The sequence below is a fragment of the Limnohabitans sp. Jir72 genome (assembly GCF_003063575.1).
In the GTDB taxonomy this organism is placed as follows: Bacteria; Pseudomonadota; Gammaproteobacteria; order Burkholderiales; family Burkholderiaceae_C; genus Limnohabitans_A.
In genome coordinates this window covers 114,931-227,963 of sequence record NZ_NESC01000006.1, presented here as the reverse complement: position 1 = coordinate 227,963, position 113,033 = coordinate 114,931, and the positions used below count along the sequence as shown (strand labels likewise).

General features: G+C 60.0%; 110 protein-coding genes and 1 pseudogene (2 of these 111 only partly in view). 46 read left to right on the top strand and 65 right to left on the bottom strand.

What is annotated here, in order from left to right; translation table 11 throughout:
- The 11 genes from ilvD to hpaR form a co-directional block, all read right to left on the bottom strand.
- Positions 1-799 carry the 5' end (the start) of a dihydroxy-acid dehydratase gene (gene ilvD, locus B9Z52_RS10500; protein WP_108413786.1) on the bottom strand. It extends 932 nt beyond the left edge of the window, so the window shows 799 of its 1,731 coding nt (coding positions 1-799); the start codon lies at positions 797-799; the stop codon falls past the left edge of the window.
- A gap of 11 nt (positions 800-810) precedes the next feature.
- Entirely contained in the window at positions 811-1,623 is an 813-nt protein-coding gene (locus tag B9Z52_RS10495; protein ID WP_108413785.1) for an aldolase/citrate lyase family protein, read from the bottom strand.
- 144 nt (positions 1,624-1,767) lie between these two features.
- Positions 1,768-2,583 (bottom strand): 2-oxo-hept-4-ene-1,7-dioate hydratase, encoded by an 816-nt coding sequence (gene hpaH / locus B9Z52_RS10490; protein WP_108413784.1) that lies wholly within the window; start codon positions 2,581-2,583, stop codon positions 1,768-1,770.
- A gap of 99 nt (positions 2,584-2,682) precedes the next feature.
- Positions 2,683-3,114, bottom strand: a complete 432-nt coding sequence (locus B9Z52_RS10485; RefSeq protein WP_108413863.1) for a 5-carboxymethyl-2-hydroxymuconate Delta-isomerase — start codon at positions 3,112-3,114, stop codon at positions 2,683-2,685.
- 100 nt (positions 3,115-3,214) lie between these two features.
- The gene (gene hpaD, locus B9Z52_RS10480; RefSeq protein ID WP_108413783.1) at positions 3,215-4,141 is read right to left on the bottom strand and encodes a 3,4-dihydroxyphenylacetate 2,3-dioxygenase; all 927 of its coding nucleotides are present in this window, start codon (positions 4,139-4,141) and stop codon (positions 3,215-3,217) included.
- A 49-nt stretch (positions 4,142-4,190) separates the two neighbouring features.
- Positions 4,191-5,156 carry a tripartite tricarboxylate transporter substrate binding protein gene (locus B9Z52_RS10475; RefSeq protein ID WP_108413782.1) on the bottom strand — a complete coding sequence of 322 codons (966 nt, stop codon included), beginning with the start codon at positions 5,154-5,156 and terminating at the stop codon, positions 4,191-4,193.
- A 51-nt stretch (positions 5,157-5,207) separates the two neighbouring features.
- Complete coding sequence (locus tag B9Z52_RS10470) at positions 5,208-5,639, bottom strand: MAPEG family protein (protein ID WP_158270538.1); 432 nt, start codon at positions 5,637-5,639, stop codon at positions 5,208-5,210.
- Between the two features lie 29 nt (positions 5,640-5,668).
- On the bottom strand, positions 5,669-7,150 hold the full coding sequence (hpaE, locus tag B9Z52_RS10465; protein ID WP_108413862.1) for a 5-carboxymethyl-2-hydroxymuconate semialdehyde dehydrogenase: 1,482 nt from the start codon (positions 7,148-7,150) through the stop codon (positions 5,669-5,671).
- Positions 7,151-7,260: 110 nt separating this feature from the next.
- Positions 7,261-8,025, bottom strand: a complete 765-nt coding sequence (locus B9Z52_RS10460; RefSeq protein WP_108413780.1) for a fumarylacetoacetate hydrolase family protein — start codon at positions 8,023-8,025, stop codon at positions 7,261-7,263.
- Entirely contained in the window at positions 8,022-8,657 is a 636-nt protein-coding gene (locus B9Z52_RS10455; RefSeq protein ID WP_108413779.1) for a fumarylacetoacetate hydrolase family protein, read from the bottom strand. Before B9Z52_RS10455 ends, B9Z52_RS10460 begins: the two co-directional genes overlap by 4 nt.
- Positions 8,658-8,661: 4 nt before the next feature.
- Complete coding sequence (gene hpaR / locus B9Z52_RS10450) at positions 8,662-9,147, bottom strand: homoprotocatechuate degradation operon regulator HpaR (protein WP_108413778.1); 486 nt, start codon at positions 9,145-9,147, stop codon at positions 8,662-8,664.
- Between the two features lie 251 nt (positions 9,148-9,398).
- Between hpaR and B9Z52_RS10445 the strand changes: the two genes are divergently transcribed.
- The 9 genes from B9Z52_RS10445 (at position 9,399) to B9Z52_RS10405 (ending at position 18,874) form a co-directional block, all read left to right on the top strand.
- Positions 9,399-12,071 carry a hybrid sensor histidine kinase/response regulator gene (locus B9Z52_RS10445; RefSeq protein WP_158270537.1) on the top strand — a complete coding sequence of 891 codons (2,673 nt, stop codon included), beginning with the start codon at positions 9,399-9,401 and terminating at the stop codon, positions 12,069-12,071.
- Between the two features lie 53 nt (positions 12,072-12,124).
- The gene (locus B9Z52_RS10440) at positions 12,125-13,171 is read left to right on the top strand and encodes a nitronate monooxygenase family protein (RefSeq protein ID WP_108413776.1); all 1,047 of its coding nucleotides are present in this window, start codon (positions 12,125-12,127) and stop codon (positions 13,169-13,171) included.
- 44 nt (positions 13,172-13,215) lie between these two features.
- Complete coding sequence (gene radA / locus B9Z52_RS10435) at positions 13,216-14,601, top strand: DNA repair protein RadA (protein ID WP_108413861.1); 1,386 nt, start codon at positions 13,216-13,218, stop codon at positions 14,599-14,601.
- A gap of 31 nt (positions 14,602-14,632) precedes the next feature.
- A complete protein-coding gene (locus B9Z52_RS10430; protein WP_199222078.1) occupies positions 14,633-15,022 on the top strand; it encodes a glycerate kinase in 390 nt (129 codons plus the stop codon).
- 72 nt (positions 15,023-15,094) lie between these two features.
- Positions 15,095-16,033, top strand: coding sequence for a branched-chain amino acid transaminase (locus B9Z52_RS10425; RefSeq protein ID WP_108413774.1), 939 nt, complete (start codon positions 15,095-15,097; stop codon positions 16,031-16,033).
- A gap of 11 nt (positions 16,034-16,044) precedes the next feature.
- Positions 16,045-16,248, top strand: coding sequence for a zinc-finger domain-containing protein (locus B9Z52_RS10420; RefSeq protein WP_108413773.1), 204 nt, complete (start codon positions 16,045-16,047; stop codon positions 16,246-16,248).
- Positions 16,235-17,098: a glycosyltransferase family 2 protein gene (locus B9Z52_RS10415; RefSeq protein WP_233251920.1), complete on the top strand. Its 864-nt coding sequence runs from the start codon at positions 16,235-16,237 to the stop codon at positions 17,096-17,098. The genes B9Z52_RS10420 and B9Z52_RS10415 overlap by 14 nt, the downstream gene beginning before the upstream one ends.
- Positions 17,095-17,880, top strand: coding sequence for a glycosyltransferase family 2 protein (locus B9Z52_RS10410; protein WP_108413771.1), 786 nt, complete (start codon positions 17,095-17,097; stop codon positions 17,878-17,880). The genes B9Z52_RS10415 and B9Z52_RS10410 overlap by 4 nt, the downstream gene beginning before the upstream one ends.
- Positions 17,881-18,151: 271 nt before the next feature.
- Positions 18,152-18,874: a glycosyltransferase gene (locus B9Z52_RS10405; protein WP_369907889.1), complete on the top strand. Its 723-nt coding sequence runs from the start codon at positions 18,152-18,154 to the stop codon at positions 18,872-18,874.
- A 24-nt stretch (positions 18,875-18,898) separates the two neighbouring features.
- Here the strand turns inward: B9Z52_RS10405 and B9Z52_RS10400 are convergent, their stop codons facing one another.
- The 3 genes from B9Z52_RS10400 to B9Z52_RS10390 form a co-directional block, all read right to left on the bottom strand.
- The gene (locus B9Z52_RS10400) at positions 18,899-20,110 is read right to left on the bottom strand and encodes a HAMP domain-containing sensor histidine kinase (protein ID WP_108413769.1); all 1,212 of its coding nucleotides are present in this window, start codon (positions 20,108-20,110) and stop codon (positions 18,899-18,901) included.
- Positions 20,111-20,113: 3 nt separating this feature from the next.
- Positions 20,114-20,815 carry a response regulator gene (locus B9Z52_RS10395; RefSeq protein ID WP_108413768.1) on the bottom strand — a complete coding sequence of 234 codons (702 nt, stop codon included), beginning with the start codon at positions 20,813-20,815 and terminating at the stop codon, positions 20,114-20,116.
- 69 nt (positions 20,816-20,884) lie between these two features.
- Positions 20,885-22,213, bottom strand: coding sequence for an MFS transporter (locus B9Z52_RS10390; protein WP_108413767.1), 1,329 nt, complete (start codon positions 22,211-22,213; stop codon positions 20,885-20,887).
- A gap of 54 nt (positions 22,214-22,267) precedes the next feature.
- Between B9Z52_RS10390 and B9Z52_RS10385 the strand changes: the two genes are divergently transcribed.
- A complete protein-coding gene (locus B9Z52_RS10385; RefSeq protein ID WP_108413766.1) occupies positions 22,268-23,131 on the top strand; it encodes a M48 family metallopeptidase in 864 nt (287 codons plus the stop codon).
- A 42-nt stretch (positions 23,132-23,173) separates the two neighbouring features.
- On the opposite strand, the gene B9Z52_RS18000 is transcribed toward B9Z52_RS10385, so the two are convergent.
- Positions 23,174-23,344: a hypothetical protein gene (locus B9Z52_RS18000; protein ID WP_199222077.1), complete on the bottom strand. Its 171-nt coding sequence runs from the start codon at positions 23,342-23,344 to the stop codon at positions 23,174-23,176.
- A gap of 167 nt (positions 23,345-23,511) precedes the next feature.
- Here B9Z52_RS18000 and B9Z52_RS10380 point away from each other — a divergent pair, with 167 nt between their 5' ends.
- From B9Z52_RS10380 to B9Z52_RS10355, 6 genes are all read left to right on the top strand, one after another.
- On the top strand, positions 23,512-23,895 hold the full coding sequence (locus B9Z52_RS10380; RefSeq protein ID WP_108413765.1) for a DUF2237 family protein: 384 nt from the start codon (positions 23,512-23,514) through the stop codon (positions 23,893-23,895).
- A gap of 51 nt (positions 23,896-23,946) precedes the next feature.
- On the top strand, positions 23,947-24,891 hold the full coding sequence (locus tag B9Z52_RS10375; RefSeq protein ID WP_108413764.1) for a LysR family transcriptional regulator: 945 nt from the start codon (positions 23,947-23,949) through the stop codon (positions 24,889-24,891).
- 133 nt (positions 24,892-25,024) lie between these two features.
- Complete coding sequence (locus B9Z52_RS10370) at positions 25,025-26,053, top strand: tripartite tricarboxylate transporter substrate binding protein (RefSeq protein WP_146182825.1); 1,029 nt, start codon at positions 25,025-25,027, stop codon at positions 26,051-26,053.
- A gap of 38 nt (positions 26,054-26,091) precedes the next feature.
- A complete protein-coding gene (locus B9Z52_RS10365; RefSeq protein WP_108413762.1) occupies positions 26,092-27,705 on the top strand; it encodes an arylsulfatase in 1,614 nt (537 codons plus the stop codon).
- A gap of 25 nt (positions 27,706-27,730) precedes the next feature.
- The gene (locus B9Z52_RS10360; protein ID WP_108413761.1) at positions 27,731-28,372 is read left to right on the top strand and encodes an MBL fold metallo-hydrolase; all 642 of its coding nucleotides are present in this window, start codon (positions 27,731-27,733) and stop codon (positions 28,370-28,372) included.
- Between the two features lie 222 nt (positions 28,373-28,594).
- Complete coding sequence (locus B9Z52_RS10355) at positions 28,595-29,251, top strand: methyltransferase (protein ID WP_233251919.1); 657 nt, start codon at positions 28,595-28,597, stop codon at positions 29,249-29,251.
- A gap of 35 nt (positions 29,252-29,286) precedes the next feature.
- Here the strand turns inward: B9Z52_RS10355 and B9Z52_RS10350 are convergent, their stop codons facing one another.
- Entirely contained in the window at positions 29,287-30,078 is a 792-nt protein-coding gene (locus B9Z52_RS10350; RefSeq protein ID WP_108413860.1) for an exodeoxyribonuclease III, read from the bottom strand.
- A gap of 10 nt (positions 30,079-30,088) precedes the next feature.
- On the opposite strand from B9Z52_RS10350, the gene pyrE reads away from it, so the two are divergent.
- A complete protein-coding gene (pyrE, locus tag B9Z52_RS10345) occupies positions 30,089-30,793 on the top strand; it encodes an orotate phosphoribosyltransferase (RefSeq protein WP_108413759.1) in 705 nt (234 codons plus the stop codon).
- A gap of 19 nt (positions 30,794-30,812) precedes the next feature.
- On the opposite strand, the gene B9Z52_RS10340 is transcribed toward pyrE, so the two are convergent.
- The 11 genes from B9Z52_RS10340 to B9Z52_RS10290 all read right to left on the bottom strand — a co-directional run bounded on the left by B9Z52_RS10340 (position 30,813) and on the right by B9Z52_RS10290 (position 42,963).
- On the bottom strand, positions 30,813-31,952 hold the full coding sequence (locus tag B9Z52_RS10340; RefSeq protein ID WP_108413758.1) for a 3'-5' exonuclease: 1,140 nt from the start codon (positions 31,950-31,952) through the stop codon (positions 30,813-30,815).
- Between the two features lie 8 nt (positions 31,953-31,960).
- Complete coding sequence (locus tag B9Z52_RS10335; RefSeq protein WP_108413757.1) at positions 31,961-33,466, bottom strand: class I SAM-dependent DNA methyltransferase; 1,506 nt, start codon at positions 33,464-33,466, stop codon at positions 31,961-31,963.
- Positions 33,467-33,522: 56 nt separating this feature from the next.
- On the bottom strand, positions 33,523-33,756 hold the full coding sequence (locus tag B9Z52_RS10330) for an AbrB/MazE/SpoVT family DNA-binding domain-containing protein (RefSeq protein WP_108413859.1): 234 nt from the start codon (positions 33,754-33,756) through the stop codon (positions 33,523-33,525).
- A 196-nt stretch (positions 33,757-33,952) separates the two neighbouring features.
- The gene (locus B9Z52_RS10325; protein WP_108413858.1) at positions 33,953-34,360 is read right to left on the bottom strand and encodes a protein-export chaperone SecB; all 408 of its coding nucleotides are present in this window, start codon (positions 34,358-34,360) and stop codon (positions 33,953-33,955) included.
- Positions 34,361-34,475: 115 nt separating this feature from the next.
- Complete coding sequence (locus B9Z52_RS10320; protein WP_108413756.1) at positions 34,476-34,952, bottom strand: helix-turn-helix domain-containing protein; 477 nt, start codon at positions 34,950-34,952, stop codon at positions 34,476-34,478.
- 12 nt (positions 34,953-34,964) lie between these two features.
- Complete coding sequence (locus tag B9Z52_RS10315; RefSeq protein ID WP_108413755.1) at positions 34,965-35,462, bottom strand: type II toxin-antitoxin system RelE/ParE family toxin; 498 nt, start codon at positions 35,460-35,462, stop codon at positions 34,965-34,967.
- A 135-nt stretch (positions 35,463-35,597) separates the two neighbouring features.
- Positions 35,598-36,479: a GIY-YIG nuclease family protein gene (locus B9Z52_RS10310; protein ID WP_108413754.1), complete on the bottom strand. Its 882-nt coding sequence runs from the start codon at positions 36,477-36,479 to the stop codon at positions 35,598-35,600.
- Between the two features lie 10 nt (positions 36,480-36,489).
- A complete protein-coding gene (locus B9Z52_RS10305) occupies positions 36,490-37,824 on the bottom strand; it encodes a DUF262 domain-containing protein (RefSeq protein ID WP_158270536.1) in 1,335 nt (444 codons plus the stop codon).
- A gap of 13 nt (positions 37,825-37,837) precedes the next feature.
- Positions 37,838-39,046: a restriction endonuclease subunit S gene (locus B9Z52_RS10300; protein WP_255417815.1), complete on the bottom strand. Its 1,209-nt coding sequence runs from the start codon at positions 39,044-39,046 to the stop codon at positions 37,838-37,840.
- A gap of 23 nt (positions 39,047-39,069) precedes the next feature.
- On the bottom strand, positions 39,070-41,841 hold the full coding sequence (locus tag B9Z52_RS10295; RefSeq protein ID WP_108413751.1) for a type I restriction-modification enzyme R subunit C-terminal domain-containing protein: 2,772 nt from the start codon (positions 41,839-41,841) through the stop codon (positions 39,070-39,072).
- A 114-nt stretch (positions 41,842-41,955) separates the two neighbouring features.
- On the bottom strand, positions 41,956-42,963 hold the full coding sequence (locus B9Z52_RS10290; protein ID WP_108413750.1) for a tripartite tricarboxylate transporter substrate binding protein: 1,008 nt from the start codon (positions 42,961-42,963) through the stop codon (positions 41,956-41,958).
- Positions 42,964-43,298: 335 nt separating this feature from the next.
- Between B9Z52_RS10290 and B9Z52_RS10285 the strand changes: the two genes are divergently transcribed.
- The gene (locus B9Z52_RS10285) at positions 43,299-45,173 is read left to right on the top strand and encodes a DEAD/DEAH box helicase (protein WP_108413749.1); all 1,875 of its coding nucleotides are present in this window, start codon (positions 43,299-43,301) and stop codon (positions 45,171-45,173) included.
- A 223-nt stretch (positions 45,174-45,396) separates the two neighbouring features.
- Here B9Z52_RS10285 and B9Z52_RS10280 read toward each other — a convergent pair whose 3' ends face one another.
- Entirely contained in the window at positions 45,397-46,605 is a 1,209-nt protein-coding gene (locus B9Z52_RS10280; RefSeq protein WP_108413748.1) for an FAD-dependent monooxygenase, read from the bottom strand.
- 53 nt (positions 46,606-46,658) lie between these two features.
- Between B9Z52_RS10280 and yegQ the strand changes: the two genes are divergently transcribed.
- Positions 46,659-48,026, top strand: a complete 1,368-nt coding sequence (gene yegQ / locus B9Z52_RS10275; RefSeq protein WP_108413747.1) for a tRNA 5-hydroxyuridine modification protein YegQ — start codon at positions 46,659-46,661, stop codon at positions 48,024-48,026.
- Here yegQ and B9Z52_RS10270 read toward each other — a convergent pair.
- A complete protein-coding gene (locus B9Z52_RS10270; RefSeq protein WP_108413857.1) occupies positions 48,023-49,498 on the bottom strand; it encodes a PLP-dependent aminotransferase family protein in 1,476 nt (491 codons plus the stop codon). The genes yegQ and B9Z52_RS10270 overlap by 4 nt on opposite strands.
- Positions 49,499-49,691: 193 nt before the next feature.
- On the opposite strand from B9Z52_RS10270, the gene B9Z52_RS18285 reads away from it, so the two are divergent.
- On the top strand, positions 49,692-50,024 hold the full coding sequence (locus B9Z52_RS18285) for a DUF2917 domain-containing protein (protein WP_146182823.1): 333 nt from the start codon (positions 49,692-49,694) through the stop codon (positions 50,022-50,024).
- On the opposite strand, the gene B9Z52_RS10260 is transcribed toward B9Z52_RS18285, so the two are convergent.
- The 5 genes from B9Z52_RS10260 to B9Z52_RS10240 all read right to left on the bottom strand — a co-directional run bounded on the left by B9Z52_RS10260 (position 50,003) and on the right by B9Z52_RS10240 (position 56,462).
- On the bottom strand, positions 50,003-50,998 hold the full coding sequence (locus B9Z52_RS10260; protein WP_108413745.1) for an aldo/keto reductase: 996 nt from the start codon (positions 50,996-50,998) through the stop codon (positions 50,003-50,005). The two genes, B9Z52_RS18285 and B9Z52_RS10260, sit on opposite strands and share 22 nt — an antisense overlap.
- A gap of 132 nt (positions 50,999-51,130) precedes the next feature.
- Positions 51,131-53,734: a bifunctional aconitate hydratase 2/2-methylisocitrate dehydratase gene (acnB, locus tag B9Z52_RS10255; protein WP_108413744.1), complete on the bottom strand. Its 2,604-nt coding sequence runs from the start codon at positions 53,732-53,734 to the stop codon at positions 51,131-51,133.
- 34 nt (positions 53,735-53,768) lie between these two features.
- Positions 53,769-54,194, bottom strand: coding sequence for a hypothetical protein (locus tag B9Z52_RS10250; protein ID WP_369907887.1), 426 nt, complete (start codon positions 54,192-54,194; stop codon positions 53,769-53,771).
- Between the two features lie 248 nt (positions 54,195-54,442).
- Positions 54,443-55,369 (bottom strand): CoA ester lyase, encoded by a 927-nt coding sequence (locus B9Z52_RS10245; protein WP_369907900.1) that lies wholly within the window; start codon positions 55,367-55,369, stop codon positions 54,443-54,445.
- A 109-nt stretch (positions 55,370-55,478) separates the two neighbouring features.
- Positions 55,479-56,462 carry a malate dehydrogenase gene (locus B9Z52_RS10240; protein WP_108322220.1) on the bottom strand — a complete coding sequence of 328 codons (984 nt, stop codon included), beginning with the start codon at positions 56,460-56,462 and terminating at the stop codon, positions 55,479-55,481.
- Positions 56,463-56,702: 240 nt separating this feature from the next.
- Between B9Z52_RS10240 and B9Z52_RS10235 the strand changes: the two genes are divergently transcribed.
- The 17 genes from B9Z52_RS10235 (at position 56,703) to accD (ending at position 73,701) form a co-directional block, all read left to right on the top strand.
- On the top strand, positions 56,703-57,482 hold the full coding sequence (locus B9Z52_RS10235) for a GntR family transcriptional regulator (RefSeq protein WP_108413742.1): 780 nt from the start codon (positions 56,703-56,705) through the stop codon (positions 57,480-57,482).
- A gap of 129 nt (positions 57,483-57,611) precedes the next feature.
- Entirely contained in the window at positions 57,612-58,043 is a 432-nt protein-coding gene (gene sdhC / locus B9Z52_RS10230; RefSeq protein WP_108413741.1) for a succinate dehydrogenase, cytochrome b556 subunit, read from the top strand.
- A 33-nt stretch (positions 58,044-58,076) separates the two neighbouring features.
- Positions 58,077-58,442, top strand: coding sequence for a succinate dehydrogenase, hydrophobic membrane anchor protein (sdhD, locus tag B9Z52_RS10225; protein WP_108413740.1), 366 nt, complete (start codon positions 58,077-58,079; stop codon positions 58,440-58,442).
- A gap of 32 nt (positions 58,443-58,474) precedes the next feature.
- Entirely contained in the window at positions 58,475-60,280 is a 1,806-nt protein-coding gene (gene sdhA, locus B9Z52_RS10220) for a succinate dehydrogenase flavoprotein subunit (protein WP_108413739.1), read from the top strand.
- A 65-nt stretch (positions 60,281-60,345) separates the two neighbouring features.
- Entirely contained in the window at positions 60,346-61,050 is a 705-nt protein-coding gene (locus tag B9Z52_RS10215) for a succinate dehydrogenase iron-sulfur subunit (RefSeq protein ID WP_108413738.1), read from the top strand.
- A complete protein-coding gene (locus B9Z52_RS10210) occupies positions 61,050-61,358 on the top strand; it encodes a succinate dehydrogenase assembly factor 2 (protein WP_108413737.1) in 309 nt (102 codons plus the stop codon). The genes B9Z52_RS10215 and B9Z52_RS10210 overlap by 1 nt, the downstream gene beginning before the upstream one ends.
- 40 nt (positions 61,359-61,398) lie before the next feature.
- Positions 61,399-62,697, top strand: coding sequence for a citrate synthase (locus B9Z52_RS10205; protein ID WP_108413736.1), 1,299 nt, complete (start codon positions 61,399-61,401; stop codon positions 62,695-62,697).
- Positions 62,698-62,940: 243 nt separating this feature from the next.
- The gene (gene leuC / locus B9Z52_RS10200; RefSeq protein ID WP_108413735.1) at positions 62,941-64,362 is read left to right on the top strand and encodes a 3-isopropylmalate dehydratase large subunit; all 1,422 of its coding nucleotides are present in this window, start codon (positions 62,941-62,943) and stop codon (positions 64,360-64,362) included.
- Positions 64,363-64,382: 20 nt separating this feature from the next.
- Positions 64,383-65,036: a 3-isopropylmalate dehydratase small subunit gene (gene leuD, locus B9Z52_RS10195; RefSeq protein ID WP_108413734.1), complete on the top strand. Its 654-nt coding sequence runs from the start codon at positions 64,383-64,385 to the stop codon at positions 65,034-65,036.
- A gap of 17 nt (positions 65,037-65,053) precedes the next feature.
- Positions 65,054-66,139 carry a 3-isopropylmalate dehydrogenase gene (gene leuB / locus B9Z52_RS10190; protein ID WP_108413733.1) on the top strand — a complete coding sequence of 362 codons (1,086 nt, stop codon included), beginning with the start codon at positions 65,054-65,056 and terminating at the stop codon, positions 66,137-66,139.
- A 249-nt stretch (positions 66,140-66,388) separates the two neighbouring features.
- Positions 66,389-67,519 (top strand): aspartate-semialdehyde dehydrogenase, encoded by a 1,131-nt coding sequence (gene asd, locus B9Z52_RS10185; RefSeq protein ID WP_108413732.1) that lies wholly within the window; start codon positions 66,389-66,391, stop codon positions 67,517-67,519.
- A gap of 41 nt (positions 67,520-67,560) precedes the next feature.
- Positions 67,561-69,180: a FimV family protein gene (locus tag B9Z52_RS10180; protein WP_108413731.1), complete on the top strand. Its 1,620-nt coding sequence runs from the start codon at positions 67,561-67,563 to the stop codon at positions 69,178-69,180.
- Positions 69,177-69,962 (top strand): tRNA pseudouridine(38-40) synthase TruA, encoded by a 786-nt coding sequence (gene truA, locus B9Z52_RS10175; RefSeq protein ID WP_108413730.1) that lies wholly within the window; start codon positions 69,177-69,179, stop codon positions 69,960-69,962. Before B9Z52_RS10180 ends, truA begins: the two co-directional genes overlap by 4 nt.
- A gap of 2 nt (positions 69,963-69,964) precedes the next feature.
- Complete coding sequence (locus B9Z52_RS10170) at positions 69,965-70,633, top strand: phosphoribosylanthranilate isomerase (protein ID WP_108413855.1); 669 nt, start codon at positions 69,965-69,967, stop codon at positions 70,631-70,633.
- Positions 70,634-70,667: 34 nt separating this feature from the next.
- Positions 70,668-71,951, top strand: coding sequence for a tryptophan synthase subunit beta (gene trpB, locus B9Z52_RS10165; protein WP_108413729.1), 1,284 nt, complete (start codon positions 70,668-70,670; stop codon positions 71,949-71,951).
- 8 nt (positions 71,952-71,959) lie between these two features.
- Positions 71,960-72,769: a tryptophan synthase subunit alpha gene (gene trpA, locus B9Z52_RS10160; protein ID WP_108413728.1), complete on the top strand. Its 810-nt coding sequence runs from the start codon at positions 71,960-71,962 to the stop codon at positions 72,767-72,769.
- A 59-nt stretch (positions 72,770-72,828) separates the two neighbouring features.
- Positions 72,829-73,701 (top strand): acetyl-CoA carboxylase, carboxyltransferase subunit beta, encoded by an 873-nt coding sequence (accD, locus tag B9Z52_RS10155; RefSeq protein ID WP_108413727.1) that lies wholly within the window; start codon positions 72,829-72,831, stop codon positions 73,699-73,701.
- 69 nt (positions 73,702-73,770) lie between these two features.
- Here accD and B9Z52_RS10150 read toward each other — a convergent pair whose 3' ends face one another.
- Positions 73,771-74,370, bottom strand: coding sequence for a YggT family protein (locus B9Z52_RS10150; RefSeq protein ID WP_108413726.1), 600 nt, complete (start codon positions 74,368-74,370; stop codon positions 73,771-73,773).
- A 31-nt stretch (positions 74,371-74,401) separates the two neighbouring features.
- Between B9Z52_RS10150 and B9Z52_RS10145 the strand changes: the two genes are divergently transcribed.
- On the top strand, positions 74,402-75,088 hold the full coding sequence (locus tag B9Z52_RS10145) for an LON peptidase substrate-binding domain-containing protein (RefSeq protein WP_108413725.1): 687 nt from the start codon (positions 74,402-74,404) through the stop codon (positions 75,086-75,088).
- An 88-nt stretch (positions 75,089-75,176) separates the two neighbouring features.
- On the top strand, positions 75,177-76,742 hold the full coding sequence (gene lysS, locus B9Z52_RS10140; RefSeq protein ID WP_108413724.1) for a lysine--tRNA ligase: 1,566 nt from the start codon (positions 75,177-75,179) through the stop codon (positions 76,740-76,742).
- 61 nt (positions 76,743-76,803) lie between these two features.
- Here lysS and B9Z52_RS10135 read toward each other — a convergent pair whose 3' ends face one another.
- The 19 genes from B9Z52_RS10135 to B9Z52_RS10045 form a co-directional block, all read right to left on the bottom strand.
- On the bottom strand, positions 76,804-77,142 hold the full coding sequence (locus tag B9Z52_RS10135) for a hypothetical protein (RefSeq protein WP_233251918.1): 339 nt from the start codon (positions 77,140-77,142) through the stop codon (positions 76,804-76,806).
- Between the two features lie 24 nt (positions 77,143-77,166).
- Positions 77,167-78,252, bottom strand: coding sequence for a beta-N-acetylhexosaminidase (nagZ, locus tag B9Z52_RS10130; protein WP_108413723.1), 1,086 nt, complete (start codon positions 78,250-78,252; stop codon positions 77,167-77,169).
- A gap of 35 nt (positions 78,253-78,287) precedes the next feature.
- On the bottom strand, positions 78,288-78,719 hold the full coding sequence (gene acpS, locus B9Z52_RS10125) for a holo-ACP synthase (RefSeq protein WP_108413722.1): 432 nt from the start codon (positions 78,717-78,719) through the stop codon (positions 78,288-78,290).
- Positions 78,716-79,465 (bottom strand): pyridoxine 5'-phosphate synthase, encoded by a 750-nt coding sequence (locus B9Z52_RS10120; protein ID WP_108413721.1) that lies wholly within the window; start codon positions 79,463-79,465, stop codon positions 78,716-78,718. The genes acpS and B9Z52_RS10120 overlap by 4 nt, the downstream gene beginning before the upstream one ends.
- Positions 79,462-80,211 carry a DNA repair protein RecO gene (recO, locus tag B9Z52_RS10115; RefSeq protein WP_108413720.1) on the bottom strand — a complete coding sequence of 250 codons (750 nt, stop codon included), beginning with the start codon at positions 80,209-80,211 and terminating at the stop codon, positions 79,462-79,464. Before recO ends, B9Z52_RS10120 begins: the two co-directional genes overlap by 4 nt.
- A gap of 9 nt (positions 80,212-80,220) precedes the next feature.
- Positions 80,221-81,276 (bottom strand): GTPase Era, encoded by a 1,056-nt coding sequence (gene era, locus B9Z52_RS10110; protein ID WP_108413719.1) that lies wholly within the window; start codon positions 81,274-81,276, stop codon positions 80,221-80,223.
- Positions 81,273-81,959 (bottom strand): ribonuclease III, encoded by a 687-nt coding sequence (gene rnc / locus B9Z52_RS10105; protein ID WP_108413718.1) that lies wholly within the window; start codon positions 81,957-81,959, stop codon positions 81,273-81,275. The genes era and rnc overlap by 4 nt, the downstream gene beginning before the upstream one ends.
- A gap of 25 nt (positions 81,960-81,984) precedes the next feature.
- The gene (lepB, locus tag B9Z52_RS10100; protein WP_108413717.1) at positions 81,985-82,950 is read right to left on the bottom strand and encodes a signal peptidase I; all 966 of its coding nucleotides are present in this window, start codon (positions 82,948-82,950) and stop codon (positions 81,985-81,987) included.
- Complete coding sequence (gene lepA / locus B9Z52_RS10095) at positions 82,950-84,758, bottom strand: translation elongation factor 4 (RefSeq protein ID WP_108413716.1); 1,809 nt, start codon at positions 84,756-84,758, stop codon at positions 82,950-82,952. Before lepA ends, lepB begins: the two co-directional genes overlap by 1 nt.
- Positions 84,759-85,250: 492 nt before the next feature.
- Entirely contained in the window at positions 85,251-86,720 is a 1,470-nt protein-coding gene (locus tag B9Z52_RS10090; RefSeq protein WP_108413715.1) for a DegQ family serine endoprotease, read from the bottom strand.
- A gap of 54 nt (positions 86,721-86,774) precedes the next feature.
- Positions 86,775-87,266, bottom strand: a complete 492-nt coding sequence (locus tag B9Z52_RS10085) for a hypothetical protein (RefSeq protein WP_108413714.1) — start codon at positions 87,264-87,266, stop codon at positions 86,775-86,777.
- A gap of 25 nt (positions 87,267-87,291) precedes the next feature.
- On the bottom strand, positions 87,292-88,536 hold the full coding sequence (gene fabF, locus B9Z52_RS10080; protein WP_108413713.1) for a beta-ketoacyl-ACP synthase II: 1,245 nt from the start codon (positions 88,534-88,536) through the stop codon (positions 87,292-87,294).
- A gap of 6 nt (positions 88,537-88,542) precedes the next feature.
- A complete protein-coding gene (gene acpP, locus B9Z52_RS10075) occupies positions 88,543-88,779 on the bottom strand; it encodes an acyl carrier protein (protein ID WP_019427049.1) in 237 nt (78 codons plus the stop codon).
- Between the two features lie 74 nt (positions 88,780-88,853).
- Positions 88,854-89,597 carry a 3-oxoacyl-ACP reductase FabG gene (gene fabG / locus B9Z52_RS10070; RefSeq protein ID WP_108413712.1) on the bottom strand — a complete coding sequence of 248 codons (744 nt, stop codon included), beginning with the start codon at positions 89,595-89,597 and terminating at the stop codon, positions 88,854-88,856.
- Positions 89,594-90,544: an ACP S-malonyltransferase gene (gene fabD / locus B9Z52_RS10065; protein ID WP_108413711.1), complete on the bottom strand. Its 951-nt coding sequence runs from the start codon at positions 90,542-90,544 to the stop codon at positions 89,594-89,596. Before fabD ends, fabG begins: the two co-directional genes overlap by 4 nt.
- 79 nt (positions 90,545-90,623) lie before the next feature.
- Complete coding sequence (locus B9Z52_RS10060; RefSeq protein WP_108413710.1) at positions 90,624-91,601, bottom strand: beta-ketoacyl-ACP synthase III; 978 nt, start codon at positions 91,599-91,601, stop codon at positions 90,624-90,626.
- A complete protein-coding gene (gene plsX, locus B9Z52_RS10055; RefSeq protein WP_108413709.1) occupies positions 91,598-92,662 on the bottom strand; it encodes a phosphate acyltransferase PlsX in 1,065 nt (354 codons plus the stop codon). Before plsX ends, B9Z52_RS10060 begins: the two co-directional genes overlap by 4 nt.
- A 111-nt stretch (positions 92,663-92,773) precedes the next feature.
- The gene (gene rpmF, locus B9Z52_RS10050; RefSeq protein WP_005794249.1) at positions 92,774-92,956 is read right to left on the bottom strand and encodes a 50S ribosomal protein L32; all 183 of its coding nucleotides are present in this window, start codon (positions 92,954-92,956) and stop codon (positions 92,774-92,776) included.
- 141 nt (positions 92,957-93,097) lie between these two features.
- Positions 93,098-93,643 (bottom strand): DUF177 domain-containing protein, encoded by a 546-nt coding sequence (locus B9Z52_RS10045; protein ID WP_108413708.1) that lies wholly within the window; start codon positions 93,641-93,643, stop codon positions 93,098-93,100.
- Between the two features lie 25 nt (positions 93,644-93,668).
- Here B9Z52_RS10045 and B9Z52_RS10040 point away from each other — a divergent pair, with 25 nt between their 5' ends.
- Both B9Z52_RS10040 and B9Z52_RS10035 read left to right on the top strand, forming a co-directional pair.
- Positions 93,669-94,283 carry a Maf family nucleotide pyrophosphatase gene (locus B9Z52_RS10040; RefSeq protein WP_199222076.1) on the top strand — a complete coding sequence of 205 codons (615 nt, stop codon included), beginning with the start codon at positions 93,669-93,671 and terminating at the stop codon, positions 94,281-94,283.
- The gene (locus tag B9Z52_RS10035) at positions 94,280-95,050 is read left to right on the top strand and encodes an SAM-dependent methyltransferase (protein ID WP_108413707.1); all 771 of its coding nucleotides are present in this window, start codon (positions 94,280-94,282) and stop codon (positions 95,048-95,050) included. Before B9Z52_RS10040 ends, B9Z52_RS10035 begins: the two co-directional genes overlap by 4 nt.
- A 6-nt stretch (positions 95,051-95,056) precedes the next feature.
- On the opposite strand, the gene B9Z52_RS10030 is transcribed toward B9Z52_RS10035, so the two are convergent.
- From B9Z52_RS10030 to B9Z52_RS10015, 4 genes are read right to left on the bottom strand one after another with little or no spacing between them, the layout of a single operon-like run.
- The gene (locus B9Z52_RS10030) at positions 95,057-96,043 is read right to left on the bottom strand and encodes a S49 family peptidase (RefSeq protein ID WP_108413706.1); all 987 of its coding nucleotides are present in this window, start codon (positions 96,041-96,043) and stop codon (positions 95,057-95,059) included.
- Positions 96,044-96,045: 2 nt separating this feature from the next.
- Positions 96,046-96,411: a Rieske 2Fe-2S domain-containing protein gene (locus B9Z52_RS10025; RefSeq protein WP_108413705.1), complete on the bottom strand. Its 366-nt coding sequence runs from the start codon at positions 96,409-96,411 to the stop codon at positions 96,046-96,048.
- Between the two features lie 13 nt (positions 96,412-96,424).
- Positions 96,425-97,093 carry an HAD family hydrolase gene (locus tag B9Z52_RS10020; RefSeq protein WP_108413704.1) on the bottom strand — a complete coding sequence of 223 codons (669 nt, stop codon included), beginning with the start codon at positions 97,091-97,093 and terminating at the stop codon, positions 96,425-96,427.
- Entirely contained in the window at positions 97,065-98,054 is a 990-nt protein-coding gene (locus B9Z52_RS10015) for an RluA family pseudouridine synthase (protein ID WP_233251917.1), read from the bottom strand. The genes B9Z52_RS10020 and B9Z52_RS10015 overlap by 29 nt, the downstream gene beginning before the upstream one ends.
- Positions 98,055-98,631: 577 nt before the next feature.
- On the opposite strand from B9Z52_RS10015, the gene B9Z52_RS10010 reads away from it, so the two are divergent.
- Entirely contained in the window at positions 98,632-101,616 is a 2,985-nt protein-coding gene (locus B9Z52_RS10010; protein WP_108413851.1) for an Rne/Rng family ribonuclease, read from the top strand.
- A gap of 115 nt (positions 101,617-101,731) precedes the next feature.
- On the opposite strand, the gene B9Z52_RS10005 is transcribed toward B9Z52_RS10010, so the two are convergent.
- From B9Z52_RS10005 to hemC, 5 genes are read right to left on the bottom strand one after another with little or no spacing between them, the layout of a single operon-like run.
- Positions 101,732-103,261, bottom strand: coding sequence for an FAD/NAD(P)-binding protein (locus B9Z52_RS10005; protein ID WP_108413703.1), 1,530 nt, complete (start codon positions 103,259-103,261; stop codon positions 101,732-101,734).
- 17 nt (positions 103,262-103,278) lie between these two features.
- Complete coding sequence (locus tag B9Z52_RS10000) at positions 103,279-104,574, bottom strand: heme biosynthesis protein HemY (protein ID WP_108413702.1); 1,296 nt, start codon at positions 104,572-104,574, stop codon at positions 103,279-103,281.
- A gap of 6 nt (positions 104,575-104,580) precedes the next feature.
- Positions 104,581-105,621: a uroporphyrinogen-III C-methyltransferase gene (locus tag B9Z52_RS09995; RefSeq protein WP_108413701.1), complete on the bottom strand. Its 1,041-nt coding sequence runs from the start codon at positions 105,619-105,621 to the stop codon at positions 104,581-104,583.
- Positions 105,618-106,409 (bottom strand): uroporphyrinogen-III synthase, encoded by a 792-nt coding sequence (locus B9Z52_RS09990; RefSeq protein ID WP_369907885.1) that lies wholly within the window; start codon positions 106,407-106,409, stop codon positions 105,618-105,620. The genes B9Z52_RS09995 and B9Z52_RS09990 overlap by 4 nt, the downstream gene beginning before the upstream one ends.
- Before the next feature lie 19 nt (positions 106,410-106,428).
- Positions 106,429-107,346 carry a hydroxymethylbilane synthase gene (hemC, locus tag B9Z52_RS09985; RefSeq protein ID WP_108413700.1) on the bottom strand — a complete coding sequence of 306 codons (918 nt, stop codon included), beginning with the start codon at positions 107,344-107,346 and terminating at the stop codon, positions 106,429-106,431.
- Positions 107,347-107,487: 141 nt separating this feature from the next.
- On the opposite strand from hemC, the gene ppc reads away from it, so the two are divergent.
- The gene (gene ppc, locus B9Z52_RS09980) at positions 107,488-110,343 is read left to right on the top strand and encodes a phosphoenolpyruvate carboxylase (RefSeq protein WP_233251916.1); all 2,856 of its coding nucleotides are present in this window, start codon (positions 107,488-107,490) and stop codon (positions 110,341-110,343) included.
- Positions 110,344-110,352: 9 nt separating this feature from the next.
- Here the strand turns inward: ppc and B9Z52_RS09975 are convergent, their stop codons facing one another.
- Both B9Z52_RS09975 and B9Z52_RS09970 read right to left on the bottom strand, forming a co-directional pair.
- The gene (locus tag B9Z52_RS09975; RefSeq protein ID WP_108413699.1) at positions 110,353-110,709 is read right to left on the bottom strand and encodes a nuclear transport factor 2 family protein; all 357 of its coding nucleotides are present in this window, start codon (positions 110,707-110,709) and stop codon (positions 110,353-110,355) included.
- Positions 110,710-110,793: 84 nt separating this feature from the next.
- Positions 110,794-111,123 (bottom strand): DHCW motif cupin fold protein, encoded by a 330-nt coding sequence (locus B9Z52_RS09970; RefSeq protein WP_108413848.1) that lies wholly within the window; start codon positions 111,121-111,123, stop codon positions 110,794-110,796.
- A 120-nt stretch (positions 111,124-111,243) separates the two neighbouring features.
- Between B9Z52_RS09970 and B9Z52_RS17875 the strand changes: the two are divergent.
- The 3 genes and pseudogenes from B9Z52_RS17875 to argH all read left to right on the top strand — a co-directional run.
- Positions 111,244-111,381: pseudogene (locus B9Z52_RS17875) on the top strand (phosphoenolpyruvate carboxylase); the annotation flags it as partial.
- Positions 111,382-111,422: 41 nt separating this feature from the next.
- A complete protein-coding gene (locus tag B9Z52_RS09960; RefSeq protein ID WP_108413697.1) occupies positions 111,423-112,094 on the top strand; it encodes a DUF1345 domain-containing protein in 672 nt (223 codons plus the stop codon).
- A 43-nt stretch (positions 112,095-112,137) separates the two neighbouring features.
- A protein-coding gene (gene argH, locus B9Z52_RS09955) for an argininosuccinate lyase (RefSeq protein WP_108413696.1) crosses the window boundary here: on the top strand, positions 112,138-113,033 show its 5' portion. It continues 553 nt past the right edge of the window; only the first 896 of its 1,449 coding nucleotides appear in the window; the start codon lies at positions 112,138-112,140; the stop codon falls past the right edge of the window.

The following is a 113,033-nucleotide window of genomic DNA, read 5'->3' as shown; positions in this document are numbered from 1 at the left end:
GTGCCTGGCGCGTGACGATGTCGCGCGGCAAGGGCGCGTCGCCCATCACTGCCGCCATCAGGGTTTTGGCGGCGCGGCGCAGCATCGGTGCGCGCTCGCTGAAGACGGCAGGCACCATGCTCGACCCGATGGGGGCCAGGCCCAGCGCCTCGGACACCATGCCCATGGTGTTGGCGGTGAATTGGCCAGCGCAAGCGCCTGCGGTGGGCAGGCAGGCGCGGCTCATGGCGTCCAGCTCGTCCTGGGTCGCGTCACCGGCCAGCACCTTGCCTATGGTTTCGTAGGTGTCGACCACGTTCAGGTCACGGCCATGCACCCCGGGCATCTGGCCGGGCAAGGCCGAGCCGCCATGCACGAACACGCTGGGCACATTGCAGCGCACCATGCCCATCATCAAGCCCGGCAAGTTCTTGTCGCAGGCCCCGATGCCAAAGATGCCGTCCCACTGGTGGCCGCGCACCGAGGCCTCCACGCTGTCGGCGATCAACTCGCGCGAGATCAGCGAAAAACGCATGCCCGAATGCGCCATGGTCAGACCATCGGACACCGAGATCACCGGGCACTCGTGGGGCGTGCCGCCAGCGGCATAAATGCCGGTTTTGGCGTGCTGAGCCTGATCACGCAGGTTGAGGTTGCAGGGGCTCATCTCGCCGCCCGTGTGGAACACGCCCACATGCGGGCGAGCGATGTCTTCCTCATCCTGCCCCAGCGCATGCAAAAAGCTGCGCGTGGTGGCGCGGATCGTGCCTTCGTAGATCGTGGCCGATCGGAATTTGCGGGGCGCTTTGTCAGTGCTCATGCCGGCCCGCTTCAGTAGGTTTGACCGGGGGTGACCGCAGGCGACACCACCTGTTTGAAGCGCGCAGCCAAGTCACTGGTCTGGCGCATCAGGATTTGCGTGTCCAAACCCACAGCGACAAAGATGGCGCCCAGCGACAGGTAGTGTTGCGCCAGTTTTTCATCGGGCGTGAGGATACCGGGGGCCTTGCCCGCCTTCAGGATACGGGCGATGGCATCGGCAATGGTGGCTTGCACATCGGGGTGTGCGGCATTGCCCACATGGCCCATGCTGGCCGAGAGGTCGGCCGGGCCGATGAACACACCGTCCACACCGGGGGTGTTGGCAATCGCGTCCAGGTTCTTCAGCGCTTCGAGCGACTCGACCTGCACGATGAGGCAAACCTCTTCGTTGGCGCGCTGGAAGTAGTCGGTGTAATGGCCCCAGCGCGACGCACGGGCGCCCGCCATGCCGCGCACACCGCCCTGACCATCGTTCTGCGGGTAGCGCATGGCTTGCACCAGTTGCGCGGCTTGTTCGGGCGTGTCGACCATGGGCACCAGGATGTTTTGCGCGCCCAGGTCCAGGTACTGTTTGATGAGCGCCGTGTCACCCACGGGCACGCGGCACACCGCATGGCTGCCCGGGTAGGCGGCAAGCGTCTTGAGCTGGGCGATGATGCTGCTCAGGTTGTTGGGTGAGTGTTCGCCGTCGATGACCAGCCAGTCGAAGCCGGCCAGCGCACAAATTTCGGCGCTGTAGTCACTGGCCAGGCCCATCCACAGGCCGATCTGGGGGCTTTTGTTTTTGAGGGCTTGTTTGAAGGTGTTCACGGGTGTCAGCATGGTGTGTTTTCCTGTTTGAATGCGCCAAGGCCTGTCGTGGCCGGGCTGGCGGTTTGGGCGATGTGGCAAAGCGAAGCGCCTCTGAGCCCGGGCCGCCAGCCCGGTTGCGACAGGCACCCGTTAGAGCGTGCAGAAGGCAAAACCTCAAACAAAACGGAACTCCAACTTGCCCAGCGGCCCGTAGTCGGCGTCAAACACATCGCCCACTTTGGCAAGCGCTGGTTTGGTGAATGAACCGGCGAGAACAATTTCCCCTGCTTGCAAGTGCTCGCCCCAAGGCGCGAGCTTGTTGGCCAGCCAGGCGATGCCCACGGCCGGGTGCCCTTGCACGCCTGCTGCCAGGCCGGTTTCTTCGACCACGCCGTTTTGGCGCAAGACCGCACCGCACCAGGGCAAGTCGGTGGTCAGCGGGTCGACCCGATTGGCTCCGAGCACGATGCCCGCATTGGCGGCGTTGTCGCTGATGGTGTCGTACACCTTGCGCATGACCTTGGTGTGGCGGTCGAACTGTTCGATGCGCGAATCGATGATCTCAATCGCCGGTGTCACGTAGTCGGTGGCATCCAGCACCTGCTGCACGGTCACGTTCGGGCCGCGCAGTTCCTTCTTGAGGATGAAGGCCAGTTCCACCTCGACACGCGGGGCAATGAAATCGGTGAAGGGAATGTCCAGCACCTGACCGGGCGTGCAGGTGTAGCGCATGTCATCCAGCAGCGTGCCGTAGTCCGGCTCGTCGATCTGGCTCGAGACCTGCATGGCTCGGCTCGTCAGCCCGATCTTGTGGCCGATCATGGTGCGCCCCTCGGCGAACTTGATCCGCATCCAGGCGCGGTTGATGCGGTAGCCGTCTTCGATCGTCATGCCCGGGAAGCGCTTGGAAAAGTGCTCGATCTGCACGCGGGATTTTTCGGACTGGTTGAGCTCGTGTGCGAGCTGCTGGATCAATGCGTCGTCAAACATGGTGTTCCTGTAGAAGCGGCGCCCTCGCCGCGATGGTTTCAGGGGTGTTGAGGGGTCATCGCCGCGAGGGCGCGGCGCCCGCATCTCGTCAGGGGCCCATCAGGTTTTGTTGAACAGCGGATGCAGGTTGCTGTGCTTGGCGTCAAACACCTCAGGCCCAACATCGATCTGCAACGTGATGCCGATGTGGCGCTGCGCCATCACGGGGGCAAAAAAGGCTTTGGCCACCTCGACCAATGTCTGCCCAGCGCTTTGCTGGGTGGCCTCGCTGCGGCCTCGGCCCATGCGCACGTTCAGGTACACAAAGGCGTAGTCGCCCGTGCCACCTGCTGCCTGGCCCGCCGCGCCGCCATCGGCCACGGCGTAGTGCGGCGCCGGGTAAGCCAGCACACGCGTGCCACCCGTGGGGAAAACCTGTTTGCCTGCTTCGTCTTGCACGGTGAGCATGGCGTCGGCCATCTGGCGGCACAGCGTGGTCATGTGGACTTCGGCATCGAGCTGGCCGGTGTAGAGGATCACAAGATGGGGCATGGCGAGGTCTTTGTAGGTCGGACCTTCAGGTCCGACGTTCGTGGTTTGGCAAAGGTCCATGTCGGGGCTGAAGCCGCCGACCTACGGGTAGAACTCATCTTCATAACCGGGTGCTCACAGCGGTATAGCCTTGCACGCTACTGGCCTGCGCCACCGGGATGTGCTCGCCTTTTTGCGGCGTCACTTCAAAAATCGCATTCAGCTGACCCGTGCCGCTGGCCCCAAAGTAAGGGGTCACGATCTCGGCCGCGCCGTCGTAGCCGGTCCAGCCCAAAGCGCCCATCAGCATGGCGGTGTCGTGCATGAAGCCTTCGCCGTGGCCTTTGCTGGCGTACTCGGGCAGCATCTCGCAAAACGCTTTCCACTCGCGGTTGCCCCACATCTGCAGCACCTGCTTGTCGAGCTGCTCTAAAAAAGGGCTCCAGATCTTGTGGGCGAATTCAGGTGCCAAGCCGTTTTGGGCAAAGCGGTGACTGAGCGAGCCACTGGCCAGAAAGGCCACCTTGCCGTCGTAATGCTTTTCCACCGCCTCGCGCATGGCCCAACCTAAACGTGCGCTGTCGTTCAGGTAATGCACCATGCACAGGGCCGACACCGAGATCACCTTGAAGTGCTGGTCTTCGTTCATGTAGCGCAGCGGCACCAGCGTGCCGTACTCGGGGTCGAGCGTGGTGTTGTCGTGCGCCAGCGTTTCCACGCCGTGCGCGTTGGCCACTTTGGCCAGCAGGTGCCCCAGCTCGGGGTTGCCCGGTGACTCAAAAGCCATGTGGTTGATGAAGTGCGGCAACTCATTGCTGGTGTAGCTGCCCTTGAAGTGCGGCGCGCAGTTGATGTGGTAATTCGCGTTGACCAACCAGTGCGTGTCGAACACCACCAGCGTGTCCACCCCCAGGGCGCGGCAGCGGCGGCTGATTTCTTTGTGGCCATCGATGGCGCTTTGGCGCGTGCCAAAACGCGGGCCAGGGATCTCACTCAGGTACATGCTGGGCACGTGGGTGATTTTGGCGGCGAGTGCGAGCTTACCCATGGCGAGCACTCCTTGCGTTGTCGAGTTGTCCCATTTGTGTTTTCCTTGTTCAGCTCTCGGCGGTGATGCCCGCTTTGCGGATCACCTGCGCGTATTTATCGGTCTCGCTGCGGATGAAGGCCGCAAAGCGCTCGGGGCTGGCAGCCAACGAGACGATGCCGCCTTCCTGAAAGGCTTGCACCACAGTGGGCGTTTGCAGGGCTTTGTTGATCTCGGCGTTCAGCCTCTGCACCACCGCATCGGGCGTGCCGCTGCGCGTGAGGATGCCGTTCCAAGAGTTGGATTCAATCGGCAAGCCTTGTTCGGTGAGTGTGGCGATTTGCGGTGCCAGTGGCGAGCGCTTGGCCGTGGCCATGCCCAGGGCGACGAGCTTGCCGCTTTGCACATGCTGACGGAACTCGGGCCAGTTACCGAACATCACCGTGACCTGACCACCGATCAAATCGTTGAGTGCCGGGGCCTGGCCTTTGTAGGGCGCATGGATCATCTCAATGCCGGCTTGCGCTTCGAGCATGGCCCCCGCGATGTGGGCTGAAGTGCCCGCGCCAAACGAGGCATAGCTGAGCTTGCCGGGTTGCTTTTTGGCCGCCGCGATCAGGTCGGCCACGGTCTTGAGGCCGCTGCCAGGGTGCGTGGCCAACACATGCTCGGACATGCCCATGAGACCGACCGGGCGCAGGTCGCGCAGGCCGTCGTAAGGCAGGTTTTTCACCAGCGTTTGATTCACACAAAAGCTGTTGGCCACGGTCACCAAGGTATGGCCATCGGGCGGCGACTTGGCGGCCAGGTCCACGCCCAGCACGGTGCCCGCGCCGGGTTTGTTGTCCACCACCACGCTCTGGCCCAAGGCCTTGGTCAACTCGGCAGCGACCAGGCGTGTGACCACATCGGTGGTGCCACCCGGTGGGAAAGGCACGATCAGGCGGATCGGTTTGGTGGGCCAAGACTGAGTCTGGGCCTGCGCAGCCCAAGGCAAGGCGGCCACAGCGGCCAAAATTAATTCACGGCGCTGCATGGCAAGTCCTCAGTTGTGGCCTCAGTTGTGGCATGTGGGGCGTGCTGAGCGTCAAATCAATTGCAGCAAGGTCAAGCCCCACACCGCCCAAAGCCCCAGCAGCACCAACATGCTGGCCGCAAAGAGTTTGAAGCGCGTGAACACCACATTGCTGCCACAGTGCACCACACTGTGACCCACCCTCAGCAGCACATAGAGGCAGGCCAAAACCAAAGCGCTCATGCTGACCGTTTGCGTGGCGTACAAGCCGATGCAGGCCACGTAAAACATGACAGGTGTTTCGAACAAGTTGGAGAAATTGTCCGCACATCGGGTGTCTTTGAGGGCTGCCGAAAACTCACTGCGGGTGGACACTTTTTGTGGGTGCACGCGCAGCGCCTTGAATTGACGAACTCGCTCGCGAAACGTCAAGTAAGCCACCACCAGCACCAAGGCCATCATGGCAAAGACAGGGCCCCAAATGGCCAATGGGTTCACGGTCATGGTCATCTCCAATTTGAAAGTCGTTGTACTCAAACACCCCAATGCGGGATGTGGTGACCGCCCAGGCTCACCGCCACGTTCTTGGGTTCGCAGAACACTTCGTAGCTCCAGGTGCCGCCTTCGCGGCCTGTGCCGCTGGCCTTGGTGCCGCCAAAGGGTTGGCGCAGATCGCGCACGTTTTGGCTGTTGACAAAGCACATGCCGGCCTCGACAGCGGCCGCTACGCGGTGCGCTTTGCCCAGGTTCTCGGTCCAGACGTAGCTGGAGAGGCCATATTCAATGTCGTTGGCTTTTTCAATGGCGTCGGCCTCGTCCTTGAAAGGGATCAGGCAGGCCACAGGGCCGAAGATTTCTTCTTGCGCGATGCGCATGCGGTTGTCGACATCGGCAAACACGGTAGGCCAGACGAAGTTGCCGTTCTTCACATGCGCGGGCAGGTCGGCGGCGTAGCCGGGTTGGTCCAGGCCACCGCACAGCATGGTTGCGCCCTCTTTGGGGCCGAGTTCGATGTAACTGCGCACCTTGGCCAGGTGGGCTTTCGAGATCATCGGGCCGACGATGGTTTTCTCGTCGAGCGGATCGCCCACGGTGATGCGTTTGGCGCGTTCTGCAAACTTGGCGGCAAAGTCGGCGTAGATGCTTTGCTGCACCAGGATGCGGCTGCCTGCGGTGCAGCGCTCGCCGTTGTTGCTGAAGATCATGAAGATGGCCGCATCCAGAGCGCGGTCCCGGTCAGCGTCTTCAAAAATCACAAAGGGGCTCTTGCCGCCGAGTTCCATGCTGAACTTTTTGAGGCCACCCTTTTGTGCGGACATTTGCACAATGCGGTTGCCCGTGACGGTGGAGCCGGTGAAGCTGATGGCCCGCACATCGCGGTGCGACACCAGCGGCTCGCCCGCCTCTTTGCCGTAGCCGTGCACCAGGTTGAGCACGCCAGCGGGCACACCCGCCTCCAGCGCCAGCTCGCCCAAACGGGCAGCGCTCAGGGGCGAGAGTTCACTCATCTTGAGTACGGCGGTGTTACCAAAGGCCAGGCACGGCGCGACTTTCCAGGTGGCGGTCATGAAAGGCACGTTCCAGGGACTGATGAGCGCGCACACGCCCACTGGATGGAACAGCGTGTAGTTCAGGTGTGTGGGCGTGGGGTAGGTGTGGCCGTCCACGCGGGTGCACATCTCGGCAAAGTAGTGGAAGTTGTCGGCCGCACGCGGCACCAGCTGCTTGCCGGTTTGGCTGATGGTTTGGCCACAGTCTTTTGTCTCGGTCTCTGAGATTTCTGGCACATGTTTCGTGATCAGCTCGCCCAGCTTGCGCATGATCTTGGCGCGCTCGGTGGCAGGCGTGGCCGCCCATTTGGGGAAGGCGGCTTTGGCGGCGGCCACAGCCACATTGACTTCGGCTTCGCCGCCCGAGGCGACTTCGGCCAGTACCTCTTGCGTGGCGGGGTTGATGGTCTCGAAGTAGTCGCTGCCTGCGACGCTCTTGCCGTTGATCAGGTGGTCGATTTTCATGTCGGGTATTCCTCGGTTTTTTGTGGGAGCGACGCCCTCGTCGCGTTCGGTGAAGCACTCAGCTTGCAAAGGCCTCATCGCGACGAGGGCGTCGCTCCTACAGATTCAGGTCATGATGAAACGATGGTGTTGGTCAATGCACCGAGGCCTTCGATCTCGGTGACGATCACGTCGCCCGGCTGGCAGTCCACGATGCCGTCGGGCGTGCCGGTCAGGATCAGGTCGCCGGGGTTGAGCGTCATGAAGCTGCTGAAGTACTCGATCAGCGTGGGCACATCGAAAATCATGTCGGCGGTGCTGCCGCTTTGCGTGACTTTGCCGTTCACGGTGGTTTGCAGTTTCAGCGCCATCGGGTTGGGCACATCCGCTGCATCGACCAGCCAGGGGCCGATGGGTGTGCAGGTGTCGCGGTTTTTCACGCGCAGGTTGGGGCGGTACCAGTTCTCGAGGTAGTCGCGGATGGCGTAGTCGTTGGCCACGGTGTAGCCGGCGATGAAGTCGTAGGCATCGGCTTTCTTCACGCGGCGAGCGGTGCGGCCCACCACCACGGCCAGCTCACACTCGTAGTGCATGTACTTCACGTCGGCGGGTCGCTTCGTGAACGCCTTGTGGCCGATCAACGAGGCTTCGCCCTTCATGAAGGCGAGCGGCTCTTCGGGCGCTTTGAAGGCCAATTCCTTGGCGTGGTCGGCGTAGTTCAGGCCGAGCGCGATCACGGTGCGTGCTTGCGGCACGGGGGCCAGTGGCGGCAGCCAGACGACGTCTTCAAAGACTACACGCTGGCCTTTGTGCGGGCCTTGGGTGATGAGCAACTGGCCATCGGATTCAACGGCTTGCTGGATGGCGCCCGACCAAGCGATGCGTGCGTGTTTCATGCAGCACCTCCCACTTGTACCGTGACGGACGCAAAGCCTGGCGCAGAAATCTCCACCCGGTCTCCAGCCTTTGCACGCGGGCGTGTGCCATCGGCCAGGCAATCGGTGCCGACCATCAGCACATCACCCGGTTGCAGCGTCATGAATTCACCCACATCGTCCAACAATTGGGCGACAGGTCGCTTGAGATCGCCCAAGCGTGTGGTTTGCACCAAATCACCGTTACGGCGTGTTTCGATCGTCAGATTCGCCCAACTTGCTGCCGCAGCGCTGGGCAAGATTTGCGCAGGCAAACCCAGAAAACCATCTCGGCAACGGAACTTGACCGGCGGGCGGTAATAACTCGCATGCGGCACCGACCAATCGCACAGCAAAGCTGCGCCTGCCACCTGCGCGTCTTGGCCGATCACCAGGCCCAGCGTGGTGCCGATGTCGACCTCGGTCACGCCGTCCTGCAGCAGCAGGCCCTGACCTGCGGGGCTGAAGGTGTTGGCGGTTTTGACGTACAGCACAGGGGCTTGGGGTGGACCCTTGTGCGGGTCTTGTGTCATGCGCGGAGCCCACAGGTCCCATTCGCGTTGAAAGTTGAGCAAGGTGCCATACACCGTGCCCAGGGGTTGCCAATCGCTCATCTTTTCATTCCTCATGGCCTTGCGGCGGTTCAATCACGGGCAAACCTTCGCCTTCCAGCGCAATGACCTGGTCGAGCAAGCCATACAAGGCTTGCAGCGATGCTTTGCCCAATTGCGCCTCCATCCAGGCGTAGTGGGCCTCAATGGTTTGCGACAGGGCCTGGACTTTGGCCAAACCCTCGCTGGTCGCGCGCACCTCTGTGCGCCGGGCGTCTTGCGGACAACGACTGCGTTCAATCAGGCCATCACGCTCCATGCGGGTGAGCACCCCGGTCAAGCTGGGACCGAGCAAATAAGCCTCCCTGGCCACCCTTCCTGTTTCCACGCCGCCAGGGGCCTGAGCATGTTCGCCCAACACCCTCAACACCCGCCACTGCTGGTCCGACAAACCATGCGCGCGCAGACTCGGACGGGTGTGCGCCATCACCGCCTCCCTGGCTTGCAAGAGCAAGCCTGGCAGGTTTCGGTGGATGAAGTGGGCAGCGGTCATTTATTTAACATGTTAAATGATTGCCTGGGCACTCAAACCAGGATTTACCCTGATCTGGCATTTGAGCCGATGCTCAAACCATCCGTTTCACGCACATCATTGAGTTATTTGGTATTCAATATATTCATTGTGAGACTAAAATAAAAAGCCATCTCAGCGAGCCGTTAACCATTCGGCGGTGAATGTCCCCCCACCCTTTTGAGTCCAGGGAACTGACCCTCAGGGCTTGCCGCCAGACCGCAAAACCACCCATGAAAAATCTCAGCATCAAACTTCAACTCTCCCTGAGCGCCATCGCCATGGTGATCTTGCTGCTGTTGGCTCAACTGGGTTTGCAGTTTTATGTGCTGCGCGGTGACATTGTTCAAAGAATCGAAAAACACGAGTTCCGCCTGTTGAGCGATTTCGCCGAGTATCTGGACGAAAAGCTGGAAGACAACATCAGCATGTTGGCCAAAGTGGCGATGAGTATTCCGCCCACTGAAATGGGCCAACTGCCCATATTGGAGAAGTACCTACAAAGGGAGCAAGCGCTGCTGACTGCTTACGATGACCTGTACATCTTTGACGCCAAGGGGGTGCTGCTGGTGGACTGGCCCATCAAGTCCGGTCGAAGAACCCTTGACATGTCATCGCGCGACTACATCCAGGGGGTGATTGCAACAGGTCAGCCCGTGATCTCTAAGCCATTTTTGGGCCAAGCCACAAAACAACCCATCGTGGTCATCGCGGCGCCCATTTTTGACAAAAACAAACAACTGGTAGGCATCATGGGCGGTGTCCTCAACCTTTACAAGCCCAACATACTGGGCTCCATTGCGGCCCGCAAAAATGGCAAAACCGGTTACTACTACTTGGTCAGCAAAGATCGGGTGCGAATTGCCCATCCGGATGCCAGCCTCATCTTCAAAAAAGTACCCCAGGGCAGTAACAACATTCCTTTTGAAAACGCGATGAATGGTTTTGAAGGCACGCAAGAGGGCTACACCACGCGCGGACTCAAGGGTCTTTTCACCTTCAAGAAACTGAAAAAAACCGACTGGGTCATTGCCTCGGTCGTGCCTTCGTCAGAAGCCTTTGCACCACTCGAGGATTTGTTTCAAAAAATGATCTGGATCAGCGTGTTGCTGATGCTTTTCATGGTCCCACTGATGTGGGCTTTTGTCGCTCGTCTGGTCATGCCCTTGCGATTGCTGGCCGAGGCCATGCAGCAGACGGCGACCAAGATGCTGGACGGCAGACCCGTGGCTCCGATTGCAGCGCTGGGAGGGATCGAAATCAAAACCGTGGTGCACGCCTTCAATGAGTTCGTGCAAGCCCGCATGCGCGCCGAAAGCGACTTGTCCAAAGCGCGCGATGCTGCCCAAGCCGCCAATGCGTCGAAGAGTCACTTTCTGGCCAACATGAGCCATGAAATCCGTACGCCCATGAACGGCATCCTGGGCATGACCGAGTTGTGCCTTCAAACGCGCATGACAGCTGAACAACGCAGCTATCTGGACATGGTCGCCACATCGGCCAACTCTTTGCTGGCCGTGATCAACGACATTCTCGACTTCTCGAAAATTGAAGCCCGAAAACTCAGCCTTGATCCGCATCCGTTTTCGTTGCACAGCCTCATCCGCCAAGCCACACGCACTCTGTCTTTGCGAGCTTGCGAAAAAGAGCTGGAGTTGGTGTGTGACATCGGTTGCCAAGTGCCCAATCAGGTCATTGGTGATCCGCTACGACTGCAACAGGTGATCACCAACTTGCTGGGCAATGCCATCAAATTCACAGCCCAAGGCGAGATCGTGCTGAGCGTCAAAACCATGGTGTCGCCGCCAAGTCCACACGGAATTTGGCTGGAATTCAGCATCAAAGACACGGGCATTGGCATTTCAGAGGACAAGCAAGCCCTTATTTTTGACGTGTTCACCCAGGCCGACTCCAGCACCGTGCGTCGCTTTGGAGGATCCGGCCTAGGGTTGGCCATCAGTCGCAGCCTGGTCCAAATGATGGGTGGTGACATCCGAGTGACCAGTCAACTGGGTCAGGGCAGCACTTTCAGTTTTTGTGTGACATTGCAAAATGCTGTCAGCGTATCGCTCAATCAAAATGAAATGCCCACACAACTGGCTGGACAAACCATCTTGTTGGTGGACGACAACGCCAGCTGCCGCAAAGTGCTCAGCCAACAGCTGCAGGCTTTGGGTCTGCACGCGGTCTCGGCAGATGGTGCCGCCCAGGCACTCCACTCACCGATGTTGGGGCAAGTACGTTGCGCACTGATCGATGTGAGCATGCCCGACATCGACGGGTATGCCTTGGTCACTCAACTGCGACAAGTCCGCTCTGCGACACACATGCCCATCATCATGATGGGTGCCTTGAGCGAGCAAACCAGCCAAGAACAACTGGACCCTTTAGGCATTCAAGGATTTCTGGTCAAGCCCATTGACACCCATGAGCTGGTGTCGATGCTCAATCGCCTGGGCAACCCAATGGGCGATGGAGGCAAAGAACCCGGTGACGAACTGAGCGCACAAGTCAATCCTCAGCGGGTTTTACTGGTGGAAGACACCCCCATCAACCAAACGCTGGAAACCATTTTGCTGACCCGCATGGGTTACGAAGTCAGCATTGCCAACAACGGTATCGAAGCCATTGAAGCATTTTCGACAAGCAGCTTTGACCTGATCCTGATGGACATCCAGATGCCCGAGATGGGGGGGATTGAAGCGACAGAACTCATCCGGGCCATGGAACACAAACAGTACAAGCGACGTACCCCCATCATCGCTGTGACCGCCAACGCCCTCATCGGCGACCGCGAACGTTACTTGCAGTCAGGGATGGACGGTTATGTGTCCAAGCCCATTGCGCTGGAAGCGCTTCGCACGGAGATCAAACGCACGTTGGCACAAGTCCACGCAAGCGCCTAAGCAGCGGGCATGCCCACAAAGCATGCCTCCCGGCCACGGGTTACAGTTCGTGCATGAACCCATTTTTTGCCCACTTGGGCTTGACCGCGCCCATCATTCAAGCACCCATGGCCGGGGTACAAAACCACCGACTGGCCGCTGCCGTTTGCGCATCAGGCGCACTCGGCTCATTGCCTGCAGCCATGCTCAGTCCTGCGGCGCTGCAAGCTGAACTGCAAGCCCTTAAAGCAGCGACCACGGCAGCCTTCAACGTCAATTTTTTTTGTCACGCCACACCCGCTTCAGACCACACATGCGAAGCACGCTGGCAGCAAACTTTGGCACCTTATTACCGCGAACTGGGCCTGGCATCCGAATGCATCCCGTCCGGCTCAGGGCGCGTGCCCTTTAACCACGACAGCGCCGATGTGTTGGAACCATTTCGCCCTGCCGTGGTGAGCTTTCACTTCGGTTTGCCTGCGCCAGACTTGCTGGCTCGGGTCAAAAGCTGGGGCAGCTTGGTGCTGTCTTGCGCCACCACAGTGAACGAAGCACTTTGGTTGCAGGCACATGGCGTCGACGCCATCATTGCCCAAGGCCTGGAAGCCGGAGGCCACCGAGGCATGTTTTTGACGGAAGATCTGAGCACGCAAATGGGAATTTACGCACTGCTGCCCCGAACCGTGCAGGCCGTGACCGTGCCTGTCATCGCGGCCGGTGGCATGGCTCAGCCAGCGAACTTGCAAACAGTCAAAGCGCTGGGCGCGGCAGGCGTTCAGATCGGTACCGCCTATTTGTGCAGCGACGAAGCCACCACCAGCACCTTGCACCGCGCCGCGCTGCTGTCGCCTGCGGTGCAGCACACAGCCTTGACCAATGTGTTCACCGGCCGGCCTGCACGCGGCATCGTCAACCGCATCATGCGCGAGCTGGGTGCCATGAGTCCGCTGGCTCCAAGTTTCCCGCTGGCAACAGCCGCCATGGCCCCTTTGCGCGCAGCGGCCGAAGCCCAGGGCCGCAGCGACTTCTCACCCCTGTGGGCGGGCCAAAATGCGGCCCATGTCCAGGCACGACCTGCCAGTCAGATCACGCACGATTTCATCGCCGCTTGGCGGGAGTGATCAGGCACACTACAGCGCTCACCCGAACGCCCCAGACACTGCACATGGCCAAAGACAAATCGATATTCACCTGCACCGAATGCGGCGGCACCAGCGCCCGCTGGATGGGCAAATGCCCCAGCTGCAACGCCTGGAACACTTTGATTGAAGCCTCTGCCGAACCCGCGGCAGGCAAGAACCGCTTTGGCTCGGTGCATGCCTCCCTGGCCCCCACATCCGAAGTGTTGCCGCTGTCACAAATCGAGGCGGCAGACTTCGAGCGCCACCCCACTGGCATCGATGAGCTGGACCGCGTGCTGGGCGGCGGCATGGTCGAAGGCGGTGTGGTGCTGATCGGCGGCGATCCGGGCATTGGCAAATCCACCTTGCTGCTGCAGGCGGTGGATGCGCTGCAGCGCAGCGGCATGAACACGCTGTATGTGACGGGCGAAGAAAGCGGCGCGCAAGTGGCCATGCGATCGCGCCGCCTGGGCCTACCGGATTCATTGGTGCCGGTGTTGCCCGAGATTCAGCTTGAAAAAATCCTGCACACCTTGCAGTCGCGCAAGCCCAACATCGCCATCATCGACTCGATCCAAACGGTGTATTCGGACCAATTGACCTCGGCACCCGGCTCGGTGGCGCAGGTGCGCGAGTGCGCGGCGCACCTGACGCGCACGGCCAAATCGACCGGCACCACCATCGTGCTGGTGGGCCATGTGACCAAAGAAGGCGCCCTGGCAGGTCCGCGCGTGCTGGAGCACATGGTGGACACGGTGCTGTACTTTGAAGGCGACACACATTCGAACTTCCGCCTGATCCGCGCCATCAAAAACCGCTTTGGGGCTGTGAACGAGATTGGTGTTTTTGCCATGACCGAAAAAGGCCTCAAGGGCGTGAGCAACCCGAGCGCCATCTTTTTGAGCCAGCACACAGAGCCTGTGCCCGGCAGCTGCGTCATGGTCACGCTCGAAGGCTCACGGCCCTTGTTGGTGGAGATTCAGGCACTGGTGGACAGTGGCGGCCCCAGCCCTCGCCGCCTGTCGGTGGGTCTGGAACGCGATCGCCTGGCCATGTTGCTGGCCGTGCTGCACCGCCATGCGGGCGTGGCCTGCATGGACCAAGACGTGTTTGTCAACGCCGTGGGCGGCGTGCACATCCGCGAGCCCGCTGCCGACTTGGCCGTGATGCTGGCCATCACCAGCAGCCTGCGTGGCAAGCCGCTGCCCAAAGGCTTCATTGCTTTTGGCGAGGTGGGCTTGGCCGGTGAAGTGCGCCCGGCCCCGCGTGGCCAAGACCGCCTCAAAGAAGCCGCCAAGCTGGGCTTCAAAGTGGCCGTGGTGCCCAAAGCCAATGCCCCCAAGAAAAACGACAAGTCATTTGAGGGCCTGACAATCTACCCGGTGGACCGGATCGAAGAAGCGATGCAGGTGGTGCGAGGCTTGGACTGAGCCCCCTCTTGAGCAAGGCACAATCCCCACCATGAATTTCACCAAAGTCCTGGCTCCTGTGGCCATCATCGTTCTCACCGTGGGTGCCTGGCGCCAATTTGGCTGGGCGGGCATTGCCCTGGCGGGCGGCGGCATTGTCATGTGGATATTGCTGCACTTCACGCGCATGCTGACCATCCTCAAAAAAGCCTCCGACCGCCCGATGGGCCACGTGGCCAGCGCCGTCATGCTCCATGCCAAGTTGAAAAAGGGCGTCAGCCTGATGCATGTGATCGCCATGACACGTTCGCTGGGTAGGCTGCAAAGCCCCAAGGACCAGCAGCCCGAAGTCTTCACTTGGACCGATGCCGGTCAATCCTCGGTCACTTGCACCTTTGTCGGCGGCAAGCTGACGGAATGGGCACTGCAGCGCCCCGAGTGAACCCGGGCCATCCAGCCCGTAAAATGCTCCTTTTGCAGCCCGCAAAACCTCTCACTCTTTAAGGACACTTCGATGAGCGTTGTCATCCCTTCCATGTCTGACCGTGACGGCAAAATCTGGATGGACGGCCAGATGGTCGATTGGCGCGATGCCAAGATCCACGTGCTGAGCCACACCCTGCACTACGGCTGCGGCGCTTTTGAAGGCGTGCGCGCCTACAAAACAGAACAAGGCACCGCCATCTTCCGCCTGCAAGAGCACACCGACCGACTGTTCAACAGCGCCAAGATTTTGCGCATGAATATCCCCTTCACCAAAGAGCAAGTCAACCAAGCGCAACGCGATGTGGTCCGTGAAAACAAGTTGGAAAGCGGCTACATCCGCCCCCTGACCTGGATTGGCGATAAAAAGCTGGGCGTCAGCCCCAAAGGCAACACCATCCATTTGATGGTGGCTGCTTGGACTTGGGGCGCGTATCTGGGCGAAGAAGGCATGAAGCGCGGCATCCGCGTGAAAACTTCCAGCTACACCCGCCACCACGTCAACATCACCATGACGCAGGCCAAGGCAGTCAGCAACTACACCAACTCCATCCTGGCCAACATGGAAGTGACCGACGAAGGTTACGACGAAGCCTTGTTGCTCGACACCTCAGGCTTTGTCTCTGAAGGCGCTGGCGAAAACATTTTTGTGGTCAAAGACGGCGTGATCTACACCCCCGATTTGTCGGCCGGCGCCTTGAACGGCATCACCCGCAACACGGTGTTCCACATCGCCAAGGACCTGGGCCTGGAGATCGTGCAAAAGCGCATCACCCGTGACGAAATTTACATTGCCGACGAAGCCTTCTTCACTGGCACCGCCGCTGAAGTCACCCCCATTCGCGAACTCGACCGCATCGAACTGGGCACGGGCAGCCGCGGCCCGATCACCGAAAAGATCCAAAGCGCGTTCTTTGACATCGTCAATGGTCGCAATCCCAAGTACGCCCACTGGCTGACTTTGGTTTAAGGACAACACCCATGAGCAACCCCATTGAACTTCTGGCATCGGATCTGAACCCCCAAGGCGGCGTGTTCTGCCCCAGCCCCAAAGCCGACATGAAACTGTGGAACAGCCACCCCAAGGTCTACCTGGATGTGGCCAAAACCGGCCAAGCCAAGTGCCCTTATTGCGGGACGGAGTACAAACTCAAGGCCGGCGAGCACTTTGGTGGCGGACACTGATCACCTGAATCAGGTCACGGTCATCACCGTGACCTACAACAGCGCCCACTGCCTTGCCGCTCTGGGAGCTGCGCTGATCGACTTCCCCAACGTCGTCATCGTTGACAACGGCAGCGACGATGGTTGCGCTGCACTCACCCCCAGCCACTTGCCCCAGGCCCAAGTGCTGGCCCTGTCGAAAAACCTGGGCTTTGGTGCCGCCAACAACCGTGCCCTGGCACAAGTGCAAACCCCGTTTGCACTGCTGCTCAATCCCGACTGCGAAATCACACCCCAGGCTGTGCAGCAGATGCTGCTGACTGCCAAGCAGTGGCCGGACATTGCCATGGTCGCGCCACAACTGCTGCAGCCGAACGGGCAAGCCGAGGTGAATTACCGCTGGCCTCACTTGTTATGGCGCAGCCGTGGCCCGGCCATCACCGAAGGGCCTGCCTGTGTCGGCTTTGTGTGCGGTGCCGCCATGCTGCTGCGAATGAGCGCCTTTGAGGGCCAATTCTTTGACGAGCAGTTTTTCCTGTACTACGAAGACGACGACCTTTGTACCCGATTGTTCAATCGGCACCAGGCCATGGTCATCGACCCCAGTGCAACTGCCACGCACCGGTCACGCGGCAGCGTGCGAGGAAAGAGCCCTCTGCGCAGCGAATACCTGCGTGGCTATCACCACGCACAATCCAAACTGATTTACGCCCGCAAATACCAAAGCGCTCCGCAAGCCAACACGCAACGCCACAAGTTGCTGTGGCAAACCGCATTGGTACTGCCACTGCGTCTGCTGGCCTATAACCCTCGCCTGCTCGCCCGCATGTGGGGTCGCTTCAAAGGCGTATTGAACTGGAAAGCTTCATGACAGCCCAACAACCCACCCTGTGCATCGCCATCCTCACCATGAATGAGGCACATCGCATTGCGCAATGCATTGAAAGTGCCCAGTTTGCCGACCAGATTGTGGTGGTCGACAGTGGCAGCAAGGACGATACCGTTGCCATTGCCCAATCCTTGGGCGCACAGGTGCATAGCCATGCGGACTGGCAAGGTTTTGCCGAACAACGCAACCGCCTGATGAAGTACTGCTCATCCGACTACATCTTCTTTCTGGATGCGGACGAGGTCATCACACCTGAATTGCAAATGGAGATTCAAACGGCGGTGTCCAGCGGACGCAACGCTGTGTGGAAAATCTTGTGGAACCAGGTCGCTTACGGCAAACCCCTGACCTTGATGAAGTCCACTGGAGGCATCCAGCGGCTCTTCAAATCCAGTAACTTGTTGCGCTTTGAAGGCGTCGTCCACGAACAAGCCATCTTGGTAGAACCGGCCACACCGGTTATCACCTGCAAGGGGCAATTGCTGCATTATTCTCGCGAGACGGTGTATGCCAGTTTGCAGAAATTGGCCCAATATGCCCAACTTGGCGCGGCCAAACGCGCCAAAGCAGGCAAACGTGGCGGTGTCTTGCGTGGCTTTGCATCCGCGTTTGCAAGCTTCATGCAGCTTTACTTTTTCAGGCGCGGCTTTCTGTGCGGTGGCGAAGGATTTCTGTTTTGTTTTTTCATCGCACTGGAATGTTTTTTCCGTTATGCCATGCTGCGGTATGACAAGGCCACACTCGAAAACGTGGTGACACGTTAAAACAATGCACATCCTGTTCGTCAATCGGGCGATGATCCCCGTTTTTGCCTATGGTGGAACTGAGCGGGTGATCTGGGATCTGGGCCAAGCCCTTGTCAAAATGGGGCACCGGGTGACTTATCTGGTTCCGTCTGGGTCTCACTGTCCGTTTGGGCAAATCATAGAAATTCAGGCCCACCTGGACTGGCAAAGTCAAATTCCCGATGACGTGGATTTGGTGCATTTTCAATTCAATCCCGGCATTGATCTCACATTAGATCGCCCCTGGCTGATGACCCAACACGGCAACTCGCAAGTCGGTGAACTGCTGCCAATGAACACGGTGTTTGTCTCGCGCAACCATGCCCAAAGACACAAGGCGCAATGCCATGTCCACAACGGTTTGGACTGGTCTGCTTATGGGCCGGCAGAACTGAACAAAACCGATGACTATTTCCATTTTCTGGGCAAGGCTGCCTGGCGTGTGAAAAACGTTCAGGGCGCCATCGACACCTGTTTGCAAGCGCAAGCCAAATTGGTGGTGATGGGTGGCGATCGTCTGAACATCAAACGGGGTTTTCGATTCACCTGGTCCCGAAAAATACAGTTCATGGGCATGGTCGGTGGCGAAACCAAGTTCGCTGTCATGCGCAGATCCAGAGGTTTGGTTTTCCCCGTTCGCTGGCACGAGCCCTTTGGCTTGGCTGCCATCGAAAGCCTGTACTTCGGATGCCCGGTGTTCGCCACACCCTATGGCGCACTGCCCGAACTAATCCCCGCAGAATGCGGCGTGCTTTCAAACAAACAATCAGAACTGGCGTATGCCATCCGTCATTCATCGTTTGACCGCGAAACATGTCACCTTCATGCCGTCCAGCATTTCAATGCCGACAAAATGGCCGATGGGTATTTCAAGGTTTATGAACGGCTTGGTCGAGGTGAAGTTTTGAACACAGAGCAGCCTTGCATGTCAGAGCCCGCATCGCCATTGCCCTGGCTCAACAACGACCATTGAGCCCCCCATCCATGTGATGGGAATTCAAGTATCCAGTCGAACTTCAAAACAAGCGCCACAGCCGGCATGCCCGGTGCAGCGCACCAAACCCTGATGCCGCTCCACAATGGATTTGACCAGCGACAGCCCCAGACCCACGCCACCGACACGCTCACTGGCACCAGGCAAACGGAAAAAGGGTTCAAAGATCCGTTCGCGGTATTCGGGAGGCACACCGGGGCCGTTGTCGCACACGGTCAGCAGCACCTGGTGATGTTCTGATTGCAAAGACAAAACGATACCTTCGCCATCTGCCGCGGCTGAGCCATACCGGCGAGCATTCTCCAGCAGGTTGCGCACCATGCGTCGCAGCAGTTTGGCCACGCCCTGCACCTCTAAGGTATGCATACCCCCAGGCACATCCAGTACAGCGCCCATCCGGGCGCATTCTTCGGCGCACAGGCCCACTAACTCCACCGCTTCGATGGTGCCCATGTCGGCCTCTTTGGAGTCCAGTCGGCTGGCCAGCAAAATCTCGTCAATCAGCTGGTCCAGCTCAGCCATGTTGCGCAATATTTCTTCATGGGTGCGCTGGCGCATGTCGGCATTGGTCACATCCATCAACTCCAGCCCCATCCGGATGCGGGCTATCGGTGAGCGCAACTCGTGCGAGGCGTTGGCCAGCAAAGATTTTTGCGAAGCCATCAGCCCTTCGATGCGCTCGGCCGCCTGGTTGAAACGGGTCGACAAATCGGCCACTTCATCGGTCCCTTGAACCGGCACGCGGGCCGACAAGTCGCCCTCGCCCCAGCGCTGCACGCCGCGTTGCAAACCCTCCAGGCGCTGCGTCAGACGCCGTACCACCGGGTACAAGCCCAGTGCCACAGCCAGCCCAATCAGGCCCAGCATCCAGAAAAAACCATACGGTGGTGTGGCCCACCAAGGTGGCTCACGGTGCAGGCGCGGTGGGGGACGCCCATCCTCCCACTTGCGTTGGATTTGCAACTGCATCTCCCGGCCATCGGGCATGATGAATTCAAAGTGCAAAGGCATGCCCGTTCGATGTCGCGGTGCAGACGTGCCGAGCACCTCACCTCCAGGCGTCATGATCACCCAGTCAAGCGGCATCGGCGGCGGTGTGTTGTGCTCCATGCTGGCGCGCCAGAACCAACCCACCACCAGCATCAACAAGGCCACACCCGCCACCACGGCCAGCCAGATGCGCAGGTACAAATGCCGGGACAGCCCTTTGAACATCGCTCAGTCCTGTTGGCGCGCAAACACGTAGCCGACGCCACGCACCGTCAAAATGCGCTGCGGCGCTTTCAGATCGGCCTCGATGGCGGCACGAATGCGCCCCATGTGTACATCGATCGAGCGGTCAAACGCTTCCAGTTCGCGCCCACGCACCGCTTCCATGATCTGGTCACGTGTCAGCACGCGGCCTGCGCGTTCGGCCAGCGCCACCAGCAAATCAAATTGATACGAGGTCAAATCACACGCTTGCCCTTTGACAGACACCCGCCGGGCGTCGCGGTCGATCTCCAAAGAGCCAAACTGCATCGTCTGCGCAATGACCGCGGCATCCGTGCCTTTGCGCCGCAAGATGGCCTTGATGCGGGCCAGCAACTCGCGCGGCTCAAAGGGTTTGGGCAAGTAATCGTCAGCTCCCATCTCCAGGCCAATGATGCGGTCCATCGGGTCGCCTTTGGCCGTGAGCATGAGCACCGGTACTTGACCGAGCGCGCCAGGCAAGGCGCGAATGCGCTGGCACACCTGCAAACCGTCCATGTCTGGCAGCATCAGGTCCAGGATCACCAGGTCGACACCCGCCGTTTGCAAACGTGCCAAACCGGTTTGCGCGTCGGGTGCGTGGCTCACCACAAAACCCGAAGCACCCAGGTAGTCCGACACCATGCCCGCCAGGCGGACATCGTCTTCAATCATCAACAAATGGCTCATGTCTGGATCATCCTCTGCTGAGCAGGCGCATGGGTATCCGCGCGGTAAAGTTCGGTAAACCCAGCCAACTCAAGCCGCTGGCCGCACCCTTGAAGCCAACGCCACCAACAGCAGCACCGGCAAACCAAGCCAAGCCGTTGCCTGAAAGAAATACGCGTAGCCGTAAGCGTTCACAAACTCCCCCGAAAAACCCGCGATGAACTTGGGCAACAACAGCATCATCGAGCTGAGCAGCGCGTACTGCGTGGCCGAATAACTGATGTTGGTCAGCGACGACAAATAAGCGATGAACGCCGCAGACGCAATGCCACTGGCCAGGTTGTCGGCCGAGACCACCCAGATGAGCGCGGTCACATCGTGGCCCACACCGCTGAGCCAGGCGAACAACAAATTGCTCGCCGCGCTCAAGATGGCGCCCAGCATCAAGATGCGCATCACGCCCCAGCGGGCCGACAACACGCCGCCAATGAACGCCCCCACCAAAGTCATCACCACGCCATAGACCTTGGTCACCGCCGCCACTTCGTCTTTGGTGAAGCCCATGTCCACGTAAAACGGATTGGCCATGATGCCCATGACCACATCGCTGATGCGGTAGACCGCGATCAAGGCCAGCACCAGCACCGCCTGCCAGCGGTAGCGACGCCAAAAATCGGCAAACGGATCGACCAGCGCACCTTGCACCCACTCGGCCACATTGCGGGCGGGCTTCATCGGGGCAGGCACAGGCTCGGGCGAGCCCAAGACCATCAACATGCCTGGCAACAAGCTGACCGCCATCACCAAATAAGCGGTTTGCCAGGCGGCCTGTGCATACCCCATGGTCTCTGCGCCCTGCGCACGTGCGGCAATCCACAGCACCCCTGCACCTGCCCAGATCATGGCCAGACGGTAACCTGTTTGGTACGTGGCGGCCAGTGCCGCTTGGGCATTCACCTCGGCCGACTCGATGCGGTAAGCGTCCAACGCAATGTCTTGCGTGGCCGATGCAACGGCAACGGCCAACGCACAAGCCACCAAGGGTCCCAACAGCTGCGTAGGATCGTTCAAGGCCATGCCCACCAAGCCCGTCATGATGAAAGCCTGCGACAGCAGCAGCCAACTGCGCCGGCGCCCCAAGCGTGCCGTCAGCCACGGGATCGGCAAACGGTCCACCAAGGGGGCCCACATCCACTTGACGCCGTAAGCCAAACCCACCCAGCTCAAATAGCCAATCGTGCTGCGGTCAATGCCCGCCTCGCGCAGGCGAAAGCTCAAGGTACCCAACACCAGCAACAGCGGCAAACCCGCCGAAAACCCCAGCAACAGCATGCGCAAACTGGCCGGTTGCAGATACAAACGCAGCGACTCGCGCCACGTGCGCGCAGACGCTTCAGAAGAAAGGGTGGTTTCAGTCATCGCTCAATTATCAGGGCATGCCAATTGACAGCTTCTTGGTTATGATCCGCCTCCATGTGCTGGCTCTGTGACCTCAAAACCCCGTCCTCCCCTTCGGCAACGTCTGGCGATCACCGCTGGAACGCACGCAGGGGTTTCCTGTTGGCGGCAGGCGCTACGGCAGCAGGCTCCGCATTGGCACAAGTGGACGTCGGCTCGGCCTCCAGCGTGCGCAACCTGGTGCCCGCTGAAACACTGGAAAACTCGGCCCGCCAGCAATACAGCCAGGTTTTGGCCGATGCACGCGCCAAAGGCGCATTGGCCCCTGACGGTCACCCGCAACTGCAACGCCTGCACGCCATCGCCAAACGCCTGATTCCCCACACCGCACAGTGGAACCCCCGTGCCCGCGAATGGAAGTGGCAAGTCAACCTGATCGGCAGCAAACAGCTCAATGCCTGGTGCATGCCCGGCGGCAAGATCGCGTTTTACACCGGCATCCTGGACCAGCTGCAGCTGAACGACGACGAAGCCGCCATGATCATGGGCCACGAAATGGCCCACGCCCTGCGTGAACACGCCCGCGAACGCTTGGCCAAAAGCAAAGTCACCGGCATGGGCCTGTCGATTGCATCGCAGCTGCTGGGCTTGGGCGCGCTGGGCGATGCGGCGGCCAATATGGGCACCCAGCTGCTGACCCTCAAATACAGCCGCGACGATGAAACCGAAGCCGATCTGGTGGGCCTGGAAATCGCCGTTCGTGCTGGCTACCGCCCCGATGCCAGCGTTGCCCTGTGGAAGAAAATGCAAGCCGCGTCTGGCGGCAACAACAACGCCTCTTTCTTGTCCACCCACCCCAGCGGGGCCAACCGCATTCAAGAGCTGGAAGCCAACCTGCCCAAAGTGCAGCACCTGTACGAGCAGGCCGTTCAGCGCTGATCTTCGACTGGACGCCTGCAGCACAAGACTGCGCCGGCAAATTCAGTCCTGCACGTCGGATGATCCCGATTGGCCAGAGGGGGCGCTGTTCGGTTCAGCTCCCTCTTTGGGGAAACACATTTTCTCGCCATCCCAGCGCTGACCGCACCAGCAATAGCCGTCCTCATTGATGATGCATGTGCCCGTGCCACAGCACCGTTCGTCTTGGGTCATGTACCGCTCCTGTTGTATTCGCCGTGAGCGCGGCCAAAAGTTGGCAGCGCAAAGTCATCCAACGTCCTGTCAGGGTTTATCGACGCGCCATGCCTTGGACGCCGCCGTCAGATACCATCATTGTCTCAGCTCCATTTTGTGTTGGAGCGCCGCCCTAGAAAAGCCACATGCTCCACAACGCCTTGAACGTCCTGGGGACCGCACTGGTTCCGTGCTCTTATGACCCCTTGACCGGGTATTTCCGAGACGGTTGCTGCCATACCGACGAACACGACCAAGGCAGTCATGTTGTGTGCGCCAAAGTTACCCCAGAATTTCTGGATTTTTCGCTGAGTCGTGGCAATGACCTGATCACGCCCCGACGTGAATTCAGGTTCGCCGGTTTGAAAGCAGGCGATCGGTGGTGCCTGTGTGCATTGCGCTGGAAAGAAGCCTTCGATGCCGGCGTTGCACCGCCTGTCGTTCTGGCGTCAACCCATGCCCGCGCACTGGATTTCTTGACCTTGGCCCAATTGCAGTCGTGTGCCCACGACGCTGCCGACAGGTCATGACACCTCAGCAGCGCCCAACGTCACTTGCCGCTTCACCCAACGCTCACTGAGATGACTTCGCCGCTCTCCATCGATCAATGGCAATTGTTTCTTCAGATAGCGGAGTGTGGCAGTTTGACGGACACCGCTGCCGCACGCGATGTCGCCCAATCGGCGATCAGCCGCCAGCTTGCGGCGATTGAAAGCGTTTGTGGTGGCAAGCTCTTCGAGCGAACCGCACGCGGGGTGCGTCTGAACGAGATCGGTCAGCGTCTTTATCCGCGCGTCAAAGCATGGGTTCAGGCAGGACAACTGCTGGCCGAGGACGCGACCGGCATGCTTCGGGAACCGACGGGACTCGTTCGCATCGGGATCATCGACTCTTTGGCCGACGCTCTGTGTGGGCCGATTTATGAGGAATTGGAACGTTTGTTCCCCAAGGTCAGGCTGCACTTGGTCAGTGGCATGAGCGGGCGTGTATCCACACGCCTCGACCGTGGCGAGCTGGACATCGCTCTTTTTTCCGAGAACACACGAGGCCGCAGTGGGCGGGGTGACGGTATCGCGAAAATGCCGCATGTCCTGATCAGCGCACCCGGGGACCCATTGACCGCGTCCGAGACGATCCCTTTCGACCTTTTGCACGACATCCCCTTGGCCGTTCCAGGCCGCCCGTATGCCTTTCATGATGTCCTGGAGCATTGGGCCAGTCGCCGGGGCATTCGTCTGAACATCAAGCTGGAATGCGACAGCTTGAATCTCCAGAAAAAGCTCGTTACAGCAGGTGGTGTTTATGCCATCGTCGGCCTGAGTGCCGTGCGCACAGAAGTTGCCCGGGGCGAACTGCAGGCCGCACGCATTGTCCAGCCGAGCCTGGACCGCCACATCGTGCTGCGGCTTTCGTCGCACACGGCCCCGACGCAAGCATGCCAAGCGGTTTACGCCGTGGTGCGCCGTCATGCCAAGCAGGCCTTGCCCACGCTGGCCCATTGGATGCCCGAGGTCAACCGGCCTTAACTCAGGTATATCTTCAAAAGCATGGGTCTCCTGCTTGTCGGGGTGATACCTCAGGAAAAATCTCGACATAAGATCATTGTGTGGCTTGAAGGGCAAGCCCTGTTTCGGCACACCCATCACGGAGACACACCCCATGAAATTTTTCAATGGCCGATCGCTGCGTTTGGTTGAGGGCTTCACAGAACTTGCCTTCAAGCGCCGCACTTTGCTTGGTGCGGCATCTGCAGGCGTGGCCGCAGCGATTTTGCCCACCGCCGTACGCGCCCAGCCCAGCTATCCGAGCAAAGCCCTCACACTGATCGTGCCGAACCCACCCGGTGGCAACACGGACATTCTGGCCCGCATTTTCTCCGTGCCGCTGGCCAAGGCACTCGGCCAGCCTGTGGTCGTGGAAAACCGCGCAGGTGCCGGTGGCGTGATCGGGATGACAGCTGCTGCCCGCGCACTCGCCGATGGTCACACCCTGGGGCTGGGCAATCTCAGCGACCTGGTCGTCAGCCGATACGCCCAGCCCAATGTGCCTTACGACCCGGCCAAAGACTTTGTCGCCGTCTCAACCCTGGCCAAAGTCTCGATCGTCGTGACCGCCTTGCCTGATTTTCCGGCCAAGTCGTTCCAAGAATTTTTGGCACTGGCCAAGGCCAACCCGGGCAAATACAAATGCGGCACCGCAGGCAACGGCACCATGGGTCACCTGTGCCTCGAAGCCCTGCAGGCGGCGGCAGGTCTGGACATCGTCCACGTCCCTTACCGCGGTGGTGCGCCTGCGCTCAATGACTTGCTCGGTGGGCACATCGACTTGTTGATCGACGGCAGTGCCCTCTCGCAGGTCAAGGCAGGCAAGCTCAAAGCACTGGCTGTGACCGCCGAACGCATTGCGGTGCTGCCGAACGTGCCAAGCATCGCGGAGTCGGGCGTGCCGGCGTTCTCGTTTGGCAACTATTGGGGCCTGCTGATGCCGACCGGCTCGCCTGCAGGTGCCGTGACTCGGATCAACGCCGAAATCAAGCGGCTGCTGGAGCAAGCTGACATTCGCCAGCAACTGGAGAACGCCGGATTCACCCCGTTCGCATCAACGCCTGTGGAGTATGCCCAGGCGCTGCAAAAGTCCTATGACCAGATCGGTCAATTGGTCAAGAAAGCCAAGATCACTTTCGACTGATCCCGGACACCCAGCGGTGCCCATTGAATGCAAGACCCATGGCAAACCAACCCAACGTACTCCTGATCCTGGCCGATGACATGGGATTCTCCGACATCGGCTGTTACGGCAGCGAGATTGAAACCCCGCACATCGACCGACTGGCAGCCGGTGGTGTGCGCTTCTCCCAGTTCTACAACACGGCCCGCTGCAGCCCTTCAAGGGCTTCGGTCTTGACGGGCCTTCATCCACACCAAACGGGCATCGGCATCCTCACCAAGGACGATCGTCCGCATGGCTACCCGGGCTCCCTCCATGACGACTGCGTCACCGTGGCCGAAATCCTGTCTGCAGCGGGCTATGCGACCTCCCTCGTGGGCAAGTGGCATCTGGCCTCGAACATCCGGCAGGTCAATGGCGCATGGCCCACACGGCGCGGATTCGATCACTTTTACGGAACGCTTGCGGGTTCGTGCTCCTACTTCCAGCCCGCATCGCTGACCCGCGGTGAACGCAACGCAGAAGCCGAAGCCACGGAGCAAGCGGACTACTACTACACCGACGCGATCTCGCAAGAAGCCTGCACCTTTGTGCGTGAACAGTCACAGCTCAAGCAACCGTTCTTCATGTATGTCGCCTACACCGCGCCGCACTGGCCGCTTCAAGCGCATGAAAAGGACATCGCCAAATACCGTGGCCGTTACGACGAAGGCTGGGATGTGCTGCGTGAACGGCGGATGCAGAAACTGCGTGAATCCGGGCTGCTCGCGGATGCCGTGCAGGCCTGTGAGCGCGACACCGAGGAACCCGCTTGGGAGCAGGCGGAAAACAAAGCTTGGGAAGCCCGCCGCATGGAAGTCTATGCAGCCCAGGTGCACCGAATGGATCAGGGCATCGGCGACATCCTCGCCACCCTTGAAGAGACCGGTCAACTGGAGAACACCCTGGTGTTCTTCATGTCGGACAACGGCGCTTGTGCTGAAGTGCTTCCGCTGGACAGCAGCGCGCAAGCGTTCAAAAACCGCAGGCCGGATTTGGATCGCCTCAAGCCACGAAATGGTCGCGAGCTGCAAGTGGGCAACGAACCCGCCATCGTGCCAGGGCCGGAAGACACCTACGCCAGCTATGGTCGTGCCTGGGCCAACCTGTCCAACACGCCTTTTCGGCTGTACAAGCGCTGGACGCATGAGGGCGGCATCTCCACCCCCTTGATCGTGCATTGGCCTGCGGGGGGGCTGGACACGGGTGCCATTGTCAGGTCACCGTCACAGCTGACCGACGTGTTGCCGACGATCTTGGAGGCAACGCAAGTCCCTTACCCAGAAAGCTTCCAAGACCGACCTGTTCCGAGGTGCGAAGGCTGCAGCCTTCTGCCTGTTTTGCGCGGCGACCCCGCAACTGACCATGCCCTGCATTGGGAGCACACCGGGAACGCGGCCATCCGCCTGGGTCGCTGGAAACTCGTGCGCGAGTACCCCAAGCCCTGGGAGCTTTATGACATGGACACCGATCGGGCCGAAACAACGGATCTGGCTGCACAGCACCCCAACATCGTTCACGCATTGGTGGCCGATTGGCAAGCCTGGGCGAACCGCGTGGGGGTGGTGCCATGGGATGCCGTGCTGGCAGGGTATCGCGCCGAGGGCAAGAACGAGGCCGAGGCTGCGGGTTGATGGTCAACGCCCTGATAATTCAGGGATGCTGAAATACCAAACCATCCCCGTCACGCCCTTCCAGCAAAACTGCTCTCTGGTCTGGGACGACCAGACGCGCCAAGCGGCGGTCATTGATCCGGGGGGCGATCTGCCTGTGCTGCTGGGTGCGGTCAAGCAGCTGGGCCTCCAACTCGAACAAATCTGGATCACCCATGGTCATGTGGACCATGCCGCAGGCACAGCCGATCTGGCCGAGCAATTGCAGTTGCCCATCATCGGCCCGCATCCGGCTGACCAGTTCTGGATCGACGGCCTCACGCAGGCTGCGTCCATGTACGGCTTTCCACCCGCACGCGCTTTCAAGCCCACCCGCTGGCTTGCTGACGGGGACACGGTGACACTGGGCAGCCACACCCTGCAAGTGCGCCACTGCCCTGGCCACACGCCTGGCCATGTGGTGTTTTACTCACCCGACATCCAGCGCGCCTTTGTGGGCGATGTGCTGTTTGCTGGCAGCATCGGCCGCACGGACTTCCCGCAAGGCAACCACGAAGACCTGATCAACAGCATCAAAGAGCGCCTGTGGCCCATGGGTAACAACACGGTGTTCATTCCGGGGCACGGTCCTGAGAGCACGTTTGGCCGCGAGCGCCAGTCCAACCCTTATGTGCGCGATCGGGCTTGAGCTTCTGGCGCAGTACCGTCCGCGATTCAAGTGCTTGGGTCAGCAACCGATCGCGCAGCGGTTGCGGCTCCTGTAAAGCCAGCGCACGGGTTGTGACATCTGCAGTACAGTCAGCTGTCCAGTGCCCGCTGACCTGATGTACCCGCACTGGCCTCGATTGCCCATCTGCTCACAAGACCCACCGGCTACCTGACCAAACAGGAAAGCATTTCTGTTTTGGGCGTGAATGACCTGATCATTCGCTCCCTGCTCGACAAAAACCAATTCCATGACCCGCTCGAAGAAGCCCTCAATTTGGGCATTTCATCGGCCACTTGGCCTTTGTTTGGCTTGCTCTGGCCCTCGGGTTCGCGCATGGCGGAACGCATGGCACTGCGCCCTGTGACGGGTGAGCGCATTCTGGAAATTGGCTGCGGTCTGGGCTTGTCCAGCTTGGTGGCGCAACGGCGCGGTGCCAACGTCACGGCCAGCGATTGCCATCCGCTGACGCATGCGTTTCTGGACAACAACACCCGCCTGAACAAGCTTCGCCCGATCGAATACCGGCACGGCTTGTGGGGCACCGCAGCCGTTCGCGACGATGGCATGCCTGTACTCACACAGCCGCACGATGCGCCTCTGCTGGGCTTGTTTGATTTGATCGTGGGCAGCGACGTCTTGTACGAACGCGATGAGGCTGGCACCTTAGCGCAGTTCATTGATGCACATGCCGCAGCCAGCTCGGAAATTTGGGTGGTCGACCCCAACCGCGGCAACCGGGCGGCTTTCCACAAGCACATGGCGCGGGTGGGCTTTGCGATGCATGAGCGCGTGCTGGACCAGGCCGCCCAGGGCAAAGAGCCTGCCTATAAAGGCCGAATGCTCACCTACACACGTTGAGTCTGCCGGGTGACCTGCAGCGCACGGGCTGCGGCTCACAAGCTCAAGTCATACTCGATCGTGATCGGCGCATGGTCTGAAAACTTCTCGCCTTTGTAGATGGATTCGGCCCGGGCCGCATGGGCCACGGTCGGCGTGGCCAAGTGGTAGTCCAAACGCCAGCCCACGTTCTTGGCATACGCCTGACCCCGGTTGCTCCACCAGGTGTAGCAATCGTCGGTGGTCTCAGGCTTGAGGTGCCGGTACACGTCCACCACGCCACCTTCGGTGGTCAGCTTGGTCATCCAGTTGCGCTCTTCGGGCAAGAAACCGCTGTTCTTGAGGTTGCCCTTCCAGTTCTTCAAGTCGGCCTGCTGGTGCGCAATGTTCACATCGCTGCACACCACAAAATCGCGCTCAGCTTTGAGGGCCATCAGGTGCGGGTACATCTTGTCCAAAAAGCGGAACTTGGCTTCTTGCCGCTCGGGGCCCGACGAGCCGCTCGGGAAATACACGCTGATGATCGACAGCTTGCGGGCGGGCGTGTCAAAACGCACCTCGGCATAGCGCCCCTCGGCATCGAACTCGTCGCCGTCAAAGCCGATGACCACATCGCTGGGCTCGTGGCGGGTGTACACACCCACACCCGAGTAGCCCTTCTTCTGGGCAAAGTGAAAATGGCCCTTCAGCCCGGCCAACTCTTCGAACTTGCCCGCCACATCGGGGGCCTGGGCTTTGACCTCTTGCACGCAAATACAATCGGGGTTCTCTTGCGCCAGCCAAGCTTCGACCCCTTTGGTCGTGGCCGAACGGATGCCGTTGAGGTTGAGGCTGGTGAGTTTGAACAAGGATTTCCCCATGGTGACAGAACAGGCAAGCAGCGCCAACATGCAGGCGCTCGCTCAAGAATTTGTGCAGTTTGCAATCGAATCGGGCGTGCTGCGCTTCGGTGAATTCAAAACCAAAGCGGGCCGCATGAGCCCTTACTTTTTCAACGCCGGTCTGTTTGACGATGGCGCCAAGCTCAGCCGACTGGCGCAATTTTATGCAAAAGCCCTGCTGGCCAGCGGCATCGAGTTCGACATGATCTTTGGCCCCGCCTACAAAGGCATCCCGCTGGGTGCGGCCGTGGCCATCGAGCTGGCCCGTTTGGGCAAAAACGTGCCCTTTGCCTACAACCGCAAAGAAGCCAAAGACCACGGCGAAGGCGGCTCCTTGGTTGGCGCCCCACTCAAAGGCCGCGTGCTGATCGTGGACGACGTCATGAGCGCGGGCACCGCCGCGCGCGAATCGATTGCTTTGATCAAAGCCGCTGGCGCCACCCCGCATGCCATGGCCATTGCTTTGGACCGTCAGGAAATGGCCACCGAAAAACAAGCCGACGGCTCGGTGCAAGACGTGCCCCACAGCGCCGTGCAATACGTGCGCAACACCTTGGGCATGGGCGTGTGCTGCATCGCGCAGCTGTCGGACTTGTTGGCCTACCTCTCCGCGCAAGACGGCAACGAGATGGGCCAGCACCTGCCCAAAGTGCAGGCCTACCGCGACCGTTACGGGGTTTGATCGGAAACTCAGTCGGCAGTCAAAGGCTTCGGTCTGACACCTGGCCCGCACGGCTGGAGAACTGCACCAGGCTGTCCATGGCTTCAAGTTGTACGCGGGCGCTGCGCTGACCATAGACCTCGGAACGCAGCCAAGCGCATTCGGCGTCGAGCAAGTCGTCAGACGACAAGCTGCACCACCAGACGCGGCCTTCGCCGTCCCAGCGGTAGCCGCGCGACTTGAGCTTGTCTTTGGCTTCAAACGGGGCGCCGGTGGCCCGCAATTTGTAGCGGGTCTGCCCTGCCCCGTTCAACAGGCGCGACAAGCCGGTCTGGCCGTCCGCCAAAGGTGAAGACAAGACCTGCAAGAGCGCATGGCAGTCCACCTGGGCGCGGTGCGCATCGTAGAACCAGCCGCGCTCGGAGGCCAAAAACTCCAGCTTGGCCGAGCCGCTGCCTTCTTTTTTCCAATCGATGCCGGCAAACGAGCAATTCCAGGCCTTGCGTGCAAAGACGGGCCAGCGGCTTTCTACAAAGGGGCGGTCAAAACCGGCGTTGTGCGCGACGATCAAGTCGGCTTGCTCGACCAGCGCGGTCACAGCCGCGTCATCGATGCGCTGGCCTTGGACCATGCTGTCGTCGATGCCGGTGATCTCGGTGATCTGCGGCGGGATGGGTTTGCCGGGGTCTTCAAACGACTCGTAGAGGGTGACCGGACCCACGGGCTGGCCGGTGGCGGTGTCCACCAGCACAGACAACATGGCCAGCTCGATGACCTTTTCGTTGCGCGCATCGAGGCCCGTGGTTTCGGTGTCGAGCACGATCACGCGCCGCGTGCTTTGGCCGCTGACCGGGCCGTAGTCGGTGCGCGGCCGCAGGCGGCGCAGCACGCGAAAGTCAGGGTGCTGCGCCAGGGCCTGCGCCATGGCCTCATGCTCATCAGCGGGCGCAGCACTGGCATCCAGGGGCTCGGACAAGGTGGTCGCTGGTGCCTGCGACAAAGTCGGGGTTTGTTCTGCGGACATGGCGGGCGGTGCCGACTCCGCGAGGACCAAGTCAGGCAACTTGACCGCTGGTGCCGCAGGCTTTCCGGCTTTGGCTTTGGCAGGCTTGGCGGCTGCGGGCTTGACTGCAGGCTCAGCTTCAAAGCCGAAAAAACTCATCTGATCGGTTTTGTTCATGGCCACAATTAAACCGCCTCTTCGGGCACTTCTGCCCCCAAATCACCCGCAATCAGCTTGAATTGCTCCAACGCGGCCTGCAGGTCCTCCACAATTTCTTGGGCAATCACTGCAGGGGCAGGAAGATTGTCGCTGTCAGCCAGGCTTTCGTCTTTGAGCCAGAAGATGTCCAGGCTGGTCTTGTCGCGGGCGATCAGCTCGTCGTAGCTGTAAGCACGCCAGCGGCCATCGGGGTTCTCAGCGGTCCAGGTATCAGTACGCTCGTGGCGCTTGCCCACCTTGTACAGCTGCACAAACTCGTCCAAATCCGCCCGGCGCATCGGGTTGGTTTTGAGCGTGAAATGCTTGTTGGTGCGCAGGTCGTAAATCCACAGCTTTTGCGTCCAAGGTTTTTCAGAAGCGGGCTTCTTGTCAAAAAACAGCACGTTCGCCTTCACGCCCTGCGCATAAAACAGGCCCGTGGGCAAGCGCAGCAGCGTGTGCAAGTCGCATTCGTGCAGCAGCTTTTTGCGAATAGTCTCGCCCGCGCCGCCTTCAAACAGCACGTTGTCAGGCAACACCACCGCCGCCCGGCCATGGATGGCCAGCAGGGTTTTGATGTGCTGCACAAAGTTCAGCTGCTTGTTGCTGGTGGTGGCCCAAAAGTCGTCGCGCTCGATCGTGTCTTTTTCGGTGCTGGTGCGGCCGTCTTCGCCCACGATCACGGTACTGCTCTTCTTGCCAAACGGCGGGTTGGCCAGCACCACCTCAAAGCGCTCACCGGGGTCAGCGCCCAGCGCATCGCCCACGCGCACGGGCACCGACTTTTCAGAGCCAATGCCGTGCAGCAGCAAGTTCATGGCGCACACGCGGGCGGTGGCCTGCACCAGCTCAAAGCCCACAAAAGCGCTTTCTTTCAGGTGCTTTTTCTCATCTTTGGTCAGGTTGGGGTGGTGGTCCACCACATGCTGGTGGGCGCTGAACAAAAAGCCGCCCGTGCCGCAGGCCGGGTCGCACACGCGCTCAGCGGGCTTGGGGTCGATGCACTCGACCATGGCCGCGATCAGCGCACGCGGCGTGAAGTATTGCCCCGCCCCACTCTTGGTGTCTTGCGCGTTCTTCTCCAGCAAGCCCTCGTAGGCGTCGCCCTTCACATCCGCGCCCAGCACCGTCCAGGTCTCGGCGTCGATCAAATCCACAATCACGCGGCGCAGCTTGGCCGGGTCTTGAAACTTGTTTTGCGCCTTGGCAAAGATCAGGCCCAGCGTGCCCTTTTCTTGGCCCAGCTTTTCCAGCGCGTGGCGGTAGTGGTCAAACAGGTCATCGCCATCGCGCCCCAACAGCGTGGGCCAGGCATAGGCGGCGGGCACGATGCTGGTCTGGTTGTAAGGCGGCTGGCTGCGCTCGTCGGCCATCTTGAGGAACAGCAAATACGTCAGCTGCTCCACATAGTCGCCGTAGCTCATGCCGTCGTCGCGCAGCACGCTGCAATAGTTCCAGAGCTTTTGGACGAGGGTGTGGGTGGTGGTGTTCATTCGGGGGAAATCAAAAATTTAAAAGCTCATTCGCTGTTCACGAATAGCGTATGGACTCAAGTGGTTGGCGCTTGCGCCCTCGCCCAATCAACGGCTGCGGTCGTATCGGTCTCTGTGATGCCCAGTTCGGCCAGTTTTGCTCGCAATGCATCGGCTGCGAAGAAGCGCACAGGCGTCAAAACGATCTGTCCGCCCTTGGTTTCGACATCAAAGCAGTCGGTCGGCCCCACCGCTTGCATCAGGCTCTTGGGCAGCGTGATCTGGTTTCTGGCATTGAGTTTGATCAACATGGCTGGCTTTCCAAAGATCGTGTATTGATTCATTCGCAAATGAGGGGAGTACAGAGTTCAAATGAGGGGAGTCCCCTTCCAAATGAGGGGAGCATTGAGGGGAGTTTCATCATTCTTAGAGGGGTGTAACCCGAACGATGGGGGGAGTACCGGCCAGCAGAGCACTTTATGAAACACAAGAGGAAAGGACGCAGTCTCAAACCTTGGGTTTGGTTCGTGCAACCGCCTTTTTGCGCTTTGCGGGCGCAGCCGCTGGCAATGCAGCTGACGCCAGCGAATCAGGCTGTTGGTTGGCCAAGTCCTGAAAGCTCAATGAGGGCAGCAACAGCGGCCCATGTGCGGAGCGGCTTGTGATGGTGCTCACCATCTCCCGCACAGCACCGTACAAAAGAGATGCCCCATTCACCAATGCGCGAACACGACGCTCTTCGGATTGACCTTGGGCTTGTGTCAAATGCATGCGCACAGTGCCACGTACAGAAACCTGAATGTTGTATGGCGCTTGCGTCCCCTCTTTAGGTCCAACCCGCAAGGTCAGTTTGACGCCGAAATCTGAGTATTTCTCCTGCTCATCCAGCAACGCCAACCCCGTATCGGCAGACATTGCCAATTTTCCGGGGAAAAACACCAAGCCCGGTGCAAACGCGGGGTCTGCCTCATACCCATCCACAGGCATCACCGACACGCCGTCAAACGTGTACTCCATCAACTGCAAAGGACTAAGCTGCACAAGGTTCTCCCAGGAACATCAGGTCTTGGTTTGATGAATCAAGTTCAGTGTCAAAGTACACGAACTCCATGGCACCAGTAAACCGGCCTGCCATGGGCTTCATGGTTTTGCGGCTCATCCACTCTTGCAAGTCCGGCGCATCCACCATGTCCAGTGCCAAAGTGGCCTGCGCTTCCCAGAGCTGAATCGCTGCAGGCGCACCTGTCTTGCGAAAAACCGCATCGAAGGTGAACCCCAAGGCCTTGGTGACGGCAGCAATGGTCTGAACGGTGAGGTTTTCATGGCCAGACAGCACTTGCGTCACACGAGCACGGCTCCAACCCAGTGCACGCGCAAGATCAGCCCGCGATTTGCCAGCGTGGTGCAACAGCAGCGTTAAATCTGCCGCCACATCCACGGCTTTGAACTCTTCCGCCAACCCTTCATGGGCTGCAATCAAGTCGCCAAAAAGAGGTTTGTGTTCCATCGTTATCTCACTTCATTCAATCCACTGCAGACCCGCTGCAGATCGGGACGCTGTCAAAAAATCAACCACGGCCTGTTTGGCCACTTTGATGTCTTTTGCTGAAAGCTTGTCAGTCCGTTTAGGCAGTGTGTGCGTCAACAAGACCACCTTGTCTGCCGCGTAATAAAACAAAATCCGAATGTCGCCATGTCTGTATCGCCACACTGTTTCGTTCTTTTTGGTTACATCACAGTAAAAAGGGTCAAACGCTTCATGCACCGCCTTCGCGTCTGCAAGCTGATTGAACGGTTTGCCCAACTGGGCCAACTTCAAGAGCATTTTTAAGCCGAACAAGGCCTGTCTTTGATCATTACCATGCATACCCTGAACAGTCTCAAACACCATCGCCGACTCTCTGCGATTGGCGTCTGAGCATGCCGAAACCAACTTGAATCGTCCTTGAGCAGACACCATACCTGGCTCAAAGTCACTCAATTTGATCTCGGTTAAAACATACAGTTGTTTAGGCATAGCTTAACATTTATCGTCGACATGTCATTAGGGTTTACGCCCAAAAACCCTTTTGAACGGACAGTTTTGAACCAACACGACTCATTGCAGCAGTTGGAACCGAGCGGCAAAACGGGGCAGCAACAAGCGGGTTTGTCAGTCATATCGCCCATCCTCCTGCAACACCTTAAGCGAGTGTCCCTGCGCGTCCTTCCACTCCAGCCGCCCGTTGGCACTTCGGCCGAGCAACACACTGGCCGCTGTGCTGGGTGAACTGAAGGCATAGTCCTGTGTGAATGCGTAAGTGTTGCCCTGCTCAACCAGCACACCCAGATCCTGCAATTGCTCACGCAAAGCCAAGGTGCCGGGCGGAACCGAAGGCACCGCTTGCGCCGCCGCCTGCGAACCCGCCTTGACCACAAAACCCTGGGTGGATTCATAGCCACGGGCCAACAGGCCTTTGCCCTTGCACGTCAGCTGTGGCGCACTGGCGGCGGGGGCATGGGGTGGCTGCTCGAAAGCATGCACACCCAGCACTGGCAGCATGCCCAGCATGTGCTGCAAAAACACCTGCATGTCGGCGCGGTCGGCCTCGCTGAGGGTGGGCTCGGTCTCGTTCTTTTTATTCTCCACATCCAGCGGCACCCGCTTGGCCTGCTTGGCCAGGCGGATCAAGTTGGACTCCAGAAACTGCACATGCGCTTTGTTGAGGCCTTGGCCCATGGAGACAAAACAGATCGCCCGTGTCCAGAAGTCTTTTTGGAAAGTGCCGCTGTGGTGCGTGGTCAGGCGCGGCTTGATCGGGTCGCCCTCGCCAATGTAGAGCCGGTCACCCTCGCCGTCTTCACGCGGCCCCAGCAGCAGGTACACGCCCGTTTGCTGCAGCTCGGGCCGGGTGGACACGCTGGGTTGCGCCCAGGCCGCACGAGGAAACACCAGCGCACGGCCGACCCAGTTGGACCGCTCGACGATGCGCAGGCCATCGGGGTCGCCGTCGGCGACGAAGATGCGCAGGGAGAAAGGCTGCGAAGCGCTCACAATGCCCGCTTCAATTGGTAGTGGTACGACGTGTGGGTCGCCGATTGCCCATGGACGAATTGCAGGGCTTGCACACCAGTGCAGCATTATCCAAGGTGGATCGGCCACCCCGCGAATGTGGGTCCACATGGTCGATGCTGAAGTTCTCCCAAGACAGCTTCTCACCACAATCGCTGCACTTTTTGTCGGCAGAGGAGTTCCAAAGCAGCCGTCGTTGCTCGGGCGTGAAGCCGCGCTGGGCATCGCGAGAGGCAAACACCGGACCTATAACGGCGCGCAGGATCTTCTCGCGATGCCGGCGCTGACTGACATCGTCCGTCATTTGAGACACAGTCATCAGGTAATCCCGGTACAACTCCTGACCTTCCACGGCGCCCTGCACCTTGCGCTGCTGCTCCCGCACCCTGTCTACCTCCACCCCAAAAGCTTTCAACAAATCCCAGGCCAGTTGATTTCGTTTGCGTTCGATCAGGATGGCACCCTCGGTCTGCAGTTTGGCCACGAGCACGACTAAGGAATAGAAGTCCACCAGTTGATGGAAACGCGTGGTCTTCAGCTCGGGGAACATGCGCGCCACACGGCCCACCACGGCAAACGCGGCAGCGACGCTTTTCCTGAGCTGGGCTGGGGGGATAGACGAAGCGGCCATGACCCGGTCCACTGCAGCTTTCTTGTTGAGCACATCGCCCTGATGCAGGCTTAGGATGATCTCGGCACAAAACTCAACATGCTTCATGCGGGAACGCTGGGCTTCGTTGAACACACCCAGCGCGGTGAATTTTGGCTCCAGCTTATTCGCCAGCGATGTGGCCGCTTTCAACAGTTCGGAACCCGAATAGCGGGCGTTCCGGCGCTCCTGAGTGGTTAAGGTCTTGCCAGTCGAGTTGATACGCACGAACAGTTCGACGATATCGCTCAGATCACCATCGACCTCGATTACGGGAATTCGGTAACCATCTAGTCGAGGACGAATGAGGGACATGTGCTGGCGATTGCGCTTGAGGGAACTCGAACTTAACTGCTGCACACCATCCAATCCCGTCACCTCGGCCTTGACCGAAAAGGCACCACGCATGGCGCCCATGAAACGGAAGATGGTTTCCAGGCGCTGCTTACCGTCGATCACGTCATAGCAGGGCCTATGCCCGTCATGACGTCTATACAGAAAAATCGCAGGGATTGGAAATCCACCGAGCAGGCTCTGGATGAGCAAAGTCCGGTCCTTGTCACGCCAGACTGACTTACGCTGAAACGTGGGTGAAAGGTTCAGCGCGCCATTTTCATAGCGACTCACAAGGTCGGCGATGGTCAGCGTTTCGTGGCGGATCTGCAGGTTGCTGGTCATAAGGGTTCGGTAGTCAGGCGGTGGAACCTTCAATGGGCGAAGGTGAGAAAAAGGCATTGGTGAGGATGGATTGACGAAGTGACTTAGAGCGCTGTAGGTTGGCGTCCACCGCAGTGACCATGCCGCGCAAGACCGAAAGCTGACGGTCGACCTCTGCAACGATGCGAAATTGCTCTTCAAGCGAGGGGACGCCGATTGGCAAGCGGGAGACCTTGCCCACGCTCAAGGTGTGCAAGCCCGAGGTGGAGACAGATACCTGCTCGATCGCACGTCGACCGACTGGAGAGAGCATCCATACCAGCGCCCATTCCGACAAAACCCCGTCGCCAAAACGAATCTTAATGAGGTGGTTCTGATGAACACAGTTCGGAATCGCATCATTCCACAGCGCCACCCGGCCAATTTGGTCCGGACTCCCGTTGCCCTCGACCACCAGCAAGTCACCCTTTTGCACAAGCAGTTTTTCCAGCTCCTTCTCTGCGACGCCGATGTATTCGATGTCGTCCAGCCTCAGCTCATTGGCGTAAACGTTCGCCACTCGCAGATAAGGCAGCTTCAGCGGCAGGTCGTTGCGCTTTTGATTCTTGGTCAAACCGCCGGCGATCGATCCCTCGTCTCCGAGTGTTGACATCCGCCATTCGCCCTTGGTTTCGACGAGGCGGCCTTCGACGGCGGCTTTGAGGACGGAGGCTTTGTAGCGTTTGAGGTTGGCTTTGACGCGCTGGAGGTTGGCAACGGCTTCGTCAAGGCGGGAGAACTGTTTTTCAATCTCGGCGACGATTTCTGTTTGCTGCTCCGGCGGTGCAACAGGAATCGGAATTTTGTTCATCATGGATTGACTCAACTTGGGCTGAGCTGTACCAGTCACATATGCCGATAAGTTGATTGAGTTGATGTAATAAGCCAGATACGCATTTGAGAATCCGGGCTTGCAGCGCAAGACATGTGCATGGTTGTTGACCCAGACCTTGCCGCGAGTCAGAAACGCAAGTGGCTTTGAGCGTGTGAGCAGATTCGCGCCATCCTCGCCAATCAAAACAAATTCACCTTCATGTGTGAATCCATCAATGGTGTCAATAACACCAGATGCCCCGTAGTACGGAAAAGCTCCTTGACGCGACTCACGCTCGCTCCGTGAAATAGGTACTCTTCGCCCGTCATGGTTTTCAACGTACTGTCCCAAGGGAACCCAACTCCACCCTTTCGGCAATGGGCGGGACATCATCTCTGCAGATTGGTCCTTACTCACGCCACCAACTCCCGATTCATCGCCTCAATCACCTGCGTCAACTCCGCACCAAACAGCTGATGCACTTTGCCCAGGCCGCCCTTACCCAAGAAGGGGGCCGTTTCAAAGTCGTCGGGCTCTATGCCCAGATTCGCGGCGATGTGGTCTCTGATCATTTCCAGCCAGTGCAGTTGTTCGGCGTTAAAGGTGTGGCCTTTGGCCGCTTGTTGTTGGGCCAGCCACGCGTTGTAGTTGCCTTGCACGCGTTCGGGGTAAGGCACCAGCTCGTTGTCTTGCTGCATGGCAAAGCGCACCAGGCTGACCAAGTCGGTCAACAGGCGGCGTTGGCTGGCACCCTTCACTTTGGTTTTGTTCAGCGCGGCATAGGCTTGCCACAGCTGGCTTTCGTCGATCAGGTGTGGCGGCGCGTGCAGCGCGTCGGCCAGTGCTTTGATGTCGCGGTAGGTCAGCGGGGCGCGGCTGGGGCGGTTGTACAAAATTTGCAGCGCCGTGATTTCGTCTTTGTGCTGGGCAATGAAAGCTTCAAAGCTTTGCACCAGTCCTTTGGCGCGTTCGCTTGCGGCTTCGCTGAAGCCCGCGTGCAGCAGCGTGTCTTGCGTGACGATGTCCACCACTTGGTCGGCCTTTTGGCGCAGCTGCAAGATCAAGGTGCGCAACTCGGGGTTGGCAAAGGGTTTGGCGGCTTCCACCTTTTTGGCTTCGGCTTCAACGGGCGATGTATCGTCATCCACGTTCAGCGCTTGCACGATGCCGCTGGCCATGTCGCGCAGGCTTTTGCCGCCGCTGGCTTCCAGCACTTTGGCGTGATCGGCGGGGCTCAGGTCTTTGTCTAGCCGGGCCAGGCGGGCGGCCACGCTGCTCAGCACCTCGTCCTCCACGTTGCCCAAGCTCACGGCTTGCAGCAGTTTGTCCAATGGCACGGTTTTCTTGGTGTCCATGGGGCGGCTGTCGGTTTTGTCGCGCTCGCACACGCCCACGGCGTCCACGATCACAAAGTGGTCTTTCACCTTGGCATCGGGCGTGACGGCTTGCAGGTCGGCCGGGTTGCACACACGCACGCCACGGCCTTTCATCTGCTCAAAGAAGCTGCGGCTTTTGACGCTTCGCATGAACACCACAATTTCCACCGGCTTGATGTCGGTGCCGGTGGCGATCATGTCCACCGTCACGGCCACTCGCGGAAAGTAGCTGTTGCGAAACGCGCTGATCAAGTCTTCGGGCTTGGTGCCTGTGGTGCGGTAGGTGATCTTTTGCGCAAACTCGTTGCCCTTGCCAAATTCTTCGCGCAGGATTTCCACAATCTTTTCGGCGTGGTTGTCGTCTTTGGCAAAGACCAGCGTCTTGGGCACCTCGGTGCGGCCGGGGAAGATTTCGGTGTGCAACCGGTCACGGAAGGTGGTGATGACTTTGCGGACCTGGTCCGGCGTTTGCACGCTGCGGTCCAGCTCGGCGGGGTCGTATTCAAAGTCTTCGTCGAGCTGCCAAGCGCTTTTGCGTCGGGTAGCTTTGTCTACCGTCTCAAGCCAAAAGCCCTTCTCGACCTTCGCACCTTTTTCGGTCACTTCGGTTTGGATGCGGTACACGTCGTAGTTGACGTTCACCCCATCGGCCACGGCTTGGGTGTGGCCGTATTCCATGACCAAGTTTTGGTTGAAGAAGCCAAAGGTTTGTTTGTTGGGCGTGGCGGTCAGGCCCACCAGATACGAGTCGTAATACTCCAGCACTTGCCGCCACAGGTTGTAGATGCTGCGGTGCGCCTCGTCGGTGACAACGATGTCAAACAGCTCGATGGGAAATGCTGGGTTGTAGCCAATGGGCTCGGGGTCTTTGAATAGGCTCTCTGCGCCTTCGGCGCTTTCTTCGTCGGCCTCGGGCGGCAGCTCTTTGCCTTTGAGCAAGCTGAACATGCGCTGGATGGTGCAAATGACCACGCGGGCGCTGGTGTCCACCTGGTTGCCTTGCAGGTGCTGCACGATGAACTCTTCGCCAAACTTGTAGCTGTTGTAGGGGCTGGCGTATTGGTCAAACTCTTTTTTGGTCTGGCGGCCCAGGTTGCCCCGATCCACCAAAAACAGCACGCGCCGCGCACCACCAAACTTGATGAGGCGGTAAATGAAGCTGATGGCCGTGAAGGTTTTGCCGCTGCCCGTGGCCATTTGAATCAGGGCTTTGGGTTTGTTGGCGGCCAGGCTTTTCTCAAGGTTTTGCACCGCCTTGATTTGCGCAGGCCACAGCTGGTAGTTGGCTCCGCCCTGCCCCCATTGGGTGACCAGCTCGGGCATGTCGCGCATGCGGGCCAAAAAGGTGGATGGCGCTTCGTTGGCAGCCTGCGGGCCAGCCGCCGGGGGCAGCATGTGCAGCCACTGCGCCAGCAAGTCGGGCCGGTAAAAGGCAAACACCCGGCGCGAGCGAGGCTGCGGGTCCAGCCCGTTGGTGAATTGGGTCTCCACTCCAGTGGACTCGAACAAAAACGGCAACGGCCTGCGCCAAGCGGGCAAGGCAGCGGGCAGGCCCTGGGCATAGCGCTCGGACTGCGCCTCCACGCCTTTGAGGGTGACGCCTTCTTTCTTGGCCTCGATCACGCCGCAGGCTTTGCCATTCACATACAGCAGGTAGTCGGCAAAGCCGTGGCCGGGGTTGAGCGGGAATTCACGGATGGCCACGCCCTGCGCTGCATGCAGATTGACTTGGTCGATGTTGCAAACGTGCCAGCCAGCGGCTTGCAAGAGTTGGTCAATCTGGACTCGGGCTTTGGCTTCGGGGGTCATTCCGGCAAGTGGGGGGGTTTTTAGAACTATGGCGTCCATTCTAGGGGCCCAAAAGACGCAAAGCCCCGGCATTTCAAAAAATGCCGGGGCTTTGTTGCCAGCTTGTTCCTCGGCTCAGTCGAGCTTGATGCCCAAGTCCACCGCCAGCTTGATCCAGACGGGCACTTCGCCCTCCCAGTCCTTGCGCGTATCGGCCAGGTTCTTGGGTTTGTTGGGGATGGCGAAGGTTTCGCGCAGCTTGGCGGCCTTGTCGGTGTTGGACCAGGCCACAGCTTCGTCGGCCAGGCGTTTGAGGATCGGCTCGGGTGTGCCTGCAGGCGCGAGCATGGGCAAGCCACCTTCCAGACTGACGAGTTTGGCGGTATCGCCTTGTTCCATCAGCGTCGGCACGTTGGGCAATTTGGGCGAGCGGTAGCTGCCTGTGACGCCAATGGGGCGCACGCCGCGCGAGGCCACGGCATTGAAAGCCAAGTAGCTGCCCACCGCAATTTGCGATTGGCCCGAAGCCACATCCAGCCACATGGCGGCTTCACCTTTGTAATGCACCGACTGAATTTGGGTGCCAAAGCGGCGGTTGGTCTGGTCAGCCACCATGTGCGGGTAAGAGCCCGGCGCATAGGTGCCCATCGAGGTGGGGTTCTTTTTGGCCCATTCGACAAACTCGGCCATGTTCTTGGCGGGAATTTTGTCGTTGATGCCCACCACCAGCGGCCCGGACGGGAAGACGGTCACAGGGGTCAGGTCTTTGTCGAGGTTGTAAGGCAGCTTGGTGTACAGGATGCGGTTTTGCCAAAAGGTGCCCGAGGTGCTCATGACCAGGGTGTAGCCGTCGGCCGGTGATTTGGCACAGGCATCGATGCCAATGATGGCTCCTGCACCGGGTTTGTTGTCGATGACCACCGGTACCCCCAGCTTGCTGGACAGGTGCTCGCCATAACTGCGGGCCAGGGCATCGGTCAGACCGCCGGGTGGGAAAGCGACGATGATCCGAATGGGCTTGGAGGGCCACTTGGGCGCTTGCGCCCAAGCATTGACCAGAGGACTGCTGGCGGCCACAACGCCCGCAGCCAGTGCTGCTGCGTGAAGAAAGTGGCGGCGATGGGGTGAGTTCTTTTTGGTCATTGGTCTTCGCGTTTGTTTGTACACAACAGTCTAAGGGCCCGTTGTTGTTTATTGAATTGGGGTTTGAACCCACGATGCCAACACAATTTTCAGGCTTGAGGCCACCGACTTGGTCGGACTGAATCCAGCCATTCAGGGTTTGTGCGACAATGGACGCCGTTGCAGCCTCCAGTTGCCGCAACATCAGCACTTCTGCTGGGGCCTGACCCAGGCAACGCTCAAAACAAGCGCCTGCGGTTTCCATGCCCACCTTAAGACTTATCGGCCAACACTGGTAACTGCCACCCGCAGTTGAATGAGCCGATACCTGCGCCGGACATGGCGCTCTGTGAAAAATGAACTTTGAAGAATTGAATCTGGCTCCAGCCATCATGCAAGCTGTGCGCGAGCTCGGCTACGAAACACCCACCCCCATTCAGGCACAAGCCATTCCGGCCGTGCTCGCAGGTCAAGACCTGTTGGCTGGTGCACAAACCGGCACCGGCAAAACCGCCGCGTTCACGCTGCCCATGCTGCACAAGCTGAGCCTGAGTGAGCCTGGCCAAAACCGCTTTGGCGGCAAAGCCATCCGCGCCTTGGTGCTGACGCCCACCCGCGAATTGGCCGCCCAGGTCGAAGAGTCGGTGCGCGACTACGGCAAATACCTCAAGCTCGACTCCACCGTGATCTTCGGTGGTGTGGGCATGAACCCGCAAATCAGCAAGGTCAAAAAAGGCGTGGACATTTTGGTGGCCACACCCGGTCGTCTGCTGGACTTGCAAGGCCAAGGCTTCTTGGACTTGTCCAGCATCGAAATTTTGGTGCTCGACGAAGCCGACCGCATGCTGGACATGGGCTTCATCCACGACGTGAAAAAAGTGCTGGCCCTGGTGCCCAAAGACAAGCAAAGCCTGCTGTTCTCGGCCACCTTCAGTGACGAGATCCGCGAGTTGGCGGGCAACCTGCTCAAGAACCCGCAAAGCATTCAGGTCACGCCCAGCAACACCACGGTGCAACGGATCACGCAAGTGATCCACCCCGTGGGCCGCGGCAAGAAGAAAGACGTGCTGCTGCACATCATCCAGAAGCACGACTGGAGTCAGGTGCTGGTGTTCACACGCACCAAGTTCGGCGCCAACAATGTGGCCGACTTCCTGACCAAAAATGGCGTGAAAGCCATGGCCCTGCACGGCAACAAGAGCCAGACCGCCCGCACGCAAGCGTTGGCCGGTTTCAAGAGCGGTGACATCCGCGCTTTGGTGGCCACCGACATCGCTGCACGCGGCATTGACATCGAAGACTTGCCACACGTGGTGAACTACGAGATCCCGAACGTCTCGGAAGACTACGTGCACCGCATTGGCCGCACAGGCCGCGCGGGCGCCAGCGGCGAGGCCGTGAGCCTGGTCTGCTTGGACGAAGAAGGTTTCATGATGGACATCGAGCGCTTCACCAAGCAGGAGATTCCAGTGCAGTTGCTCGAAGGCTTTGGCCCCGAGCCAGGCGAAGTGGCCGAGCCCATCGCCATGGGTCGCCAGACTTTGTGGGGCGGCGCAGGCAAGCCGCCAAGCCGCGATGTGATGGCCGCTGCCGCCAAGGCCGCACGCCAGGACATGATGCAACGCATCCGCGACAACAAAGCCCCCGGTGGCAGCTCCGGTGGCCAGCGTCAGCCACGCGCTGAAGGTCAGGGCCAGCCCCGTCCATCGCGCAATGGCCCCGCACCTTCACGCCGCAATGGCCCACAAGGCGCACCACGTTTTGAAGGCCAAGGTGACGGCCGCCGCGAAGGTGGCAACCGTGATGGCGGTCGCGGTCAAGAGCAGCGCGGCGATCCGCGTTTTGACAACCGTGGCGATGGCCAAGGCCGTCCCGCTCCGCGTGGTCCGCGTCCTGAAGGCCGTGGCCCTGGTCGTGGCCCTCAAGGTGGAGGTCAAGGCGGCGGTCAAGACCGTCGCAGCCACGATGACGAGTTGCCACGCCACATTGACCCCTTGAAGACCACGCAGTTTGCGCGTCTGGACTTGCCCAACCGCAAGCCTGTGCGCACCAGCGGCCAACCTGACCCGACACGCACCAGCATCGACAGCCTGGCCAGCGGCAACCGCCGTCATGGCGGCGGTGGCGGTGGTCGTGGCTTTGGCGGCGGCAATGGGGGAGGCAATGGCGGTGGTGGCCGTGGCTTTGGCGGCGGTGGCGGGGGTGGCAACCGCGGCGGCTTCGGTCGCTGATCGACACCTCTGATGACTTGAAATAGCCCGCTGATGCGGGCTATTTTTTTGGGCATGCATTTGCAACAGGGTCAAGAAAAGGCCCAAGCCTGACTTTGTGCTCATTCTGAGCAAGCAGGCGTTGATCTTGCCCGCATGGCTGTTCTTTTTTGAAACTCTTGATCTTCAGACTCACCCCACATCACTTGCACTCACGCGAGGTGAAGGGATTTTGCAGGTGGAGTCAGGCTGTCACCGAACCACCGCCATAGAGCCAAGGCACATCCATCAGGCGCTCGCCCATGAGCCGCATGGACAGATTGCGGCCTATGGCCACTAGACCTTGGGCGTGGAAAATTTGCCCATTGCGGATCGCCCGGGCCTGCACCCGGGCGTTGCGGGCCCAGCGCTTTTCGGCATAAGCCTGCAGGCGATGCGCCACAGTGCCCGAGCCTTGGGCAAGGCACTGCGCCAGCACTTGTGCATCTTCAATCGCCATGCCCGCGCCTTGCGCCAGATAAGGCCGCATGGGGTGCGCCGCGTCGCCCAACAAGGCCACCCGGCCTTGCGCCATCTGGCTGGCGGCGCTCACGGGCGCTCGGTCGTGCAAGGCCCACAAGCGCCAAGCAGGAATGGCTTCCAAGCGTTGGCGCAAGTCATTGCCTGTATGGCCAATGGCTTGCATCAAAGTGTCTGCATGCCCGGCGTGGTCCCAGTCGTGGGGGTTGGCTGGTTTTTCGCCATGCACAATGGCGATCACATTGAGCGCCCGCCCCGCTTGCACGGGGTAATGCACCACATGCAAGCGCGGCCCCATCCAGACCGTCACCTCGTCAGACCGCAAGCCCTGGGGCAAATCGGCCTGGGGCACCAAGGCCCTGAAAGCCAGATGCCCCGTGAAACGCGCGGGCGCGTCGGCCAAAAGCTGTTGCCGCACGGCGCTCCAAACGCCATCGGCCCCCACCAGCGCATCGGCCTGCCAGGTCTGCCCGCTGACGCTTTGGACCGTGACACCCTCTGCCGATTCGGACCAGCCTGCGATGGTTTGGCCCAAGGCGGTCTGCACCCCTGCAGCCTGCGCCGCGTCCAACAACAGGGCATGCAAATCAGCGCGGTGGATGGTGGCATAAGGCGCGCCATACAAAGCCTGCGCACGCTCGCCCAGACGCAAACGGCCGAGCACCTGCCCGGTCTGGGCATCGCGGGCTTGTAAACGCTTGGGAAAAGCAGCCACGCGGTTCAATCCATCCTCAAGGCCCCAGGCCTGCAAGATGCGCGTGACATTGGGGCCGATCTGGATGCCTGCGCCCACCTCACTGAACTGAGAGGCACGCTCCATCAGTTGCACCGCCACGCCCTGCCGGGAACAAGCCAAGGCTGCAGCCAGGCCGCCGATGCCACCACCGGCGATCACCACTTGTGTGAGCCCCGCTGGGGCAATGTTTCTTGTCATGCATCAATTGTGCCCCGGCAATGGCCCTGCAATAAATAGGACAATCAGGGGCTATGACGATGATCAAATCCCCTGAACTTTTATTGCCTGCGGGCTCGCTCGACAAAATGCGTGCCGCTTACGACTTTGGCGCCGACGCGATTTACGCAGGCCAACCCCGCTACAGCCTGCGTGCGCGCAACAACGAATTTAAGCTCGAACAAATCGGCATCGGCATTTCCGAAGCGCACGCTCGGGGCAAAAAGTTCTTCGTCACCAGCAACCTGCTCCCGCACAACGACAAGGTCCGCACCTACCTGCGCGACATCGAGCCCGTGATCGCCATGAAGCCCGACGCCCTGATCATGGCAGACCCGGGCCTGATCATGATGGTGCGCGACAAGTGGCCCGAGATGTCCATCCACCTCTCGGTGCAGGCCAACACCGTCAACTGGGCGGCCGTGAAGTTCTGGCAAAAAATGGGCGTGGCCCGCATCATCCTGAGCCGCGAACTGAGCCTCGACGAGGTCGAGAAAATCCGCCAGGAATGCCCGGACATGGAGCTGGAAGTCTTTGTGCACGGTGCGCTGTGCATTGCGTATTCGGGCCGCTGCCTGCTCTCGGGCTATTTCAACCGCCGCGACCCCAACCAAGGCACCTGCACCAACGCCTGCCGCTGGAGTTACGGCACGCAAGAAGCCACCGACGAAACCGATTCTGGCGAGGTCAAACCCACCCGCATGGAAGGCGACTTCAGCTTCGAGCAAGAGCAAGAAGCTGCCGAGAAAAACTTCTCGGCTTGCGGTGACGGCCAGCGCCACCCTGCTGCCGACAAGGTGTACTTGATCGAAGAAGCCAATCGCCCCGGTGCGCTCATGCCCATCATGGAAGACGAACACGGCACCTACATCATGAACAGCAAGGACCTGCGCGCCGTCGAGCTGATCGAACGCCTGGTCAAAATAGGTGTGGACTCGCTCAAGATCGAAGGCCGCACCAAGAGCCTCTATTACGTGAGCCGCACCGCGCAGGTGTACCGCCGCGCCATCGACGACGCCGTGGCCGGACGCCCCTTCAACCCCGAGCTCATCAGCGAACTCGACGGCCTGGCCTCACGCGGCTACACCTCGGGCTTTTTGGAGCGCCGCCCCGCGCAGGATTACCAGAACTACGAAACCGGCCACTCGGTGGGCCACCGCAGCCAGTTTGTGGGCGAGGTGCGCAGCGTGCAAGACGGCTGGGTCGAAGTGGAAACCAAGAACAAGTTTTCAGTGGGCGACACGATCGAGGTCATCCACCCCAGCGGCAACCGCAAAGTGAAACTGAACGCCATGAAAAACGGCAAAGGCGAAGCCATCGACGTGGCCCCCGGCAGCCCGCTCAAAGTGTGGATTCCGATGGAAGGTCCGGCTGATGGGGCATTGATTGCACGGATGTTTTAAGGTCTAAGCGCCATTGAGGGTTTATGCTGCAGTGACTGCGCCAGATGCCCTAACCGGCTCAGTCCCGCTTTTTCGGCTTCGCCCCAAGCCCCCGAAAAACTCAAACGTAAACAATGGGCATAGCGGTCGGTGGCTGAAAACAAGCGCCCCGGGCCGAAGGCAATGCCCTCTTTGGCGGACAACGCCAACAAGCGCATGCTGTCTAGCTCTGGCGGCAACTCCACCCACAGGGTGTAGCCTGCAGCCGGATCACTCACACGGGTGCCCTTGGGGAAGTGACTGCTGACCAGTTTCCGCGCCTCATGCAAGCGCGATTTCATGGTGACGCGCAATCGGCGCATCTGTGACTCGTAGGCGGTTTGGGTCAACAAATCCGCCAGTGCGTGCTCCAGCACTTCGTTGGTGGCTGCGCCCTGCACACGCTGCAGCGCGGCCACCTGGTCTTTCCAGCGACCGGCATCCACCCAGCCCAATCGAATGCCGGGGGCCAGGGTTTTGGAAAACGAACCGCACACCATAACCGAGCCATCGCGGTCAAAAGCCTTGACCGCTTTGCGGCGTTCGTCCGAGGCCAACAGGTCGTTGAACACCACGTCTTCGATCAGCGGAATGTGGTGCGCGGCCAGCAATTTCACCAAGGCCTTTTTCTCTGACAGCGGCATGATCGCCCCCAAGGGGTTCGACAGTGTCGGCACCGCCAGCACAGCCTTGATCGGCTGTGTATCCAGCGCCAATTGCAAGGCGGGCAAAGACAAACCCGTTCGCGGGTGCGAAGGGATCTCGACCACCCGCAAGTTCAAGGCTTCCAGCAAATCCAGAAACCCAAAAAACGTTGGCGACTCCAGCGCGACCACATCGCCTGGACGGGTAACTGCCATCAGGCACAAGCTCACCGCATGGATGCAACTGGAGGTGATCACCACGTCTTCACCACGCAATGAACAGCCCAGATGCAGGGCCCGTTGCGCCACTGCATTTTGCAAAGCAGGCGTTCCAGCTTCGTTGGTGTATGACACCAAGGTACGGCGGTGGACACGCGTGGCACGGCTGACGGCCACACGGACCCGGTCTTCGTCAAACAACATCGAGTCGCGTGGGCAGGTACCGCCCAAATTCACCCGAATCGCTTGCCCGCCATCCAGCCGGATCACATCGGTTCGGCTTTGCCTTTGCACATGCACGCTGTGAGCGGGCGGCTGGCCGACCGTGGGCAAGTCAATGCGCTTGCGCAGTTTGCTCACAAAATAACCCGCCTTGGGTTTGGCCTGGGCCAGGCCTTTGTCTTCAAGCCACCGAAAAGCCTGCATCGCCGTAGAAATCGACACCCCCTCCTGGGCTGCGGTGTCACGCACCGATGGCAAGCGCTGTCCTGATTGGAAAGCACCCGATTCGATCAACTCGGCCATCCGCATCGCCATCTGCACATACCGGGGTGCATTGGAAGTGATCGACGGCAAGTTCAATGAATTCATGACTGGCTCATTGTGCAACAACACACGCATCACAGCGGTGTCATGGAGCAGCACAGATTGGCACAAATTGAACCGAACAGATGACTTCTGAAGCGTGGTTGTCACACCCCGCATGACCACCTCTTGTACCTAACGCTGCGCACTGTGATGCGAGACATTGGAGTCCTCGATCAGCGATTCAACGGAGGTTTTCATGCACTCAGATCAAGAGCACAACTTGTCAGCCAACCACATCCTGTCTATGCGCTGTGCTGCGCCTCAAATGTTGCACGTGATCGCTGGTTGTGTTTGGATCACCCAAAGCAACGATTCAGTCGACTACTTTATTCGGGCTGGTGAATCCATGCTTTTGCACAGCGAACGCTGTGTGATCGAAGCGCAACTGGACAGCCAACTTCGGGTTACGGATTCCACTCGACCTGCATGGAACCAACGAAGTGACCGAAATACAGCCGCAGCCATTGCCAATGGCTGGCATCCCCCATGGCTTCTGGCCTGGCTGAATCAACGACCATTCAGCGGATAGGACGGGTCGTTGTAGCCAGGCGTCGAGGGATGGCCTGGTGCCACCAGACTGTTGACCAGCGCCTCGTCCTCTGGCGTGATGACCACATCCAGCGCAGCCGCATAGTCTTGCCACTGCGTCAGCGTGCGCGGGCCTGCAATGACCGCGCTCACATGGCGGTTGGCAAGCACCCAGGCGGTGGCAAAGTGCGCCAGTGACACGCCTTTACGCTCGCAATGCAGTCGCAGGGTTTGTGCGATCTGCAAGGACTCTTCCCGGAATTCGGTCTCTAGGATGCGCTTGTCTGCCCGCGCGGCGCGGCTGCCCTCTTGTGGCGCTTGGCCGGGCGCATATTTGCCCGTCAGCACCCCGCGTGCAATGGGGCTGTAGGGCACCACGCCCAAACCGTAATGCCCGCAGGCTTCCAAAATTTCCACCTCGGGCATGCGGTTGAGCAAGTTGTAATAAGGCTGGCACACCACGGGGCCGGGCATGTTCATTTGCCGGGCCATGTTGACCATCTCGGCGATGCGCCACCCCCGGAAATTGGAGACGCCCCAATAGCGGATTTTGCCCTCGCGCAGCAAAGCCTCGATGGCCCGCAAGGGCTCTTCCAGGTTCATGCCGTTGTAGTCGCGGTGCAGGTAATAAATGTCCAGGTGATCCGTACCCAAACGGCTCAAACTGCCCTCGCAAGCACGCATCACCCAGCTGCGCGAGTAATGACTTTCGTTGGGCAAAGACGACATGGCATTGCCCAGCTTGCTGGCCAGCACCCAGCGGTGCCGCTGACCTGGCAACAATTGCCCCAGCATCGCCTCGGATTGGCCAAGGCTGTAAACGTCGGCCGTGTCCAGAAAATTACAGCCCAAGTCCAGGGCGTGGTCCAGGATGCTACGCGCCTCGTCCAGCGGCGTCTGATCGGCAAACATCATGGTGCCCACGCACAGGCGTGAGACTTTCAGAGGGCTCTTGCCCAAATTGGCGTATTGCATGGCGCGTATTGAAGAGAAGTGGAGATGTATGAGGCTACGCCTGTCGTCACGCCTGCACTGTCGCCTGCGTGCACATGCAAAAAAGCCCTGCCAGCTTTCGCTGGCAGGGCTTGGTTTCAACTCAAAGGTTGATCAGGCGGTCACGCCTTTGGCGGTTTCCACGTACTCTTCAATTTGGTTGAAGTTCATGTACTTGTAGATGGCTTCCCCGTCCTTGTTCACCACACCCATGGCTTCGTGGTACTCAGCCACGGTGGGGAATTGACCCATCTTGGAGGTGATGGCGGCCAGCTCGGCAGAAGCCAAGTACACGTTGGTGTTCTTGCCCAAACGGTTGGGGAAGTTACGTGTGGACGTAGACACCACGGTCGCGCCTTCGCGCACTTGCGCTTGGTTACCCATGCACAACGAGCAGCCTGGCATTTCGGTACGAGCACCGGCTGTGCCGAATGCAGCGTAGTGACCTTCTTTGATCAGCTCGCTCTCATCCATCTTGGTTGGAGGAGCAACCCACAACTTGACAGGAATGTCGCGCTGACCGCCGAGCAACTTGGCAGCTGCGCGGAAGTGACCGATGTTGGTCATGCAAGAACCGATGAAGGCTTCGTCGATGTGAGTGCCAGCAACTTCAGACAAGAACTTGGCATCATCTGGGTCGTTCGGGCAGCACACGATGGGCTCTTTGATGTCGGCCAAATCGATTTCGATGACGTGTGCGTACTCGGCATCTTTGTCGGCTTCGAGCAAAGTAGGCGCAGCCAACCATGCTTCAACCTTCTCAATACGGCGAGCCAAAGTGCGTGCGTCAGCGTAGCCGTCGGCAATCATGTTCTTCATCAGGACCACGTTGGACTTGAGGTACTCAGCCACTGGCTCTTTGTTGAGCTTGATCGAGCAACCGGCAGCAGAACGCTCAGCAGACGCGTCAGACAATTCAAACGCTTGCTCGACCTTGAGGTTTGGCAAGCCTTCGATTTCCAAGATGCGGCCAGAGAATTCGTTGATCTTGCCGGCCTTGGCCACCGTCAACAAACCTTGCTTGATCGCGTACAAAGGAATGGCATGCACCAAGTCGCGCAGTGTCACGCCAGGTTGCATTTCGCCTTTGAAACGCACAAGAATAGACTCAGGCATGTCCAAAGGCATCACGCCTGTGGCAGCACCGAAAGCCACCAAGCCAGAACCAGCTGGGAAGCTGATACCGATAGGGAAACGTGTGTGAGAGTCGCCACCAGTGCCAACGGTGTCAGGCAACAACAAACGGTTCAACCAAGAGTGAATCACACCGTCGCCTGGGCGCAAGGCCACGCCGCCACGGTTGCTGATGAACGCTGGCAATTCGCGGTGCGTTTTCACGTCCACCGACTTGGGGTAAGCCGCTGTGTGGCAGAACGATTGCATGACCATGTCAGCAGAGAAGCCCAAGCAAGCCAAGTCTTTCAACTCGTCGCGTGTCATCGGGCCTGTGGTGTCTTGTGAACCCACGGTGGTCATCTTGGGTTCGCAGTAAGTGCCGGGGCGAACGCCTTGGCCTTCTGGCAAACCAACCGCACGACCGACCATCTTCTGAGCCAATGTGAAACCGGCTTTGGTCGCGATAGGCGCTGTGGGCAAACGGAACAAAGTAGATGCGGGCAGACCCAAGAACTCGCGGGCCTTGGCAGTCAAGCTGCGACCGATGATCAAGTTGATACGGCCACCGGCGCGCACTTCGTCGAACAACACATCGCTCTTGAGTTTGAACTCAGTCACCACCTCTGGACCATTAGCACCGTTTTTCACAATCTTGCCGTCGTAGGGCAGGATGTCGATGACGTCACCCATCTCCAGCTTCGTCACGTCCACTTCGATGGGCAGTGCGCCGGAGTCTTCTTGGGTGTTGAAGAAGATGGGGGCAATTTTGCCGCCCAAGGTCACGCCACCAAAACGCTTGTTGGGCACGAATGGGATGTCTTGGCCTGTGGCCCAGATCACGCTGTTGGTGGCCGACTTGCGGCTGGAACCAGTGCCGACCACGTCACCGACGTAAGCCACCAGGTGGCCTTTTTTCTTCAGGTCGTCGATGAACTGCATCGGGCCGCGCTTGCCGTCTTCTTCGGGCTTGAACGCTGCGCCTTCGCGGGTATTTTTCAACATCGCCAAGTAGTGCAATGGGATGTCTGGACGGCTCCAGGCATCGGGCGCAGGAGACAAGTCGTCGGTGTTGGTCTCGCCAGGCACCTTGAACACGGTGACGGTGATTTTCTTTTCGACTTCAGGACGGGTGGTGAACCACTCGCCATCAGCCCAGCTTTGCATGACGTCCTTGGCTTTGGCGTTGCCCGCCTTGGCTTTTTCGGCGACGTCGTTGAAGAAGTCAAACATCAACAGAGTCTTTTTGAGGGCTTCAGCGGCCACGCCAGCGACTTCAGCGTCGTCCAGCAGCTCAATCAGAGGGTGCACGTTGTAGCCACCCACCATGGTGCCCAAAAGCTCGGTGGCTTTGGACTTGGAGATCAAACCAACCTTGACTTCACCGTGTGCCACAGCGGCCAGGAAAGAGGCCTTGACCTTGGCCGCATCGTCCACGCCAGGTGGCACGCGGTGGGTCAACAAGTCCATCAAGAAGGCATCTTCGCCAGCAGGCGGGTTCTTGATCAGTTCGATCAAGTCAGCGACTTGCTTGGCGTCCAGCGGCAAGGCTGGGATGCCCATTGCAGCGCGTTCGGCTGCGTGTTCACGGTAGGCTTTCAACATGGTTTTTTCTCCGGTCAAACAAAATCTATTGCGGCTATCGGCCCATGCCGGTCGTATCGAACAGCTTGGGAGGGGGGTTGTTTTTCATGTCCTGAGCAAACGCCATTTGCTCGGGGTGCGCGCACTCATCGGCAATGCGGCGGCCTTTGACTTGGTCCATCAACATGGACTTGTTGGCCAACTGCAGCCACACGGCACCGGCTCTTTTATCCTCCAGGCGAATGGCGCCGGTCGAGGTGCTCACGGGGTGCATGTGGTAGTGGAAGCCTTTGCCCCTAACATCAAAGTAGCCAGGCTGATCGGCGTCGGCCTCCACGCGGACGGTGGCACCCAATTCACATGGCAAATGGCCTTTGTGCACATGTTCAGCAATGGCCAGCTCGTCGATGCTCAAATGGCTTTTGGAGATGGGCATGGCGGCCAATGCGGCTGGCAAAACAGGCTTGCGAAGCGGTGCCATGGTCGCTTTCACAGCTTGCGTAGACGCTTTGGCTTGGGCTTTATGGACCGTCGGGTGTGGTGCCTGCGAAAGATGCGTTTTGCCCTGCACTTTTGAGTCGGATTTGCCTGACGCAGCGGCATGAGCTTGTACGCTTTTGTGGGCTGGCTGCGGCGACGGCGCTTGCGACCACGCGGGGACGATGGCCCAAGCCAACACGACGGCCATCACTGTTTTTTGCATCGAGATCCCTTTGTGGCGAATGGACATCATGGGAGATTCCGAGCCAAAGTGCCAGGCTCCACAAAAAACAACTGGACCTCACGCGGCAAACGGCGTCCGGTCTGGTGCGCACGTTCCAGCAACTGCCAAAAGAAACGGTAACTGGCACGGTCATGCAACTGACCCGCATGGCTGATGGGTGCCCATTGGGCGGCGTGAGCCGCCAAGATGATGGCGCTGGCCTGATCGATCTGCGCTTCGCTGGGTGCCATGGCCTCCAGAATCGGGCGAATCTGATCGGGGTGGATGCTCCACATGCGGGTGTAACCCAACTCACGCGCGGCCTTTTGGGCGGCCATGCGGATGGCATCGGTGTTCTTGAATTCGGTGACCACGCAATGCGAGGGCACCTTGCCAAAGGCATGGCAGGCGCTGGCGATCTCCATCTTGGCGCGCAGCACCAGCGGATGGGTGAATTGCCCTTCAATGCCCATGCCGTCGGCGGGAATCGCGCCCCCATGGGCAGAGACAAAATCCATCAGGCCAAAGCTGATCGATTGCACACGCGGGTGGGCGGCAATGTCAAAAGCGCGGTGCACAGCGCCGGGCGACTCAATCAGGACATGCAAGGGCAAATGGAGCGCACCAGCCTGCAACAAGGCGGCTTGGGCGCGTTCAACATCGGCCACGGTCTCCACCTTGGGCACCATGATGTGCGACAAGCATGAAGCGGCCTGGCCTGCGATGAGGGCCATGTCGGCCTCAAAGCTGGGGTGATCAACGGGGTGGACGCGCACGGCAACGCGGGCGTCAGGTCTGGCTGCGGTGGTGGTCAAGGCCAATTCGGTGACCAGTGCAGCGTGTTCGGCTTCGCCACCGACTGGGGCGCCATCTTCGCAGTCCAGGGTGACATCAAAAACGCAGGTACCGAACTCCTGCGTCATCTCTGCCTGCAACTGCAGGCTTTTGCGCATCCTCGCTTCGACACCGCTGTAATGGTCACAAACCGGCAGCTGGACGCTTCCGGCTTGTGCTCCCAACAGAACGTCGCGAGGATGGCTCACTCTGGTTCTCTTGTGAGGATCAGATCAAGTGGGCAACGCCAGCTTGCTCGTCGGTCAGCTCTTTGAGCGTCTTGTCGATGCAGCCTTGGCTGAAGGCGTCAATCTCCAGGCCTTCCACGACTTTGTACTCGCCGTTCTCGCAGGTCACTGGGAAACCAAACATGACATCTTTAGGGATGCCGTACCAGCCTTGCGATGGGATGCCCATGGTGACCCACTTGCCGTTGGTGCCCAAGGCCCAGTCGCGCATGTGGTCGATGGCGGCGTTGGCAGCCGATGCAGCCGAGGACAGGCCACGGGCTTCGATGATGGCTGCGCCACGCTTGCCGACGGTGGGCAAGAACACGTTGGCGTTCCATTCCTGGTCGTTGATCATGGCCTTGACGGATTCGCCCTTGATGGTGGCAAAGCGGTAGTCGGCGTACATGGTGGGCGAGTGGTTGCCCCACACGCACAGTTTTTCGATGTCGGCCACGGCTTTGCCGGTCTTGGCAGCGATTTGCGAAGCAGCGCGGTTGTGGTCCAAGCGCAGCATGGCGGTGAAATTGCCTGGCTTGAGGTCAGGGGCAGCCTTCATGGCGATGTAGGCATTGGTGTTGGCAGGGTTGCCCACGACCAGCACTTTGACATCGCGCGAAGCGACAGCGTTCAGGGCCTTGCCTTGAGCCGTGAAGATCGCGCCGTTGATGGCGAGCAATTCTGCGCGCTCCATGCCTGGGCCACGTGGACGTGAACCGACCAACAAAGCGTAGTCGACGTCTTTGAAGGCTGTCATCGGGTCGCCATGGGCTTCCATACCCACCAGCAATGGGAATGCGCAGTCTTCGAGTTCCATCATCACGCCGCGCAGGGCTTTTTGAGGGCCTTCAACGGGCACTTCCAGCAATTGCAAGATGACGGGCTGGTCTTTGCCCAGCATTTCGCCAGAAGCGATGCGGAACAACAATGCATAACCGATTTGACCTGCTGCGCCGGTAACGGCAACGCGGACGGGCTTTTTCATGGTGGATAACTCCAGAAGGTTGAAAACAAGTGGTCACAGTCCTGAGCTGACAGTCGTTGTCAACAGGTCTGTCCGGAACACCGGACCCGCCCACCGGCTGCACACGTGTGCACCCCTTGAGCAAGCAAACAGCTTTCAAGTGTACCCGCGAAAACCCTCGGTCGTCAATTTGTCTTATGTCTTATATAAGATATGATGGCGCGTCTGACACGATCCTGACCACGTGCCGGACAGCCCCTCATGAACAACCATTCGCCCCTGGCCGATACACACTCCTCCGATGCGCCGACTTTGACGCCTGCATTCAGTCCGCTGTATCAGCAAATCAAGGGCCTGATCCTCCAAAGCCTGCAATCGGGCGAATGGAAGCCCGGCGAATCGATCCCCAGCGAAATGGAGCTGGCCGCCCGCTACCGCGTGAGCCAAGGCACCGTGCGCAAAGCGATCGACGAATTGGCCAGCGACAACCTGCTGGTGCGCCGCCAGGGCAAAGGCACATTTGTGGCCACCCATGCCGAGCAGCACGTGCAATACCGCTTCCTCAAACTCGTGCCCGACCAGGGTGACCTGAACACCGAAGGCCCTGCACAGCGCGAAATCGTCGACTGCAAGCGCCTGCGGGCCAGCGCCGAGATCGCTCGCGCCCTGGCTTTGCGCACCGGTGATGCCGTCTTGCAGGTGCGTCGTGTCCTGTCCTTTGGGGGCATCCCCACCATTTTGGAAGACCTCTGGCTGCCAGGCGGCCCCTTCAAGGGCCTGACGGCCGAACGCCTGGCCGATTACCACGGCCCCATGTACGCTCTGTTTGAGACCGAATTTGGTGTGCGGATGGTCCGTGCCGACGAAAAAATCCGTGCCGTGCTGCCGGTTGAGAGCCAAAGTCAGCTTCTGCAAGTGCCGCGCAGCACACCTTTGTTGAGCGTCGAGCGCGTGGCCTACACCTACAACGACACGCCGATGGAGCTGCGCCGCGGGTTTTACCGCACCGACAGCCACCACTATCACAACGCCTTGAGTTAAAAAAGCACGGTCGAACTTTTTTTAAAAACAAAGACCCTGCAATGATCCTGTCAGTTTGCTGCGTTGCAATAGAATCCTTCGGCTTGTCATTCAAAATTACAACCGAGTTACCTCCCAGAAAGTGCCAACATGACTGAACTCGCCAGAAAGCGGCCTGAATTCCGCAACATCAACGCCCTGAAAGACCTGCCCTCTTACCGCTTGCCGGTCGCCGGCATCGTCTCCATCTTGCACCGCATCAGCGGTTTCCTGATGTTTTTGTTGATGCCCCTCATCATCTGGATGTTTGACAACTCCATCACATCCGAGATCTCTTTCGCCAAGTTCTCTGCGGCATTCAACATCGGCATCGGCTTTGTGCCTGGCTGGTTCATGAAGCTGGTGGCCCTGGCCCTGATCTGGGCTTACCTGCACCACTTCATCGCTGGCCTGCGCCACCTGTACATGGACGTGTGCCACGCGGTAACCAAGGAACTCGGCAAATCCTCTGCCATCGTCACGCTGACCCTGAGCATCGCCTTGACCGCCGTGCTCGGTGCCAAGATGTTCGGCCTGTACTGATCAGCCCCCCATTACTCCAAAGGAAACTGACCTATGTCCGTGAATTACGGCTCCAAACGCATCGTGACCGGTGCTGGTTATGGCTTTCGCGACTGGCTGGCCCAGCGCGTGACAGGCGGCCTGATGGCCCTCTTCACAGTGATCTTGCTGGCCCAAGTGATCTTCACCTCCGGCCCCATCGGCTACGAACAATGGGCTGGCATTTTTGCCGGTCAATGCATGAAGTTTTTGACCTTCGCGGTCATCATCGCCTTGCTGTACCACGTCTGGGTGGGCATGCGTGACATCTGGATGGACTACGTCAAAGCCGTGGCCGTGCGCCTGGTGCTGCACGTGTTCACCCTCGTCTGGCTGGTCGGCTGTGCCGGCTGGGCTGTTCAAGCCCTGTGGCGTCTGTAATCGAGCCGAAATCACATCAAGATAGAGAAAACATGAGCTACACCAAAGATCAAATCACCACCCGCAAGTTTGACGTCGTGATCATCGGCGCCGGTGGTTCGGGCATGCGTGCCTCGCTGCAGCTGGCCCGCGCTGGCCTGAACGTGGCCGTTCTGTCCAAAGTGTTCCCTACCCGCTCGCACACCGTGGCGGCGCAGGGGGGCATTGGTGCATCGCTGGGCAACATGTCCGACGACAACTGGCACTACCACTTCTACGACACCATCAAGGGCTCCGACTGGCTCGGCGACCAAGATGCGATCGAATTCATGTGCCGCGAAGCGCCCAAGGTCGTGTACGACCTGGAGCACATGGGCATGCCTTTTGACCGCAACCCTGACGGCACGATTTACCAGCGTCCATTTGGCGGCCACACCGCCAACTACGGTGAAAAGCCCGTGCAACGCGCTTGCGCTGCGGCTGACCGCACCGGTCACGCGATGCTGCACACCCTGTACCAGCAAAACGTCGCTGCCAAAACCAGCTTCTTCGTGGAGTGGATGGCGCTCGACCTGATCCGTGACGCTGAAGGCGACGTGGTCGGTGTGACTGCGCTCGAAATGGAAACAGGTGATCTGCACGTCTTGCACGCCAAGACCGTGCTGATGGCCACCGGCGGCGCAGGCCGCATTTATGCCGCCTCCACCAACGCTTTCATCAACACCGGTGACGGCTTGGGCATGGCTGCCCGCGCAGGCATCCCGCTTGAAGACATGGAATTCTGGCAATTCCACCCCACCGGCGTGGCCGGTGCTGGCGTGTTGTTGACAGAAGGCTGCCGTGGCGAAGGCGCGATCTTGCTCAACAGCAATGGCGAGCGCTTCATGGAGCGCTATGCACCTACCCTGAAAGATCTGGCACCACGTGACTTCGTGTCCCGCTGCATGGACCAGGAAATCAAGGAAGGCCGTGGCTGCGGCCCCAACAAGGACCATGTGCTGCTCAAGCTCGACCACCTGGGCGCTGACACCATCCACAAACGCTTGCCCTCTGTTTACGAAATCGGCGTCAACTTCGCCAACGTCGACATCACCCGCGAGCCCATCCCCGTTGTGCCCACCATCCACTACCAGATGGGCGGTATCCCAACCAACATCAACGGCCAGGTCGTCATCCAGAACCCTAGCGACCACAACGCCGTGGTCAACGGCCTGTACGCAGTGGGCGAATGCTCTTGCGTGTCGGTGCACGGGGCCAACCGCCTGGGCACCAACTCGCTGCTCGACTTGCTGGTGTTCGGCCGCGCCGCTGGCAACCACATCGTCGACTTTGCATCCAAAACCAAGTCACACAAGCCCTTGCCAGCCGATGCCACGGACCGCACACTCGAGCGCCTGAACAAGCTCGAAGGCCGTGGCGGTGAATACGCCCAAGACGTGGCCAACGACATGCGTGCCGCCATGCAGCAACACGCTGGCGTGTTCCGCACCCAAGCCTCTATGGACGAAGGCGTGCAAAAAATCGCTGCCATCCGTGAGCGCGTCAATGCCATTGGCTTGAAGGACACCTCCAAAGTCTTCAACACCGCCCGCATCGAAGCACTGGAAGTGGAAAACCTGATCGAAGCTGCGCAAGCCACCATGGTGTCTGCAGCTGCCCGCCGCGAGTGCCGTGGTGCCCACACCGTGAGCGACTACGAGCGCCCAGTGGATGACGCCGTGGCCCCATTGGGCCGTGACGATGCCAATTGGATGAAACACACCCTGTGGCACAGCGAGTCGAACAGCTTGACTTACAAGCCTGTCAAGCTCAAGCCTCTCACCGTGGACTCCGTGCCCCCCAAGGTTCGCACGTTCTAAAGATTGTCTGGACCGCTCGCCCAAAGCCTGCGGTCCACCCCCCCGAATACACCAGGAGTTCTTTCATGACCCTACGCACTTTCCAAATTTACCGCTACGACCCCGACAAGGATGCCAAGCCGTACATGCAAACCATCCAGGTCGAACTGGACGGCAACGAACGCATGCTGCTGGATGCCTTGATGAAACTCAAGGCCGTGGACCCCTCCATTTCCTTCCGCCGCTCTTGCCGCGAAGGTGTGTGCGGTTCGGACGCGATGAACATCAACGGCAAAAACGGTTTGGCGTGTCTCACCAACATGAACACCCTGCCCGGCACCATCGTTTTGAAGCCGCTGCCAGGCCTGCCCGTGATCCGCGATGTGATCGTGGACATGACCCAGTTCTTCAAGCAGTACCACTCGATCAAGCCTTACCTGATCAACAGCAACATCCCACCCGAGACCGAGCGCCTGCAAAGCCCGGAAGAGCGTGAAGAGCTGAACGGTTTGTACGAATGCATCTTGTGCGCCAGCTGCTCGACCAGCTGCCCCAGCTTCTGGTGGAACCCTGACAAGTTTGTCGGCCCTGCGGGTTTGCTGCAAGCCTACCGCTTCATCGCCGATAGCCGCGATGAAGCCACCGCTGAGCGCTTGGACAACCTGGAAGATCCTTACCGTCTGTTCCGTTGCCACACCATCATGAACTGCGTTGATGTCTGCCCCAAGGGCCTGAACCCGACCAAGGCCATCGGCAAGATCAAAGAAATGATGGTTCGCCGCGCCGTCTGATGACCGTCACACCGATTCTCGAAGACGCGTCTTTGGCAGGCGCCGACCGCGATGCTCCCTTGAGTGAACGGTCTCTCAGCAAATTGCGCTGGCGCAGCCGGCGTGGTTTGCTCGAGAACGATCTGTTCATCGAACGCTTCTTCGCCCGGCATGATTCTCGCTTGACCGTCGGTCAAGCCCGAGGCATGTATGTGCTGATGGACCTGTCTGACAACGATCTCATGGACTTGCTGTTGCGCCGCAAGGAGCTCCAGCCCGAGATCAGCACCGAAGAGGTGCGTGAAGTCCTGGACATGTTGAGAGCGTGATCCAAACCGGATCACACCTGAATTTTTGAGGAACCCCGCCATGAAACTCGCCGATAACAAAGCCACCCTGTCGTTCTCCAACGGCAGCCCCAGCGTCGACATGCCCGTGTACTCGGGCAACATCGGCCCAGACGTCATCGACATCCGCAAGCTGTACGCACAGACCGGCATGTTCACCTATGACCCCGGCTTCTTGTCCACGGCTTCCTGCCAATCGGCCATCACCTACATCGATGGCGACAAAGGCGAGTTGCTGTACCGTGGCTACCCCATTGAACAGCTGGCCAACAAAGCCGACTACCTCGACACCTGCTACCTTCTACTGAACGGTGAATTGCCTGTGGGCCAGCAGAGCAAAGACTTCCACAAGTTGGTCAACCAGCACACCATGGTCAACGAGCAGATGCAGTTCTTCCTGCGCGGCTTCCGCCGTGATGCGCACCCCATGGCCGTGTTGACGGGCCTGATCGGCGCCCTGTCGGCCTTCTACCACGACAGCACCGACATCAACAACCCAGAGCACCGCCACATTGCGGCGATCCGCTTGATCGCCAAGATGCCAACCCTCGTGGCCATGGCTTACAAATACGGCGTGGGCCAGCCTTACATGTACCCCCGCAACGACCTGTCTTACGCTGGCAACTTCCTGCGCATGATGTTCGGCACCCCTTGCGAAGAGTACAAGGTCAACCCCGTGCTCGAGCGCGCCATGGACCGCATCTTCACACTGCACGCAGACCACGAGCAAAACGCATCGACCTCCACCGTGCGTCTGTGCGGCTCGTCGGGCACCAACCCCTTCGCAGCCATTGCTGCGGGCGTGGCTTGCCTGTGGGGCCCTGCCCACGGCGGCGCGAACGAAGCCTGCCTGAACATGCTGGAAGACATCCAACGCATGGGTGGCATCTCCAAAGTTGGCGAGTTCATGGAAAAGGTCAAAGACAAGAACTCCGGCGTCAAGCTGATGGGCTTCGGTCACCGCGTCTACAAAAACTACGACCCACGCGCCAAGTTGATGCAAGAGACTTGCGACGAAGTGCTGAAAGAACTGGGCTTGGAAAACGACCCCCTGTTCAAGTTGGCCAAAGCCCTGGAGAAAATTGCCTTGGAAGACGACTACTTCGTCAGCCGCAAGCTCTACCCCAACGTGGACTTCTACTCCGGCATCGTGCAACGCGCCATCGGCATTCCAGTGAACTTGTTCACCGGTGTGTTCGCCCTGGCCCGTACCGTCGGCTGGATCGCCCAACTGAACGAAATGATCAGCGACCCCGAGTACAAAATCGGCCGCCCACGTCAGCTGTTCACCGGCTCCCCGCGCCGCGACGTGCAGCGTTGATCGGTTAACACCCGAACCCCTAAAGCCCGCCTTGTGCGGGCTTTTTCATGAGAAAAACCACCACTTGAGCGGTTGGGGCCTGGGGCTGTCAGGCCGATTGGCTGGCGCGAAGCGACTGATGAGGCTTGGCAGCCCCGGGCCCCGGCCGCTCAAGTCACCGCAGCGACCAAAAGGCCATGGCAGACGTCCTGATGAAGGCCGCCTATCCGCATAAAATGGCAGGCTGCACAGCAAGGAAGCTCCATGGCACGCACGCTTTACGACAAGATCTGGGACGAACACGTCGTCCACACCGAAGAAGACGGCACTTCCGTCCTCTACATCGACCGCCACCTGGTCCACGAAGTCACCAGCCCCCAAGCCTTTGAAGGCATTCGCCAAGCCGGCCGCAAAGTCTGGCGCGTCAGCTCCATCGTGGCCACCGCTGACCACAACACCCCCACCACGGGCTGGGAAATGGGTTACGACGGCATCACAGACCCGATCAGCAAAGAGCAAATCACCACACTCGACGCCAACATGAAGGAATACGGCTCGGCCGCGTTCTTTCCGTTCCTGTCCAAGCGCCAAGGCATCGTGCACGTCATTGGCCCTGAAAACGGCGCCACCCTGCCTGGCATGACGGTGGTCTGCGGCGACTCGCACACATCCACCCACGGGGCTTTCGGCGCACTGGCCCACGGCATCGGCACCTCCGAGGTCGAGCACGTCATGGCCACGCAAACCCTGTTGGCCAAAAAAGCCAAGAACATGCTGATCAAGGTCGAAGGCACACTGGCCAAAGGCCTCACGGGCAAAGACATCGTGCTGGCCATCATCGGCAAGATCGGCACCGCTGGCGGCACCGGCTACACCATCGAATTCGCAGGCTCGGCCATCCGTGGCCTCTCTATGGAAGGCCGCATGACGGTCTGCAACATGGCCATCGAAGGCGGCGCACGCGCTGGCTTGGTGGCGGTGGACGAGAAGACCATCGAGTATGTCAAAGGCCGTTTGCTCTCGCCCACGGGTGTCGAGTGGGACCACGCCGTGGCTTACTGGAAGACCTTGCAATCCGACCCCGGCGCGCACTTTGACGCCGTGGTGGAGCTGGACGCCAGCGCCATCGTGCCGCAAGTGACCTGGGGCACATCGCCCGAAATGGTGCTGGGCATCGACGGCCACACGCCCGACCCCGACAAAGAAAAAGACGATGTCAAGCGCGATGCCATTGAGCGTGCACTGACTTACATGGGCTTGCAGCCCGGCAAGGCATTGGCCGACATCACCATCGACAAGGTCTTCATCGGCTCGTGCACCAACAGCCGCATCGAAGACATGCGCGAAGCAGCCGCCATCGTTAAAAAGCTTGGCCAAAAAGTGGCCAAGAACGTCAAGCTCGCCATGGTCGTGCCTGGCTCGGGCTTGGTCAAAGCCCAAGCTGAAGCAGAAGGCTTGCACGACATCTTCAAGGCCGCAGGCTTTGAGTGGCGCGAGCCCGGTTGCTCCATGTGCCTGGCCATGAACGCAGACCGCCTGGAACCCGGCGAGCGATGCGCATCGACGTCCAACCGCAACTTCGAAGGCCGTCAGGGCGCGGGCGGCCGCACCCACTTGGTCAGCCCCGCCATGGCCGCCGCTGCGGCCGTGCACGGCCACTTTGTCGACATCCGCAAATTTGCCTGAAGCGTTCGAGGAATCACAGCATGCAGAAATTCACCCTCCTCAAAGGCCTGGTGGCCCCGATGGACCGCGCCAACGTGGACACCGACGCCATCATCCCCAAGCAATTCCTCAAGTCGATCCGCAAGACGGGCTTTGGCCCCAACCTGTTCGACGAATGGCGCTACCTCGACGTGGGCTTTCCCGGCCAGGACCCGGCCAGCCGCAAGCCCAACCCAGACTTCGTGCTGAACCAGCCGCGCTACCAAGGTGCCAGCGTTTTGTTGGCCCGCAAAAACTTTGGCTGCGGGTCATCGCGCGAACACGCGCCTTGGGCCATCGACCAATACGGCTTTCGCTGCGTGATCGCGCCCAGCTTTGCCGACATCTTCTTCAACAACTGCTTCAAAAATGGCCTGCTGCCCATCGTGCTGCCCGAAGCTGTGGTGGCCCAACTGTTTGACGAAGTGGCGGCTTTCCCCGGCTACGAGCTGACGGTGGACCTGGAACGCCAAGTGGTGGTGCGCCCGCAAGGCCAAGAAATCCCATTTGAGGTGCAGGCATTCCGCAAGTACTGCTTGCTCAACGGTTTGGACGACATCGGCCTTACCCTGCGCCACGCCGACAAGATCAAGGCCTATGAAGCAGAGCGTCTGGCCACCAAGCCTTGGCTCGCCCACACCGCCGTCAACGCCTAAAAAATATTGGAATCCCCATGAAAATCGCAGTCCTCCCCGGTGATGGCATCGGCACCGAAATCGTCGCTGAAGCCGTCAAAGTCCTGAACACGCTCGACCTGAAGTTCGAGATGGAAACCGCCTTGGTCGGCGGCGCGGCTTACGACGCCTTTGGCCACCCCTTGCCCGAAGCCACGCTCAAGCTGGCCATGGACAGTGATGCCGTGCTGTTTGGCGCGGTCGGCGACTGGAAATACGACAAGCTCGATCGCCCCCTGCGCCCCGAGCAGGCCATTTTGGGCCTGCGCAAAAACATGGGCCTGTTCGCCAACTTCCGCCCTGCCATTTGCTACGAGCAACTGGTGGGTGCGTCCAGCCTCAAGCCTGAGTTGATTTCGGGTCTGGACATCCTGATCATCCGTGAGCTGACGGGTGACATCTACTTCGGTCAGCCACGCGGCCGCCGCATCGCGACCGACGGCCACTTCCCTGGCGCGGAGGAAGCCTTCGACACCATGCGCTACTCCAAGCCCGAGATCGAGCGCATCGCCCACGTCGCCTTCCAGGCCGCCCGCAAGCGCAAAGCCGCAGGCACCGAGGGCCGCGTGACCAGCGTGGACAAAGCCAACGTGCTCGAGACCTTCCAGTTCTGGAAAGACGTGGTCACCGAAGTCGGCAAAGAGTACCCCGACATTGCGCTGGACCACATGTACGTGGACAACGCCGCCATGCAACTGGTCAAAGAACCCAAGCGCTTTGACGTGGTCGTCACCGGCAACATGTTTGGCGACATTCTGAGCGACGAAGCCTCCATGCTGACGGGCTCGATCGGCATGCTGCCCTCGGCCAGCCTGAACACCAAAAACCAAGGCCTGTACGAGCCCAGCCACGGCAGCGCCCCCGACATCGCGGGCAAAGGCATCGCCAACCCGCTGGCCACCATCTTGAGTGCGGCCATGATGCTGCGCTTTAGCTTGAACCAGCCCGAAGCGGCCCAGCGCATCGAAGCCGCCGTGCAAAAAGTACTGGCCCAGGGCCTGCGCACGGGCGACATCTGGAGCGAAGGCACCACCAAGGTGGGCACCGCGCAAATGGGCGATGCAGTGGTCAAAGCGCTGGCTTGAAAAGCGCATGGATGCTGTCAGGAAGCACTCAGGCAGCATCCATTACAATTTCGGCCATGTTCCACGCCCGCCTGTTCTCCCTGAACCTGATCACTGCCTCTGCAGTGGCTGCTGGTGCGCGTGCGACTTCCACAAAAACCACGACCATTAAGGGCTGATCCGGCCTGGTTCGTCGTGCGCCCTCCCGGCCAGACGAGCCGGGCAAACAGTCTGGTCAAACACTGTTTTAAAAACTGAAAGGGCGTTGAAATGAGCAAGTTAGTAGGTTTGGTCGGCTGGCGCGGCATGGTCGGCTCGGTTCTGATGGACCGCATGATTCAGGAAAAAGACTTTGACCTGATCGAGCCATTGTTTTTCTCCACATCGAACGCGGGCGGCAAAGCCCCCTCGATGGCCAAGAACGAAACCACGCTGCAAGACGCCTTCAACATCGAGCAGCTCAAGCGCTGCGAGATCATCATCACTGCCCAAGGTGGTGACTACACCTCCGAAGTCTTCCCCAAGCTGCGTGCTGCTGGCTGGAACGGCCACTGGATCGACGCCGCATCGACCCTGCGCATGGAAAAAGACGCCGTGATCATCTTGGATCCGGTCAACATGCCCGTGATCAAGAACGCCTTGGCCCACGGTGGCAACAACTGGGTGGGCGGCAACTGCACCGTCTCGTGCATGCTGATGGGCGTGGGCGCTTTGTACAAAGCCGGTCTGGTGGAGTGGATGAGCACCCAGACTTACCAAGCGGCTTCGGGCGGTGGCGCGCAGCACATGCGCGAGTTGCTGACCCAATACGGCACTCTGAACGCCGAAGTCAAAGCCCTGTTGGACGACCCCAAGAGCGCCATTTTGGAAATAGACCGCATGGTTGTGGCCAAACAACGCGCCCTGACAGCGTCCGAGACCGCTAACTTTGGCGTGCCGCTGGGTGGCTCGCTGATTCCCTGGATCGACAAAGACCTGGGCAACGGCATGTCCAAGGAAGAGTGGAAAGGCATGGCCGAAACCAACAAGATTTTGGGCATGGGTGAGGGTTTTGACTCTGCCGCCATCCCGGTCGACGGTTTTTGCGTGCGCGTGGGTGCCATGCGCTGCCACAGCCAAGCACTGACTTTCAAGCTCAAAAAGGACGTGCCGGTGGCCGACATCGAAGCCATGCTTGCTGCCGACAACGCCTGGGTCAAAGTGGTGCCCAACACCCGTGAAGCCACCATCCAAGACCTGACCCCTGTGGCGGTCACCGGCACCATGACCATTCCGGTGGGCCGCGTGCGCAAATTGGCCATGGGCCCTGAATATGTTGGCGCTTTCACCATTGGCGACCAGTTGCTGTGGGGTGCAGCCGAGCCGCTGCGCCGCATGCTGCGCATCTTGCTCGATGCTTAAGTTGTGATATCTTCGATATACAACTAAATAGGTCAGAGAATATGCATAAAACGACACTTAAAAAAGCTAAATTGACAAAAACAAAGGTCATCAGCGTTGGCGTCTTGCTTGTTTGTAGTCTTCCCTCGCATGCTCTGACCTTGGGCAAATTTCAAGTTCAATCCTCTATTGGTGAGCCCTTGCGTGCCGAGGTGGAAATCACACAATTCACACCAGATGAATTGCGCGGTCTTCAAGCTCAGCTGGCATCACCCGCGAGCTTTAGGCAAGCAGGTATGGAATTCAATGCCGCATTGAGCGGCATGGTTACAAGGATTGAGAACCGCCATGACGGCCGCCCCGTGATCGTCTTGAGTGGTCGCAACCCAGTGCAGGATTCGTTCATTGATTTGATCCTGGAAGCGCAATGGTCAGCTGGTCGTACAGTCAAAAACTACGCCATGCTGCTCAATTCAGCCAGTCCATCAGCGACCGGTCGGCAGGCGAGCTTGTCAGCACAGCCCCCACTTCAACAAGAGTACAACCCAGCCCGCACAGCGCCTGTTGCGGTAGCACCTGTCCCCAGCAACGAGAATGCCCCATCAAGTGGCATCGACAGCAGCAGCCATCTGACGCCAGTCCACCGCTTTGATCCAGTCATCAACAACGGCATGCAGGCTTCAAGCGCATCCCCCGCCAAGCGTCAAAAAGCCTTGACCAAAAATGCCGGTGACACCGTCACCATAAACCCAGGCGATACCGTGTCGCATTTGATCATGGGTTGCGTACCCGACAACGTATCCTTAGACCAAATGCTGTTGGCCATGGTTCGCAACAATCCCAATTCATTCATCGAAGGCAACGTCAATTTGGTTCGTGCGGGTGCTGTTTTGCGTATACCCAGCGCCAGTGAAGCGACTGAGGTCTCACGAACAGAAGCGCATCAAGCCATCACGGCACAGAACCGAGACTTTGCCGCTTACGCGCGCAGGGTAGCCGAATCAGCTTTGTTGGTCGGCTCTGCCAAAAATCGTGAAATGTCAGGCAACATCACACCGGAAAATCAAAATACCCTCCCGCCCAGCTTGAAGCAAGACAAATTGACCTTGTCCAAAGCCCAAGCGGGTGACGGCAGCGATGAGGCCAAACTCGCTGCAGGGCGACAAACCAAAGATGAAGAAGACCAACTGGCTGCGCTGAACAAAAATATGCAAGATCTCGAGGCATTGGCCAAAGATCCTAAAAAATCAACAACATCAGACACCCCATCACCTGTTCCGGAAACGCGCACTGAAAGTCGCCCATGGATGGATCAACTGATACAGCAGTGGGCCTGGATCGTTGCCGCCTTGCTTGCCCTCTTGGCTTTGGTGGTCTACTCCCGAAAGAAAAACACACAATCCCACGCAGTGTTTGCCCCGTCTTATGACGATTTCCCAACCCCGTCCACCACAACAGAGCCGGTTGTGGATATTCCACCTCAAATGGCTGGCATTGACTTGGATTTACCGTCCACCCCCCCCGCCAACGAGGCGGAGGAACAAAGCAAACTGGCACTGGCCAGCCAATTGTTGCTCTCGGGTGACAAGGAATTGGCTCGCTCACTGATCATGTCTGTCGCCTCAAACGGCAGTGGTGAACTACGGTCTCGAGCACAACAGATGCTCGATCAGATCGCGTGAGGCTGGCGCTCGGTGTCAGCTATTGCGGCACGGCCTACCAAGGCTGGCAAAGCCAGTCTTCCGGCCTGACGATTCAGGACAAACTCGAAAAGGCCCTCGCGGCCTTTTGCGATGTACCCCGCGTCAGCACCCTGTGCGCCGGTCGAACCGATGCCGGGGTCCATGGCCTGATGCAGGTGGTGCATTTCGACACCGACCTGGACCGTACACCCTATTCTTGGGTGCGCGGAACCAACCGCTTTTTACCGCGTGACATTGCCGTCCAATGGGCGCAATACGTGCCCGACAGCTTCCACTGCCGCGCCAGTGCCACAGGCAGGCGTTATGTCTATGTTCTGCTTGACTCACCCGTGCGCCCCAGCCTCGACGCACGCCGCGTGGGCTGGTCCTACCGACCTTTGGCGCAAGAGGCCATGCAGCAAGCCAGCCTGCATTTGCTGGGTGAGCATGACTTCTCATCGTTTCGTGCCAGCAGCTGCCAAGCGCTCTCACCCGTTAAAACGCTGCACAAGATTGACATCTCCCGCAAAGGCCATTACTGGCGTTTTGAGTTTGAAGGCAATGCTTTCTTGCACCACATGATCCGCAACATCATGGGTTGCATGGTCCAAGTAGGCCAAGGCCAGCAAAGTCCCGACTGGATGCTGCAAGTGCTGCATGCCAAGCGCCGTGACGCAGCCGCCCCCACTTATTCGCCGGATGGCCTGTACTTTGCGGGCCCCATCTACGATGCACAATGGGGCCTGCCCGACACCACCCCACCCTTTGACTGGTTGCCATGACCATGCAACGCACCCGCATCAAGATGTGCGGTTTCACCCGCGAAGCCGATGTTCAGGCCGCCGTGCAGGCGGGTACAGACGCGGTCGGCTTTGTGCTTTACCCGCCCAGCCCGCGCCATGTGACCATCGAACGCGCCGCTGAACTGGCCGGTCTGCTGCCCGCCTTTGTCACGCCCGTCTTGCTGTTTGTGAACGACACACCCGAGCGCATCCGCCAGGCCTGCGCTGCAGTGCCCGGCGCATTGCTGCAGTTTCATGGCGACGAAACGGCAGATTTCTGCGAGGCCATGAGCCAAGCCACGGGACGCCCCCACCTGAAGGCCGCTCGAATCCCCCTGACCGAAGCGGCCCGCTTCGACTTGGTAAAATTTGCGGAAATTCACCAAAAAGCCCAAGCCATCTTGCTCGACGCTCATGTCGACGGGTTCGGCGGCGGCGGGAAAACATTCAATTGGTCACTGCTGCCACCAAGCGTCAATGCTCACCTCGTTTTGTCTGGTGGACTCACACCTGCAAACGTGGCCGATGGCATGCGCACCTTGCGCCCACGGGCACGGTCTTTGGCCGTTGACGTGAGCTCGGGCATTGAATCGGGCAAAGGCCTGAAAGATGCCGACCTGATCCAGCAATTTGTAGCGGCTGTGCGTGCTGCAGACGCTGACCTCTCTTGAATTTTTAGCGGACTCTAGGCCGCCTGAACACCCCATGTACGATTACCAACAACCCGACGCCAAGGGCCATTTCGGCATTTACGGCGGCAGCTTTGTCAGCGAAACCCTGACGCACGCCATCAACGAGCTCAAAGACGCTTACGCCAAGTACCAGCACGACCCCGAGTTCGTGGCCGAGTTCAAGTCCGAGCTGGCGCACTTTGTGGGCCGTCCCTCCCCTGTCTACCACGCCGCCCGCATGAGCCGCGAGATGGGCGGCGCGCAGATCTTTTTGAAGCGCGAAGACCTCAACCACACCGGCGCCCACAAGATCAACAACACCATCGGCCAGGCCATGCTCGCCAAGCGCATGGGCAAAACCCGCATCATTGCCGAGACCGGCGCGGGCCAGCACGGCGTGGCCACGGCCACCATCTGTGCCCGCTACGGCCTGGAGTGCGTGGTCTACATGGGCAGCGAAGACGTCAAGCGCCAAAGCCCCAACGTCTACCGCATGAAGCTCTTGGGCGCGACCGTGATCCCGGTCGAGTCGGGCAGCAAGACGCTCAAAGACGCCCTGAACGAGGCCATGCGCGACTGGGTGGCCAATGTGGACAACACCTTCTACATCATCGGCACGGTGGCAGGCCCGCACCCTTACCCGATGATGGTTCGCGACTTCCAGAGCGTGATTGGCGAAGAGTGCCTCACACAGATGCCCGAGATGTTCAAAAGCTTGAAGATGGCCGAGGAACAGCCTGATGCTGTGCTGGCCTGCGTGGGCGGCGGCAGCAACGCCATGGGCATCTTCTACCCCTACATCGCCCACGAGAACACCCGTCTGATCGGCGTGGAAGCCGCAGGCGAAGGCATGGATTCGGGCAAGCACTCGTGCTCATTGCAACTGGGCAGCCCTGGCGTGCTGCACGGCAACCGCACCTACATCCTGCAAGACGACAACGGCCAGATCACCGAAACCCACAGCGTGAGCGCGGGCTTGGACTACCCCGGTGTCGGTCCTGAACACGCCTTCTTGAAGGACATCGGCCGCGCCGAGTACGTGGGCATCACCGACAAGGAAGCGCTCGAAGCCTTCCACTACCTGTGCCGCACCGAGGGCATCATCCCCGCGCTGGAGTCGAGCCACGCCGTGGCCTACGCCATGCAGCTGGCCAAAACCATGCGCCCTGACCAAAGCATTTTGGTCAACCTGTCCGGCCGCGGCGACAAGGACATCGGCACCGTGGCCGACCTGTCGAACGCTGATTTTTATTGCCGCCCCAGCTGCCAAGGCCAATCGGTCAAAGGCGGCGAGCAGCCCGTGAATTTCGTGAAGTGAGGGCTGACATGAGCCGCATCGATTCCACCCTCTCCCAGCTCAAGGCGCAAGGCCGCAAAGCCTTGATCCCTTTCGTCACCGCAGGTTTCCCGTTTGCGAACAGCACCCCTTCGCTGATGCATGCCATGGCCGCCGCCGGATCCGACATCATTGAGTTGGGCGTCCCGTTTTCCGACCCCTCTGCCGACGGCCCCGTGATCCAGAAGGCGGGCGACAAGGCCCTGGCCTTGGGCATTGGCCTGGTGCAGGTGCTGGCCATGGTGCGCGAGTTCCGCCAGACCAACACCACCACGCCCGTGGTGCTGATGGGCTACGCCAACCCGGTGGAGCGCTACGACCAAAAACACGGCACCGACAGCTTCATCCGCGACGCATCCGCTGCGGGTGTCGACGGCGTGCTGATTGTGGATTACCCGCCCGAAGAATGCGTGGAATTTGCCGCCAAGCTGCGCGCCCACAGCATGGACCTGATCTTTTTGCTGGCCCCCACCTCCACCGACGAGCGCATGCGGCAAGTGGCCCAGGTCGCCAGCGGTTATGTGTATTACGTGTCGCTCAAGGGCGTCACAGGGTCGGGCACGCTGGACACCGACGCCGTGGAAGCCATGCTGCCGCGCATCCGCCAGCACGTGAGCGTGCCGGTGGGCGTGGGCTTTGGCATCCGCGACGCCGCCACAGCCAAGGCCATCAGCCGCGTGGCCGATGCAGTGGTCATTGGCAGCCGCCTGATCCAGTTGATCGATGCCGAACCGGCCGATCGCGTCAACACCGTGGCCTCCGAGTTTTTGAGCGGCATCCGCCAAGCGCTGGACGCCTGATCCCGTTGCAAGTCGCCGAAGGCGTTTCAACGATAATCCGCCCCTGAAGGAGAACCCTCATGAGTTGGCTAGAAAAACTGCTGCCCCCCAAGATCCAGCACACCGACCCGGCCGACCGCCGCTCGGTGCCCGAAGGCTTGTGGATCAAATGCCCCAGCTGCGAGACCGTGCTCTACAAGACCGACCTGGAAGAAAACCAGAACGTCTGCCCCAGCTGCTCGCACCACCTGCGCATTGGCGCACGTGCCCGCCTCAACGCCTTCTTGGACGGTGAAGGCCGCTACGAAATCGGCCAAGAAGTGGTGCCCGTAGACCCCTTGAAATTCAAGGACAGCCGCAAGTACCCCGAGCGCCTCAAAGAAGCCATGGACAACACCGGTGAGACCGATGCCCTGGTGGTCATGGGCGGCTCGGTGCACAACATTGAGTTGGTGGTGGCCTGCTTTGAGTTCGACTTCATGGGCGGCTCGATGGGCTCGGTCGTGGGCGAACGCTTTGTGCGCGGCGTGGAAACCGCCATTGCGCAAAAAGTGCCTTTCGTGTGCTTCACCGCCACCGGCGGTGCCCGCATGCAAGAGGGTCTGTTGTCCCTGATGCAAATGGCCAAGACCAACGCCGCGCTGACCCGCCTGGCCAAAAAAGGCCTGCCCTACATCAGCGTGCTGACCGACCCGACCATGGGCGGTGTGTCCGCTGGCTTTGCCTTTGTGGGTGACGTGGTGATTGCCGAGCCCAAGGCTCTGATTGGCTTTGCAGGCCCCCGCGTGATCGAGACCACCGTGCGCGTGACGCTGCCCGAGGGCTTCCAGCGTGCCGAGTTCCTGCAGACCAAAGGCGCAGTGGACTTCATCTGCGACCGCCGCGAGCTGCGCAAGACCATCGCCAGCACACTGGCCATGCTGCAGCGCCAGCCAGCCGATGCAGTGAGCTGACCGCATCCCCTGCTCTAAAAAACAAAGGCCCTCGCAAGAGGGCCTTTTGCATGGGGATCACACCGCCGTTCAGTACATCCAGCTCATTTGCAACTGGGCAAGCACCATGCCCAGCATCTGCAACACCAACAGCAGGGCGATGGGTGACAGGTCTACGCCGCCGATGAGCGGAATCCAGCGACGAAACGGCCGTAAAAAAGGGCTGCACAAACGTTCACTCAGCGCGTGCATGGGCGAGCCCGGATTGACCCAGGACATGAGCGCCAAGACCAGCACCAAAGCGCCCAGCGCCGAGACCACCAACTGCGCCAGGCCCACCAGACTCACCAGTGGCAACAAACCCAACGCAACAGGCCTATCTGCCCCCAACCACTGCAAAAGATACTGCACTAATTGCTGTCCGCGATCACCAGCAAAAAGCCAAAGCAACAAATATTGGAAAATTTTTACCAGCCAAGCAGCCAGCAAGCTGGACAGATCCCAACCTGACACTGCGGGGATGACCTTGCGCAATGGCAAAACCAGCCAATCGGTCACCGCAAACACAAAGCGCCCCAGAGGCTGCTGAAACGAAATGCGCTGCCACTGCATGACAAAGCGCAACAAACAGGTGCCCGCCACCAAACCCGCGGCCACCTCCAAAACCATGTTCACCATCTGCATCCACATCGCTTTTTCCTCCTCGTGCGATGATACCCAGATGCCTGCAAGCCCAGCCCCATCCCCCGAAGCCTTGACCGAATTGCCCCTGTTCCCCTTGGGCACGGTGCTGTTTCCGGGCGCACTCTTGCCCTTGCAGCTGTTTGAACTGCGCTATTTACAAATGATTGGCGAATGTGAACGCCAAGGCACAGGCTTTGGCGTGGTCACCCTGACCCAGGGGCGCGAGGTACACCGCCCCGGTACAGCGGCCGAACAGTTCGAGGCCATGGGCACCCGGGTGCAGATCGAGCGCATCGAGCGGCCCCAGCCTGGGTTGGTCGTGGTTTGGTGCCGGGGCGTGGAAAAGTTTCGCATCGAAGCCACGCAGCAACGCGGCGACGGCCTGTGGCTGGGCCGGGTACAGCCCATGCCGCCCGAGCCTGCCGTGCAAGTGCCTGAAGACCTGCAGCACCTGTCCACCCAAATGCACGAAGCCCTGACCCAGCTGAGCGCTCAGCCCAGCGTGGTCCCGCCATGGAACGAAGCCTGGCGACTGCAAGACTGCAGTTGGCTGTCACATCGCTGGGGCGAGCTGCTGCCCTTGCCTTTGCAGATGAAATACCGCCTGTTTGCCCTGCAAGAGCCTTTGATGCGGCTGGAATTGGTGGGCGATCTGGTCGCCCCTTCGGAACCAAGCGCCAAGAACCCGACCGGCCCCGGCCAAAAGCCCTCGGCAAACTCTTAAAATAGACGGCTTTGCGCCTTGGCGCAATCACAGTTCCCCGCAACCCCGGTTCAGGTGCCCAGCGCACCCAGCCCAACCACCGCCCGCCATGTCCGACACGAACGCCAACGCCCAAACGGCACCAGCACCTGCACCAGCCCCAGAAGATGAAAACCAGCTGATCGCTGAGCGCCGCGAAAAACTCAAGGCCATGCGCCAGGCGCAGGCCGATGGCAAGGGTGTCGCATTCCCCAACGACTTCAAACCCGAGCACCACGCGGCCAACCTGCACCAGGCCCACGGCGAGAAAGTCGCCGAAGAACTGAACGGCGAAGGCGTGGCCAAAACCACCGCCAAAGTGGCTGGCCGCATGATGCTCAAGCGCGTGATGGGCAAGGCCAGCTTTGCCACCTTGCAAGACGCCACGGGCCGCATCCAGGTCTATGTGACCCGCGACGACGTGGGCGAAGAACTGTACGCGTTGTTTAAGCACTGGGACTTGGGCGACATCGTGGGCGTGGAAGGCCATCTGTTCAAGACCCGCACGGGCGAGTTGTCGATTCACGCCACCAGCATCCGCATGCTGACCAAGAGCCTGCGGCCCATGCCGGACAAGTTCCATGGCATTGCCGATCAAGAAGTGAAGTACCGCCAGCGCTATGTGGACCTGATGACCGACGAAGCCGCCCGCAAGCGCTTTGTGGTCCGCAGCAAGGCCGTGAGCGGCATTCGCGAATTCATGGTCCAGCACGGCTTTTTGGAAGTCGAAACGCCCATGCTGCACCCCATTCCCGGTGGTGCCAACGCCAAGCCCTTTGTGACGCACCACAACGCGCTGGACCAAGAGATGTTCTTGCGCATCGCGCCCGAGTTGTACCTCAAGCGCCTGCTGGTGGGCGGTTTTGAACGCGTCTTCGAGATCAACCGCAACTTCCGCAACGAAGGCATCTCGGTGCGCCACAACCCCGAGTTCACCATGATGGAGTTCTACGCGGCCTACTGGAACTACCAGGACTTGATGGGCTTCACGGAAAGCCTGATCCGCGACGCGGCCATGACCGCTGCAGGCACTTTGGACCTCACGTACAACGGCAAGCCGGTGGACCTGAACAAGCCTTTCGCCCGCATGACCATCCGCGAAGCGATCGTGAAGCACACCGAGGCTGGCGACAACGTGGACAACGCCGAGTGGCTGACCAACGCCCTGAAAAAGCTGGGCATGAACGAAGAGAAAAACAAGCTGTCCACCCGCAGCTTGGCCAGCCTGCAGGTGTTCTATTTTGAGGAAACCGTGGAAGACAAGCTCTGGGAGCCGACCTTCATCATGGAGCACCCGACAGAAATCTCGCCCTTGGCCCGCGCCAATGACACCCGCCCCGAAGTGACCGAGCGCTTTGAGCTCTACATCACGGGCCGCGAGTTCGGCAACGGTTTCAGTGAGCTGAACGACGCCGAAGACCAGGCCGCACGCTTTCATGCCCAAGTGGCCGCCAAAGACGACGGCGACGACGAAGCCATGTACTACGACCACGACTTTGTGCGTGCGCTCGAATACGGCATGCCGCCTGCCGGCGGCTGCGGCATTGGCATTGACCGCCTGATGATGCTGCTGACCGACAGCGCCAGCATCCGCGATGTGATCTTGTTCCCTGCACTGCGCCACGTGCAGGAATAAGCGGCACACACCCCACAAAAAACCCAGCCAAGGCCGGGTTTTTTCATGGCTCCATCAAGGCTCAACCACGACGCTCGGGCGGCAAACGCGGCGCGTCTTCGACCACCTCACGCACTTCGACATCAACCACCTGATCGTCGAAAGAGCGAGCCTGCGCACGGCCCCAAGCCTCCTCGGATCCAGGGGCGGTTTGCCCACGGAAACCGCCCTGGCCAAAGTTCTTGCGCATGGCACTGAACTGTTGCCAGACCATCACCACCTGCGGCTTGCGCCCAGTCAGCAGCCAGCGCAGCGTGGCCCACACGATGTAGAGCCCTAAGGCCACCACCAGGCCCAGCAAAAAGGCCAGCCCCATGAAGGCCATGAACAGGCGAAACACCCAAGTCAGCAAAGTGGCCACAACTTTTTCTTTCTCAAAACAAGATCAAGGCAGGCGATCGAGCGCCTGCATGTAATCAGACGACCGCACCAGCTCATCCCAGGCGCGTGCGGGTGAGCGCGGCAAGAGGTTCAGCCGGCGCTCTTCACTGACCTCGTTGGGTTGCCATTGGCCTTTCAGCTGGGCTTCGGCCAATTGGTCAAGCACCTCGTCCAGTTCAGCGCCGCCGTTGACGGCCGAGCGGTTGCACAGCAAGGCCAAGTCGCACCCGGCCTGCAATGCGGTCACCACGGCTTCGGTATAGCTGAGCGTGCGCCCGTCCAGTTGGCGTGCGGCGGCCATCGACAAGTCGTCCGTGCAAACCACGCCCTGAAAACCCAGCTGGGCCCGCAGGATGTCTTGCAGCCAGCGTGGCGAGAAGCCCGCCGGGCGGCTGTCGACCTTGCTGTAGATCACATGCGCTGGCATCACCGCCGTGAGCACGCTGCCCAGCCAGCGGTAAGGCTGCGCATCGTCGGCCAAGATGGCTTTGAGGCTGCGCTTGTCGACCGGCAAGGCCACATGCGAGTCGGCCTTGACCGCGCCGTGTCCGGGGAAATGCTTGCCACAATTGCCCATGCCCGCTTGGAGCAAGCCTTGCATCAGGCTGCGGGCCAACAGGCTCACCACACGCGGGTCGCGGGCAAAGGCGCGGTCGCCAATGACGCCGCTCTCGCCATGGTCCAGATCGAGCACAGGCGTGAAGCTGAAGTCCACGCCGCAAGCACGCAATTCACTGGCCAGCACAAAGCCTGCCGAGGTGGCCGCTTCGCAGGCCTTGAGCACACCGGTGCCGGGCTGGCCTTTTTCGTCCTGGCCCCAGAGTTCGCCAATCGCGCGCATGCTGGGCAAATGGGTGAAACCATCGGTGCGAAAACGCTGCACACGGCCGCCTTCGTGGTCCACCGCGATCAACAGGTCAGGACGGAGGCTTTTGATCTCGGCGCACAAGTCGGTGAGCTGTGCTCGGCTGTGCCAGTTGCGGCCAAACAAGATCATGCCGCCGGTGAGCGGATGCGCCAGGCGGCGGCGGTCCACGTCGCTCAGGCGGTGGCCTTCAATGTCCAGGATCAAGGGGGCGTGGATGCTCATCGGTCTTCCAACAGTTCAGGGTGAACCACTCAAATTCAAGGGGCGATGCGGTCAACAGCGCCCGCCAACGGGGCTGACAAGGTCTCGACCACGCAGAAACTGGCAGCGTATTCACTCTCATCGGTCACGGTGATGTGGGCGCTCAAGCCCTTGGTTTCAAACCACTCTTTCAGCACCCCGTGCAACACGATGACCGGCTGACCGCTGGGCAGTTTGCCGATTTCGCACAGGCGCCAGGTCATGGGCATGCGCATGCCCAAGCCAATGGCCTTGCTGAAGGCCTCTTTGGCCGAAAACCGGGTGGCGAGATACCGCACACCGCGTTCGGGCCAGCGGGCACTGCGGGCTTTCCAAGTGGCCATTTCGGCATCGGACAGCACCTTGGCGGCAAAGCGCTCGCCGTGCCGGTCAAGACTGGCCTGGATGCGGCGGATGTCGCAGATGTCTGTGCCGATGCCGTAGATCATTTTTTCAGGCAGGCCAGATAAGCCTGCACCGTGGCGGCGTAACCCAACTCCAGCGCGTCGGCGATCAGGGCGTGACCAATCGAGACCTCTTGCAAGCCCTTCACAGCGGCCACGAAGGCGGGCAAGTTGTCTCGGTTGAGGTCGTGTCCAGCGTTCAGGCCCAAGCCCACCTGGGTGGCTGCATCGGCGGCATCGGCGTAGCGCTGCAATTGCATGGCATTGTCTGGCGTGCCCCAGCTGGCGGCATAGGGCTCGGTGTACAGCTCCACCCGATCGGCGCCCACAGCGCGGGCAGCGGCCATTTGCTCAGGGATAGGGTCCATGAACAGGCTGACACGCACGCCCAGCACCTTGCATTCATCGATCAGAGGCTTCAGGCGCTCGGCGTCTTGCGGGAAGGTCCAGCCATGGTCGCTGGTGAACTGGCCTTCGCTGTCGGGCACAAAGGTCACCTGGTGCGGTCGCACGGCGCGCACGTGATCCATCAGGTTGTGGAAGGGGTTGCCTTCGATGTTGAACTCGCGGTCGGGCCAAGCTTGCATCAAGGCGGTCAGCTCGCTCACGTCCGTGGCGCGGATGTGGCGTTCATCCGGGCGGGGGTGGATGGTGATGCCTTGGGCGCCCGCTTGCAGGCACAGCTGGGCGGCACGGGTGACGCTGGGAATGCCCAAGTGGCGAGAGTTGCGCAGCAGCGCCACTTTGTTGACGTTCACCGACAGGGCAACGTTGGAAGAAGAGTGGTTCATAAGGTTTGCAGGTCCAGCATCATTTGGCGGGTGCGCAAAGCGCCCACACCGCAATGGTAGTTGAGCATCAGGCGCATGGGGCGCTGCAGTTGAATGAGCAAGTCAGCGCAGTCTCGCACCAAGGCCGCCATGGGCTTGGCGTCGTCCAATGCGGCGTGCAGGGCCAGCCATTGCGTGCCCATCAAGGCGTTGCGATCATCGGCTGGCACCCATTGCAGCCCAGCTTCGGGCACCAGCGCGTAATGCTCATCGGCATTCAAGGGCTTCAAGGTGAGCGTCTGGGCATTGAGCGCGGGCAGCAAGCCTATGTCTTTGAGCAAGATCAGCTCAAAGCCGCGCAGGGCCCATTGCAAAGCACAGGCTTCGCCACTGGCCAGCAGGCGCACTGCGGCGGCGTACACCTCGAACAAGCGGGGATGCGGATCATCACGCACCAGCAAGCGCATCAGCAATTCGTTGAGGTAGTAGCCCGACAGCAGGGCCTCTCCGGTCGGCATGACATGCCCCCCCACCCACTCGGCCGACTTGAGCGTACGGATGTCGCCATCACCACCAAAGGTCAGCGACAAGGGTTGCAAGGGCAGCAGCACAGGGCGAAAGCTGGAGCTGGGGCGCTTGGCCCCTTTGGCCACCACCGCCACGCGGCCATGGTGGCGGGTGAAGACCTCCAGGATCAGACTGGTTTCGCTCCAGTCGTAGCGGTGCAGCACATAGGCTGGCTCATCCGCGATCCGTCGGGTCGCCATGCTGGGTGTTTATTCGTAACCGAAGGAGCGCACACGGGCTTCGTCGTCGGCCCAGCCGGAACGCACTTTGACCCACAGCTCGATGAACACCTTGGCGTCCAGCAGCTTTTCCAGCTCTACCCGGGTCTCGGTGCCGATGCGCTTGAGCTTTTCGCCCTTGTCACCGATCACCATGGCCTTGTGGCCTTCGCGCTCGACCACGATGGTCGCTGCAATGCGCAGCATGCGCTTGGCGGTGCGGCCCGCTTCTTCTTCGAACTTGTCAATCACCACGGTGGAGGTGTAAGGCAGCTCATCGCCAGTCAGGCGGAACAGCTTTTCGCGCACCATCTCGCTGGCCAAGAATTTCTCGCTGCGGTCCGTCAGTTCGTCTTCGGCGTGAAACCAAGCTTGCTCGGGCAGGTACTTTTCGCAAACGCCGAGCAAGCGCTCAATGTCTTTGGGTTGCTTGGCCGACATGGGGAAAAACTCGGTGAAGGCGTGGCGCTCTTGCATCTCGCTCAACCAGGGGGCGATGTCGCCACGGCGGTGCACGTTGTCGAGCTTGTTGGCCACCAGCAAGACCGGGATGCCGGGCTTGAGCAGGGCCAAGACCTTGGCGTCTGCCGTGGTGAAGCTGCCAGCCTCGACCACAAACAGCACGAGGTCCACATCGCTCACAGCACCGACCACGGTTTTATTCAGCGACTTGTTGAGCGCTGTGCCATGGATGGTCTGGAAACCGGGCGTGTCCACAAACACAAACTGATTGGCCCCTTGCGTGCGGATGCCGGTGATGCGGTGGCGCGTGGTCTGCGCCTTGCGCGAGGTGATGCTGATCTTCTGGCCAACCAAGGCGTTGAGCAAAGTCGATTTGCCCACGTTGGGCTTGCCCACAATGGCCACCAGGCCGCAACGTTGACCTTCGACCGCCACAGGGGCCGCGATGGTCACAGCGGGCAAGGTGGCGGCTTCGCTGCTGTCACGCGGCTGGATGGTCACGCCTGCGATTTGCACCGGGCGGCGCACGATTTGCTCGTGTGCTGTGCGTTCGGGCTCATCGCCCTGAATTTTGTCGGTGCTCATGCGGCGCTTTCTGATTTGAGGATTTTCAGCAGGGCCTCGGCCGCTGCTTGTTCTGCTGCGCGGCGCGATGCGCCCGAGCCTTGTTGGGTCAGGCGCAGTTCGGTCACTTCGCAAGAGACTTCAAACACCTGACGGTGTGCGGCCCCAGAGGTGCCGATGACGGTGTATTTGGGCAAAGCCAGCTTGCGGCCTTGCAGCCATTCTTGCAGTTCGGTCTTGGGGTCTTTGCCCACCGCCTGCATGTCGGGCTTGATGTCGACTTTCTGGAACAAGCGCTCCACCAAAGCTTGTGCGTCTTTGTAGCCGCCGTCCAAGTACACCGCGCCAATGATGGCTTCCAGCACATCGGCCAAGATCGAGGGACGGCCTTGACCACCTGAACGCATTTCGCCTTCCCCCAAACGCATGACCGCAGAGACATCCAGCGTTTTGGCCAGCTGATGGAGCGTGTCTTGCTTGACCAGGTTGGCCCTCACACGAGACAGGTCTCCTTCGGGCATGTCGGCCAACTGGGCGTAAAGCATGTGCGACACCGCCAAATTCAGCACTGAGTCGCCCAAAAACTCCAAGCGCTCATAGTGGTCCGCGCTGAAGCTGCGATGCGTGACCGCTTGTTGCAACAAGCCGGGCTGCCGAAAGGCGTAGCCCAAGCGAATTTGCAACTCGGACAAGGCGGTAGGCATGGAGGAGGACGAGGCCACACCCACCTCAGTCAAAAGCGCCGATGCGCTTGAGGTTGCCGAAATTCATCCACACGAAGAAGGCCTTGCCCACGATGTTGGCATCGGGCACAAAGCCCCAGTAGCGCGAATCCAGCGAGTTGTCGCGGTTGTCACCCATCATGAAGTAATGCCCTACCGGCACCTTGCAACGGACACCTTCAATGGTGTACTGGCAATTTTGGCTGTTCGGGAAAGGATCTACGCCCGGCACAAAAGCAGGACGGTCGTTGTCTTGGATCGACTGGTGCGGTCTACTGCCCAGCTTTTCGCTGAAATGCTTGAAATACCGCATGGTCGAGTCGTCGAAATAATCGGGCAAAGCTTGCGTTTCAATCGGCTGGCCGTTGATGGTGAGCTTCTTGTTGAGGTAAGCCACTTCGTCACCGGGCACCCCCACCACGCGCTTGATGTAGTCGACGTTGGGCTTGGGAGGGTAACGAAAGACCATCACATCACCGCGCTGCACGGGAGTGCCGTCGGTGAGCTTGGTGTTCAGCACCGGCAGGCGAATCCCGTAATGGAACTTGTTGACCAAAATCAGATCACCAATGTGCAGGGTCGGGATCATGGAGCCCGATGGGATTTTGAAGGGCTCAAACAAGAACGAGCGCAAGACGAACACCACGACGATGACAGGGAAGAGCCCCGCCGTCCAGTCCAGCCACCAAGGTTGCATGAGCAGTTTGTCGTGCGCATCCTGAATGTCGGTGTCCACCTTCTCGATGCCCATCTTTGTCAACTCGGCACGGCGGGCAGCCGTCTGGGCTTGCAGCTGGGCCGCAGCCTGCTGTCGGCGCGGCAAAAAAACGAAGCGTTCAGCCAACCAGTACACACCGGTGACCACGGTCGCCATGAACAGCAGCAAAGCAAAGTTGCCCTCGATGAACCCGAGGTACCAACTGCCCGCATAGGCCACAAAAGCGGCCAACACCAAAGACGTCAAGAACTGCATCAATCTTCCACCTGCAAAATCGCCAAGAACGCCTCTTGAGGCACCTCGACCGAACCAATCTGTTTCATGCGCTTTTTACCCGCTTTTTGCTTTTCCAGCAGTTTGCGTTTGCGCGAAATATCGCCACCGTAGCACTTGGCCAGCACGTTTTTGCGCAAAGCCTTGATGCTTTCACGGGCAATGATGTTGGCACCAATCGCGGCTTGAATCGCCACGTCAAACATCTGACGTGAAATGATCTCACGCATCTTGGCGGCCACAGCACGACCGCGGTATTGGGCCTGCGTGCGATGCACGATGATGGACAGCGCGTCGACCTTCTCGCCGTTGAGCAAAATATCGACCTTTACCACGTCCGAGGCGCGAAACTCTTTGAACTCATAGTCCATCGAGGCGTAACCCTTGCTGACCGATTTGAGCTTGTCAAAGAAATCCAGCACGATCTCACCCAGCGGCATCTCATAAGTCAGCATGACCTGTCGACCGTGGTAAGCCATGTTCATCTGCACACCGCGCTTTTGGTTGGCAAGTGTCATCACCGGGCCCACATAGTCTTGAGGCATATACAGGTGAACGGTCACGATGGGCTCACGGATTTCTTGCAGCTTGCCTTGGTCGGGCATCTTGGAAGGATTCTCGACCATGATGACTTCACCATCGGGCTTGACCACTTCGTAGACCACGCTGGGCGCGGTGGTGATCAGGTCTTGGTCGAACTCGCGCTCTAGGCGCTCTTGCACAATTTCCATGTGCAACAGACCCAAAAAGCCGCAGCGGAAACCAAAGCCCAGCGCTTGCGACACTTCAGGTTCGTAATGCAAGGAAGCATCGTTGAGTTTGAGTTTTTCGAGTGCGTCACGCAGTGCATCGTACTGGTTGGCTTCGGTCGGGTACAAACCGGCAAACACCTGTGGCTGGATTTCCTTGAAACCTGGCAGCGCCTGTGTCGCTGGTCCCAAGTTGTTGGGCAGCTTCTTTTCAAGCGTCACGGTGTCACCCACCTTGGCGGCTTGCAACTCCTTGATGCCCGCGATGATGTAACCCACCTCGCCTGCTCTTAGCAACTGGCGCGGTTCGTTGGCAGGGGTGAACACCCCCAAGCTACCCGCTTCATAAACGGCATTGCTGGCCATCATGCGGATGCGCTCATTCTTGAGCAGTTGGCCATCGACCACGCGCACCAGCATGACCACGCCCACATAGCTGTCGAACCAGCTGTCGATGATCATGGCGCGCAAAGGCGCATCGGGATTCCCCTTGGGCGGCGGAATGCGGGCCACCACGGCCTCCAAGATTTCTTCAATCCCCAGGCCAGTCTTGGCCGAGCACGGAATCGCGTCGGTGGCGTCAATGCCAATCACCTCTTCCACTTCAGAGCGCGCGTTGTCGGGATCGGCGTTGGGCAAATCCATTTTGTTGAGCACGGGGACCACTTCAACGCCCAAGTCGAGCGCGGTGTAGCAGTTGGCCACGGTCTGTGCTTCCACACCTTGGCTGGCATCCACCACGAGCAAGGCACCTTCGCAGGCCGACAGTGAGCGCGACACTTCATAAGAGAAGTCCACGTGCCCGGGCGTATCGATCAGGTTGAGGTTGTAGACCTGCCCGTCTTTGGCTTTGTAATGCAGTGCAGCGGTCTGCGCCTTGATGGTGATACCGCGCTCTTTCTCGATGTCCATCGAGTCCAGCACTTGAGCTTCCATGTCCCGGGCTTCCAAACCTCCGCAACGCTGAATCAAGCGATCGGCCAGCGTGGATTTGCCATGGTCAATGTGCGCAATGATCGAAAAATTTCTGATGTGATTCATCAACGAGGGTCTGCAAGTGTTTGAGGATCAAGGATCCGGAAAAGAAAAAAGGGCGCGTCTTTTGATGACGCGCCCTGAACCAACAATCTATGGCAACTGCGATAGTTGGAACTTCATTGTAGGCAAATTGCCCCATTCGTACAGCCCCAAAATCGCTTCAGACCGGTCGTTGCTGCTTTGCAACATGAAACTTATCAACAGCTTATACACAAGACGCCTAATACTTCAAGGAACAACTTGTGGAAGGTCTGTGAATGAGCGGTGGATTCTTGTGGAGAATCTCGCATCGTGAATTCGAACCTGTCTGATATGCCATGAATTCATGGTCAAGACGTCTGATTTTATCCAAATTCGTTATGAGGACCCATTAAAGTTAGTATTTACCCACATTTAATTCTTCGATTCGCGGTGGCAAATAAATTTGATGACATCGAAATCAGGCGACCAATAACCCAGCAAAGCGACGGGACTCTTGACAAGCCAGCCACCTGCTCACTTGCCGGGTCGGATCAGCACATACTGGGCACCATCGCCACGGCGAATCAAAAGACTCACCGGGCGGCTCTTGTCGAGTTTGCTGACCACCGATTCGAACTCTTTCACGCTGGCCACCTCCGTGTTGGCCACCGCCAAGATCAAATCACCCTCCTGGATACCGGCGCGGGCTGCAGCATCGCTGGCACTGTCCACGACCACGCCACCGCGAACACGCGCGTCTTTCTTCTGAGCGGCCGTCAAGTCGCTCACCACCAAGCCCAAGCTCGAAGCTTTGGTCGGGGCTGTTTTCTTCTCGGCCGCAGGCGCCTCGCTTTTATCGGCTTCTATCTCCGCGATCGTGATGGTCAACTCCTTGCTGACGCCTCGGCGGAACACGGTGATGGGTGCACGCGTATCCGGTTTGGTGTTGCCCACCCAACGTGGCAAGTCAGACATCTTCTCGATCGGCTTGCCATCGAATTTGGTGATGATGTCACCGGCCTCGATACCGGCCTTGTCAGCAGGGGCTCCCTCCTCCACGCCACGGACCAAGGCACCTTGGGCTTTGCCCAGGCCTATGGACTCAGCCACTTCTTTGGTCACCGGGGCTATCTGCACACCGATGCGCCCACGCGTGACTCGACCACTGGCGCGCAGTTGCTCACTCACACGCACCGCTTCGTCCATAGGGATCGCAAAAGAAATGCCCATGAAGCCGCCGGAGCGTGAATAGATCTGGCTGTTGATGCCCACCACTTCTCCTCGCATATTGATCAGCGGACCACCTGAGTTGCCGGGGTTGATCGCCACGTCGGTCTGGATGAAGGGCAAATACTCGCCCGTGTCGCGCTGCTTGGCGCTGACAATGCCTGCAGTGACGGAGTTTTCAAGACCAAACGGCGAGCCAATCGCCATGACCCACTCACCGACCTTGAGGCGGCTGACATCGCCCACTTTCACGGCAGGCAAGCCCGAGGCCTGGATCTTCACCACCGCAACATCGGAGCGTTTGTCAGCGCCCACGATGCGGGCCTTGAACTCGCGTTTGTCGGTCAGTGTCACCATGACCTCATCGGCGCCTTCCACCACATGGGCGTTGGTCATGATGAAGCCGTCAGCGCTCAAAATGAAACCCGAGCCAACGCCACGAGGTTGCGACTCTTCGGGTGCCTGAGAGCGATTGGGTTTGGGTGACTGCCGAGGCGTGTTCGGCAAAGGCATGCCAAAAAAGCGGCGAAAGAGCTCTTGCATTTCTTCATCGCTCGCGCCCGATCCTGCGGCATTGGTGCGCACCTTCTCCAAGGTACGGATATTCACCACCGAAGGCCCCACCTGCTCTACCAATTCGGTGAAATCGGGCAAACCCCTTACAGCCACTTGCGCATTTTGTGCCATGGTCAGACCAGGCATCAGCCCCGCACCGCCCAGCAACATCGCAACCCCTGCAAACGAGGCCACGCACTTTTTCAATGCCATTGTCAACATCGATACATCCCTTGATTTGAATAACAGTCGAGCGCACCCGAAACCGCTTGCGCCTCAAATGACCATGGGCAATTTTGCAGGGTCCAAAGACCCGTCATCACCCAATGGGCGCGAATATACAGCGCAACGAAAACCATGCCAAGCCAAGGGCATGTCCGTTTGCGCAACGATGGCAAATTGCGGCCACGCGCTGGATTTTTCAAGGCCCTGCGCCACGCGGTAGGACACCCACAGGGTTCGGCCACCATCGAGCAAGAGGCTCAATTGAACTGGGTGCTCTTGCAAGTACTGGTCTTGCCAGCACCAGCCATCACCACGCCAAACCAAATGGCCTGGCGCGGAAGATTCTCTCGATTCGAGCCACAAGGCCAAAGTGCTCGAGACAGCCCAAAGTGCCCACGCGATCCAGACCATCAGGCCCACTGCGCCGCTCATGACGTGCCAGCACATCAATCCCACAGCCCCCGTCAGCGCCAAAGCACCCACACCACAGGAGCACCAAACAAAACGCCCCACCGGATAAATCACAGGCGGGGCGTTGTGCATGGTGATGACCTTGCGTAAAGGCTCGTCAGGTGCGTTTGAACACCAGAGAGCCGTTGGTGCCACCGAAACCGAAGTTGTTTTTCAGGGCCACATCGATTTTCATGTCGCGTGCCGTGTTGGCACAGTAGTCCAGATCGCACTCGGGATCGGGGTTGACCAAGTTGATGGTCGGCGGCACTTTTTGGTGGTGCAGCGCCAACACGGTGAAGACGCTCTCAATGCCGCCCGCGCCACCCAAGAGGTGACCAGTCATGGACTTGGTGGAGCTGACCACCGTTTTGTAAGCGTGGTCGCCCAAAGCCGCCTTGATGGCATTGGTTTCATTGATATCGCCCAGCGGCGTGGAAGTACCATGCGCGTTCAGATAGTCGATCTGGTCAGCGTTGACACCGGCATTGCGCATGGCATTGATCATGGCGCGGCGGGGGCCGTCCATGCTCGGCGCGGTCATGTGACCCGCGTCAGCGCTCATGCCATAACCACCCAGCTCGGCATAGATCTTGGCACCACGGGCTTTGGCGTGTTCGTACTCTTCGAGCACCATCACGCCAGCGCCTTCACCCAGAACAAAGCCGTCGCGGTCTTTGTCCCAAGGGCGGGATGCCGCTGTGGGGTCATCGTTGCGGGTCGACAAGGCGCGCATGGCCGCAAAGCCACCGACACCCAAGGGTGAAACACAAGCTTCAGAGCCGCCTGCAACCATCACATCCGCATCGCCGTATTCGATCAATCGACCGGCTTCGCCAATGGAGTGCAAACCTGTGGTGCAAGCGGTCACAACAGCCAGATTGGGGCCTTTGAAACCACTGCGCATCGACACATGACCAGAGATCATGTTGATGATAGAGGCCGGGACGAAAAATGGGGAAATGCGACGCGCACCGCGCGCTGTGTACTCGGAGTGTGTTTCTTCGATCAGTGGCAAGCCACCAATGCCTGAACCGATCACCACACCGATGCGGCAGGCCTCTTCTTCGTCAAGCGCATCGCCAGTAGGCAAGCCCGCGTCCTGAATGGCTTGGGCTGCGGCAGCGATGCCGAAATGAATGAAGCGGTCCATGGTCCTCGCTTCTTTGGAGGACATGTAGGACTCTAAATCAAAGTTTTTGACTTCACCCGCAAACCGACAGGCTATGGCTGAAGCATCAAAACGTGTGATCGGAGCAATGCCGGACTGGCCGGCAAGCAAGTTCGACCATGCGTCAGCGACCGTGTTGCCCACGGGGCTGATGCATCCCAAACCCGTGACAACAACGCGGCGCCGGGTCATCGTCGATCAGGCCTTCTTGCTTTGGGCGTAGTCGATCGCAGCTTGCACCGTGGTGATTTTTTCTGCGTCTTCGTCAGGAATCTCGATGCCGAACTCGTCTTCGAGTGCCATCACCAGTTCCACAGTGTCCAGAGAATCTGCACCCAGATCGGCCACGAAGGCTTTTTCGTTGGTGACTTGTGACTCTTCAACGCCGAGTTGTTCGGCAATGATTTTTTTGACACGTGCTTCGATATCGCTCATGGGGTCCCTCTGAGGGTTGTGAAAAATGAAGATTTTACCTGTCCGGAAGGCGTTTCCGCCAATCGGCTTGTGAATCAGGCCATGTACATGCCACCATTGACATGCAATTCTTGTCCTGTGACATAGCCCGCGTGCGTTCCGGCCAGGTAGGCCACCGCGTGGGCGATGTCATCGGGCTTGCCCAGATGGCCCAGAGGAATCTGGCCCAGCAAGGCTTTTTGTTGCTCTTCGGGCAGGCTGGCGGTCATGTCGGTCTCGATGAAACCGGGGGCCACGCAGTTGACCGTGATGCCACGGCTGCCCAGCTCGCGGGCCAGCGCACGGGTCATGCCCGCCACACCAGCCTTGGCAGCGGCGTAGTTGGCCTGGCCAGGGTTGCCCGATGCGCCCACCACGCTGGTGATGCTGATGATGCGGCCATAACGCTGCTTCATCATGGGGCGCATCACGGCGCGGCTCATGCGAAACACCGCCTTGAGGTTGGTGTCGAGTACCGCGTCCCAGTCGTCGTCCTTCATGCGCATGGCCAGGGTGTCGCGAGTGATGCCCGCGTTGTTGACCAGCACCTGCAAGCCACCGTGTTCTTTGACGATGGCGTCGATCAGGGCAACGCCAGCTTCGGCGTCGTTCACGTTCAGGTTGGCACCCCGGCTGCGGGGGAAAGCCGACAGGGCTTGGCTGATCTTGGCAGCGCCGTCATCGCTGGTAGCGGTCCCGATGACCACAAAACCTTGTTGTGCCAGATGCAAGGCAATCGATGCACCGATGCCGCGCGACGCGCCTGTGACCAATGCGATTTGTTTTTGTGCTTCGCTCATGCCAGCAATCCTTTCACTTCAGCCAAGGTAGCGGGGTCGTACAAGGCCACGCCATTCAATTCGGTATCGATCCGCTTGGTCATGCCAGCCAGAACTTTGCCAGGGCCACACTCCACCAGGGTGTTCACGCCAAGGGCCTTGATGGCTTGCACGCACTCGACCCAGCGCACCGGGCCAAAGGCCTGACGGTACAGCGCGTCGCGGATGCGGTCGGCATCGGTTTCAACGGCCACATCGATGTTGTTGAGCACTGGAATCTGGGGCACACCCAAAGTCAGCGAGGCCAGCTTCTCACGCAACTTTTCAGCGGCGGGTTTCATCAGGCTCGAATGGAACGGAGCCGACACGGGCAAGAGCAGCGCGCGTTTGGCGCCCATGCCTTTGAGCACTTCGCAGGCCTTGTCCACAGCAGCTTTGCTACCCGCGATCACGGTTTGCGCAGCGTCGTTGAAGTTCACGGCCTCAACCACTTCGGCGCTGTCTGCGGCGAATGTGGCTTGGGCTTCTTGGCAACCCGCAATGACTTTGTCCGAGGGCAAGCCCAGAATGGCAGCCATAGCACCCACGCCCACCGGCACGGCTTCTTGCATGGCGGCGGCGCGCAAGCGCACCAGCGGCGCAGCTTGCGTCAGCGTCAACACACCCGCAGCCACCAAAGCGCTGTACTCGCCCAGCGAGTGACCCGCCACCACCGATGGCGCGGCACCGCCTTCGGCCAGCCAGGCACGGTAAGCGGCCACGGCCGACACCAGCATCACGGGCTGGGTGTTGGTGGTCATGGCCAACGCTTCCTTGGGGCCTTCGTGGATCAATTTGGCAACGTCTTCACCCAAAGCCTCTGAGGCTTCTTGGAGGGTTTCGAGCACCACGGGGTGATCACCCCAGGCGTCCAGCATGCCCACCGATTGGGAGCCCTGGCCGGGAAAAACAAAAGCAAATGTGGTCATGTGCAAATTTTGTATCAGGAAAGAATGCGGGTGAGCGTGCCGTGCATCGCTGACCCGGGCCTGTCAAATCAACAGCGCGTCAATAACGCAGTAGCACCGAGCCCCAGGTGAAGCCGCCGCCCACGCCTTCGAGCATGAGGGTCTGACCGCGCTGGATGCGCCCGTCGCGCACGGCGGTGTCCAGCGCCAGCGGGATCGAAGCGGCCGAGGTGTTGCCGTGCTGATCAACGGTCACCACCACCTTGTCGGCGCCCATTTTGAGCTTTTTGGCAGTGCTTTGCATGATGCGGATGTTGGCCTGGTGCGGGATCAGCCAGTCGATGTCGGCATCGGTCAGATTGGCCTTGGCCAAGCTGGCGCGGGCTGTTTCTTCGAGCACGCCCACGGCCAGCTTGAACACGGCTTGGCCGTCCATCTTGAGCACCGGCTCGCCCAGAATTCCACCGCGATTGACGTGACCGGGCACGCACAAAATGTCCTTGTATTTACCATCGGCATGCAAGTCGGTTGCCAAAATACCGGGCTGGTCCGAGGCTTCCAGGATGACTGCGCCTGCGCCGTCACCGAACAACACACAGGTCGTGCGGTCCTTGAAATCGAGGATGCGGCTGAACACTTCCGAGCCGATCACCAAGGCGCGCCTAGCCGAGCCGGACTGGATCATCGAATCGGCAATCGTCAGCGCATAAATGAAGCCACTGCACACGGCCTGTACGTCAAACGCTGGGCAACCTGCGGTGCCCAGCTTGTGCTGCACCATGGTCGCCACCGACGGAAAGACCATATCAGGGGTCGAGGTCGCCACGATGATCAGGTCGAGGTCGTCGGCAGAAATGCCTGCGGCGCTGAGGGCTTGGCGAGCGGCTTCGGTCGCCAGGTCGCTGCTGCCTTGGTGGTCGGCCGCAAAGTGACGGGCACGGATGCCGGTGCGCTCGACGATCCAATCATCGGAAGTTTCAACGCCTTGTTGCGCCAGTTCGGCTGCCAAGTCGGCGTTGGTCAGGCGTTTTTCCGGCAGGTAGCTGCCAGTGCCCAAAATGCGGGAATAAATTCTCATGGTGTAGTGACCGCAGGTTCTGCCCGATCGGCTTGCACGCCCATCAACAAAGGGGCTGCATGCGCGATGCGTTCACGAACGCGGTCCAGCAATTGGTTTCGGGCTGCATCATAAGCCCGGTTCAGGGCGGTTTCAAAAGCGATCTCGTCGGCTGAGCCGTGGCTCTTGAACACCAAGCCACGTAAGCCCAGCAGGGCTGCACCGTTGTAACGGCGATGGTCTACGCGATTTTTAAACGCAGATAAGACCGGATAAGCCAACAGCGCTGCTATTTTCGTGAAGATGTTGCGAGAAAACTCTGTTTTCAGAAAACCACCAATCATGATGGCCAAGCCTTCGCTGGCTTTCAGGGCCACATTGCCGACAAAGCCATCACAGACCACGATGTCCACTGTGCCCTTGAAAATGTCATTGCCTTCGACATTCCCATGAAAATTCAAATCACCGCAATTGCCTGCAGATCGCAGGAGTTCGCCGGTTTTTTTGATGATTTCATTGCCTTTAATAGCCTCTTCACCAATATTGAGCAAGCCTACCGTGGGGTTTGGCTTGTCTTGCAACACCGAAACCAGGGCCGAGCCCATCACGGCAAACTGCAGCAAGTGCTCAGGGGTGCAATCGACATTGGCCCCCAGGTCGAGCATGGTGGTGCCGCCGCCCTTGAAGTTGGGCATTTGGCCTGCAATGGCCGGACGGTCAATGCCGTCCATGGTTTTGAGCACATAGCGGGCAATCGCCATCAAGGCACCCGTATTGCCCGCAGACACCGCCGCACCGGCTTTGCCGTCGCGCACCTGCTCGATGGCCACGCGCATGGACGAGTCTTTTTTCTTGCGCAACGCGATTTCAAGTGAATCGTCCATCTCCACCACTTCGGTGGCGGGCACCACTTGGGCACGCGGGTCGGACAAAGCACTCAAAGCCTCGGGGCGCCCCACCAAGAGCAAACGGGCATCAGGGTGAGTCGACAGGAAACGACGGCACGCAGCCAGCGTGATGCTGGGGCCGTGGTCACCGCCCATGCAATCGACTGCCACAGTGATCGGAGTGGACGAGGTCATGGAATCCTTGGACTCAAAACTGGAAACACAAATCAAAAGCCAAAAAACAAAAAGCCCGATGCTACTTAAAAAGTAGCGCCGGGCCTCTGAAGGCTTGAGGGCTGACGCCGATCAGGCTTCGGATTTGTTTTTCAACACTTGGCGACCGCGGTAAAAACCGTTAGGGCTGATGTGGTGACGCAGGTGAGTTTCACCGGTAGTGGGTTCCACAGCGATGCCTGGCACGTTCAGTGCGTTGTGCGAACGGTGCATGCCGCGCTTGGAGGGCGATTTTTTGTTTTGCTGAACAGCCATGATGGCTCCTTGGAAGCTTGTGGAGGCCGCGCAAATACAACGCAGCTTCTGGTTGATGACGATGGTCACTCAGAAAATAACCGAGCGAAGCCATAGATTATAGCCCAAGCAAAGAGGCTTGAACAGCCCGTTGCAGAAAGATCAGGACTTGCCTGTTTTCAGGCCCGCCAGCACACCAAACGGATTGGGTTTAACGGCTTCGGTCTCAAACTCAGGGTCCACCGCCGACATGGGCATGGCTTGCGGGCAGACCTCGTGCAATGGCACCAGCGGCAAAGACAAGATCAATTCATCTTCCACCAAGGCCAAGGCATCGAAGTCACGGCTGATCACCAGAATGTCTTCCTCAGCCTCGTCATCCAGCGAAGCTGCAGTGGCTTCGTCGGCCACAAACCGGAAAGACCGCTCGGCCTCCACAGGCTCCAGCACAGGGGTCAGGCAGCGCTGGCACTGCATGGGCAAGGCCACACTGGCATGCAAATCGAGCCAGATCTGATCGGCGCCACCCGATTGAGGCACCAGGCGGCCTTCCAAGCGCCAAGCCACCAGGCCGGCTTTCAAATCACCGGCCACCTGCTCATCGAGCAAGCGCGGCAAAGCGGCCAAGGGCGACTGCCCTTCAAGGCTTGCGCCATCACGGGCAAAGGCCGCGACATCCAAATGCGAGGGGTCCAACTTTTTTTCCATGCCTGCAGTGTAAGAGAATCACCCCATGAGCATTTCTGCAAGCCCTATGAATTCCTCCGAAAACCGCCCCGTGGTGCTGGGTTCCACCTCGCGCTACCGCCGCGAACTGATGGAGCGTCTGCGCATCCCCTTCTCTGTCGCTGCCCCCGATGTGGACGAAACGCCCGCTGCTGGCGAATCGCCGCGCGATCTGGCTTTGCGTCTGGCCTTGGCCAAAGCCAAGGCGGTGGCCGCCAAACACCCCGAATCGGTGGTGATCGGTTCCGACCAAGTGGCCGATCTGGCAGGACAGCCGTTGGGCAAGCCCGGAGAACACGCCCGCGCCGTGCAACAGCTGCGCCAGATGCGCGGACAAACCGTGGTGTTTCAAACCGCTTTGGCCGTGGTATGCCTGGCCACCGGTTTTGAAGCGGTCGATCTGGCCGCCGTGCGCGTGGTCTTTCGCGACTTGAGCGACGACGAGATCGAGGCCTATCTGCAAGCCGAAAAACCCTACGACTGCGCAGGCAGCGCCAAAAGCGAAGGCCTGGGCATTGCCTTGCTCGAATCCATCGACAACGACGACCCCACCGCACTGATCGGTCTGCCCTTGATCCGCACCGCACGCCTGCTGCGCCAAGCCGGAGTGAAACTGCTGTGAACACCCCCAAAACCCCAGGCCGCCTGTTTCTGGTGCCCACCCCTCTGGACTTTGGTTGCGCCGAGCAAGCCCCCGTGAGCGATGTCCTGCCTGTCAGCACCCTGGCCATCGCAGCCAGCTTGCAGCACTGGGTGTGCGAGAACGCCAAAAGCACCCGCGCCTTCCTCAAGCGCGTGAACGAATCACACCCGCTGGTGGCGCCCCTGACCGAGCAAAAAATCACCGAATTGCCGCGCCATGTGCACAAAAAGGGCGACCACCAATCGGGCTTTGACGGCAAACCTCTGCTGGCCGCAGCCCTGCAAGGCCACGACATCGGCCTGATCAGCGAAGCAGGCATGCCCGCCGTGGCCGACCCCGGCAGCTCGGTGGTGCGGGCCGCGCACGACCTGGGCCTGACTGTGGTCCCCTTGGTGGGGCCCGTGTCCTTGCTGCTGGCCTTGGCGGCCAGCGGGCTGAACGGCCAAAACTTTGCCTTCGTGGGCTACCTGCCGCAAGACGCTGGCGAACGGTCTGCACGCCTGAAGCAGCTCGAATCACTGGCCCACAAAACAGGCCAAACACAGCTGTGGATTGAAACGCCTTACCGCAACGCCGCCATGCTCAGCGGCATGCTGCAAAGCCTGCAAGGCGGCACCCGGCTGGCCATTGCCAGCGGCTTGACGCTGCCCTCGGCGCGCGTCCAGAGCCACACCGTCGCCCAATGGAAAAAGGGCCTGCAAGGCCCTGATGGTCACACGCCCGCGGTCTACGCCATCGGGCCTTGAGTCGCTTCAGCGCAAGGCCGAGCCCATGCGCAGGGCGTGCACCGCGCCCTCACCCACCGCAGCGCCAAAGCGCTTGGCCAGACGCTCGGCCACATTCTCGTGACGGGAATAGTCAATCACCTCGGGCGCCTTGACCACGTCACGCGCCACGCTGTCCAGGCTGCCCATGGCATCGGCCAAGCCCATGTCCACGGCTTGCTGACCACTCCAGAACAAGCCGCTGAACATGTCAGGCGTTTCTTTCAGGCGATCACCACGACCTTGACGCACGACCTGGATGAACTGGGAATGGATCTGGTCGAGCATGGCCTGCGCGTGTTTGCGCTGCGCTTCGGTTTGCGGGCTGAACGGGTCCAAAAATCCTTTGTTGGCACCCGCCGTCATCAAGCGGCGCTCCACGCCCAGCTTGTCCATGAGGCCGGTGAAGCCAAAACCATCCATCAACACGCCGATGCTGCCCACGATGCTGGCCTTGTCCACATAAATCTTGTCGGCGGCTGCCGCAATGTAATAAGCGGCCGAGGCACAAGACTCTTCCACCACCACGTAAATCGGCTTTTTGTGCAGCGCTTTGAGGCGGCGGATCTCATCATTGATCAAACCCGCCTGCACGGGACTGCCCCCTGGTGAGTTGATCAGCAAGACCAAGGCTTGCGAACCAGAATCCTCCAGTGCGCTGCGCATGGAGGCCATCACGTTTTCTGCGCTGCCGTCGCCTTCTGAGCCGATCTCGCCCTTGATGGCCACCATGGCCGTGTGCGGCATGCTGGGGCTGGTCGATGGCGAGTTGTAGCTGAACGCCTGCCAGGCGATCACGCCAATCAAGAGCAACCAAGCCAGGCGCAGGCCCACTTTCCAGCGGCGTGCTGCTTTTTGCTCTTCCAGGGTGGCAAAGGCCAAGGCCTCCAGCGTGCGCCGCTCCCAGCTGCGTTCGGCCGAAGGCGTGGCATCGGCTGAAGCGGAAGTGAACAAGGGTTCGCGGGGTTCTTGCATGGTCAAAATTCAACAGGTTTCAAGTTGTAGGCAGTATGCCAGTGAACCACACCATCCCGCTCTGACAAGTCTATTTTCACCAAGCCGCCCCGGCAGGGTCCGCCACTGCAAGCCCCCGTGTCAGGCTGGTAAGTGGCGCCATGGGTGGCACACATCAGCCAGCGTCCGGTGTTGTCAAAAAAACGGTCGGGTTGGTAGTCCATCTCCATCGCCACATGGGTGCAGCGGTTCAGATAGGCGTGGACCTCGCCTTGGTACCGAATGGCAAAAGCCCGGCAGGTCTGCCCGGCATAAACAATGTCAAAGGGCACGGCGCGCCCCCCGTTGACCAGGTCCGCGCTGTTGCACAAAGGGATCATCGCTTCCATGACCGCTCCAGTCTCAAGCGTGTTGCAACAGCCAGTTGTGCAGGTCCTGCACGCTGTGCGCCACATGGCGTGGCTTCAAGACATGGAAGGCCTCGGGCTCGTGGGCGCCATAGCTCACGCCCACACTGGCGCAGCCCGCATTCAAAGCCATCTGCAAATCGTGCGTGGTGTCGCCGATCATCAAAGTGCGCTCGGGCTCCACACCAAACTCGCGCATCAGCTCGTGCAACATCAAAGGGCTGGGCTTGCCCGCCGTCTCGTCGGCCGTGCGTGAGCCATCGAACACATCGCGCAGGTCCACATCACGCAAAGCTTCGTTTAGCCCTTGACGGCTCTTGCCCGTGGCCACCGTGAGCCAATGGTGCCGCGCCTTGAGGGCGTGCAGCAAAGGCAAGACACCTTCAAACAAGCTGATGTCGTTTTGGTGTGCGATGTAGTGGTGGCGGTAACGCTCGCCCAGTGCCGGGTATTTTTCGGGCGGCACATCGGGTGCGGCATGGGCCAGCGCAGGCATGAGCGCCATGCCGATCACATAAGAGGCGGCTTCGCGGGTGGGCTCCTGCCCGCCCACATCCACCACCGCCCGCTGGATGCAGCGGGTGATGATGGCCGTGGAGTCAAACAGGGTGCCATCCCAATCGAAGGCGATCAGGTCAAACTGACGGGGTCTTGAGCTGGACATGGTCGACGTAGGCTTTCAATTCAGGGGGCAGATCGGCTTGCAAGGCCACGCGCTCGGCCGTGGCCGGGTGGTTGAACTGCAAACGCCAGGCGTGAAGGAACATGCGTTTGAGACCCTGCTTGGGCAGCGCCTTGTTCCATTCAAAGTCACCGTATTTGTCATCACCGGCAATCGGGTGACCGTTGCTGGCCAAGTGCACCCGGATCTGGTGGGTGCGCCCGGTCTTGATGGTCACCTCCAGCAAGGTGGCACCCGCCAGGCGCTGGGACACCTTCACCAGCGTGATTGAGCGCATGCCATCCGGGTCTTCGGCGGTGGTCACTTTGACCCGGCGTTCTCCGTCGGGCAACAAAAACTTGTGCAGCGGCTGGTCAATCACCTTGAGCTTGGCGGGCCATTCGCCCTTCACCAGCGCTAGGTAGGTCTTGCCCGTCTCGCGTTCGCGGAACTGGTCCTGCAGATTTTTCAGGGCACTGCGCTTTTTGGCCACCAGCAAAATGCCGCTGGTGTCACGGTCCAGTCGGTGCACCAACTCCAACAATTTGGCTTGCGGACGGGCCTGGCGCAATTGCTCGATCACGCCAAAGCTGACACCCGAGCCCCCATGCACAGCCACCCCAGCCGGTTTGTCGATGGCCATCAGGCTGTCGTCTTCGAGCAGCACCGGGAATTCACGCCCGGGGGCGGGTCGGGCGGCCTTTTCGGCCACTTTGTCGGACACGCGCACCGGCGGCAGGCGCACCTCGTCCCCGTTTTCAACCCGGGTCTCGGCAGAAGCGCGCCCCTTGTTGATGCGGACCTCGCCGCTGCGAATGATGCGGTAAACGTGGGTTTTAGGCACCCCTTTGAGGTGGCGCATCAGGAAATTGTCCAGACGCTGACCGGCAGATTCCTCGTCCACCAACAACCATTTGACGGCGGGCGACGCAGCAGCGGTTTGGGCCCCTATAATGTGATTCACTGGCAATTGGCTGTAAGTGGTTGATTCAAATGGAAATGAATTCCTGAAGACAGGAGTTTAGTCCACCACCACCGCGCCAAACCAGATGGTCGATGCCACCACCGGCACGATTTGCAGACTGAAGGCCAACGCCGACAGTGGCCAATCGCCCCGGAGGTTGGGCCGACGCCCAGAAACCCAGATACGGAATACCCCAAGTTTGGCAGCCTCAGGAGGCTGCTGAACGGATCAAAGCGAGATGTTTGTGTTGTTCGAAACTTTGCTGATGTGGATGGAGTGGCTCACAAAGCCAGGCTCTGCCGTCATGCCTTGTGCCGAACAGTTTGTCTTGGACACCGGGGGAAGCCCCCGGCAGTGGACGAATCTGTGCACGACTTTCCACTCGCCCCATCCACGCGCCACGATCCCCATTCCTGCGCTCACGCGCAGCTGAATGTCGGACACTTTTGGCAATTCCCTTCGTTTCAGGCGTCAGCTTGGGCAACGTGGACCCCTAGAGGGTCTGTTGTAAACAGGTCGTGTGTGCGCAGTCAGAAAACTGCCCCCCGACCGACACTGATAAATGAAGGACCGCATCATGAAACGGATGCTCATCAACGCTACGCAGGCAGAAGAACGCCGCCTGGCCATCGTCGACGGACAAAAACTCCTCGACTACGAAATCGAAATCGAAGGCCGCGAACAGCGCAAGGGCAACATCTACAAAGCTGTTGTGACCCGCGTGGAACCCTCGCTTGAAGCTTGCTTTGTGGACTACGGCGAAGACCGCCACGGCTTTTTGCCCTTCAAAGAAATCTCGCGCCAATACTTCGCCGAAGGCGTCTCGGTCAGCCAAGCCCGCATCAACGATGTGATCCGCGAAGGCCAGGAACTGATGGTCCAGGTCGAAAAAGAAGAGCGTGGCAACAAGGGCGCAGCCCTGACCACCTTCATCTCGCTGGCCGGTCGCTACGTGGTGCTCATGCCCAACAACCCCCGTGGCGGTGGCGTCAGCCGCCGCATCGAGGGTGATGACCGCGCTGAGCTCAAAGAGGCGATGGACCAGCTGGAATACCCCAAGGGCATGTCCATCATCGCCCGCACCGCAGGCATCGGCCGCTCCGCGCCCGAACTGCAGTGGGACCTGAACTACCTGCTCAAACTCTGGACCGCCATCGATGGCGCCGCCCAGGGCAAAGGTGCCTTCCTGATTTATCAGGAGTCCAGCCTGGTGATCCGCGCCATCCGCGATTACTTCAACAACGACATCGGCGACATCCTGATCGACACCGACGACATCTACGACCAAGCTCAGCAATTCATGAGCCACGTGATGCCCGAGTTTGCGCCGCGCGTGAAGCGCTACCGTGACGACGCGCCGCTGTTCAGCCGCTTCCAGATCGAGCACCAGATCGAATCGGCCTACGCCCGCACAGTGCAGCTGCCATCGGGCGGCGCCATCGTGATCGACCACACCGAAGCCTTGGTGTCGGTGGACGTGAACTCGGCCCGCGCCATCAAGGGCGGCGACATCGAAGAAACCGCCACCCGCACCAACTTGGAAGCCGCTGACGAAGTGGCCCGCCAAATGCGCCTGCGCGACCTGGGCGGCCTGATCGTGATCGACTTCATCGACATGGAAGAAGCTAAGAACCGCCGCGAAGTGGAAAACCGCTTGCGCGACGCCTTGCGCCAGGACCGCGCCCGCGTGCAGTTCGGCACCATCAGCAAATTCGGCCTCATGGAAATGAGCCGCCAGCGCTTGAAGCCTGCCCTGTCCGAAGGTGCGTCCATCCCCTGCCCACGTTGCGGCGGCGCTGGCCACATCCGTGACACCGAAAGCTCGGCACTGCAAATTTTGCGCATCATCCAAGAAGAGTCCATGAAGGACAACACCGCCGCTGTGCACGCGCAAGTGCCCGTCGAAGTGGCCGCCTTCTTGCTCAATGAAAAGCGCCCTGAGATCGCCAAGATCGAACTGCAGCAACGCATCAGCGTGCTGCTGGTACCCAACAAGTCGCTGGAAACCCCGCACTACAAGCTCGAGCGCTTGAAGCACGACGACCCGCGCCTGGACCGCATCGAAGCGAGCTACAAGATGGCCGAGATCGTCGAAGACGCGACCACCGTGACCCGCCGTTCGCAAGAGCCCACCAACAAGCAGACCCCGGTCATCAAGGGCGTGCTGCCCGATGCGCCTGCCCCAGTGGCACCGGTCAAGGCCGACGCACCTGTGGCCGCTGCGAAACAGCCGGCCAAAGCCGCAACACCTGTGGCAGCAACAGCGGTCAGCGGTGGTTTCTTTGGCTGGCTCAAGAGCCTGTTCGGTGGCAGCACCGAAGAAGCAAAGCCCGCTGTGGCCGACAAGAAAGACGGCAAGGCCCGCGAAGGCCGCAACGGCGAACGCAATGGTGAACGTCGTGACGGGGGTCGTGAAAGTGGCCGTGATGGCCGCCGCGACGGTCGCCGTGATGGCCGCCGTGTTGAGCGCACAGAACGTGCCGAAGGCGTGCAAGGCGAAAGCCGCGCACCACGCGAGGCTGGACGCCGCAGCGAAGGCCGCAACGAAGTGCGCGATGCTGAAGGCCGCCCCGCACGCGGTGAGCGCTCCGAGCGCCCAGCCGGTGAGCGCCAGCCCCGCGAAGGCCGCCGCGAACGCGGTGATAACACGCGCAACGAGGCCCCTGCCGAGTTGGCCGCAGACGGCACCGAAGTCCGCACCGAACGCGCACCCCGCGCCGAGCGTGGCGAACGCGGTGAAGGCCGACGTGAGCGTGGCGAAGGCCGTGGCGAGCGCGGTGAAGGCCGCCGTGAACGCGGCGAGCGCCGCAACAACGACAAGGCTCCCGGTGAGCTGAACACGGCCGAAACGGCTGTGGTCGCAGAAGGCCAGGAAACGGTGACCGACGAGAACGCAGCACCCAGCGAGAACAACGGGGAGCGCCGCGAACGCCGCTCACGCGACCGTTATGGCCGCGAACGCCGCGAACGCAACGGCGAGCCACGCCAGGACAACGGCAACGAAAACGCCTTGGCCGACAACGCGGCACCCGTGGTCGAAGCCAGCGGCGAAGATCGCCCCGCGCCACGCTCTTACTTTGAGCGTGCGCAACAAGCGGCCCCAGAAACTGCGCCACAAGCCTCGGCCCCAGTCGCTGAAATCGCCCCCGCGTCTGCAGTGGCTGCTGCGCCCGTGGCTGCACCAGCGGCAGTGGCTGCTGAGGTGGCCGCGCCGGTGATCACGCATGTGACGGCAGCTCCGGCTGCTGCACCTGTAGCAGAACCGGCTGCTGCACCGGTGGTCCAAGCTGTGGCCACACCAGCCGCAGCAACAAGCAGTCTGCCCAAAGTGGCCAACTACCAACTGCCGCTGGACAGCCTGCAAGAAGTTGCTCAAACCTCTGGCCTGGTCTGGGTGAACTCTGACGCTGACAAGATTGCAGCTGTTCAAGCCGCCATCGCTGCGGAACCCAAGCCCGTGCACGTCCCACGCGAGCGTCCACCTGCGGTGGTCGTCAACGAAGGTCCTCTGGTTCTGGTGGAAACACGCAAAGACCTGAAAAACATGAACTTGCCGTTCTGAGGACAGGCCAACAGCGGATGCGTTCACCCCGGTCTGGGTCCGGGGGGCCCGTGTTGGCTTGTTTGAATCCCGGATCCAACCCGGGACGACAACCGAACCCCAGGGTTCGGTTTTTTTATGCCCGCTTCAGAAACCTCAGCACATCTGGGATGGTGCGCGCCACGTGGCCACCAATGAACATGGCCCCGACAGGATCTCCAAACGTACCCAAGGTGGCCGGACCAAGCACACGCAAATCCGGTTGCGATTGACCGGCGACATTGACTGCGCAACACTGGGCATCCACAGCCAGCCCCATGCGGCAATCGTCCAAGCGCGTCAAACCATGTGACGACAGGGCTTGGACCAAAGGATTCTGTTTCAAGCCAGCCGCAGTATCAAGGCCGGTACAGTTGATCACGACATCAAACACCTCGGCGCCAAGCTGCCGCACGCCATTGACTTTGCGCGACACGCTGAGCTGCAAGCCCGGCCCCGATGTGAGATAGGCCACCGCGTCCACCCGCCCCGTCCAGAACTGCAAACGTCCGGCAGCAACAGCGGCTTGAACTGCGACATCGGTTTGAGGAACCGTGCGGAAGCGGTGCACGTCATACCAAACGCGCAAACGCTGGAAAAAACGCTTTTTCTGGGCCACAGGCAACTGGGGCCACAACTGCCATAAACAATCGCGCAATTCATCAAACGGAACCGTCCAGCCCACCCCCTCAGCCTGCAGCTGCCGAATGCGCTGGCGAAGTGCCCTCAACCAGACACGCACAGAAGGCGAAGCGCCTGCAGACTGCAAGAAATCAGGGACAGGGTTGGCCAATCGATCCATCAACACCCCACCAGGCAATTGCTCCAGCACGCTGGGCAAATGGATTTGTGACAACACTGGCAATACTGGCCCCTGAGGTTTGGGCATCAGCCCGCGCCGCGAAATCACCACCAAGGGGCCTGCGTGCCCCTGCCCCAACAAAGTTGCCAAGACATCACGCGCCGTCAAACCACCGCCCAATACCAGCACCCGTGCATGCTTCGGTATAGCCCGCAAACGCGAGGTATCCAAACCGTTTTCGATCACCGCAGGGTGGTTGCTCCCATCGGTTGCAAAAGGCGCAGGCAAACGCAAAGGTGGGTTGCCGGTCGCCAACAACAACATATCGGCCTGCAAAGCCTGGCCACCACGGGTTGTGACGTGCCAGCCATTGGCCGTGCGCTGAGCATCCAGCGCCTCATCTTGGCAATGCGTGATCTGGCAACCGTTGACCGCTCCCCGTGCGTGGGCTTGCAGCGTTTCGGCCAAATAACGGGCAAAGTCAGACCGGCGCATATAACGTGCACCATCGGAATGCAGGGCTTGCAGATCCTGCAGGTTCAAGCCTTGCGCTTGGCACCAACGCGTGAAATGCCAGGCGTCTTGTGGAATGGCCGTGTGCACATACGTTGGCGCGTTCAAGCGGTGATCGGGGTCTGTTGTGGAATAAGCCAGACCTTGGCCCAACTGAGCGCGCGGCTCCACAATGATGATGTCCAAAGCCTGATCACTTTGACGCACCAATTGCACAGCCAAGCAAACGCCGGTATACCCACCCCCCACAATGACCACCCGAGGCTTGGCACAACGGTTCATCAGCGGCTTGTATTCAGTAGACACGAACATGCGAAATCCCGTATCACTCAGCCACCAACCAAAGCGGCCTGCTGCCAGGCATGTGCGGCAGCGGCGACGTCTTCGCGTTGCTCGGCCAATTCGGCCAGTGCCAACCAAGTGCCACGCCGCAGTTCGGGCTCTTGCAGGCCTTTGGCGGCTTGTGACAACAAAGCCTGCGCTTTGCCCCACAAACGTTGGCGCAAACAGACCATGCCGGCCAAATACTGCCAACGCGGATCGCGTGGTTGGGCTTGTTGCAAGCCCTCCACGCGCGCCAAGCCCTGGCGGGCATCGGGCGCCTGCGGATCGGGCTGGCTGCGTTCCAGCGCTTGCACAACGCGCAGCATTTGCAAAGGCGACCACTGCGCCGAGGCGCCGCCTTGCAAAGGCACCCACAAAGGCTCCAGCCACAAACGGGCGGTGACAGTGGCACCGCCCAAGGCCATGAAACGCAAAGCCACTTCAGCGGCCACATCGGGCATCTTTCGCTGAGCGGGACTGAGTTTTTGCCAGAGCTTTTGCACACCATCGGCATCGCGCACCTGCGTGAGCCATTCCAAAATCAAGCCACGCACCAGACTCTCTGCCGCCAAGGGTGTGAAGGCCCGGTGTTTGGCCAGCAACACGGCGGTATCGAGCGCCTGCGCGGTTTGCCCGGCCAGGCGTGAAGCCTTGAGCAGCAAACGCATGGCCACCATGCGGCGGCCCACCGCAGGCGGCAACTCCTTGAGGCGCTCCAGACTGGCATCGGCATCGCGGTCGTCCAGCAACCAACGCGCCGCACGCAACTGCACGCCCTCGGTCAAGGTCTGGCGCTCGGCATTCGGTGCCATCTGGGCTTGCACCGCAGCCTGCGCCAAGTGGTGTTGGCGCAGCGTCTGGTCTTGCAAAGCATGTGCTGACTCCGCGGCCATGATGTGTGCGACCGTGCGCAAAGACACCGCATGGTCCAGCGTCAAACCGGCCGCCTGCATCAGGTCTTCTTTTTCCAGTGCGATTTGCGCCGACTTGCGGGCCCGCAAAAAACGACCGGCCATGAAGTGGCTGATGGCGTCCAGCAAAGCCGCATGGGCGGCACGCTCTTTTTGCTGCAAACGCCAGCGCTGTGCCTGTTTGGGCAGGGCAAACAAGGCAGCCAAGGCCTGCTGCGCCAGCACCACCAGCAACACCACCGAGACGAAGATCAAGAGCACCAGGTTGAGCGACATGTCCACCCGGTAAGGCGACAGGAACAAGGTCACCGTTCCCTGATTATTCCCAGCCAACCATGCACCCGCCGCTGCCAGCGCAAACAAACTGAGGAGCCAAAGAGCTGCACGCATGGGGACTTACCTTCCTGCCGCAGCGGTGGACAAAGCGTTCAGCGAAGCTTCCAGGTGAGGCATCTCACTGGCTTTCATTTGCAAACCCGCTTGCTCCAGCAATTGCAGCATCTGCGTGGTTTTGCGCGAAGACGCATCGGCATAGCGGCGCACCATGACCGCCGCTGAGCCCAGGTCGTTGCGTGCCGCGTCTTTTTGGCGGGCCAGCAAACCCAGACGGGCATTGAGAAATTTCAGTTTCAAATTCTCACGCAGGAAGAACCCTTGCTCCGGTGACAGCAAGGCCGCCTCTGGCGAATCGATGCGGCTGACACGCACCAAGCCGCGCAGCTGCTCACCAAAGCGGATCAAACCGGCCATCCACCAAGACGGCGCTGGCTGCGCACCGCCGACACTGGCAGGTCCAGGCACCGCCGAATTGGCGGCCTGGTTCTGGTTGGCCAACACCAAACCATCGACCAGGGCCACACCCTCATCGAGCTTGATGAGCAAACCAGGCAAGTCAAAAACCGGTGCGGCATTCAGGCGATCTAAATCTTTTTCCAGTGCCCGCTGCACGGGTGCCAGGCGGGGCTGGGCCGCACGGTGCACACGCTGCTGCGCGGATTTGAGGGCGGCCAGCAAAGGCTCCACACTGCCTGTGAGCTGGGCTTGCTGTTGGGCCATGCGCAAAGCGGCCTCGATGTCCACCACCAGGTTTTCATCGCGCGAGCGCGAGAGGCTTTGCATCAGCTCTTCCAGTTGGCTGCGTTGCAGCGCCACTTCGCCCAAACGGGCCTCGACCAAACCCAAACGGGCCGCACTGTCCTTCACAGTGTCTTGCGCCTGCTTGGCCCAAGCTTTGGCTTCGAGCGATTGCTGACCGGCATCGGCACTTTGGCGCGCCAGTTGCTCCTGAATGTGCGCCAGTTTTTGCCACAGTGCCACCGACACCAGCAAAGCCACAGCGGCCATGCCCAGCGCCAGCCAGATCTTCCAGGGCCGCAGCGCTGGGGCCATGGGGATGGCGGATTCAGAAGTTGGGGCGTTTTCGGGCATGGAAGTCATGAAAGTGATTTTATAGACACGGCCTGGGCACTCAGTGTTGCAGGCACGAGTTCAACACGCCCCCAACCGGCTTGGCGCAAGCGCTCGGCAATGCGCGGATGGGTGGCCAAGGCGCGGGCTTGGGACAAGTCCAAGCGCGGGCAAGCCTGAATCAGGTGCAGCGCCGCTTCCGAACTGCTGAACAGCAACCAACTGCCATCGTGCATGGCCCGCTCAGCGCGCACTTGCTGTGCAGACGACAAAACCGGCGCACGCCGCACATAAGCCACCGCCTGCAATACCTGCAAGCCCGCAGCTTCGAGTTGCTGCGCCAGCCAATCGCGCCCGGCCAGCTGACCCTGCGCGTCGGCACCCCGCACGATCAGCACACGGGCCGGGCTTGGCGCCTGCGCGGCACGGACGCGTTCAGCGACCACTGTCCAAAGGGCTTCAGAGTCAAACTGGCTTGAATCGGCCGAGGGTGCATCGATCTGCTGCGCTGGCCAACCTGCCGCCAACAAGGCCGCCTGCGTACCTGGTCCTGTGGCCCAGGCGCGGCAGGCCAGCACATGCACACCCACCGGCTGAGCCGCCATGAAAAACCGCACGGCATTGGCGCTGACAAACATCACCGCCAGACACGCCTGCACTTGCTGCCAGGCAGCATGCAAAGGTGCCACGTCCTGCAGGGCTGAAATGTCAATCAGCGGGAAAGCCTCGGCCTGCACGCCTTCGGCCTGCAAGGCCTGCACCCAAGGCCCTGCCTCGCGCTCGGGGCGGGTGACCAGGACGATGGGCTGGGCCAGCACGTGTGCCTTGGTGCGCGCCTTAATGCGCGCCGCCCTGCTGCAGCGCCTGCGCCACGCGCAGGCCCAAGGCCTCGGCTGCGGTCAAATCGGTCGCGGTGATGTCCGAGGCCGCCATCACCAAGGTGGTGTCACCCTGCGGATCGCCCCAAGCGGCTTGCAGCTTGAGCGCACCGCCGTCCATGACCGCATGCGCCGCCAAAGGCATGGAGCAGCTGCCCCCCATGGCACGGCTGACCGCCCGCTCGGCGGCCACGCGTTGCCAGGTCACGCTGTCGGCCAACGGCGCCAGCAAAGCGCGCAAATCGGCGCGGTCACTGCGGATCTCGATGCCCAAGGCGCCTTGGCCTGCGGCAGGCAGCATCTCGGTGGTTTCAAAAATGTGGCGAATCCGGTCGGTCAAGCCCAAACGCTTGAGGCCAGCAGCGGCCAAGACAATGCCTGCGTATTGGCCCTCATCGAGCTTGCGCAAACGGGTGTCGAGGTTGCCGCGCAAAGGCTCGATCTTCAAATCGGGGCGCAAAGCGCGCAGCAGCACGGTACGGCGCAGGCTCGATGTGCCCACCACCGCGCCTTGCGGCAAGTCTTCCAAACGGGCATGCGTGGAAGACACCCAGGCGTCGCGGGGGTCTTCGCGCTCCATCACGCAGGCCAGCTCAAAGCCTTCGGGCATGTCCATGGGCACATCCTTGAGCGAATGCACCGCAATGTCAGCGCGGCCTTCCTGCAAGGCCACTTCCAGCTCCTTGACGAACAAACCTTTGCCGCCCACCTTGGACAGGCTGCGGTCCAGGATTTGGTCGCCCTGCGTGGTCATGCCCAGCAATTGCACGGTGCAGCCCAGACCTTCGAGCAAGGCTTTGACATGCTCGGCCTGCCACAGCGCCAGACGGCTTTCTCGGGTGGCAATGACGATGTGGGGTGCAGAAGTCGAAGGCACGTTGTATTTCTCTGAAGAAAGGCCTCATCTAGATGAAACCAGTTGGTAATTAATAAGGTCTTACCGATGCTAGCATGAGGCACAGCGCCACAAGCGCTGCACACACGCTTGCCGAACCACCCCTTCACCGCAGACCTTTCGATGAAACAGGCCTCCAAAGACACCGCAGCCGCACCCGCTAAAACCGCCGTGCGCGCCAGCAAAACCGACAAGCGCGACAGCGAGCGTCCCCTGGTCGAAGACATTCGCCTCTTGGGTCGCATTCTGGGTGACGTGATCCGCACGCAAGAAGGCCCCGAGGCCTATGAGTTGGTGGAACAAATCCGCAAGCTGTCGGTGGCCTTCCGCCGTGACGCCGACCACGAGGCCGACAAGGCGCTGAAAAAGCTGCTCAAAGGCTTGCCCGGCGACCGCGCCGTGAGCGTGATCCGCGCCTTCACTTACTTTTCGCACCTGGCCAACTTGGCCGAAGACCGCCACCACATCCGCCGCCGCGCTCTCCATGAACGCGCAGGCCACACGCAAGAGGGCAGCATCGACGTGGCGCTGCAACGCCTGCGTTGGGCGGGCATCACGCCCAAAAGCATCTCGGACATGCTCGCCACCAGCTATGTCTCGCCCGTACTCACTGCCCACCCCACCGAAGTGCAACGCAAGAGCATTCTGGACGCTGAGCGCGACATCGCCCACCTGCTGACCGAGCGCGACGCCATCAAAGCACGCGCCGCCGCCGTGAATGCGGCCAAAGACGCGTTGACGCCCAAAGAGCTGGCCGCCAACGAATGGCAAATGCGCGCCCGCGTGATGCAGCTGTGGCAAACCCGGCTGCTGCGCTTTACCAAGCTCACCGTGGCCGACGAGATTGAAAACGCGCTGAGCTATTACGAAGCCACATTCCTGCGCGAAATCCCCAAGCTCTACGCCGAGCTGGAACAAGCCCTGCCGGGCCAGCCGATTGCCAGCTTTTTGCGCATGGGCCAGTGGATCGGCGGCGACCGCGACGGCAACCCCAACGTGACCGCGCAAACCCTGGAACACGCCCTGACCCGCCAAAGCGACGTGGCCCTGCGCCACTACCTGACCGAGGTGCATTACCTGGGCAGCGAGCTGTCGCTGTCGGCCATGCTGGTGCCCTTTGGCCCCGAGATGCTGGCCCTGGCCGAGCGCTCACCCGACACCAACGAACACCGCCAAGACGAGCCCTACCGCCGCGCCCTGACCGGCATTTACGCCCGCCTGGCCGCCACGCTCAAAGGCCTGACCGGTGGTGACGCTGCCCGCCACGCTGTGGCCCCGCAAAACCCTTACACCAGCGCTCAAGAATTTCTGGCCGACCTGCGCGTGATCGAAGCGTCTTTGTGCAGCCACCATGCCGAAGCACTGGCGGCCCAACGCCTGCACCCGCTGATCCGTGCCGTGGAGGTGTTTGGCTTTCACCTGGCCACGGTGGACCTGCGCCAAAGCTCGGACAAACACGAAGAAGTGGTGGCCGAACTGCTGAGCGCTGCACGGGTGGAAAAAAATTACAGCCAGCTGGATGAGCACGCCAAACAAGCCCTGCTGCTGGGTCTGTTGAATGACGCTCGCCCATTGCGCGTGCCCGCAGCTGCTTACAGCGAGCACGCTGTGTCCGAATTGGCGATCTTTGAAACCGCCAAGCGAATGCTCGGCACATTTGGCAAGCAGTCAATCCGTCACTACATCATCAGCCACACCGAAACCGTGAGTGACTTGCTGGAGGTGCTGCTGCTGCAAAAAGAAGTGGGCCTGATGCGCGGCACGCTGGACGGTGAAGCGCACAACGACCTGATCGTGGTGCCACTGTTCGAGACCATCGAAGACCTGCGCAACGCCGCACCCATCATGCGCGACTTTTACGCCCTGCCCGGCGTGGCTGGCTTGATCCAGCGCTCGGGTGGCGAGCAGGACATCATGCTGGGCTACTCGGACAGCAACAAAGACGGCGGCATCTTCACCAGCAACTGGGAGCTCTACCGCGCCGAGATCGCGCTGGTCGAGCTGTTCGAAAAACTCGAACGCAGCCACGGCATCACCTTGCGCATGTTCCACGGCCGAGGCGGCACCGTAGGTCGGGGCGGCGGCCCCAGCTACCAGGCCATCTTGGCCCAGCCACCGGGCACCGTGCGCGGCCAAATCCGCCTGACCGAGCAAGGCGAAGTCATCGGTGCCAAATTCGCCAACCCCGAAATCGGCCGCCGCAATCTGGAAACTTTGGTCGCCGCGACTCTGGAGGCCACGCTGCTGCAACCGACCAAGCCCGCCACACGCGCGTTTTTGGACGCCGCCGCCGAATTGTCCGAAGCGAGCATGGACGCCTACCGAGGGCTGGTGTACGACACCCCCGGCTTCACCGATTACTTCTTTGGTGCCACGCCGCTGAAAGAACTGGCCCAGCTGAACATCGGTTCGCGCCCCGCCTCACGCAAGGCCTTGCAAAAAATCGAAGACCTGCGCGCCATTCCGTGGGGGTTCAGCTGGGGCCAGTGCCGTTTGACCTTGCCCGGCTGGCTGGGCTTTGGCTCGGCGGTGCAAGCCTATTTGGACAAGCCCGACGCGGCCGAGCGCAAGGCTGCGCTGGCCTTGCTGCAAAAAATGTACCGCCAGTGGCCGTTTTTCCGCACCCTGCTGTCCAACATGGACATGGTGCTGGCCAAAAGCGACCTGGCCCTGGCCTCGCGCTACGCCGAACTGGTCAGCGACAGCCGCCTGCGCAAAAAGATCTTCGCCGCGATCGAAGCCGAGTGGCACCGCACCGCCGACGCGCTGGCCCAGATCACGGGTGAGAAGAACCGCCTGGAAAGCAACCCCGCCCTGGCCCGCTCCATCCGCCACCGCTTCCCCTACATCGACCCACTGCACCACCTGCAGGTCGAGCTGATCCGCCGCTACCGCGAAGGCAAAGCCGATGAACGCGTGCAACGCGGCATCCACATCTCGATCAACGGGATCGCGGCGGGCTTGCGCAACACGGGTTGAGCATGAGATTCAGACACTGTAGTGTGCATCGGCTCGGATAACTTGATGGCCCGGGCCGAAATGGAAAACTTCAGCCACCATTCGACCGCGAGCACCCTCGTAGCAAAGCGTGATGGATTGAACGCCAAGCAAGGTCGCCTGCAGCTTGAACTTCAAATCCGGAACCAAAGCCAAGGCTTTAACCCAATAGGTCCTCACGGCGTTCTTGCCACGTAACCTTCCAGAAGGCTCATTCATCAACTGGATGATGGCGGGTGAATGCATTTCAAAGTCTTCGGCATAGTGCCCAAGAATTTTGTCCACGTCATGAGCATTCCATGCATCTAACCATTCTTTTGCAAAACGCTCTGCAAACTCTTTATCCATTTAATTGGTTTACCTTGCTACATCGTTTGAGTCATCAGCCGATAGACAACAAGCCTGATGAACTACTGTCTTTCTGATGCTGATTCAGTCGACGATAAACAGCTTGGCTCCTGTTTTTGTCGATGAGCGATGAGGTTCTGCTTGATCAGCAACTTGGTAAGAAACACCTGGCGTCAGTCGATACATGCGACCGTCCTGAAGTTCTGTGTCAAGTTCACCTTCAAGACACAGCAAAACATGACCTTTCTGGCACCAGTGGTCTGCGAGGTAGCCAGGCGTGTACTCCACCATTCGGACGCGCATTGAGCCGAAATGCTGGGTTCGCCAGTACGCTACACCTGACTCACCGGCGTGTTCTGTTGGCTCTATGTCCGCCCAATTTGTAGTTTGAAATGGGATATCCAGTATTTGCACATCTACACCTTTGTAGAAAAAAGACTTTCGAAAATAAACATTCAGGATCATTCATTATGAATTTATTTTTACTACTTTTTAAAAAATACTTCTGATTGCCGGTATTCGAGCTGTAATCAACCAAGCATCGACCCGCTGCACCACCTGCAAGTGGAGCTGATCCGCCGCTACCGCGAAGGCAAAGCCGATGAGCGCGTGCAGCGCGGTATCCACATCTCGATCAACGGGATCGCGGCGGGCTTGCGCAACACGGGTTGAACACAGGCGAACAGGGGGCGCTTTGGCCCTAACATGGCGGCATGAAACGCCCTTTGTTCACCATCCTCCGTCAAATCAAGGCCCGCATCCGCCTGGTCAGTGCCGCCCTGTTTGGTGTGGCACTGCACCTGGCGCTGCCGTCGGCATGGCCTACGCTGACCACCACCCGGGTCTTGCTGTGCTGGAACGCGGCGGTGGCGCTGTACCTGCTGATGGCCTTGTGGGTCATGCGGCAGTCCGGTGTGGAACACATGCGCCAGCGGGCTTACCGGCAGGACGAGGGGCAAAAAACCATTCTGTTGTTGACCATCGGGGCTGTGCTGGCCAGTCTGGTGGCCATCGTGGCCGAGCTGTCCTCCATCAAATCGCTCAGCGGCAGCGACAAGCTGCTGCACATTGGCCTGACCGCAGCCACTGTGGCCAGTTCGTGGGTGTTCATGCACCTGATGTTTGCCATGCACTACGCCCACGACTACTACCTGAGCGGGCGCCACGGGCGCGAACCCGGTCTGGCCTTCCCGCAGGAACCCATGCCGGATTACTGGGATTTTCTGTACTTTTCGGCCGTGATCGGCACCTCGGGCCAGACGGCGGACGTGTCTTTCACCTCCAAAGCCATGCGCCGCACCGGCCTGGTGCACTGCGTGCTGGCCTACTTCTACAACACCACGGTGCTGGCCCTGACCATCAACATTGCAGCCAGCCTGATGTGAACCCGGCGAGGGCTTGGCCCGCCGCCCGATAAAATCGGGGGCTATGACAAACCAACTCGACAAAAAATCCCAAGCCTGGTCCGCGCTCTTTTCTGAACCCATGAGCGAGTTGGTCAAGCGCTACACCGCCAGCGTGTTCTTTGACAAGCGCTTGTGGCAAGCCGACATCCAAGGCTCTTTGGCCCACGCCGACATGCTGGCCGCACAAAAAATCATCGGCGCGAGCGACCTGGCCGACATCCAGCGCGGCATGGCGCAGATCACGCAAGAAATCGAATCCGGTGCTTTTGAATGGAAGCTCGACCTGGAAGACGTGCACCTCAACATCGAGGCACGCCTGACCCAGCTGGTGGGCGATGCGGGCAAGCGCCTGCACACCGGCCGCAGCCGCAACGACCAAGTGGCTACCGACGTGCGCCTGTGGCTGCGCAGCGAGATGGACCTGATCATCGACTTGCTGGTCGACCTGCAAAAGTCGCTGGTCGATGTGGCCGAGCAAAACGTCGAAGTCATCCTACCGGGCTTCACCCACCTGCAAGTGGCCCAACCCGTGAGCTTTGCGCACCACCTGCTGGCCTATGTGGAAATGTTTGCCCGCGACGCCGAACGCATGAGCGACGTGCGCCGCCGCACCAACCGCCTGCCGCTGGGCAGCGCCGCCTTGGCCGGCACCACCTACCCGCTGGACCGTGAACGCGTGGCTCGCACCCTGGGCATGGTCGACGAAGCAGGCAACCCACAAGTCTGCCAAAACAGCCTAGACGGCGTGAGCGACCGCGACTTTGCGATCGAATTCACCGCAGCGGCCAGCCTCTGCATGGTGCACATCAGCCGCTTCTCAGAAGAGCTGATTTTGTGGATGAGCCAGAACTTCGGCTTTGTGCGCATTGCCGACCGCTTCACAACCGGCAGTTCCATCATGCCGCAGAAGAAAAACCC

Excerpts from the sequence above, each read along its gene's own strand:
- B9Z52_RS10260 (WP_108413745.1), bottom strand. The coding sequence starts at position 50,998 with ATGCAATACGCCAATTTGGGCAAGAGCCCTCTGAAAGTCTCACGCCTG.
- fabF (WP_108413713.1), bottom strand. The coding sequence starts at position 88,536 with ATGACCCGGCGCCGCGTTGTTGTCACGGGTTTGGGATGCATCAGCCCC.
- rnc (WP_108413718.1), bottom strand. The coding sequence starts at position 81,959 with ATGCCTACCGCCTTGTCCGAGTTGCAAATTCGCTTGGGCTACGCCTTT.
- radA (WP_108413861.1), top strand. The coding sequence starts at position 13,216 with ATGGCCAAAGACAAATCGATATTCACCTGCACCGAATGCGGCGGCACC.
- B9Z52_RS10045 (WP_108413708.1), bottom strand. The coding sequence starts at position 93,643 with ATGGAAAAAAAGTTGGACCCCTCGCATTTGGATGTCGCGGCCTTTGCC.
- B9Z52_RS10320 (WP_108413756.1), bottom strand. The coding sequence starts at position 34,952 with ATGGAACACAAACCTCTTTTTGGCGACTTGATTGCAGCCCATGAAGGG.
- B9Z52_RS10470 (WP_158270538.1), bottom strand. The coding sequence starts at position 5,639 with ATGACCGTGAACCCATTGGCCATTTGGGGCCCTGTCTTTGCCATGATG.
- pyrE (WP_108413759.1), top strand. The coding sequence starts at position 30,089 with ATGGTGACAGAACAGGCAAGCAGCGCCAACATGCAGGCGCTCGCTCAA.
- B9Z52_RS10460 (WP_108413780.1), bottom strand. The coding sequence starts at position 8,025 with ATGAAACACGCACGCATCGCTTGGTCGGGCGCCATCCAGCAAGCCGTT.
- B9Z52_RS10410 (WP_108413771.1), top strand. The coding sequence starts at position 17,095 with ATGACAGCCCAACAACCCACCCTGTGCATCGCCATCCTCACCATGAAT.
- B9Z52_RS10270 (WP_108413857.1), bottom strand. The coding sequence starts at position 49,498 with ATGAATTCATTGAACTTGCCGTCGATCACTTCCAATGCACCCCGGTAT.
- B9Z52_RS10250 (WP_369907887.1), bottom strand. The coding sequence starts at position 54,194 with ATGGCACCGCTTCGCAAGCCTGTTTTGCCAGCCGCATTGGCCGCCATG.
- leuC (WP_108413735.1), top strand. The coding sequence starts at position 62,941 with ATGGCACGCACGCTTTACGACAAGATCTGGGACGAACACGTCGTCCAC.
- B9Z52_RS10010 (WP_108413851.1), top strand. The coding sequence starts at position 98,632 with ATGAAACGGATGCTCATCAACGCTACGCAGGCAGAAGAACGCCGCCTG.
- B9Z52_RS10360 (WP_108413761.1), top strand. The coding sequence starts at position 27,731 with ATGCTGAAATACCAAACCATCCCCGTCACGCCCTTCCAGCAAAACTGC.
- yegQ (WP_108413747.1), top strand. The coding sequence starts at position 46,659 with ATGACGATGATCAAATCCCCTGAACTTTTATTGCCTGCGGGCTCGCTC.
- B9Z52_RS10475 (WP_108413782.1), bottom strand. The coding sequence starts at position 5,156 with ATGCAGCGCCGTGAATTAATTTTGGCCGCTGTGGCCGCCTTGCCTTGG.
- B9Z52_RS10180 (WP_108413731.1), top strand. The coding sequence starts at position 67,561 with ATGCATAAAACGACACTTAAAAAAGCTAAATTGACAAAAACAAAGGTC.
- hpaR (WP_108413778.1), bottom strand. The coding sequence starts at position 9,147 with ATGACCGCTGCCCACTTCATCCACCGAAACCTGCCAGGCTTGCTCTTG.
- B9Z52_RS10000 (WP_108413702.1), bottom strand. The coding sequence starts at position 104,574 with ATGCGTGCAGCTCTTTGGCTCCTCAGTTTGTTTGCGCTGGCAGCGGCG.
- B9Z52_RS10085 (WP_108413714.1), bottom strand. The coding sequence starts at position 87,266 with ATGCACAACGCCCCGCCTGTGATTTATCCGGTGGGGCGTTTTGTTTGG.
- ppc (WP_233251916.1), top strand. The coding sequence starts at position 107,488 with ATGAAACAGGCCTCCAAAGACACCGCAGCCGCACCCGCTAAAACCGCC.
- B9Z52_RS10300 (WP_255417815.1), bottom strand. The coding sequence starts at position 39,046 with ATGTCCCGCCCATTGCCGAAAGGGTGGAGTTGGGTTCCCTTGGGACAG.
- B9Z52_RS10390 (WP_108413767.1), bottom strand. The coding sequence starts at position 22,213 with ATGACTGAAACCACCCTTTCTTCTGAAGCGTCTGCGCGCACGTGGCGC.
- B9Z52_RS09995 (WP_108413701.1), bottom strand. The coding sequence starts at position 105,621 with ATGACTTCCATGCCCGAAAACGCCCCAACTTCTGAATCCGCCATCCCC.
- B9Z52_RS10040 (WP_199222076.1), top strand. The coding sequence starts at position 93,669 with ATGAGCATTTCTGCAAGCCCTATGAATTCCTCCGAAAACCGCCCCGTG.
- B9Z52_RS10005 (WP_108413703.1), bottom strand. The coding sequence starts at position 103,261 with ATGTTCGTGTCTACTGAATACAAGCCGCTGATGAACCGTTGTGCCAAG.
- lysS (WP_108413724.1), top strand. The coding sequence starts at position 75,177 with ATGTCCGACACGAACGCCAACGCCCAAACGGCACCAGCACCTGCACCA.
- lepA (WP_108413716.1), bottom strand. The coding sequence starts at position 84,758 with ATGAATCACATCAGAAATTTTTCGATCATTGCGCACATTGACCATGGC.
- B9Z52_RS10245 (WP_369907900.1), bottom strand. The coding sequence starts at position 55,369 with ATGCGCAAAAGCCTGCAGTTGCAGGCAGAGATGACGCAGGAGTTCGGT.
- trpB (WP_108413729.1), top strand. The coding sequence starts at position 70,668 with ATGTACGATTACCAACAACCCGACGCCAAGGGCCATTTCGGCATTTAC.
- B9Z52_RS10145 (WP_108413725.1), top strand. The coding sequence starts at position 74,402 with ATGCCTGCAAGCCCAGCCCCATCCCCCGAAGCCTTGACCGAATTGCCC.
- B9Z52_RS09960 (WP_108413697.1), top strand. The coding sequence starts at position 111,423 with ATGAAACGCCCTTTGTTCACCATCCTCCGTCAAATCAAGGCCCGCATC.
- B9Z52_RS10030 (WP_108413706.1), bottom strand. The coding sequence starts at position 96,043 with ATGCAAGAACCCCGCGAACCCTTGTTCACTTCCGCTTCAGCCGATGCC.
- B9Z52_RS10495 (WP_108413785.1), bottom strand. The coding sequence starts at position 1,623 with ATGCTGACACCCGTGAACACCTTCAAACAAGCCCTCAAAAACAAAAGC.
- B9Z52_RS18285 (WP_146182823.1), top strand. The coding sequence starts at position 49,692 with ATGCACTCAGATCAAGAGCACAACTTGTCAGCCAACCACATCCTGTCT.
- B9Z52_RS10215 (WP_108413738.1), top strand. The coding sequence starts at position 60,346 with ATGACCCTACGCACTTTCCAAATTTACCGCTACGACCCCGACAAGGAT.
- B9Z52_RS10150 (WP_108413726.1), bottom strand. The coding sequence starts at position 74,370 with ATGTGGATGCAGATGGTGAACATGGTTTTGGAGGTGGCCGCGGGTTTG.
- B9Z52_RS10210 (WP_108413737.1), top strand. The coding sequence starts at position 61,050 with ATGACCGTCACACCGATTCTCGAAGACGCGTCTTTGGCAGGCGCCGAC.
- B9Z52_RS10285 (WP_108413749.1), top strand. The coding sequence starts at position 43,299 with ATGAACTTTGAAGAATTGAATCTGGCTCCAGCCATCATGCAAGCTGTG.
- acpP (WP_019427049.1), bottom strand. The coding sequence starts at position 88,779 with ATGAGCGATATCGAAGCACGTGTCAAAAAAATCATTGCCGAACAACTC.
- B9Z52_RS10405 (WP_369907889.1), top strand. The coding sequence starts at position 18,152 with ATGACCCAACACGGCAACTCGCAAGTCGGTGAACTGCTGCCAATGAAC.
- B9Z52_RS10365 (WP_108413762.1), top strand. The coding sequence starts at position 26,092 with ATGGCAAACCAACCCAACGTACTCCTGATCCTGGCCGATGACATGGGA.
- B9Z52_RS10440 (WP_108413776.1), top strand. The coding sequence starts at position 12,125 with ATGAACCCATTTTTTGCCCACTTGGGCTTGACCGCGCCCATCATTCAA.
- fabG (WP_108413712.1), bottom strand. The coding sequence starts at position 89,597 with ATGAGCGAAGCACAAAAACAAATCGCATTGGTCACAGGCGCGTCGCGC.
- B9Z52_RS10330 (WP_108413859.1), bottom strand. The coding sequence starts at position 33,756 with ATGTTGATCAAACTCAATGCCAGAAACCAGATCACGCTGCCCAAGAGC.
- leuD (WP_108413734.1), top strand. The coding sequence starts at position 64,383 with ATGCAGAAATTCACCCTCCTCAAAGGCCTGGTGGCCCCGATGGACCGC.
- B9Z52_RS10170 (WP_108413855.1), top strand. The coding sequence starts at position 69,965 with ATGCAACGCACCCGCATCAAGATGTGCGGTTTCACCCGCGAAGCCGAT.
- B9Z52_RS10280 (WP_108413748.1), bottom strand. The coding sequence starts at position 46,605 with ATGACAAGAAACATTGCCCCAGCGGGGCTCACACAAGTGGTGATCGCC.
- B9Z52_RS10420 (WP_108413773.1), top strand. The coding sequence starts at position 16,045 with ATGAGCAACCCCATTGAACTTCTGGCATCGGATCTGAACCCCCAAGGC.
- leuB (WP_108413733.1), top strand. The coding sequence starts at position 65,054 with ATGAAAATCGCAGTCCTCCCCGGTGATGGCATCGGCACCGAAATCGTC.
- B9Z52_RS10305 (WP_158270536.1), bottom strand. The coding sequence starts at position 37,824 with ATGACCAGCAACCTGCAGATCCGCCACGAAACGCTGACCATCGCCGAC.
- plsX (WP_108413709.1), bottom strand. The coding sequence starts at position 92,662 with ATGACCTCGTCCACTCCGATCACTGTGGCAGTCGATTGCATGGGCGGT.
- B9Z52_RS10060 (WP_108413710.1), bottom strand. The coding sequence starts at position 91,601 with ATGAGAATTTATTCCCGCATTTTGGGCACTGGCAGCTACCTGCCGGAA.
- acnB (WP_108413744.1), bottom strand. The coding sequence starts at position 53,734 with ATGTTGAAAGCCTACCGTGAACACGCAGCCGAACGCGCTGCAATGGGC.
- rpmF (WP_005794249.1), bottom strand. The coding sequence starts at position 92,956 with ATGGCTGTTCAGCAAAACAAAAAATCGCCCTCCAAGCGCGGCATGCAC.
- asd (WP_108413732.1), top strand. The coding sequence starts at position 66,389 with ATGAGCAAGTTAGTAGGTTTGGTCGGCTGGCGCGGCATGGTCGGCTCG.
- era (WP_108413719.1), bottom strand. The coding sequence starts at position 81,276 with ATGAGCACCGACAAAATTCAGGGCGATGAGCCCGAACGCACAGCACAC.
- sdhD (WP_108413740.1), top strand. The coding sequence starts at position 58,077 with ATGTCCGTGAATTACGGCTCCAAACGCATCGTGACCGGTGCTGGTTAT.
- B9Z52_RS10020 (WP_108413704.1), bottom strand. The coding sequence starts at position 97,093 with ATGTCCAGCTCAAGACCCCGTCAGTTTGACCTGATCGCCTTCGATTGG.
- accD (WP_108413727.1), top strand. The coding sequence starts at position 72,829 with ATGAGTTGGCTAGAAAAACTGCTGCCCCCCAAGATCCAGCACACCGAC.
- B9Z52_RS10455 (WP_108413779.1), bottom strand. The coding sequence starts at position 8,657 with ATGAGCGATTGGCAACCCCTGGGCACGGTGTATGGCACCTTGCTCAAC.
- fabD (WP_108413711.1), bottom strand. The coding sequence starts at position 90,544 with ATGACCACATTTGCTTTTGTTTTTCCCGGCCAGGGCTCCCAATCGGTG.
- B9Z52_RS10290 (WP_108413750.1), bottom strand. The coding sequence starts at position 42,963 with ATGACCAAAAAGAACTCACCCCATCGCCGCCACTTTCTTCACGCAGCA.
- B9Z52_RS10295 (WP_108413751.1), bottom strand. The coding sequence starts at position 41,841 with ATGACCCCCGAAGCCAAAGCCCGAGTCCAGATTGACCAACTCTTGCAA.
- B9Z52_RS10375 (WP_108413764.1), top strand. The coding sequence starts at position 23,947 with ATGACTTCGCCGCTCTCCATCGATCAATGGCAATTGTTTCTTCAGATA.
- B9Z52_RS10370 (WP_146182825.1), top strand. The coding sequence starts at position 25,025 with ATGAAATTTTTCAATGGCCGATCGCTGCGTTTGGTTGAGGGCTTCACA.
- B9Z52_RS10485 (WP_108413863.1), bottom strand. The coding sequence starts at position 3,114 with ATGCCCCATCTTGTGATCCTCTACACCGGCCAGCTCGATGCCGAAGTC.
- B9Z52_RS10120 (WP_108413721.1), bottom strand. The coding sequence starts at position 79,465 with ATGAACCACTCTTCTTCCAACGTTGCCCTGTCGGTGAACGTCAACAAA.
- B9Z52_RS10335 (WP_108413757.1), bottom strand. The coding sequence starts at position 33,466 with ATGAACACCACCACCCACACCCTCGTCCAAAAGCTCTGGAACTATTGC.
- sdhC (WP_108413741.1), top strand. The coding sequence starts at position 57,612 with ATGACTGAACTCGCCAGAAAGCGGCCTGAATTCCGCAACATCAACGCC.
- acpS (WP_108413722.1), bottom strand. The coding sequence starts at position 78,719 with ATGATCTACGGCATCGGCACAGACATCTGCGACATCCGCCGCATCCAG.
- B9Z52_RS09975 (WP_108413699.1), bottom strand. The coding sequence starts at position 110,709 with ATGGATAAAGAGTTTGCAGAGCGTTTTGCAAAAGAATGGTTAGATGCA.
- nagZ (WP_108413723.1), bottom strand. The coding sequence starts at position 78,252 with ATGAGCATCCACGCCCCCTTGATCCTGGACATTGAAGGCCACCGCCTG.
- B9Z52_RS10240 (WP_108322220.1), bottom strand. The coding sequence starts at position 56,462 with ATGAAAAAGCCCGTCCGCGTTGCCGTTACCGGCGCAGCAGGTCAAATC.
- hpaE (WP_108413862.1), bottom strand. The coding sequence starts at position 7,150 with ATGAAAATCGACCACCTGATCAACGGCAAGAGCGTCGCAGGCAGCGAC.
- B9Z52_RS10090 (WP_108413715.1), bottom strand. The coding sequence starts at position 86,720 with ATGTTGACAATGGCATTGAAAAAGTGCGTGGCCTCGTTTGCAGGGGTT.
- B9Z52_RS10425 (WP_108413774.1), top strand. The coding sequence starts at position 15,095 with ATGAGCGTTGTCATCCCTTCCATGTCTGACCGTGACGGCAAAATCTGG.
- lepB (WP_108413717.1), bottom strand. The coding sequence starts at position 82,950 with ATGCAGTTCTTGACGTCTTTGGTGTTGGCCGCTTTTGTGGCCTATGCG.
- hpaD (WP_108413783.1), bottom strand. The coding sequence starts at position 4,141 with ATGGGTAAGCTCGCACTCGCCGCCAAAATCACCCACGTGCCCAGCATG.
- B9Z52_RS10430 (WP_199222078.1), top strand. The coding sequence starts at position 14,633 with ATGAATTTCACCAAAGTCCTGGCTCCTGTGGCCATCATCGTTCTCACC.
- B9Z52_RS18000 (WP_199222077.1), bottom strand. The coding sequence starts at position 23,344 with ATGACCCAAGACGAACGGTGCTGTGGCACGGGCACATGCATCATCAAT.
- B9Z52_RS10340 (WP_108413758.1), bottom strand. The coding sequence starts at position 31,952 with ATGAACAAAACCGATCAGATGAGTTTTTTCGGCTTTGAAGCTGAGCCT.
- B9Z52_RS10445 (WP_158270537.1), top strand. The coding sequence starts at position 9,399 with ATGAAAAATCTCAGCATCAAACTTCAACTCTCCCTGAGCGCCATCGCC.
- B9Z52_RS10395 (WP_108413768.1), bottom strand. The coding sequence starts at position 20,815 with ATGAGCCATTTGTTGATGATTGAAGACGATGTCCGCCTGGCGGGCATG.
- B9Z52_RS10380 (WP_108413765.1), top strand. The coding sequence starts at position 23,512 with ATGCTCCACAACGCCTTGAACGTCCTGGGGACCGCACTGGTTCCGTGC.
- B9Z52_RS10400 (WP_108413769.1), bottom strand. The coding sequence starts at position 20,110 with ATGTTCAAAGGGCTGTCCCGGCATTTGTACCTGCGCATCTGGCTGGCC.
- hpaH (WP_108413784.1), bottom strand. The coding sequence starts at position 2,583 with ATGTTTGACGACGCATTGATCCAGCAGCTCGCACACGAGCTCAACCAG.
- B9Z52_RS10315 (WP_108413755.1), bottom strand. The coding sequence starts at position 35,462 with ATGCCTAAACAACTGTATGTTTTAACCGAGATCAAATTGAGTGACTTT.
- sdhA (WP_108413739.1), top strand. The coding sequence starts at position 58,475 with ATGAGCTACACCAAAGATCAAATCACCACCCGCAAGTTTGACGTCGTG.
- B9Z52_RS10025 (WP_108413705.1), bottom strand. The coding sequence starts at position 96,411 with ATGGAAGCGATGATCCCTTTGTGCAACAGCGCGGACCTGGTCAACGGG.
- B9Z52_RS10205 (WP_108413736.1), top strand. The coding sequence starts at position 61,399 with ATGAAACTCGCCGATAACAAAGCCACCCTGTCGTTCTCCAACGGCAGC.
- B9Z52_RS10325 (WP_108413858.1), bottom strand. The coding sequence starts at position 34,360 with ATGTCTGCCGATACGGGGTTGGCGTTGCTGGATGAGCAGGAGAAATAC.
- trpA (WP_108413728.1), top strand. The coding sequence starts at position 71,960 with ATGAGCCGCATCGATTCCACCCTCTCCCAGCTCAAGGCGCAAGGCCGC.
- B9Z52_RS10235 (WP_108413742.1), top strand. The coding sequence starts at position 56,703 with ATGAACAACCATTCGCCCCTGGCCGATACACACTCCTCCGATGCGCCG.
- recO (WP_108413720.1), bottom strand. The coding sequence starts at position 80,211 with ATGGCGACCCGACGGATCGCGGATGAGCCAGCCTATGTGCTGCACCGC.
- B9Z52_RS10385 (WP_108413766.1), top strand. The coding sequence starts at position 22,268 with ATGTGCTGGCTCTGTGACCTCAAAACCCCGTCCTCCCCTTCGGCAACG.